This is a genomic window from Falsirhodobacter sp. 20TX0035, from assembly GCF_028307215.1.
Taxonomy (GTDB): Bacteria; Pseudomonadota; Alphaproteobacteria; order Rhodobacterales; family Rhodobacteraceae; genus Falsirhodobacter.
The window spans coordinates 109914-222776 of the sequence record NZ_JAQMHV010000003.1 but is presented as its reverse complement, the minus strand read 5'-3'; the positions used below and the strand labels follow the sequence as shown (position 1 = coordinate 222776).

General features: G+C 66.3%; 108 protein-coding genes and 1 tRNA gene (2 of these 109 running past the window's edge). 39 read left to right on the top strand and 70 right to left on the bottom strand.

Annotation, left to right across the window (positions count from 1 at the left end; all coding sequences use genetic code 11):
* The 5 genes from PIJ50_RS06440 to PIJ50_RS06420 all read right to left on the bottom strand — a co-directional run.
* Positions 1-335 carry the 5' portion of a Na+/H+ antiporter subunit E gene (locus PIJ50_RS06440; protein WP_271973737.1) on the bottom strand. 154 nt of this gene lie to the left of the window's left edge, so only the first 335 of its 489 coding nucleotides appear in the window; the start codon lies at positions 333-335; the stop codon falls past the left edge of the window.
* Positions 332-1954 carry a monovalent cation/H+ antiporter subunit D gene (locus tag PIJ50_RS06435; protein ID WP_271973735.1) on the bottom strand — a complete coding sequence of 541 codons (1623 nt, stop codon included), beginning with the start codon at positions 1952-1954 and terminating at the stop codon, positions 332-334. The genes PIJ50_RS06440 and PIJ50_RS06435 overlap by 4 nt, the downstream gene beginning before the upstream one ends.
* Positions 1951-2295 (bottom strand): Na+/H+ antiporter subunit C, encoded by a 345-nt coding sequence (locus PIJ50_RS06430; RefSeq protein ID WP_271973734.1) that lies wholly within the window; start codon positions 2293-2295, stop codon positions 1951-1953. Before PIJ50_RS06430 ends, PIJ50_RS06435 begins: the two co-directional genes overlap by 4 nt.
* Positions 2295-5195, bottom strand: coding sequence for a monovalent cation/H+ antiporter subunit A (locus PIJ50_RS06425; RefSeq protein ID WP_271973732.1), 2901 nt, complete (start codon positions 5193-5195; stop codon positions 2295-2297). Before PIJ50_RS06425 ends, PIJ50_RS06430 begins: the two co-directional genes overlap by 1 nt.
* A gap of 104 nt (positions 5196-5299) precedes the next feature.
* Positions 5300-6025, bottom strand: a complete 726-nt coding sequence (locus tag PIJ50_RS06420) for an RNA methyltransferase (protein WP_271973730.1) — start codon at positions 6023-6025, stop codon at positions 5300-5302.
* 104 nt (positions 6026-6129) lie between these two features.
* Between PIJ50_RS06420 and PIJ50_RS06415 the strand changes: the two genes are divergently transcribed.
* Complete coding sequence (locus tag PIJ50_RS06415; protein ID WP_271973728.1) at positions 6130-6750, top strand: thiamine phosphate synthase; 621 nt, start codon at positions 6130-6132, stop codon at positions 6748-6750.
* Between the two features lie 229 nt (positions 6751-6979).
* On the opposite strand, the gene olsA is transcribed toward PIJ50_RS06415, so the two are convergent.
* The 3 genes from olsA to PIJ50_RS06400 form a co-directional block, all read right to left on the bottom strand.
* Entirely contained in the window at positions 6980-7804 is an 825-nt protein-coding gene (gene olsA, locus PIJ50_RS06410) for a lyso-ornithine lipid O-acyltransferase (protein ID WP_271973726.1), read from the bottom strand.
* A complete protein-coding gene (gene olsB / locus PIJ50_RS06405) occupies positions 7785-8579 on the bottom strand; it encodes an L-ornithine N(alpha)-acyltransferase (RefSeq protein ID WP_271973725.1) in 795 nt (264 codons plus the stop codon). Before olsB ends, olsA begins: the two co-directional genes overlap by 20 nt.
* A 76-nt stretch (positions 8580-8655) precedes the next feature.
* Positions 8656-8829 carry a DUF3553 domain-containing protein gene (locus PIJ50_RS06400; protein WP_271973723.1) on the bottom strand — a complete coding sequence of 58 codons (174 nt, stop codon included), beginning with the start codon at positions 8827-8829 and terminating at the stop codon, positions 8656-8658.
* Between the two features lie 15 nt (positions 8830-8844).
* On the opposite strand from PIJ50_RS06400, the gene PIJ50_RS06395 reads away from it, so the two are divergent.
* The gene (locus PIJ50_RS06395) at positions 8845-9417 is read left to right on the top strand and encodes a histidine phosphotransferase family protein (protein ID WP_271973721.1); all 573 of its coding nucleotides are present in this window, start codon (positions 8845-8847) and stop codon (positions 9415-9417) included.
* On the opposite strand, the gene PIJ50_RS06390 is transcribed toward PIJ50_RS06395, so the two are convergent.
* The 6 genes from PIJ50_RS06390 to rplU form a co-directional block, all read right to left on the bottom strand.
* Positions 9414-10670 carry a glutamate-5-semialdehyde dehydrogenase gene (locus tag PIJ50_RS06390; protein WP_271973720.1) on the bottom strand — a complete coding sequence of 419 codons (1257 nt, stop codon included), beginning with the start codon at positions 10668-10670 and terminating at the stop codon, positions 9414-9416. The genes PIJ50_RS06395 and PIJ50_RS06390 overlap by 4 nt on opposite strands.
* 10 nt (positions 10671-10680) lie before the next feature.
* Complete coding sequence (proB, locus tag PIJ50_RS06385; RefSeq protein WP_271973718.1) at positions 10681-11796, bottom strand: glutamate 5-kinase; 1116 nt, start codon at positions 11794-11796, stop codon at positions 10681-10683.
* Positions 11784-12809, bottom strand: coding sequence for a GTPase ObgE (obgE, locus tag PIJ50_RS06380; RefSeq protein WP_271973717.1), 1026 nt, complete (start codon positions 12807-12809; stop codon positions 11784-11786). Before obgE ends, proB begins: the two co-directional genes overlap by 13 nt.
* Before the next feature lie 67 nt (positions 12810-12876).
* Positions 12877-13407 (bottom strand): GNAT family N-acetyltransferase, encoded by a 531-nt coding sequence (locus tag PIJ50_RS06375; RefSeq protein WP_271973715.1) that lies wholly within the window; start codon positions 13405-13407, stop codon positions 12877-12879.
* Between the two features lie 73 nt (positions 13408-13480).
* Positions 13481-13750: a 50S ribosomal protein L27 gene (rpmA, locus tag PIJ50_RS06370; protein ID WP_271973714.1), complete on the bottom strand. Its 270-nt coding sequence runs from the start codon at positions 13748-13750 to the stop codon at positions 13481-13483.
* Positions 13751-13756: 6 nt separating this feature from the next.
* Entirely contained in the window at positions 13757-14146 is a 390-nt protein-coding gene (gene rplU / locus PIJ50_RS06365; RefSeq protein WP_271973713.1) for a 50S ribosomal protein L21, read from the bottom strand.
* 285 nt (positions 14147-14431) lie between these two features.
* Here rplU and PIJ50_RS06360 point away from each other — a divergent pair, with 285 nt between their 5' ends.
* From PIJ50_RS06360 to tpiA, 5 genes are read left to right on the top strand one after another with little or no spacing between them, the layout of a single operon-like run.
* Positions 14432-15331: a carbohydrate kinase family protein gene (locus PIJ50_RS06360; protein ID WP_271973711.1), complete on the top strand. Its 900-nt coding sequence runs from the start codon at positions 14432-14434 to the stop codon at positions 15329-15331.
* Positions 15328-15762: a D-aminoacyl-tRNA deacylase gene (gene dtd, locus PIJ50_RS06355; protein ID WP_271973709.1), complete on the top strand. Its 435-nt coding sequence runs from the start codon at positions 15328-15330 to the stop codon at positions 15760-15762. Before PIJ50_RS06360 ends, dtd begins: the two co-directional genes overlap by 4 nt.
* A gap of 40 nt (positions 15763-15802) precedes the next feature.
* On the top strand, positions 15803-16156 hold the full coding sequence (locus PIJ50_RS06350; RefSeq protein WP_271973708.1) for an SUF system Fe-S cluster assembly protein: 354 nt from the start codon (positions 15803-15805) through the stop codon (positions 16154-16156).
* Between the two features lie 10 nt (positions 16157-16166).
* Entirely contained in the window at positions 16167-16514 is a 348-nt protein-coding gene (locus PIJ50_RS06345) for a HesB/IscA family protein (protein ID WP_271973707.1), read from the top strand.
* 56 nt (positions 16515-16570) lie between these two features.
* A complete protein-coding gene (gene tpiA / locus PIJ50_RS06340; protein ID WP_271973705.1) occupies positions 16571-17308 on the top strand; it encodes a triose-phosphate isomerase in 738 nt (245 codons plus the stop codon).
* Here tpiA and PIJ50_RS06335 read toward each other — a convergent pair.
* Together PIJ50_RS06335 and uvrB are read right to left on the bottom strand one after the other, a co-directional pair.
* On the bottom strand, positions 17294-18391 hold the full coding sequence (locus tag PIJ50_RS06335; protein WP_271973704.1) for an acetoin utilization protein AcuC: 1098 nt from the start codon (positions 18389-18391) through the stop codon (positions 17294-17296). The genes tpiA and PIJ50_RS06335 overlap by 15 nt on opposite strands.
* Before the next feature lie 4 nt (positions 18392-18395).
* On the bottom strand, positions 18396-20576 hold the full coding sequence (gene uvrB / locus PIJ50_RS06330; RefSeq protein ID WP_271973702.1) for an excinuclease ABC subunit UvrB: 2181 nt from the start codon (positions 20574-20576) through the stop codon (positions 18396-18398).
* Positions 20577-20684: 108 nt separating this feature from the next.
* Here uvrB and PIJ50_RS06325 point away from each other — a divergent pair, with 108 nt between their 5' ends.
* The gene (locus PIJ50_RS06325; protein ID WP_271973700.1) at positions 20685-20996 is read left to right on the top strand and encodes an ETC complex I subunit; all 312 of its coding nucleotides are present in this window, start codon (positions 20685-20687) and stop codon (positions 20994-20996) included.
* A 1017-nt stretch (positions 20997-22013) separates the two neighbouring features.
* Here the strand turns inward: PIJ50_RS06325 and nhaA are convergent.
* Positions 22014-23198 carry a Na+/H+ antiporter NhaA gene (gene nhaA / locus PIJ50_RS06320; protein WP_271973698.1) on the bottom strand — a complete coding sequence of 395 codons (1185 nt, stop codon included), beginning with the start codon at positions 23196-23198 and terminating at the stop codon, positions 22014-22016.
* A 517-nt stretch (positions 23199-23715) separates the two neighbouring features.
* Between nhaA and PIJ50_RS06315 the strand changes: the two genes are divergently transcribed.
* Entirely contained in the window at positions 23716-24918 is a 1203-nt protein-coding gene (locus PIJ50_RS06315; protein ID WP_271973696.1) for a DUF2254 domain-containing protein, read from the top strand.
* Positions 24919-25101: 183 nt separating this feature from the next.
* On the opposite strand, the gene PIJ50_RS06310 is transcribed toward PIJ50_RS06315, so the two are convergent.
* The gene (locus tag PIJ50_RS06310; RefSeq protein ID WP_271973695.1) at positions 25102-26001 is read right to left on the bottom strand and encodes a LysR family transcriptional regulator; all 900 of its coding nucleotides are present in this window, start codon (positions 25999-26001) and stop codon (positions 25102-25104) included.
* A gap of 162 nt (positions 26002-26163) precedes the next feature.
* On the opposite strand from PIJ50_RS06310, the gene PIJ50_RS06305 reads away from it, so the two are divergent.
* Positions 26164-26874 carry an alpha/beta hydrolase gene (locus PIJ50_RS06305; RefSeq protein ID WP_271973694.1) on the top strand — a complete coding sequence of 237 codons (711 nt, stop codon included), beginning with the start codon at positions 26164-26166 and terminating at the stop codon, positions 26872-26874.
* Entirely contained in the window at positions 26871-27632 is a 762-nt protein-coding gene (locus PIJ50_RS06300) for an SDR family NAD(P)-dependent oxidoreductase (protein WP_271973692.1), read from the top strand. Before PIJ50_RS06305 ends, PIJ50_RS06300 begins: the two co-directional genes overlap by 4 nt.
* 507 nt (positions 27633-28139) lie before the next feature.
* Here the strand turns inward: PIJ50_RS06300 and PIJ50_RS06295 are convergent.
* Positions 28140-29594: a family 16 glycosylhydrolase gene (locus PIJ50_RS06295; RefSeq protein WP_271973690.1), complete on the bottom strand. Its 1455-nt coding sequence runs from the start codon at positions 29592-29594 to the stop codon at positions 28140-28142.
* 181 nt (positions 29595-29775) lie between these two features.
* The gene (locus tag PIJ50_RS06290; RefSeq protein ID WP_271973689.1) at positions 29776-31164 is read right to left on the bottom strand and encodes a CYTH and CHAD domain-containing protein; all 1389 of its coding nucleotides are present in this window, start codon (positions 31162-31164) and stop codon (positions 29776-29778) included.
* A 129-nt stretch (positions 31165-31293) separates the two neighbouring features.
* Between PIJ50_RS06290 and PIJ50_RS06285 the strand changes: the two genes are divergently transcribed.
* On the top strand, positions 31294-33309 hold the full coding sequence (locus PIJ50_RS06285) for an NAD(+) synthase (RefSeq protein WP_271973687.1): 2016 nt from the start codon (positions 31294-31296) through the stop codon (positions 33307-33309).
* On the opposite strand, the gene PIJ50_RS06280 is transcribed toward PIJ50_RS06285, so the two are convergent.
* The 5 genes from PIJ50_RS06280 to ndk form a co-directional block, all read right to left on the bottom strand.
* Complete coding sequence (locus PIJ50_RS06280) at positions 33310-33435, bottom strand: small membrane protein YohP (RefSeq protein ID WP_271973685.1); 126 nt, start codon at positions 33433-33435, stop codon at positions 33310-33312.
* Between the two features lie 48 nt (positions 33436-33483).
* Positions 33484-34908, bottom strand: coding sequence for an NAD(P)(+) transhydrogenase (Re/Si-specific) subunit beta (locus PIJ50_RS06275; RefSeq protein WP_271973683.1), 1425 nt, complete (start codon positions 34906-34908; stop codon positions 33484-33486).
* Positions 34909-34918: 10 nt separating this feature from the next.
* Positions 34919-36493 carry a Re/Si-specific NAD(P)(+) transhydrogenase subunit alpha gene (locus tag PIJ50_RS06270; protein ID WP_271973682.1) on the bottom strand — a complete coding sequence of 525 codons (1575 nt, stop codon included), beginning with the start codon at positions 36491-36493 and terminating at the stop codon, positions 34919-34921.
* A gap of 111 nt (positions 36494-36604) precedes the next feature.
* Complete coding sequence (locus PIJ50_RS06265) at positions 36605-37357, bottom strand: VOC family protein (RefSeq protein ID WP_271973681.1); 753 nt, start codon at positions 37355-37357, stop codon at positions 36605-36607.
* 103 nt (positions 37358-37460) lie between these two features.
* Positions 37461-37883 (bottom strand): nucleoside-diphosphate kinase, encoded by a 423-nt coding sequence (ndk, locus tag PIJ50_RS06260; protein ID WP_271973679.1) that lies wholly within the window; start codon positions 37881-37883, stop codon positions 37461-37463.
* A gap of 490 nt (positions 37884-38373) precedes the next feature.
* Between ndk and nrdH the strand changes: the two genes are divergently transcribed.
* The 7 genes from nrdH (at position 38374) to minE (ending at position 44377) form a co-directional block, all read left to right on the top strand.
* Complete coding sequence (nrdH, locus tag PIJ50_RS06255) at positions 38374-38595, top strand: glutaredoxin-like protein NrdH (protein ID WP_271973678.1); 222 nt, start codon at positions 38374-38376, stop codon at positions 38593-38595.
* Between the two features lie 4 nt (positions 38596-38599).
* The gene (gene nrdI, locus PIJ50_RS06250) at positions 38600-39001 is read left to right on the top strand and encodes a class Ib ribonucleoside-diphosphate reductase assembly flavoprotein NrdI (RefSeq protein ID WP_271973677.1); all 402 of its coding nucleotides are present in this window, start codon (positions 38600-38602) and stop codon (positions 38999-39001) included.
* A 35-nt stretch (positions 39002-39036) separates the two neighbouring features.
* Entirely contained in the window at positions 39037-41118 is a 2082-nt protein-coding gene (nrdE, locus tag PIJ50_RS06245; protein WP_334212720.1) for a class 1b ribonucleoside-diphosphate reductase subunit alpha, read from the top strand.
* Between the two features lie 171 nt (positions 41119-41289).
* A complete protein-coding gene (gene nrdF, locus PIJ50_RS06240; protein WP_271973673.1) occupies positions 41290-42267 on the top strand; it encodes a class 1b ribonucleoside-diphosphate reductase subunit beta in 978 nt (325 codons plus the stop codon).
* A gap of 234 nt (positions 42268-42501) precedes the next feature.
* Positions 42502-43260, top strand: a complete 759-nt coding sequence (gene minC / locus PIJ50_RS06235) for a septum site-determining protein MinC (RefSeq protein WP_271973671.1) — start codon at positions 42502-42504, stop codon at positions 43258-43260.
* Positions 43257-44105: a septum site-determining protein MinD gene (gene minD / locus PIJ50_RS06230; protein ID WP_271973669.1), complete on the top strand. Its 849-nt coding sequence runs from the start codon at positions 43257-43259 to the stop codon at positions 44103-44105. Before minC ends, minD begins: the two co-directional genes overlap by 4 nt.
* On the top strand, positions 44102-44377 hold the full coding sequence (gene minE, locus PIJ50_RS06225) for a cell division topological specificity factor MinE (protein WP_271973667.1): 276 nt from the start codon (positions 44102-44104) through the stop codon (positions 44375-44377). Before minD ends, minE begins: the two co-directional genes overlap by 4 nt.
* A gap of 198 nt (positions 44378-44575) precedes the next feature.
* On the opposite strand, the gene PIJ50_RS06220 is transcribed toward minE, so the two are convergent.
* The 4 genes from PIJ50_RS06220 to rpsF all read right to left on the bottom strand — a co-directional run bounded on the left by PIJ50_RS06220 (position 44576) and on the right by rpsF (position 46967).
* Positions 44576-45565, bottom strand: a complete 990-nt coding sequence (locus tag PIJ50_RS06220) for a YihY/virulence factor BrkB family protein (protein WP_271973665.1) — start codon at positions 45563-45565, stop codon at positions 44576-44578.
* Positions 45566-45716: 151 nt separating this feature from the next.
* A complete protein-coding gene (gene rplI, locus PIJ50_RS06215) occupies positions 45717-46298 on the bottom strand; it encodes a 50S ribosomal protein L9 (RefSeq protein WP_271973663.1) in 582 nt (193 codons plus the stop codon).
* A 10-nt stretch (positions 46299-46308) separates the two neighbouring features.
* Positions 46309-46536, bottom strand: coding sequence for a 30S ribosomal protein S18 (rpsR, locus tag PIJ50_RS06210; protein WP_136682342.1), 228 nt, complete (start codon positions 46534-46536; stop codon positions 46309-46311).
* Between the two features lie 20 nt (positions 46537-46556).
* Positions 46557-46967, bottom strand: coding sequence for a 30S ribosomal protein S6 (gene rpsF / locus PIJ50_RS06205; RefSeq protein ID WP_271973660.1), 411 nt, complete (start codon positions 46965-46967; stop codon positions 46557-46559).
* 263 nt (positions 46968-47230) lie between these two features.
* On the opposite strand from rpsF, the gene purB reads away from it, so the two are divergent.
* On the top strand, positions 47231-48532 hold the full coding sequence (gene purB, locus PIJ50_RS06200) for an adenylosuccinate lyase (protein ID WP_271973658.1): 1302 nt from the start codon (positions 47231-47233) through the stop codon (positions 48530-48532).
* A 66-nt stretch (positions 48533-48598) separates the two neighbouring features.
* Positions 48599-49633 (top strand): FliG C-terminal domain-containing protein, encoded by a 1035-nt coding sequence (locus tag PIJ50_RS06195; protein WP_271973657.1) that lies wholly within the window; start codon positions 48599-48601, stop codon positions 49631-49633.
* A gap of 228 nt (positions 49634-49861) precedes the next feature.
* On the opposite strand, the gene PIJ50_RS06190 is transcribed toward PIJ50_RS06195, so the two are convergent.
* From PIJ50_RS06190 to fabF, 19 genes are all read right to left on the bottom strand, one after another.
* Positions 49862-53704, bottom strand: a complete 3843-nt coding sequence (locus tag PIJ50_RS06190) for a baseplate multidomain protein megatron (protein ID WP_271973656.1) — start codon at positions 53702-53704, stop codon at positions 49862-49864.
* Between the two features lies 1 nt (position 53705).
* On the bottom strand, positions 53706-54128 hold the full coding sequence (locus tag PIJ50_RS06185; RefSeq protein ID WP_271973655.1) for an NlpC/P60 family protein: 423 nt from the start codon (positions 54126-54128) through the stop codon (positions 53706-53708).
* The gene (locus PIJ50_RS06180) at positions 54125-55000 is read right to left on the bottom strand and encodes a phage/gene transfer agent baseplate hub protein (RefSeq protein ID WP_271973653.1); all 876 of its coding nucleotides are present in this window, start codon (positions 54998-55000) and stop codon (positions 54125-54127) included. Before PIJ50_RS06180 ends, PIJ50_RS06185 begins: the two co-directional genes overlap by 4 nt.
* Positions 54997-55629: a DUF2460 domain-containing protein gene (locus tag PIJ50_RS06175; RefSeq protein ID WP_271973651.1), complete on the bottom strand. Its 633-nt coding sequence runs from the start codon at positions 55627-55629 to the stop codon at positions 54997-54999. The genes PIJ50_RS06180 and PIJ50_RS06175 overlap by 4 nt, the downstream gene beginning before the upstream one ends.
* Positions 55630-56283 (bottom strand): RcGTA-type gene transfer agent tail tape measure protein, encoded by a 654-nt coding sequence (locus PIJ50_RS06170; protein WP_271973649.1) that lies wholly within the window; start codon positions 56281-56283, stop codon positions 55630-55632. It lies immediately after the preceding gene.
* Positions 56261-56479: a rcc01693 family protein gene (locus tag PIJ50_RS06165; protein ID WP_271973648.1), complete on the bottom strand. Its 219-nt coding sequence runs from the start codon at positions 56477-56479 to the stop codon at positions 56261-56263. The genes PIJ50_RS06170 and PIJ50_RS06165 overlap by 23 nt, the downstream gene beginning before the upstream one ends.
* Complete coding sequence (locus PIJ50_RS06160) at positions 56476-56778, bottom strand: gene transfer agent family protein (protein WP_271973647.1); 303 nt, start codon at positions 56776-56778, stop codon at positions 56476-56478. The genes PIJ50_RS06165 and PIJ50_RS06160 overlap by 4 nt, the downstream gene beginning before the upstream one ends.
* Positions 56775-57191 (bottom strand): phage major tail protein, TP901-1 family, encoded by a 417-nt coding sequence (locus tag PIJ50_RS06155; RefSeq protein WP_271973645.1) that lies wholly within the window; start codon positions 57189-57191, stop codon positions 56775-56777. The genes PIJ50_RS06160 and PIJ50_RS06155 overlap by 4 nt, the downstream gene beginning before the upstream one ends.
* Entirely contained in the window at positions 57192-57590 is a 399-nt protein-coding gene (locus tag PIJ50_RS06150; protein ID WP_271973643.1) for a DUF3168 domain-containing protein, read from the bottom strand. It lies immediately after the preceding gene.
* Positions 57587-57877, bottom strand: a complete 291-nt coding sequence (locus PIJ50_RS06145; RefSeq protein WP_271973642.1) for a head-tail adaptor protein — start codon at positions 57875-57877, stop codon at positions 57587-57589. The genes PIJ50_RS06150 and PIJ50_RS06145 overlap by 4 nt, the downstream gene beginning before the upstream one ends.
* On the bottom strand, positions 57868-58449 hold the full coding sequence (locus PIJ50_RS06140) for a head-tail connector protein (RefSeq protein ID WP_271973641.1): 582 nt from the start codon (positions 58447-58449) through the stop codon (positions 57868-57870). The genes PIJ50_RS06145 and PIJ50_RS06140 overlap by 10 nt, the downstream gene beginning before the upstream one ends.
* A gap of 98 nt (positions 58450-58547) precedes the next feature.
* Positions 58548-59738, bottom strand: a complete 1191-nt coding sequence (locus PIJ50_RS06135; RefSeq protein ID WP_271973640.1) for a phage major capsid protein — start codon at positions 59736-59738, stop codon at positions 58548-58550.
* Between the two features lie 26 nt (positions 59739-59764).
* Positions 59765-60301: an HK97 family phage prohead protease gene (locus tag PIJ50_RS06130; protein ID WP_271973639.1), complete on the bottom strand. Its 537-nt coding sequence runs from the start codon at positions 60299-60301 to the stop codon at positions 59765-59767.
* A 2-nt stretch (positions 60302-60303) separates the two neighbouring features.
* The gene (locus PIJ50_RS06125; protein WP_271973638.1) at positions 60304-60537 is read right to left on the bottom strand and encodes a GTA head formation protein, RCAP_rcc01685 family; all 234 of its coding nucleotides are present in this window, start codon (positions 60535-60537) and stop codon (positions 60304-60306) included.
* Complete coding sequence (locus tag PIJ50_RS06120; RefSeq protein ID WP_271973636.1) at positions 60534-61700, bottom strand: phage portal protein; 1167 nt, start codon at positions 61698-61700, stop codon at positions 60534-60536. The genes PIJ50_RS06125 and PIJ50_RS06120 overlap by 4 nt, the downstream gene beginning before the upstream one ends.
* A 147-nt stretch (positions 61701-61847) precedes the next feature.
* Positions 61848-63191 carry a DNA-packaging protein gene (locus tag PIJ50_RS06115; RefSeq protein ID WP_271973634.1) on the bottom strand — a complete coding sequence of 448 codons (1344 nt, stop codon included), beginning with the start codon at positions 63189-63191 and terminating at the stop codon, positions 61848-61850.
* Complete coding sequence (locus PIJ50_RS06110; RefSeq protein WP_271973632.1) at positions 63148-63465, bottom strand: hypothetical protein; 318 nt, start codon at positions 63463-63465, stop codon at positions 63148-63150. Before PIJ50_RS06110 ends, PIJ50_RS06115 begins: the two co-directional genes overlap by 44 nt.
* Before the next feature lie 168 nt (positions 63466-63633).
* The gene (mltG, locus tag PIJ50_RS06105) at positions 63634-64812 is read right to left on the bottom strand and encodes an endolytic transglycosylase MltG (RefSeq protein ID WP_271973630.1); all 1179 of its coding nucleotides are present in this window, start codon (positions 64810-64812) and stop codon (positions 63634-63636) included.
* Positions 64812-66074 (bottom strand): beta-ketoacyl-ACP synthase II, encoded by a 1263-nt coding sequence (gene fabF, locus PIJ50_RS06100; protein ID WP_271973628.1) that lies wholly within the window; start codon positions 66072-66074, stop codon positions 64812-64814. Before fabF ends, mltG begins: the two co-directional genes overlap by 1 nt.
* Before the next feature lie 174 nt (positions 66075-66248).
* Between fabF and PIJ50_RS06095 the strand changes: the two genes are divergently transcribed.
* Entirely contained in the window at positions 66249-66746 is a 498-nt protein-coding gene (locus PIJ50_RS06095) for a biliverdin-producing heme oxygenase (protein WP_271973626.1), read from the top strand.
* On the top strand, positions 66743-69256 hold the full coding sequence (locus PIJ50_RS06090; protein ID WP_271973624.1) for an HWE histidine kinase domain-containing protein: 2514 nt from the start codon (positions 66743-66745) through the stop codon (positions 69254-69256). Before PIJ50_RS06095 ends, PIJ50_RS06090 begins: the two co-directional genes overlap by 4 nt.
* Positions 69257-69302: 46 nt before the next feature.
* Here the strand turns inward: PIJ50_RS06090 and PIJ50_RS06085 are convergent, their stop codons facing one another.
* From PIJ50_RS06085 to PIJ50_RS06065, 5 genes are all read right to left on the bottom strand, one after another.
* The gene (locus PIJ50_RS06085) at positions 69303-69536 is read right to left on the bottom strand and encodes an acyl carrier protein (protein ID WP_002719616.1); all 234 of its coding nucleotides are present in this window, start codon (positions 69534-69536) and stop codon (positions 69303-69305) included.
* 168 nt (positions 69537-69704) lie between these two features.
* Positions 69705-70442 (bottom strand): 3-oxoacyl-ACP reductase FabG, encoded by a 738-nt coding sequence (gene fabG / locus PIJ50_RS06080; RefSeq protein WP_271973618.1) that lies wholly within the window; start codon positions 70440-70442, stop codon positions 69705-69707.
* 13 nt (positions 70443-70455) lie between these two features.
* The gene (gene fabD, locus PIJ50_RS06075; RefSeq protein WP_271973809.1) at positions 70456-71397 is read right to left on the bottom strand and encodes an ACP S-malonyltransferase; all 942 of its coding nucleotides are present in this window, start codon (positions 71395-71397) and stop codon (positions 70456-70458) included.
* 106 nt (positions 71398-71503) lie between these two features.
* Positions 71504-72910, bottom strand: coding sequence for a type I glutamate--ammonia ligase (gene glnA / locus PIJ50_RS06070; protein WP_271973616.1), 1407 nt, complete (start codon positions 72908-72910; stop codon positions 71504-71506).
* 39 nt (positions 72911-72949) lie between these two features.
* Positions 72950-73288, bottom strand: coding sequence for a P-II family nitrogen regulator (locus PIJ50_RS06065; protein ID WP_271973614.1), 339 nt, complete (start codon positions 73286-73288; stop codon positions 72950-72952).
* A gap of 137 nt (positions 73289-73425) precedes the next feature.
* Here PIJ50_RS06065 and PIJ50_RS06060 point away from each other — a divergent pair, with 137 nt between their 5' ends.
* The 4 genes from PIJ50_RS06060 (at position 73426) to PIJ50_RS06045 (ending at position 78539) form a co-directional block, all read left to right on the top strand.
* A complete protein-coding gene (locus PIJ50_RS06060) occupies positions 73426-74880 on the top strand; it encodes an NAD(P)H-hydrate dehydratase (RefSeq protein WP_334212719.1) in 1455 nt (484 codons plus the stop codon).
* A gap of 84 nt (positions 74881-74964) precedes the next feature.
* Positions 74965-75049: transfer RNA gene (locus PIJ50_RS06055), tRNA-Leu, on the top strand.
* Between the two features lie 25 nt (positions 75050-75074).
* Positions 75075-76409, top strand: a complete 1335-nt coding sequence (gene tig, locus PIJ50_RS06050; protein ID WP_271973610.1) for a trigger factor — start codon at positions 75075-75077, stop codon at positions 76407-76409.
* A gap of 162 nt (positions 76410-76571) precedes the next feature.
* Positions 76572-78539 carry a glycosyltransferase family 2 protein gene (locus PIJ50_RS06045; RefSeq protein WP_271973609.1) on the top strand — a complete coding sequence of 656 codons (1968 nt, stop codon included), beginning with the start codon at positions 76572-76574 and terminating at the stop codon, positions 78537-78539.
* Here PIJ50_RS06045 and hflX read toward each other — a convergent pair.
* The 9 genes from hflX to dusB all read right to left on the bottom strand — a co-directional run bounded on the left by hflX (position 78536) and on the right by dusB (position 90144).
* Positions 78536-79825 carry a GTPase HflX gene (gene hflX, locus PIJ50_RS06040; protein ID WP_271973807.1) on the bottom strand — a complete coding sequence of 430 codons (1290 nt, stop codon included), beginning with the start codon at positions 79823-79825 and terminating at the stop codon, positions 78536-78538. The two genes, PIJ50_RS06045 and hflX, sit on opposite strands and share 4 nt — an antisense overlap.
* Entirely contained in the window at positions 79822-80055 is a 234-nt protein-coding gene (gene hfq / locus PIJ50_RS06035) for an RNA chaperone Hfq (RefSeq protein ID WP_054303569.1), read from the bottom strand. Before hfq ends, hflX begins: the two co-directional genes overlap by 4 nt.
* Before the next feature lie 108 nt (positions 80056-80163).
* The gene (locus PIJ50_RS06030; RefSeq protein WP_271973604.1) at positions 80164-81669 is read right to left on the bottom strand and encodes a TrkH family potassium uptake protein; all 1506 of its coding nucleotides are present in this window, start codon (positions 81667-81669) and stop codon (positions 80164-80166) included.
* Entirely contained in the window at positions 81669-83045 is a 1377-nt protein-coding gene (trkA, locus tag PIJ50_RS06025) for a Trk system potassium transporter TrkA (RefSeq protein ID WP_271973602.1), read from the bottom strand. The genes PIJ50_RS06030 and trkA overlap by 1 nt, the downstream gene beginning before the upstream one ends.
* Positions 83042-84424: a nitrogen assimilation response regulator NtrX gene (ntrX, locus tag PIJ50_RS06020; protein WP_271973600.1), complete on the bottom strand. Its 1383-nt coding sequence runs from the start codon at positions 84422-84424 to the stop codon at positions 83042-83044. The genes trkA and ntrX overlap by 4 nt, the downstream gene beginning before the upstream one ends.
* The gene (locus PIJ50_RS06015; protein WP_271973599.1) at positions 84421-86625 is read right to left on the bottom strand and encodes a sensor histidine kinase NtrY-like; all 2205 of its coding nucleotides are present in this window, start codon (positions 86623-86625) and stop codon (positions 84421-84423) included. Before PIJ50_RS06015 ends, ntrX begins: the two co-directional genes overlap by 4 nt.
* A gap of 58 nt (positions 86626-86683) precedes the next feature.
* Complete coding sequence (locus PIJ50_RS06010; RefSeq protein WP_271973597.1) at positions 86684-88048, bottom strand: response regulator; 1365 nt, start codon at positions 88046-88048, stop codon at positions 86684-86686.
* A gap of 3 nt (positions 88049-88051) precedes the next feature.
* Complete coding sequence (locus PIJ50_RS06005) at positions 88052-89161, bottom strand: two-component system sensor histidine kinase NtrB (RefSeq protein WP_271973595.1); 1110 nt, start codon at positions 89159-89161, stop codon at positions 88052-88054.
* Complete coding sequence (gene dusB, locus PIJ50_RS06000) at positions 89158-90144, bottom strand: tRNA dihydrouridine synthase DusB (protein ID WP_271973593.1); 987 nt, start codon at positions 90142-90144, stop codon at positions 89158-89160. The genes PIJ50_RS06005 and dusB overlap by 4 nt, the downstream gene beginning before the upstream one ends.
* A gap of 174 nt (positions 90145-90318) precedes the next feature.
* On the opposite strand from dusB, the gene PIJ50_RS05995 reads away from it, so the two are divergent.
* The 3 genes from PIJ50_RS05995 to PIJ50_RS05985 are packed head-to-tail and all read left to right on the top strand — an operon-like array spanning position 90319 to position 92386.
* A complete protein-coding gene (locus tag PIJ50_RS05995) occupies positions 90319-91434 on the top strand; it encodes a bifunctional 2-C-methyl-D-erythritol 4-phosphate cytidylyltransferase/2-C-methyl-D-erythritol 2,4-cyclodiphosphate synthase (RefSeq protein ID WP_271973591.1) in 1116 nt (371 codons plus the stop codon).
* On the top strand, positions 91431-91922 hold the full coding sequence (locus PIJ50_RS05990) for a phosphatidylglycerophosphatase A family protein (protein WP_271973590.1): 492 nt from the start codon (positions 91431-91433) through the stop codon (positions 91920-91922). The genes PIJ50_RS05995 and PIJ50_RS05990 overlap by 4 nt, the downstream gene beginning before the upstream one ends.
* Positions 91919-92386, top strand: coding sequence for a CinA family protein (locus PIJ50_RS05985; RefSeq protein ID WP_271973589.1), 468 nt, complete (start codon positions 91919-91921; stop codon positions 92384-92386). Before PIJ50_RS05990 ends, PIJ50_RS05985 begins: the two co-directional genes overlap by 4 nt.
* Here PIJ50_RS05985 and PIJ50_RS05980 read toward each other — a convergent pair.
* Entirely contained in the window at positions 92365-92826 is a 462-nt protein-coding gene (locus tag PIJ50_RS05980) for a type II toxin-antitoxin system RatA family toxin (RefSeq protein ID WP_271973587.1), read from the bottom strand. The genes PIJ50_RS05985 and PIJ50_RS05980 overlap by 22 nt on opposite strands.
* Before the next feature lie 63 nt (positions 92827-92889).
* Here PIJ50_RS05980 and hpt point away from each other — a divergent pair, with 63 nt between their 5' ends.
* Positions 92890-93435 carry a hypoxanthine phosphoribosyltransferase gene (gene hpt / locus PIJ50_RS05975; RefSeq protein ID WP_271973586.1) on the top strand — a complete coding sequence of 182 codons (546 nt, stop codon included), beginning with the start codon at positions 92890-92892 and terminating at the stop codon, positions 93433-93435.
* Positions 93432-93614 (top strand): hypothetical protein, encoded by a 183-nt coding sequence (locus tag PIJ50_RS05970; RefSeq protein WP_271973585.1) that lies wholly within the window; start codon positions 93432-93434, stop codon positions 93612-93614. The genes hpt and PIJ50_RS05970 overlap by 4 nt, the downstream gene beginning before the upstream one ends.
* Here the strand turns inward: PIJ50_RS05970 and PIJ50_RS05965 are convergent.
* On the bottom strand, positions 93611-95242 hold the full coding sequence (locus tag PIJ50_RS05965; RefSeq protein ID WP_271973583.1) for an alpha-amylase family glycosyl hydrolase: 1632 nt from the start codon (positions 95240-95242) through the stop codon (positions 93611-93613). The two genes, PIJ50_RS05970 and PIJ50_RS05965, sit on opposite strands and share 4 nt — an antisense overlap.
* Positions 95243-95338: 96 nt before the next feature.
* Here PIJ50_RS05965 and PIJ50_RS05960 point away from each other — a divergent pair, with 96 nt between their 5' ends.
* Positions 95339-96256 (top strand): glucokinase, encoded by a 918-nt coding sequence (locus tag PIJ50_RS05960; RefSeq protein ID WP_271973581.1) that lies wholly within the window; start codon positions 95339-95341, stop codon positions 96254-96256.
* Here PIJ50_RS05960 and PIJ50_RS05955 read toward each other — a convergent pair.
* The 6 genes from PIJ50_RS05955 to PIJ50_RS05930 form a co-directional block, all read right to left on the bottom strand.
* Entirely contained in the window at positions 96249-97868 is a 1620-nt protein-coding gene (locus tag PIJ50_RS05955; RefSeq protein WP_271973579.1) for an alpha-D-glucose phosphate-specific phosphoglucomutase, read from the bottom strand. The two genes, PIJ50_RS05960 and PIJ50_RS05955, sit on opposite strands and share 8 nt — an antisense overlap.
* Positions 97869-97877: 9 nt before the next feature.
* Complete coding sequence (glgX, locus tag PIJ50_RS05950) at positions 97878-99758, bottom strand: glycogen debranching protein GlgX (RefSeq protein ID WP_271973577.1); 1881 nt, start codon at positions 99756-99758, stop codon at positions 97878-97880.
* Positions 99755-101188 carry a glycogen synthase GlgA gene (gene glgA, locus PIJ50_RS05945; RefSeq protein ID WP_271973576.1) on the bottom strand — a complete coding sequence of 478 codons (1434 nt, stop codon included), beginning with the start codon at positions 101186-101188 and terminating at the stop codon, positions 99755-99757. Before glgA ends, glgX begins: the two co-directional genes overlap by 4 nt.
* Positions 101189-101214: 26 nt before the next feature.
* Positions 101215-103371 carry a 1,4-alpha-glucan branching protein GlgB gene (gene glgB / locus PIJ50_RS05940; RefSeq protein ID WP_271973574.1) on the bottom strand — a complete coding sequence of 719 codons (2157 nt, stop codon included), beginning with the start codon at positions 103369-103371 and terminating at the stop codon, positions 101215-101217.
* A gap of 10 nt (positions 103372-103381) precedes the next feature.
* On the bottom strand, positions 103382-105757 hold the full coding sequence (locus PIJ50_RS05935) for a glycogen/starch/alpha-glucan phosphorylase (RefSeq protein WP_271973572.1): 2376 nt from the start codon (positions 105755-105757) through the stop codon (positions 103382-103384).
* Between the two features lie 69 nt (positions 105758-105826).
* Positions 105827-106891: a dipeptidase gene (locus PIJ50_RS05930; protein ID WP_271973571.1), complete on the bottom strand. Its 1065-nt coding sequence runs from the start codon at positions 106889-106891 to the stop codon at positions 105827-105829.
* Positions 106892-107042: 151 nt separating this feature from the next.
* Here PIJ50_RS05930 and PIJ50_RS05925 point away from each other — a divergent pair, with 151 nt between their 5' ends.
* The 6 genes from PIJ50_RS05925 to PIJ50_RS05900 all read left to right on the top strand — a co-directional run.
* Positions 107043-107987, top strand: coding sequence for a sugar-binding transcriptional regulator (locus tag PIJ50_RS05925; RefSeq protein ID WP_271973570.1), 945 nt, complete (start codon positions 107043-107045; stop codon positions 107985-107987).
* A gap of 143 nt (positions 107988-108130) precedes the next feature.
* Positions 108131-109444, top strand: a complete 1314-nt coding sequence (locus PIJ50_RS05920) for an ABC transporter substrate-binding protein (protein WP_271973569.1) — start codon at positions 108131-108133, stop codon at positions 109442-109444.
* Between the two features lie 75 nt (positions 109445-109519).
* Complete coding sequence (locus PIJ50_RS05915) at positions 109520-110392, top strand: carbohydrate ABC transporter permease (protein ID WP_271973567.1); 873 nt, start codon at positions 109520-109522, stop codon at positions 110390-110392.
* A gap of 1 nt (position 110393) precedes the next feature.
* Positions 110394-111224, top strand: a complete 831-nt coding sequence (locus PIJ50_RS05910; RefSeq protein WP_271973565.1) for a carbohydrate ABC transporter permease — start codon at positions 110394-110396, stop codon at positions 111222-111224.
* Positions 111225-111234: 10 nt separating this feature from the next.
* Entirely contained in the window at positions 111235-112227 is a 993-nt protein-coding gene (locus PIJ50_RS05905) for an ABC transporter ATP-binding protein (protein ID WP_271973563.1), read from the top strand.
* Positions 112228-112305: 78 nt separating this feature from the next.
* Positions 112306-112863, top strand: the 5' portion of a protein-coding gene (locus PIJ50_RS05900; RefSeq protein WP_271973561.1) for a mannitol dehydrogenase family protein. The gene runs 915 nt beyond the window's last position; only the first 558 of its 1473 coding nucleotides appear in the window; the start codon lies at positions 112306-112308; its stop codon lies off the right edge, out of view.

Genomic DNA, 112863 nt, shown 5'->3' with positions numbered 1-112863 from the left:
GAGATGATGATGGCCAAAAGCGCCAGCACCGCCCGGTCGCGGCTGTCCAGATCCACCTCCACCACGCCCGAGGACGGAATGCGGCCCGACAGGATCATCCGCGCGACCCGGAGGTTCGACCACAGCACGTCGCCGGCCAGAACCGCCAGCAGGCCGGGGATCGGACGCCAACGCCGGATGCGGATGGTCTTCGGCTCCAGCGGTCCGAGGGCCCATGAGGCGACCAGCGCCACCCCCGTTCCCAGGACCAGCTGGCCGAGCGAGAAGCGCGTCAGGATCAGCCACATCAGAACCAGCGCCACGGCCAGCAGCGGGTGGGGGACCAGACGCCTCATTCCGCGACCTCCCGCCGGTGCTGCGTCCGTTCGGCCGTCAGAACGCCCGAGATGTAGACCTCGGGCCGGTGCAGGGCCGCGGCCGTCGCCTCCATGTAGCGCATCACGGGACGGGCCTGCCACGTCAGCACGGCCACCAGCGCCAGAAGGGCCAGGATGGGCGCGATCTCCACCGCCAGGACCTTCGGATCGTCCTGATCGGCCGCGGCCCAGAAGGTCTGCACCCCCACGCGCAGCAGCGCGATCAGCGTGGCGAGGCCCGAGATGATGAGTGCGGCCATGAAGATCCAAGCCACCGCCTGCCCCGACACGCCGCCCTTCAGCATCGCCGTCAGCATCACGACCTTGCCCACAAAGCCCGGCAAGGGTGGCAGCCCCGCCAGCAGCACCGCGAGCGCAGCGAAGCTGAGGCCGAGGATCGTCATCGTGGCGGGCACGATCAGGCCGGTCTGGTCCTCTTCCGGCTCATCCTCCGGCGCGCCGAACAGGTCGGCGGACAAAGCCAGCATGGCGGCGACGGCGCTTTGCCCCCGATCCACCAGTTCGACGAGCAGGAACAGCGCGGCGATCCCGAGGGTGGAGCCGAGCATGTAGTAAAGCGCGCCCGCCAGCATCCCCGAGCCGCCGCCCAGAAGCGCCAGCCCCGCCGTGCCGATCATCGTCCCCGAGGAGATGAGCACGGCGTATCCCGCCATCCGCGGCATCGTCTGCGACCCGAGGATGCCGAGGCTGCCGAACGCGATCGTGGCAAGCCCGCCCACGACCAGCAGTTCCGCCCCGAACCCGGCCGAGGCGCCGCTGCCGGGCGCGAAGTTCAGGAAGGCAACCCGCAGGATGACATAGACGCCCACCTTGGTCAGGATCGCGAACATCGCCGCCGCCGGGGCCGAGGCCGCCTGATACGTCGCGGGCAGCCACATGCCCAGGGGCCAGATCCCGGCCTTCACCAGGAACACCAGCCCCAGGATCGCCATGGCGGCTTGGACCATCGCCCGGTCGCGCGCGATCAGGTCGGGCATCATCCGCGCTAGATCGGCCATGTTGAGCGTGCCCGTGACGCCGTAGATCATCGACACGCCGATCAGGAAGAACAGCGACGCCACCAGGTTGATGACGATGTAGTGCATCCCGGCGCGCACCCGCTCGGGCCCCGACCCGTGCAGAAGCAGCCCGTAGGACGCGGCCAGCATGATCTCGAAGAAGACGAACAGGTTGAACAGGTCACCCGTCAGAAAGGCGCCGTTGACGCCCATCATCTGGAACATGAACAGGCTGTGGAAGTGCTGCCCGCGCCCCTGCCAGCCGCCCCAGGCGTAGACCAGCACCGCGATGGACAGGACCGAGGACAGCACCAGCATCAGCGCCGTCAGCCGGTCCAGCACCAGGTTGATCCCGAAGGGCGTGGGCCAGTCGCCCAGAAGATACAGCCCGATCAGGCTGCCCCCGGACGGGGCCTTGGCGCGGATCAGCAGTTCGACCGCGACGGCCAGCATGGCCACGCAGGCGCCAAGGCTGATCGCGAACTTCACGCGGCGCTGACGCTCCTCGTACAGAAGCATGGCGGCGCCGGCCAGAAGCGGGATCAGGATGGGGGCGATGACAAGGTGCTGCGGGGTCAACGTTTCGGGTCCTTTCCGTCCACGTGATCCGTGCCCATGAATCCGCGCGACGCCAGAAGCACCACAAGAAACAGCGCCGTCGTGGCAAAGCTGATGACGATGGCGGTCAGCACCAGCGCCTGCGGGATAGGATCGGCGTAAAGCGACGGATCCACCACGCCGCCCTTGGGCATGATCGCCGCAGCCCCGATCCGCAGCCGCCCCATGGAGAAGATGAACAGGTTCACGCCATAGGACAGCAGGCACAGCCCGATGATCACCTGAAAGCTGCGCGGCCGCATGACCAGCCACGTCCCGGAGGCGACAAGCGCGCCGATGCCAAGGGCCAGGATCAGTTCCATCAGCCTTCCTCCCCTTCGGCCTTTTCGCGGGCGCGGTACCAGCGCAGCGACTGGTGGGCGATCGCCACCTGCATCAGAACCACGGCCCCCACGACCAGGACGAACACGCCCACGTCGAACAGAAGCGCCGTGGCCGCCGGCACGTCGCCGATCAGCGGGATGTGGATGTATTGCGAATGCGCCGTCAGGAAGGGATAGCCGAAGATCCACGACCCCATTCCCACGGCGGTGGAGATCAGGAGCCCGATCGCGATCCAGCGCACCGGCAGGATGCGCAACCGATCCTCCACCCAGGTCACGTCGGCGGCGAGGTATTGCAGCAGGAAGGCGATGGCCAGCGCCACGCCGCCCGCAAAACCGCCGCCCGGCAGGTCATGCCCCCGGAAGAACAGCATCGCCGCCAGCATGATGATGACCGGAAACATCCAGTGCATGATGACGGACGCGACCATCAGGTAGTCCCGCACCGTGTCGCCCCGCTTCCGGCCGTCGGCCGCATCGTCATATTCGTTCTGCAGACGCTGCTGGGCCGTGACCTCGTTGCTTTCGATGGCCGGGCGGAAGCGGCGCAGCAAGGCGAAGACCGTCAGGCCGACGATGGCCAGAACCGTCATCTCCCCCAGCGTGTCGAAGCCGCGGAAGTCCACGAGGATCACGTTCACCACGTTGGTGCCGCCGCCTTCAGCATAGGCATGTTCCAAGAACCAGTCGGAGGCGAGGTTGCCGGCCGGCATCGTCATCACCGCATAGGACAGCGCCGCGACGCCCGTGCCACAGACCAGCGCCACCGCCAGATCCACACGCCGCCGGATCTTCGCCTTCCGCCCTTCGGCGGCCGCGATCTCCACCTTGCGGCGGGGCAGCCAGCGCAGGCCCAGAAGCAGCAGGACCGTGGTCACGATCTCCACCAGCAGCTGGGTCACCGCAAGATCGGGGGCGGAGAACCAGACGAAGGTGGCGCTGGTCACCAGCCCCGCCCCGCCCAACAGCGTCAGCGCGGCGAAGCGGTGATACTTGGCATACCACGCCGCGCCGATGGCGCAGGCAGCGCCCGCCACCCACAGCAGAAGGAAGACGGGATCGACTGGGCTCAGCTCCCACACCGGGCGCAGGGCGTTGCTGCCCCAAAGCGCGCTGGCGACGGCGAGGATCCCGAGGATGACCAGAAGGCGCACCTGCGGTTGCAGGCGGACGGTGCCGAACAGGCGGATGGCGCGACGCGGGATCTGCCAGGTGCCCTGCACCAGCGTCGCATCGAACATCCGCGCCCCGCGCAGGCGCCACAAAAGTGGTGGGCCTTCGGGTCCTTGGGCGATCGCACGGTGGAACAGGCCATAGATCAGCGCGCCCAGCACGATGGCGATGATCGACATGATCAGCGGGGCGTTCACCCCATGCCACAGCGCCAGTGAATAGTCGGGCACGCCTTCACCCAGCACAGCGCGCGCGCCGGCGGCCAACGCCGGGCCGATGGTCACGGCCGGGAAGATGCCGATGACAAGGCACAGCACGCCCAGTATCTCGGCCGGGCGGCGCATCCATGCGACGGGCTCATGCGCCTCTTTCGGCAGGTCGGTGGCCGGCGGGCCGAAGAAGACCGACAACAGGAACCGGAGCGAATAGGCGACCGAGAAGGCCGTGCCCAGCACCGCAATATAGGGCATCGCATTGTCGAAGACGGATCCGCTGTGCCAAGCGAAGGTTTCGGCAAAGAACATCTCTTTCGACAGGAAGCCGTTCAGAAGGGGCACGCCCGCCATGGCGGCGCAGGCCACCCCCGCGAGCGCGGCCGTGACCGGCATCGCGTGCCGCAGGCCCGACAGTCGGCGGATGTCACGCGTGCCCGTTTCATGGTCGATGATCCCCGCCGCCATGAACAGCGACGCCTTGAAGACCGCGTGGTTCATCACGTGGAAGATGGCGGCCACGATCGCCTCGGGGCTGCCGATGCCGACAAGCGCGGTGATCAGGCCCAGATGGCTGATGGTGGAATAGGCCAGAAGCCCCTTCAGGTCGTGCCGGAACAGCGCGATCACCGCGCCTATCACCAGCGTGGCCAGACCCACCCCGGCCACGAGGTTGAACCAGATCTCCGTCCCGCCGAAGACCGGCACGAAGCGGATCAGCAGGAAGACCCCCATCTTCACCATGGTGGCCGAATGCAGATAGGCCGACACCGGCGTGGGCGCCGACATGGCGTTGGGCAGCCAGAAGTGGAAGGGGAACTGGGCCGACTTCGTGAAGCAGCCGATCAGGAACAGCAGAAGCGCCGGCAGGTACAGAGGATGCGCCCGAAGCTTGTCGCCCGAGGCCAGAACCCGGTCCAGATCGTAGCTGCCCGCCACATGCCCCACCAGCAGCATGGAGGCGAGAAGGCACAGCCCGCCCGTCGCGGTGATGATCAGCGCCATCCGCGCGCCGTCCCGCGCCGCGCCGTTGGTGCGCCAAAACCCGATCAGCAGGAAGGAGACGAGGCTCGTCATCTCCCAGAACACCACCATCACGACGATGTTGCCCGACAGCAGCATCCCGTTCATCGCCCCCGCGAACAGCAGCAGAAGCGAGAAGAAGCGCGGCACAGGCTCCTTGCTGGAGAGGTAGTAGCGGGCGTAGATCACGACAAGGAAGCCGATCCCCGTCACCATCATCGCGAAGATGAAGGACAGCCCGTCCAGCCGCAGCGTCAGATTGATCCCCTGCTGGGGCAGCCACAACGTCACGTGGCGGACGATCTCACCCTCGCGCACCACGGGCCAGAACAGCGCGACCAAGGCCGCTGCGGACGCCATGACCGAGGCCGAAACACCCACGATTGCGCGGCGGGCCTGCATCGTCACAACGATCAATCCGCTGATGAAGGGAAGAACAAGCAGCAGAAGAAGCAGTGACGGCGGGGCCATGACCGGGGGGTTCACCTTTGCAACAGGAAATTTCCCTGTTTATGACCGCGATCCGGCAGGGCTTCAACCGCCCCTGCCCAACATTTCACACTATTTCGATGATGTTATCCGCGCTTGCGCACGATCTGGCGCAGCATGCCGTGGAAGGTCTGCACCTCGGCGCGGGTCAGGTTCAGCCGGCTCCACATGTTGCGCAGCGACAGCTTCATGCCATCGACCTTGGCCGGCGGAAAGAAGAAGCCTGCCTCCTCCAGCCGTTCCTCGAAATGGTCGCCCAGCTTCTGCACCTCGACCGCCGTGGCAAATTCGGTGCGGGCCATGTGGACCACCTCGGCCGGAACCTCCGCCACCTGACGGCGCCATTCATAGGCCGTCAGCAGCACGCACTGGCCAAGGTTCAGCGAGGGGAAGTCCGGGTTCACCGGCACCGTGATGATGGCATTGGCCAGCGCCACGTCCTCGTTCTCCAGCCCGGCGCGTTCGGGTCCGAAAAGGACGCCGATCTTCTTGCCCTCGGCCGCCATGGCGCGAGCGTGGATCATGGCCCGTTCCGGCGTCATCACGGGCTTCGTCAGCTCCCGCCCCCGGGCGGTCGTGGCGAAGACGTAGTCGCAATCGGCCACCGCCGCGCGCAGGTCGGGAAACAGCCCCGCCCCGTCCAGCACCCGCCCGGCGCCCGAGGCCATGGCGTTGGCCTTCGGGTTTGGCCAGCCGTCCCGCGGGTCCACGATGCGCATCCGGTCCAGCCCGAAGTTCAGCATGGCCCGCGCGGCGGCGCCGATGTTCTCGCCCATCTGCGGGCGCACGAGGATGAAGGCGGGTGGGATCATGGGGCACCTGTGTCTGACGCCGCGTCTGTTACGCCCGCCGGGCCGTGATGACAACCATTCCGAACTGCGCTATGGGACACGAAACCCGAAACAGGAGCCCGAAGATGGCCGACGCCGAGCATCCGCAGATCTATCTCATCACTCCGCCCGAATTCGACGCCGACGTGTTCCCCGACCGCCTGGCGCGGGTGCTGGACAGCGCCGACATCGCCTGTCTGCGGCTGGCCTTCGCCATCCGGGACGAGGATCGCCTGTCCCGCGCCGCCGACACCCTGCGCGAGGTGTGCCACGCCCGCGACGTCGCCATCGTGATCGAAAAGCACGCGGGCATGGTGGAGCGTCTGGGCCTCGACGGCGTCCACCTGCCCCATGGCGGCAAGACCGTCCGCGCCCTGCGCAAGGATCTGGGCGCCGACGCGATCATCGGCGCCTTCTGCGGCACCACCCGCCATGACGGCATGGCGGCGGCCGAGGCGGGCGCCGATTACGTCGCCTTCGGCCCGGTCAGCGCCACGCCCTTGGGCGACGGCACGGTGGCGGATCTGGAGCTGTTCACCTGGTGGTCCGAGATGATCGAGGTGCCGGTCGTGGCCGAAGGCGGGCTGACGCCCGACCTGATCCGCGCCCTTGCGCCGCACACCGACTTCTTCGGGCTGAGCGAGGAGATCTGGTCGGCGGAAGATCCGGTGGCGGCCCTGAAGGCGCTGACCGCCGCGATGCGCTGAACCTTACGCCGGGTGCCCGCCCGCGGGCGCTTGGCGCAGATCGAACCGCGGCTGGGGCAATGCTGTTGCCCCTGTCTTCGACGCGACTGGGACGTGCAATATCCGCCGCGCTTGAACCTGAGGCCGGAGTCCCCCTGACGGACACCAGGCATCGGTCTCCGCTTCTTTCCCTGCGATCCATCCCTTTAAGTCGGGCCCGCGGGGCGGGAGGTCGCCGAACGTCGGAACCTCAGGCCAGATTCTTGCCCGACGGGTGCCCGGCACGAACTGCCACCTCGGCCATGGCGGCCAGCCGCTTGCGGTCGGGCATGTCGGAAACGCGGATCGGGTCGTGGAAGATCACGTCCACCGCCCCGCCACCCGGCGCGCCCATCATCTGCTTGAAATGCGGGCCGAACGGCATGCCGCCCCACCAGCCGTGGAAGCGCGGATCCTTGCCGGGCGGCGCGTGATACACGACGCTGACCGGCTGGATCGACATGATGTCCTTCAGGTCCTGCGCGAAGAACGCCGCGAAGAGCGTTGACTTGAAAGGAAGAATCCTCTGACCGTCGGTGCTGGTGCCTTCGGGGAAGAACAGCAGGTGATGACCGGCGCGCAGGCGGGCCTCGAACAGCTCCTGCTGGGCGCGTGCCTCTCCGGCACGGCGGTTGATGAACACGGTGCCCGTGGCGCGGGCCAGCCAGCCGATGCCGGGCCAGCGCGCCACGTCGGCCTTCGACACGAAGTAGATCCGCGCGCAGGCGTTCAGCGTGTAGATGTCCAGCCAGCTTCCGTGGTTGGCGACCAGCGCCCCCGGCTCTTGCATGGGACGGCCCTTGCGGCGCAGCCGGATCCCCATGACCCACAGAGAGGAGACGCAGACGAACTGCGTGATCCACGGCGTCAGCGGCCGGCGCAGCCCGAACAAGGGACGCTCGATCAGGCGGAGCAGGCACAGCAGGATCAGGCAGCCGAAGTTGATCAGCAGCAGGATCGGCGCGCGCCAGATCAGGCGCAGCCAGCCGGCCGCGCCGATGTGCTCGGGGTGGAATTCATCTCCCCGCCAAGTCATGGCCCGTCACCTTGCGTCCGTAGAAATCTTTGTATTTCGACGCCATCTGCGCTGTGTCCATGACAAGGCACACATCCGTCGTGTTGAAGGCGTGGTCGATCCAGGCCCCATCGCCCACGCAGCCGCCAAGGCGCAGGTAGGCCTTGATCAGCGGCGGAATGTCCTGCAACGCCGCTTTCCGATCCACCTGATCGGCCGCCAGAAGATCCATCGGCTGGCAAGACGCCTCGCGCGCCGTCACCCGCAGTTCCGGCGGAGCAAGGTGATGGTGGTGCAGGAAGGACAGGGCCTGCGCCAGGCGGGCCGTGTCCGTGCCATGAAAGCTCGCAGGGCCGAACAGGATCTCGATCCCCCGCTCCAGCACGTATTCGGAGAGGCCGTTCCACAGATACATCATGGCCATGCCGCCGCGATGTTCGGCGTCCACGCAGGACCGTCCCAGTTCCACTAGCCGGCGGCCGGTGCGGCGCAACGGGTCCAGATCGTATTCGCCCTCGGAGTAAAATCCCCCGGCCGCCCCGGCCTTGTCGCCCGGCAGCAGGCGGTAGACGCCGATCACGTCGTCCAGCGTGGCCGCGTCACGGCGTTCGTCCACAAGGATCAGGTGGTCGAAGAACGGATCGAACCGGTCCCGTTCCAGCCGCCGGTCGTGATCGACCAGATTGCCGTCGCCGCCCAGTTCCTGAATGAAGACGCGGTAGCGCAGGCGCTGCGCCGCCATCAGGTCGCGGTCGTCGCGCGCAAGGCGCAGGGTCAGGTGCGGATCGGTGTTCATGCGCGCAGCGGTAGCCAAAGCGGCGCGCATTTGCAATCGCGCTTGATCCCGGAGGCGACCATGGGTTACGCCCGGATCACCGGTCGAAGACGGCCAGGAGGAACACCTCCCGCCCGTCGATCACCACCTTGCCGGCATGTTCGAAGTTGACCGTGATCCTGTTTCCGATCCTCGACTGCACCTGTCCCAGCCCCCAGTCCGGCTGCGATGGATGACGCACCAACATGCCGGGTTCAAGTATCTCATTCATCTCGCGGAGCCTTCCATGACTGACCGACCCGACCTTGCCGCCCTGATCGGTTCGCGCATCTGCCACGACCTTATCGGCCCGATCGCCGCCATCGGCAACGGGGTGGAGCTGCTGGCCATGTCCGGCACCCCCCAATCGCCCGAGATGGAGCTGATCGCCTCCTCCGTCGCGCAGGCGAACGCGCGGGTGCGCTTCTTCCGCGTGGCCTTCGGCGTGTCGGCCGCCCAGACCGTGGGCCGGGCCGAGGTGCGGGAGATCCTGGCCGACATGGCCGGACGCGTGACGGTGGACTGGGCCGTGCCGCAGGACCTGACGCGGGCCGAGACGAAGACCCTGTTCCTGCTGATCCAGTGCCTGGAGACGGCGATGGCCTTCGGCGGCACCATCACGGTGGACGGCGCCCGCAGCCTGCGCGCCGAGGCGCGGCGCCTGCGCGACGCGGCCCCGCAATGGGCGATCCTGACCGGTCAGTCGCAGGACGTAACCGCCAGCCACATCCACTTCGCTCTGGCGGCCGAAGAAATCCGCGCCGCCGGCGGCACCCCGCGGATCGAGATCACCGAGACCTCGATCCACCTGAGCTACTAGGGCCGGATCGTGCCCTGACCGCTGACCAGATACTTGAAGCTGGTCAGCTGCTCGGCCCCCACGGGGCCGCGGGCGTGCATCTTGCCGGTGGCGATGCCGATCTCGCCGCCCATCCCGAACTCCCCCCCATCCGCGAACTGGGTGGACGCGTTGTGCAGCAGAATCGCCGAATCGAGGCGCTGGAAGAAACGGTCGACCACGGCCGCATCTTCGGTCACCACGGCGTCGGTGTGGCCCGAGCCGAAGCGACGGATGTGCTCGATGGCACCGTCCACGCCCCCCACCTGGCGGACGGCGATGACGGGGGCCAGGAATTCCTGCCCGAAATCGTCCTCGGTGGCGGTGACGACGTTCGGGAGCGTCGCGAGATCGCCCTCGGCCCGCACCTCCACGCCCGCGTCCTGCAGTGCCTTGATCAGCGCGGGCGCTTGGGCATAGCCGCGATCGATCAGCAGGCATTCGGCCGCGCCGCACACGCCCACCCGGCGCGCCTTGGCGTTGACCACCACGGCCTCGGCCATGGCCGGATCGGCGGAGGCGCCGACATAGACGTGGTTGATCCCTTCCAGATGGGCGAAGACCGGCACCCGCGCCTCGCGCTGCACAAGGCCGACAAGGCCCTTGCCGCCGCGGGGAACGATCACGTCGATGAAGTCCGTCATCCGCAGCATCTCGGCCACGGCCTCGCGGTCCTGCGTGGGGATCAGCTGGATGGCGTCAATGGGCAGACCGGCGGCGCGCAACCCGTCCTGAAGGCAGGCGTGAATCGCGGCTGAGGATTTCGCGCTTTCGCTGCCACCGCGCAGGATCACGGCGTTCCCGGCCTTCAGGCACAGCGCGCCCGCATCGGCGGTGACGTTGGGGCGGCTTTCGTAGATCACGCCCACCACGCCTAGGGGCGTGCGCACCCGGCGGATGCGCAGCCCGTTCGGCCGGTCCCATTCGGCGATGACCTGCCCCACGGGATCGTCCTGATCGGCGATGGCGCGCAACGCCTCCACGATGCCGTCGATGCGGGCGTCATCCAGCACCAGACGGTCCAGGAACGCGCCGGAGATGCCGCGGTCCCGCGCCGCCGCCACGTCGGCGGCGTTCGCGTCCAGGATGGTGGCCCGCGCGGCATGGATCGCCTCGGCCGCGGCGCGCAGTGCGTCGCGCTTGGCGTCTGGCGGCGCAAACGCCAGTTCCGCCGCCGCCGCCCGCGCCCTTGCGCCGATCGCCCGCATCAGATCCGTCACGTTCACGCTGTCCATCCGATCCTCCTCAGATCACCATGTCGTCCCTGTGCACAAGCGCGGCGCGCCCGGCATAGCCTAGTATCTCTTCGATCTCGCCCGAGCGGTGGCCCATGATCGCCCGCGCCTCGGTCGAGGTGTAACGCGCAAGGCCGCGCCCCAGCACATCACCGTCAGGCGACAGGATTTCCACCGGATCGCCCCGCCCGAAGGCGCCCGCGATGGCCGTGACCCCCGCCGGCAGCAGCGATTTGCCAGCCAGCAGCGCCTGCGACGCCCCGGCATCGACCCGCACCTGTCCGCGCGGCTTCATCGCGTTGATCCAGCGCTTGCGCGCCGCCTGCGGATCGCCCTGCGCCACGAACCACGTCCGCGCCGCGCCATCGGCCAAGGCCTTCAACGGACGCTCGACCGAGCCTTCCATGATCGCCATCGCGCAACCGCCGGCCACGGCGGTCTTGGCCGCCATCAGCTTCGTCTTCATGCCGCCCTTGGACAGGCCCGACACCGGATCGCCGGCCATCGCCTCGATCACGGGGGTAATAGCGTCCACCACGTCGAAGCGCTGCGCCGAAGGGTCTTCCTTCGGGTTGGCGGAATAGAAGCCGTCCACGTCCGACAGCAGGATCAGCTGGTCGGCACCCACTGTGACGGCGATCTGCGCGGCCAGCCGGTCGTTGTCGCCGAACCGGATCTCATCCGTGGCCACCGTGTCGTTCTCGTTCACGATGGGCACGACGCCAAGACCCAGCAGCGTTTCCAGCGTCGCCCGGCTGTTGAGGTAGCGGCGGCGGTCCGTCGTGTCCTCCAGCGTCATCAGCACCTGGCCCGTGGTGATGCCGTGGGGGGCCAATGCCTCCTCGTAAGCTCTCGCCAACTGGATCTGGCCGACCGAGGCCGCGGCCTGCGACTGTTCCAGCGCCAGCGAGCCGTAGCCCAGATGCAGCACCCCCCGCCCAAGCGCAATGGAACCGGAGGAGACGAGGATGACGTCCGTACCGCTCCGCTTGGCCTCGGCCACATCCTCGGCCAGCGCGTTCAGCCAGTCGCGGCGCAGGCCGGTGTCGCGATCCACAAGCAGGGCGGAGCCGATCTTGACGACCAGCCGCCGCGCCGCGCGGATATCAGGCGTCAGGGTTGCCACGCTTCGGGTTCCTCATCCACGACCTTGGACGCCTCGATCTCGGCGTTCAGGGCGCGCAGGACGTCCTGCAGGCCCATGTTCGCCACGCCCGAGATGGTGAAGACCGGACCGCCCGAGGCGTCCTCCAGCGCCTCGCGCCACATCTGGATCGTGTCCTCGTCCAGCGCGTCGCACTTGTTCAGGGCGACGATGCGGGGCTTGTCGCCCAGCTCCTCGGCATAGGCTTCCAGCTCGGTCACGATGGTGTGGTAATCCTCTACCACCGTCTCGGACGTGCCGTCGACCAAGTGCAGCAGCACCGCGCAGCGTTCCACGTGGGCCAGGAACTGGGTGCCGAGGCCGCGGCCCTCGCTCGCCCCCTCGATCAGGCCGGGGATGTCGGCCATCACGAATTCCTTACCGTCCACGCCCACCACGCCAAGGTTCGGCACCAGCGTCGTGAAGGGATAGTCCGCGATCTTCGGACGCGCGTTCGACACGGCCGAGATGAAGGTGGATTTCCCGGCGTTCGGCAGGCCCACCAGACCGGCGTCGGCGATCAGCTTCAGGCGCAGCCAGATCGTCCGCTCCACCCCTTCCTGCCCCGGATTGGCGCGCGACGGCGACCGGTTGGTGGAGGATTTGAACCGCAGGTTGCCCCAGCCGCCATTGCCGCCCTTGGCCAGCAGCACACGCTGGCCCACCTCGGTCAGGTCGGCGATGATGGATTCCTCATCCTCGTCGATGATCTCGGTCCCCACGGGCACGCGCAGGACGATGTCGTCGCCGGTCTTGCCAGTGCGCTGGCTGCCCATGCCCTGCTGGCCGGTCTTGGCGAAGAAATGCTGCTGATACCGGAAGTCGATCAGGGTGTTCAGGCCGTCCACCGCCTCCACCCAGACCGATCCTCCATTGCCGCCGTCGCCGCCGTCCGGGCCGCCGAACTCGATGAACTTCTCGCGCCGGAAGCTGACGCAGCCGGCCCCGCCCCCGCCCGAACGGATGTAGACTTTGCAGAGGTCGAGGAACTTCATGGGGCTGGCCTTCCTGCCGTTTCGTCAGGCGATAAGGAAAATCGGGCGCAGGCTCAACCCCGCGCCGTCAAAGCTTGCGGATATAGGTCCAGGTCGCGACATGGGCGTTGCGCGCGACCGAGAACGTCTCGGCGTCGCCCAGATACGCGAAGCCGTTGTTGGTCAGAACCTTGGCCGACCCCGGATTGTCCTGGAAGACCGACCCGAAGATGGCGGTGTTGCCCAGCGGGTTCGCCCCGATCAGCGCCGCCACCGCGCCCGAGGCGAGGCCTGTGTTCCAGAAGGCGGGCGCCACCCAGTATCCGATCTCGGACTGGTCGCGGTCCATCTTCTTCAGGCTGATGACGCCCAGAACCTCGGCGTCCGTGCCACCGTCCATGACCCAGATCGCCTCTTCGCAGGTCGGGTTCATCGCGCGGGTGACGAACGCCTCCATTGCGCCGGGCGGCATCGGGTGGGGGATGCGGGTGGTCATGCGGGCCACGCGTTCGTCGCCGGCGTAATGGCCCAGCAGGCCCCTGTCCGAACGGCGCACGGGGCGCAGGGTGAATCTTTCGGCCTCGATCACGGGGATCTGGGTCGCGAGGTCGAGCGTCATGGCGGGATCTCCAACGCGAAAAGGGACCGGCTGCGCGCCGATCCCCCTGTTGCATGCAACCTTGCGGTTCGGCTTACTCGGCGGCCTCCGCCACCGGGAGGACCGAAATGAAGGTGCGGCCCTTGAGGCCTTTCGAGAACTTCACGTGGCCTTCGCGCACGGCGAAGATCGTGTGGTCCTTGCCCATGCCGACGCCCTCACCCGGGAACCAAGTGGTGCCGCGCTGGCGGACGATGATGTTGCCCGAGATGACGGCCTGGCCGCCATAGAGCTTCACGCCAAGACGACGTCCGGCAGAGTCGCGGCCGTTGCGGGACGAGCCGCCTGCTTTCTTGTGTGCCATGAGGGATTACTCCTTCGTCTCGTGGGCCGTGCGGCGGGCGTCGGCGGTGCCGGTCGCTGCCTTCACGTCCGTTGCATCGGCGCCCGAAGCCAGCACGTCGGTCACGCGCAGCAGCGTCAGGTGCTGGCGGTGGCCTTTCGTGCGCTGCGAGGAGTGCTTCCGGCGACGCTTGACGTAGTGGATGACCTTCTCGCCCTTAATCTGGGCGATGACTTCGGCCTGCACGGCGGCGCCGGCCACGAAGGGCACGCCGATCGTGGGTTCGTCGCCACCAACCATGAGAATGTCGTTGAACTGGATCTTTTCACCAGCTTCGGCTGCAAGCTTCTCGACGCGCAGGATGTCGCCTGCGCGGACGGTGTATTGCTTGCCGCCCGTCTTGAGGACCGCGAACATGGGTCTTTCCTTCTTGTTCCGCGCCCTTTGGTCCCGGTTTCCCGGCGTTAGATACCTTCGGACAGCGCCAATGCGAAATGGCCTGAACACCCAAAGGGGGCCAGACCGCCGCTATATCTGCGATCCGCGCCCGTCTGTCAACCATGCGATTGCGCGCAAGGCGGCGATGTGACGATCACGCCCACGTCCATCGCGGCGCGGCATCCGGTGGCGCGCGGGCACCCGATTGCGCGGCGCGCGGCCGGGCGCTAGGGTCCGCGCGACATTTGCGGAGGAAACCGGTCCATGATCCTGTGTTGCGGCGAAGCGCTGATCGACATGCTGCCCGAGGGCGAGGGGTTCATGCCCCACGCCGGCGGGGCGGTCTTCAACACGGCGGTGGCGCTCGGGCGCCTCGGGGCCCCGGCGGGCTTCTTTTCGGGCCTGTCGAACGACCTGTTCGGCGCACGCCTGTCGGCCGCGCTGGAAGCTTCTAAGGTCGACACGGCGTTCTGCGCCCGCTCGAACCGCCCCACTACGCTGGCCTTCGTGACCCTGACCAACGGGCAGGCCAGCTATGCCTTCTATGACGAGAACACCGCCGGCCGCCTTCTGGCGCCCGAAGATCTGCCCGCCCTGCCCGCCGACGTCTCGACGCTGTTCTTCGGCGGCATTTCCCTTGTGTCCGAACCCGCGGCCGACACCTACGCCACGCTGATGGAGCGGGAAGCCGCGTCGTGCGTCACCATGCTGGACCCGAACATCCGCCCCGGCTTCATCACCGACCCCGCGCGCTACCGCGACCGGATCGGCCGGATGATCGTCATGGCCGACATCATCAAGATCTCGGACGAGGATCTGCACTGGCTGGAAGGTCAGGGCGATCCGGTGGCGCTGGCGAAGAGGCTGCTGGCGAAAGGGCCGAAGCTGGTCCTGCTGACCGAAGGGGCGCGGGGCGCGCGGGCGCTGACGGCCACGCAGGAACGGTTCGTGGCCGCCCCCAAGGTGACCGTGGCCGATACGGTGGGCGCGGGTGACACCTTCAACGCGGGCGTTCTGGCCGCGCTGGAACAGGCCGGCGCGCTGGTGAAGGGCGCCGACTGGTCGGACGATCTGCTGGACACCGCCCTAGGCCTGGGCACCCGCGCCGCGGCCGTCACCGTGTCGCGCGCCGGGGCGAACCCGCCCTGGGCGTCCGAGTTGTGAAGGCGCTGCTGCAACGCGTGACCGAAGCCTCGGTCACGGTGGAGGGGGAGGTGATCGGGCGGATCGGGCCCGGTCTCCTCATCCTCGTCTGCGCGATGGGGGGCGACGCGGAGGCGAACGCGGAGGCGCTGGCCGCGAAGATCGGCAAGCTGCGCATCTTCCGGGACGAGGCGGGGAAGATGAACCGGTCGCTGAAGGACACGGGCGGGGCCGCGCTGATCGTCAGCCAGTTCACACTGGCGGCCGACACCACCCGCGGCACCCGCCCCGGTTTTTCCGCCGCCGCCCCGGCCGACACGGGCCTGCGCCTTTACGACCACTTCACGGCGGTGATGGCAAGGGACTTCCCCGTGCAGACCGGCCGCTTCGGCGCCGACATGCAGGTGGCGCTGGTCAATTCCGGTCCCGTCACGATCTGGGTTGAGGCCTAGGGCGCGGATACCTATATTCGGCGCAACAAAGGATCCCGCCATGACCGACACCGCCGAAGGCAACCCCCTCATCAAGCCGTCCTCGACCGAGCATCCGCTTTACGAACAGGTCGTGGACGCCTGCCGCACGGTCTATGATCCGGAGATCCCGGTGAACATCTACGACCTCGGCCTCGTCTATACCATCGACATCAACGACCAGAACGAGGTCGAGGTGCTGATGACTCTGACCGCCCCCGGCTGCCCCGTGGCCGGCGAGATGCCGGGCTGGGTCGCCGAGGCGATCGAACCCCTGCCCGGCGTCAAGCACGTCAATGTCGGCATGACCTTCGATCCCCCCTGGGGGATGGAGATGATGTCGGACGAGGCGCGGCTCGAACTCGGCTTCATGTAAGGAGGCATCCATGTTCTCGATCCCCGGAAAACAGGCCGTCAGCATCACGCCGGCGGCGGCGAAGCAGATCGCGCGGCTGATGACCAAGCAGAACTCGGCCGGGTTGCGCATCGGCGTGAAGAAGGGCGGCTGCGCGGGCATGGAATACACGATGGACTACGTGTCCGACGTGAACCCCATGGACGAGACGGTGGAACAGGACGGCGCCCGCGTGATGATCGCGCCCATGGCCCAGATGTTCCTGTTCGGGACCGAGATCGACTACGAGACCTCGTTGCTGGAGTCCGGGTTCAAGTTCCGCAACCCGAACGTCGTGGACGCCTGCGGTTGCGGGGAATCGGTGAAGTTCCGCGAATAGGGTTTCCCCCGCCCCGCCTTGGCCCTAGCTTGGGTTTCAAAGCGAACGGAGGACACATGCGCGGACTGGCAGCCGGAAACTGGAAGATGAACGGAACGGGCGAAAGCCTGTCCGAGATCGAGGCCTTGCTGGCCGCCCACCCCACCCCCGGATGCGAGGTCCTGATCTGCCCCCCGGCGACACTGCTGGCACGGCTGGCCTCCATGGTGCACGGCACGGCGCTGAAGGTGGGCGGGCAGGATTGTCACGCCGCCGCCAGCGGGGCGCATACGGGCGACATCTCGGCCCCCATGCTGGCCGAGGCCGGAGCGGATTACGTCATCCTAGGGCATTCGGAACGCCGCGCCAACCATGCCGAATCCGACGCGGTCGTGGCGGCGAAGGTTTCGGCGGCGCAGGCGGCCGGACTGAAGGCGATCGTCTGCGTGGGCGAGACGGAGGCCGAACGCGACGGCGGCCGGACGCTGGACATCATCACGACGCAGATCGAAGGCTCCCTGCCCGAAGGCACCGACCCCGCCTGTCTGGTCATCGCGTATGAGCCCGTCTGGGCCATCGGCACCGGCCGCACCCCCACCACGGACCAGATCGCCGAGGTTCACGCGGCCCTGCGCGCGCAACTGGCAGACCGCTTCGGCACCGACCGGATCGCGCTGCTGTATGGCGGGTCGGTGAAACCGTCCAACGCGGCCGAGATCTTCGCGATCCCGCATGTGAACGGCGCGCTGGTGGGTGGCGCCAGCCTGAAGGCAGCGGATTTCGGCGGCATCATTGAGGCCCTATCGGCCGCGTAAGGCCGCGATCCGCGTCCGGATCTCGCTACGTACCGGCCCTTCGCGCGCGGGGTCGCGCAGGGTGGTCAGGATGTGCGGCGCGGGGCCGGGGCGCGCCCCGCCGCGCCAGGACAGGTCGCGCAGAACGGTTTGCGCGGCTTCGGGCAGATGGTCCGGCACCTCCTGCCCCGACAGGACGGACCAGACGGCCGTCCAGCAGCGCCCCACGGTCCAGGGGTTATAGCCGCCCCCGCCCGTCACGATGAAGCGCGGCGCCAGCGGACGCAGCGCCGCCGCCACCTCCATATGCGCGTTGTTGGACAGGGACAGGCGGGCCAGGGGGTCCTCCTCCACCGCGTCGGCGCCGCATTGCAGGATGATCGCCTCGGGGCGGAAGGCCTGAAGGGCGGGCAGGATCAGATCCTCCAGCACCGCCCGCATCTCGGTGTCGTTGAAGCCGCGGGGGACGGGCAGGTTCAAACAGTTGCCGCCGCCATCATCGTCCAGCGTGCCGGTGAAGGGCCAGCGCCCTTCCTCGTGCGTGGAGATCAGGAGCGCGTCGGGATCGCCCGTAAAGGCGTGCTGCACGCCGTCGCAGTGATGGGCGTCGATGTCCACATAGGCGATCCGCCGGATGCCAAGGCGCCGCAAAGCCAGCATCCCCAGCACGCAGTCGTTCAGATAGCAGAAACCGTTGGCCCGGTCCGGCAGCCCGTGATGGGTGCCCGCCCCCGGCACCTGCACGACGCCCCCCTGCTCCACCAGCTCCGCCGCCAGCAGCATGCCGCCCGCGCCGGTGGCGGGGCGGCGAAACATCTCGGGGAAGACGGGATTCGACAGGGTGCCGAGGTGGAAGCGGCTCAGCATCTCGGGCGTGGGGGCGTTCATCCCTTCCCCCGCCTGAAGCGCCGAAAGGTAGTCGGGGTCGTGCCACGCGGCGAGGGCTGACACCTTGGCCCGCGGGCTGGTGCGATAGCGGTCGGGCGGCAGCCAGCCAAGCGCGCGGGCAAGGTCGATCACCGTGGACACGCGCGGCACCCGCAGGGGGTGCTGCCGCCCATAGGTCGAATGGCGGTAGATCTCCGCCCCGATCAGGATCGCCATGCAGTCAGCGCTTGCGGCGCTTGTTGCCGCCCCGCTGCCCGGCCCGCCCCGCCGTGGACCGGCCCGAGGTGGCAAGCGCCGCCTCCTGCGCCTCCTCCACCGCCGACTGGCGGGCCAGCGGGTCGTCGGCCACGGCCAGTTCCACCGCTTCCAGACGCTTCACCTCGTCACGCAGGCGGGCGGCCTCCTCGAACTCCAGGTTCTCGGCCGCCTTGCGCATCTGCACCCGCATCGCGTCCAGATGGGCCGCGAGGTTGGAGCCGATCATCGGCTTGTCCACCTTGGTCGTGATGCGCGACTGGTCGGTGTCGCCCTGCCACAGGCCCGCCAGAACATCCTCGACGTTCTTCTTCACGGTCTGCGGCGTGATGCCGTGTTCAAGGTTGTAGGCCATCTGCTTTTCGCGACGACGCTCCGTCTCGCCCATTGCGCGTTCCATGCTGCCGGTGATGCGGTCGGCATACATGATGACGCGGCCTTCGGCGTTCCGCGCCGCCCGTCCGATCGTCTGGATCAGCGAGGTCTCGGACCGCAGGAAGCCTTCCTTGTCGGCGTCAAGGATCGCGACCAGCCCGCATTCGGGAATGTCCAACCCTTCGCGCAGAAGGTTGATCCCCACCAGCACGTCAAAGGCGCCAAGACGCAGGTCGCGCAGGATCTCGATCCGCTCGATCGTGTCGATGTCGGAATGCATGTAGCGGATGCGGATGCCCTGTTCGTGGAAATATTCGGTCAGATCCTCGGCCATGCGCTTGGTCAGCACCGTGACCAGCGTGCGCAGGCCCTGCTGGCTGACGCGCCGGATCTCGTCCAGCAGGTCGTCCACCTGCATGTCCACGGGCCGGATCTCCACCTTCGGGTCCAGAAGGCCGGTGGGGCGGATGACTTGTTCGGCGAAGACACCGCCCGCCTGCTCCAGCTCCCACGCCGCGGGGGTGGCGGAAACGAAGACCGATTGCGGGCGCATGGCGTCCCACTCCTCGAACTTCAGGGGGCGGTTGTCCATGCAGGAGGGCAGCCGGAACCCGTGCTCGGCCAGCGTGAACTTCCGCCGATAGTCGCCCTTGTACATCCCGCCGATCTGCGGGACCGAGACGTGGGATTCGTCGGCAAAGACGATGGCGTTGTCGGGAATGAACTCGAACAGCGTGGGCGGCGGTTCTCCGGGCGCGCGGCCCGTGAGGTAACGCGAGTAGTTCTCGATCCCGTTGCAGACGCCCGTGGCCTCCAGCATCTCGATGTCGAAGGCGGTGCGCTGTTCCAGACGCTGGGCCTCCAGCAGCTTGCCTTCGCCCACCAACTGGTCCAGACGCATCGCCAGCTCGGCCTTGATGCCCTTCACGGCCTGCTGCATCGTCGGGCGCGGCGTGACGTAGTGGCTGTTGGCGTAGATGCGGATCTGGCGAAAGTTGTCGGTCTTGGCCCCCGTCAGCGGGTCGAATTCGACGATGCTTTCCAGCTCCTCACCGAAGAAGGAGAAGCGCCAGGCCCGGTCCTCAAGGTGGGCGGGCCACACCTCGATCGCGTCGCCGCGCACGCGGAAGCTGCCGCGGGTGAAGGACTGGTCGTTGCGGCGGTATTGCTGCGACACCAGCTGCCCGATGACCTCGCGCTGGTTGTAGCTGTTGCCCACGACCAGATCCTGCGTCATCGCCGAATACGTCTCGACCGAGCCAATGCCGTAGATGCAGGACACAGAGGCCACGATGATCACGTCGTCCCGTTCCAGAAGCGCCCGGGTGGCCGAGTGGCGCATCCGGTCGATCTGTTCGTTGATCTGGGATTCCTTCTCGATATACGTGTCCGACCGCGCCACATAGGCCTCGGGCTGGTAGTAGTCGTAGTAGCTGACGAAGTATTCGACGGCGTTGTCGGGGAAGAAGCCCTTGAACTCGCCATACAGCTGCGCCGCCAGCGTCTTGTTCGGGGCGAGGATGATCGCCGGGCGCTGCGTTTCCTCGATGATCTTGGCCATGGTGAAGGTCTTGCCGGTGCCGGTGGCACCCAGGAGCACCTGATCGCGTTCGCCGTTGCGCACGCCTTCGGCCAATTCCCGGATCGCGGTCGGCTGGTCGCCCGCCGGCTGGAACGGCGTGCTCATGACGAACTGCTTGCCCCCTTCCAGCTTCGGGCGCGTCAGGACGTCTGGACGGAACATGGGCATGTTGGCGTTGTTGTGAGGCATCGGCGATTCCCTTGTCAGGCCCTTGATTTGGTCTGTCTTTGTTCCGGTTCAAGATGGCCTTGCGGCCTTGCCGGGGATTTCGCTAGATAGGTTGATCGGAGGACCACGATGCGCGCACGAATCTACAAGCCGGCCCGGACGGCCATGCAGTCGGGACAGGCCAAGACCAAGGAATGGGTCCTGGACTACGCCCCCGCCACGGCGCGGGAGATCGATCCGCTGATGGGGTGGACCTCCTCGGACGATACGCAGCGGCAGGTGCGCCTGCGCTTCGACACGCAGGAAGCGGCCGAAGCCTATGCGCGCGAGAACGGGATCGAGGCGGAGGTGCAGCCCCCGCAGTCGCGCAAGCCGAACATCCGCGCGCGCGGCTATGGCGAGAATTTCGCGACCGACCGCAAGGGCAACTGGACGCACTGAGGGTTGTGTAGTTCGGGGCATAGTTGCTGCCGTTCAGGGCAAAGTTTTTCCAGTTCGGTGCATAGGTTTCGCAAGCCGTTGATTTTGCTGAAACCGCCTTCGGGCGGTCTTTGCTTGCGGAGAAGCCAATCAGTTCCAGCACCATCGGCATCGACTGCTCCGGGGCGGAGACGACAGACACCAGCCTGCAGGGTCTGAGGATCTACATGACGGAAGCATCGGGCCGGCAGCGCAGGTTCCGCCACCTAAGGGTCCTAAGTGCTACTGGACGCGACGAGGACTGGCAGACCGGCGGAACGCGCGTCTAGCCTAGGGTCTGCCGACCATTGCCGGGATCGACCATGCCATCTCCTCCCCGAGGCCTACTTCGCTTGGCATGATCTGTCACTCGCTCCGGATTGCTTTCTCGACGACCTCGACGCATTGCCCGACGGAAAAGCGCAGTTTCTGCATCGACTTTGTGCGAACGGATATGGCGAGACTGGCAGCACGCAGTGGCGGAGAAACGCGCGGGCGGCGTTGGGTCGAGAGTATCTGCGGTGTGAAGTTCGTGTTTCATTTCAAGGTGACTGGGCAGGTTGCAAAGTCTATCCACGCAGGTCTGCCGTTCCTGCACCGCATCCGTCGCGCTGCCCGATCTGCAGTCTAGCTCCATGACGAGTGGGCGGTGCCAAAGCGCGCCTCGACATTAGCCGCGATCTATTTGCACCTATGGTCGAGCGACTACCCGCACGACGGACGGATACAAGACCAGCAAGACCACTCCGTCGTAGAATCTTGGCTGCGAGCCGCAGATGCGAATGGAGGGTTGAAAGCTGCGCAGGAACCCGAGCGTGACGACGACGCACGCCCTCTCGCGCAGCAGAAGGACTGGATCCTTGGCGTCACCACCGATGCGCCGCCTCACGTGCGGCGCTGAAGAAGAGTTCTCCGCCGCACGCTGTTCGCAGCACAACCATGGTTGTGTCTAGGTCGCATTCTGGGACATTGCAGTCATTCAATGCCCCGCAGAACGCGTTACTTAACTTGAACCTCGCGTCGCGCAACACGCAAGATGACATAGCCGGCCAGTCCCGAAAGCAGCGATCCAGCTAGGATGCCGAACTTCACGCGATCCTGCATCATCGGGTCGTCGAAAGCCAGCAGGCCTATGAACAGGCTCATGGTGAAGCCGATACCACACAGAAGCGACACGCCTAGCACCTGGCCCCAGCTTGCCGCTGCCGGAAGGTCGGCCAATCCCGTCCGCACCATCAGCACCACCGCGCCAAAGACACCGATCAGCTTGCCAAGAACCAAGCCGGCGGTCACGCCCAGTGTCAGTGGTTCCACCAGCACGGACGGGGTTACGCCCACGAAGGATACGCCCGCGTTGGCGAAGCCGAAGATCGGCACAACCAAGAACGCCACGGGGAGATGCAGCGCGTGTTCCAACCGGTGCAGGGGCGAGTCGTTCGGAGATGCCTCCGGGGTCGAGGGGGTCAGCTTGATCGGAATGGTCAGCGCGAGGATCACGCCGGCCAGCGTCGCATGGATGCCGGACCGCAGCACCAGCACCCATAGAACGACACCCAGCACAAGATAGGGCGTTAGGCTGCCCACCCGCCGCAGGTTCAGGGCGACCAACAACACAACTACGATCACTGCCCCTATGAGGTCCGGCACCGACAGATCTGCGGTGTAGAAGAGCGCGATCACGATCACTGCACCCAGATCGTCGATGATTGCCAGCGCTGCAAGAAACACCTTGAGCGACGCGGGGACGCGCGGACCTAGCAACGACAGCACACCAAGCGCGAAGGCGATGTCGGTGGCCGACGGTATCGCCCAACCCCGCAAGGCGGCCGGATCATTCATGTTGAACGCGACGTAGATCAGCGCAGGGATGGCCATGCCGCCGATCGCGGCCACTCCCGGCAAGATACGGCGCGGCCATGTAGACAGCTGGCCATCCGTCATCTCCCGCTTGATCTCCAGCCCCACCATCAGGAAGAACACCGCCATCAGCGCATCGTTGATCCAGTGCTGCAAGCTCAGCGGACCGACATAGGCATGAAGTGCGTCGAAATAGGTGGGGGCGAGCGGAGAATTTGCCGTCAGGATGGCCAGAACGGCGACGCCCATGAGGACCAGGCCGCCCGAAGCCTCGCTGTTCAGAAAGCGGCGAAAGGTCGGATTGCCCCTGTGGGAATGGTTGGACATGGCTCTGCATTCCTTCCGGAAAAGGTTGAGTTGGTCTCCGTATTCAGGGGGAACCCTGGGCGCACGCAGCACACGCCTCGGGTCGCAAGATAACCATGCGAGCCTAACCGTCAACGAGTAGGGTTCGTGACCTAATGCCGCATCTCTTGTCAGGAAACGTTCTACGGGTGTTAAAGGTCGGCTTTGGGCTCAAAGCGTTCCCGCGCCTGGACCCGACCGCTGCGGCAGCACATGGGACAAAGCGGCCATTCGACCCGCGACGCCGCTAGCGCAGCTGTCGCAGCATTAAGAATATCGGCATACCTTTATCGTTCTCGGCTCCTCTCAACTTTGGGAAGCCTGCGCACGAACTTAAGCGTCAAACGGCCTGTGTCTTGCGGGACCGGTCGGTTTCTGCCCCCCGTGCGGATCGACGCAGAGCGAAGCGGGCGGAGTCGAATTGTAATGAAGCGGAGGGCCCGGATGGAACGGCACGCGCCAACGTCTCGTTGAGCCGCAGGCATAGATGGAGATACAGATGAGCCGCTGGAAATGGGTTCTCACCCGGCTGACGCGCAGGCTCTGGCTCCGAACAACGTTGATCGGGATGCTTGGGATCGCGGTTGCGATACTTGCTGCCGTGGTGGAAAGGTTCATCCCATGGACGCTGCCCGGCAAGATCGGCGCTGACGCGGTCGGCGGACTCCTGAATATCATCGCCTCGTCGATGCTGGCAGTGACAACATTCTCTCTGAGTATCGTGACTGCGGCATATGGGTCTGCAACCAGCAACGTGACGCCCCGGGCGACCCGCTTGCTGATCGAGGATCGCGTCTCGCAGAATGCGCTCTCGACCTTCATCGGATCATTCCTGTTCGCCATTGTCGGGCTGATCGTGCTGCCTACAGGAGCCTATGGCGAGCGTGGGCGGATCGTGCTGTTCTTCTTCACCATCGGCATCATCGGGTTGATCGTTATATCGTTACTGCGGTGGATTGACCATCTGACCCGCCTTGGCCGCGTAGGGGAGACAGCGGGCCGTGTGGAAGCCGCCGCGCGCGAGGCGATAGAGCGGCGGCTGAAGAATCCCTATCTTGGCTGTCAGCCATATTACGACCCGCCGTCGCACGCCCATCCGATCCTCGCGCATGAGGTTGGCTATCTTCAGCACATCGACACTGCAGCCTTGCAAGCGGTTGCCAATCGGTTGGGCTGCCGCATCCACGTCTTGAAATTGCCAGGGGCTTTTATCTATCGCGGCACGATCCTCGGCTGGGCGACGGCTGAGGTCGAGGATGCACTGGATGCCTTTACGGTGGGCGAGGAGCGGTCTTTTGATCAGGACCCGCGCTTCGGTCTTGTGGTGTTGGCTGAAGTGGCGTCGCGGGCGCTATCCCCCGCCATGAATGATTCCGGCACCGCAATCGACATAATCGGGCGAATAACTCGGTTGCTGACACTCTGGGCCGAAGGGCCGCTGGACGTGGAACCGCAACATGATCGCGTCTACATGAAAGCCCTGAGCGACAACGACATGCTGGAGGATGCGTTCATGGTGATCGCTCGCGATGGTGCCGCAGCGGTGGAGATTCAAATTCGCTTGCAAAAATCGCTGGCGGCACTGACGGAACTTGGTTCATCTGAGTTCCGCACAGCTGTGGCGTTGCAATCGAAGCTTGCCTTGCAACGCGGAGATGCATTGCCGTTGGCTGCAGAGCGCCAAATGCTTGCCGCGCTTTAACTTCGGACATCGAACTGCAAGGTTTGCCCTGCAGCACCCGTCAGGCACGGGTCACCAGTCACCGGAGTGGGCACGTATGGCGTTAAAGTCAAAAGTCCGCTCCGGGCTCTGCACGTTGATCATGGGACAAAGCGGACGTTCGTCGGCGTCGATGTCCGGATAAGCGCCATAGGCATCTCACGCTCATCGCAGCTTTCTGGACTGGAGGTAATCGACCAGCGCCGCAAGCGCGGCGGATTTCTGATGCCTGCCGGGGTAGTAGAGATGATACCCCGACCAGAGCGGGCAGAACTCTTCAAGGCAGGTGCGAAGACGGCCCGCTGCCAGATGTTCCGAGACGTATGGTTCGAACAGGTAGATCAATCCTTGCCCCGCGAGCGCGGCCTCGATCAGCACATGGGCATCGTCGGCGATCAGCGGACCTTTGACGGCCATCTCGACGCGGCGTTGGCCCTGCCTGAACGACCATCGGAACAGGTCGCTGTGGCTCGCATGGCGATAGTTCAGGCAGGCGTGGTCGGCGAGATCTTCCAGACGCCACGGAACCCCGCGCCGGGCGAAGTAGTCGGGCGAGCCGATAACTACCGCGCGCAGGTCGGGACCGAGGGGCACGGCTGACATGTCCTGCTCCAGATGCGCACCCATCCGGATACCGGCATCGAACCCGGCCCCGACGATGTCGGTCAGCCGGTCGCTGATGCGCAGATCCACGATCACGTTCGGATATCGCTCCATGAACCCCGTCAGCGCAGGGATCATGATCGCTCTTGCCGGATATTCGAGGGAGGTCAGCCGCAGGGTGCCAACCACCCCGCCGCGCGCCTCCCTGAGCTCGGTCAGCCCGTCCTCGATCAGCCGAAGTGCCGGGTTCAACGAGTTCAGAAGGCGCTGTCCAGCCTCGGTCGGGCGCACGTTGCGCGTCGTCCGCGCCAGCAGGGGCAGGCCGATGCGTTGTTCCAGTGCGGCAATCGCCTGACTGATCCCCGACTGCGCGCATCCTAGCCGCAGGGCAGCGCGGGTGAAGCTGCCCTCCTCGGCCACCACCTGAAACAAGAGCAGGTCGGGAAGATCGCGACGATCCATTCATAGTCTCTGCTGATAAGCGCTATCATTACAATCAGTATAGTGATGGGTGCGGGCCATGGCTATCTCACATCCGGAAAGCAATGAGCAACGGCAGAGACACCAACAATGAACACTCTTCGCACTCTCTCACTGTTCGGAAGCGTAGCGCTTGGCACTCTAATGGCACTGCCGGGCATGGCCGCCGCTGACGTTCAGAACATCGTTCTGGTTCACGGGGGGAACGTCTATGGCAGCACCTGGCGAGAGGTCTACGAGCGCTTGATCGCACAGGACTTCAACGTCACGATCTCTCAACTGCCGATGACATCTGTCGAGGATGACATTGCGGCGGTCCAGCGAAACCTGGACGTTCAGGGCGGCCCGGTGCTGCTTGTCAGTCATTCATATGGCGGCGTGATCATCTCCGAAGCCGGTGGCGACCCGGACGTGAAAGGCCTCGTCTATGTCGCATCCTTCCAGCCGGACATCGGGGAAAGCGCCAACATGCTCCTGACCTCGGAGCCGACGGAGTTCACGGCTGACAAGCTCAAAATCTTTGACGATGGGCATTTCCTGCTCGGTGAAGACGCATTCGGCGCGCTGAACGGTAACGGCCTTTCTGACAAAGACGCCCGCTTCGTCGCAAGATCCCAGCCCATGACCAACTCGGCGAACCTCGCGCACGAGGTTGATGCTGCGGCGTGGAGCGGGAAGCCGAGTTGGGCCGTCATTGCTACCGAGGACCGGGTCATCGCGACCGGTCTGCAGCGCCGCATGGCCAAACGCGCGGGTTCGACGGTCGTCGAGATCGAAAACGGCCACATGCTGCCGATGACGAGCCCCGACGAGGTGGCCGAAGTGATCGCGCAGGCCGCCCGGACAGTGGAATGATGCCCCTCCAGTATGAGGACATGATCATGGGACGCATGACGGACAAGATCGCGCTGGTCGTTGGCGGCGCGAAGGGGATCGGTCGGTCGATCGCCGAGCGGCTGGCCGCCGAAGGCGCAAAGGTCTATCTGACCGGGCGGCAATCTGCGGATGTCGAACACACCGCGAAGGCTATCGGCCATGATGCGCGCGGCCTGATCGCAGACGCGAGCAATGCCGAGGATCTGGCGCAGGTGGTGCAGACGATCCGGCAAGAGCAGGGGCACATAGACGCGCTGGTCCTTAATGCAGGCATTACGGAGCCGGCATCACTGGGCCAAATGACCCCTGAACATTTCGACCGTCTTTTCTCCGTCAACGTGAAAGGACTGGTGTTCGGGCTTCAGGCAGCGGTTCCCATCATGCGTGAAGGGGGATCCGTCGTGCTGATGGGATCGGTCGCCGGGAGTGCGGGCATTGCCGACTATGCCACCTATGGTGCGACGAAGGCGGCTGTTCGTGCTTACGCCCGCACCTGGACGGCCGAGCTGGTCTCTCGCGGCATCCGCGTCAACGTTCTGGCACCCGCATCTACGGATACCGAGATGATGGCGGCTGTTCCAGACGACGTTCGCGCAGCCATCGTCGCGACCATACCAATGGGGCGTATGGCGCGCCCAAGCGAAGTTGCCTCTGCCGCACTTTTCCTACTCAGCGATGAGGCGAGCTTCATCGCAGGCGTGGAATTGTTCGTCGACGGCGGAATGCAACAGGTCTGAAGGTGGTGCCGGCCCAGTTGGCTGTGTTAGCCTAACACAGACGTGCGCCGTGCAGCGGCTGGCGTAAAGGTGAGCTAAGGGCTCCGAGCGTCGATTGAGACATCGCGAAGATTGATCCATGTTGAGGTTGCTGTAGGCAGGAGCAAAAGGGCTTGCAGATGACCACGATCCCTACGGTTAATACTTCTCGCCTGACCCTACGGCCGATGCTCGCCGCGGACTAGCACGGCTACCATGGTCTGATGGCATCAGAGCACTCCATCTACATGGGCGGCCCTTTCTCAGAAGCCGTGGCCTGGGGGATGTTCTGTGCGGACCACGCCCAATGGAGCCTGTTGTGTGGTGATAAGGGGCCGCCTTCGGGCGGCCTTTACGCATGGTCGCCAAGGCACCGGACGGATCTTCTGATTCAGGCTGGCGCACGGGCCTTTGGTACGGCCCCGGCAAATCTTGATCGGGCACGCTGCCGGCCTGAAGGCCGGCAGCTGTCGGTGGTCGCTTGCGGGGTCAGAGGAACAGGAAATCCTCAGTCCCAAGATCGGTGCTGACCACATCCTTCAGAAACAGGCTGTCGGTGTCGGACAGCACAACGCGCGTGCCCCCGCTTTCATCGCGCAGATGATAGCTGGAATGGCCCGCGATCTCGATCACGTCGCTGGTGTCGAAGTCGGTGATGATGTCGTGGCCGTCGCCTTTCGTGAAATGGAAGGTGTCGGCGCCCTTCCCCCCGGTCAGCACGTCGTTGCCAAGCCCGCCAATCAGCATGTCATACCCGCCGCCGCCGTCCAGCGTATCGGCACCCGCGAGACCCGAAAGGACGTTGGCGCCGTTGTTGCCCGTCAGCTGGTTGTTCGCGGCGTTGCCCGTGCCGTCGATGCTGGCGCCGGTGCGCAAGATCAGATCCTCCACATGGTCGGCCAGAACCCAGCCGACGCGGGCTTGAACGGTGTCGTGGCCGGCACTTGCGGCCTCGATCGTGCGATCCCCGGCCTCGTTCACAAGGTAGACGTCGTCGCCTGCCCCACCATGCATCGCATCGGCGCCTTTCTTGCCGTCCATGACATCGTCGCCGCCAAGCCCGAAGATGGTGTCGTCGCCACCATGGCCCTTCAGGAGGTCGTTCCCGTCCGTGCCCTGAATGCCGTCGTCCGAGGCGCCGTCATCGGTATCATCGGTGGGCGGCGCGTCCGGACCTTCGGATCCTGCGTCGGGGATGTAGTTGCTGCCATATTCGCCGGGCCGGATCTCGGCGTCCGCAAGGCTGGCGACCAGCGGCGCGCTCAGCCCCTTCCATTGGCCGGCCCATGCCTCCTGCCCCTTGTCCACCGCCCAGAGGTCGACGTAGCTGGTCATCGGGCCGATGTTCCACACGTCGCCCATCATGTCCTTGCCGCTGAACACGGCCACGACCTTTCCGTCCACGTAGAAGGTGGCGTCCTTGTTCGTCACCGTCACCTCGTAGGTGTGCTGCCCCTCGGCGGCGTTAAAGCCGAGGTCGATGATCGCGCGGTCCAGTTCGCTTGGCTTCAGGGTCATGTGGCGTCCGGCCGCATCCTCCATGTGGATGGCCAGATGGACCTTGGTGGTGTCCTCGCCCACGAACTCGAAGTCGAACTCGACCCAGGGCTGGTGCTGCCAGTCGGACTTGTAGGTGAACATGCCGAAGACGGCGCCCGGCACCATGTCGGGCGCCTGCGCGGTCCAGCTCCAGGTGCCCGTGGTGGCGGAGGTGGATCCCTGGATCTCGCCCCCTTCATAGGCGCGGCCGGATCCGGCGGGCGCGCGCGACAGGATCAGCTCCACATTGCCGTCCTTATCCTTGCGGACGTTGTCGGCCGACCATTGCATGAGGCCAGACTGCCCGGCGTTCCAGTCGGACACGAGCCAGCTGTCCTTTGAATGGGACTGGCCGATTTCATGAAGATCCAAGGGGGAACGGTTCTTGGAAGCGATGTATGTCATGGCATAACCTCGGTTTTTCCTGCGGAAACTCCCCAGTCCTGCTTAGGGGACACGGGGGGCACCGGCAAGTTCTCACGAGGTCGAGATGACACCTCGGTTTTCCCTGTGCAACCTTGGGTTGTGCTTCGCCTAAGTTCGTCGCGAACATGTGATGTCCGGATGGCGGCCCGCCGCCCGATCCTCAGGCCCAGAAGGGCTTGGCCTCCATCAGGTGGTCATAGGCGCCTTCCGCGGCGCGCAGCAGGCGCTTCCTCTGGCCTTTCGCCAGAAGGTCCGCGGCGCCCGGTTCCTCGCCGATGCCAAGGCGTTGCAGCAGATGCGGGGCGGCGGCAAGGTCGTTGAGGTCGCCCAGATGGTCCTGAAGCGTTTCCAGCGCGCCCAGGAACTTGCGGTGCCGCTTCGGCGCCTCGGCCACGAACAGGGGGGTGAAGAACTCCGTGGCATAGCGCAGCTTCTTGGCGTCCTTGCGAAGGTCGTGGCGCACCTCGTCCTCCAGCGTCGCAAGGCCCTTGCCGCCCTTCTTCACCTTGCGGCGATAGCGGAACAGCGCCTCTTGGGCGAATACGGTCACCGGCTCTTCCCGCAGAGTGGCGCGCGCGTCGTCCCGCAGCCAGTCGCCGTCGTGCAGCCAGGCCGCCAGATCCAGCAGCAGCATCCGGGTTTCGGCCGATCCCAGAACCTCGGCCACGGCGTCATGCGCCGCCTCGCGCGCGTTGCGGATGCGGGTGCCCAGCGGACCTTGCGGCGTGCGCAGCAGCAGGACGTCCAGATCCCGCGCCTGCCCCAGTTCGGAGGCCAGCACCCGCAGGCCTTCGCGCAAATCGGCGCCGCTGTCGCCCAGCATCGGCCGGAAGATGGAAAAGGCCGAACGCAACCGCCGCAACGCGACCCGCGCCTGGTGCAGCGGCTCGGCGGTCCGGCTGGTGATCAGAAGATCCTCGTTCTGGCGGAACTGGCCAAGGCAGGACCACGCGATCTCGCGGAAGGCGGTGGCGGCGGTCATCGTCGCCGTCAGCGGAACCTCGGCCGCCTTCAGGCGCAGGGGTGCAGGACCAACAAGGCGGTAACCGCGTTCGGCCTTCGACAGGGGCGCGACCTGCGCATCCCCGGCCAGACGGCGGGCCACAGGCACCAGCGCACCCGGTGCCCCGGTCAGGATCAGGTCGAGGATCGGGGCGCGGCGGTCGCCGGCGGCGATCTCCCCTTCGTCCAGCGCGACCTCCACGGTCTGACCCGCCTCCTCCACTGCCCAGCTGCGGCGGGTGTAGCGGGCGGTGAAGACCGGGACGAGATCGGCGGCCGCAGTCTTGCCCAAGGGGCCGGAGGGGTCCAGCACGGGAACGTCCCCCTCCACCAGCTTGTCACGTTCGCCCTGCGGGGTGCGGACGGTCTGCACTTGCCGGTCCGGCAAATGGCGGATGCGCAGCGAGGCGGCCATGGCGGCCAGCGCATGGTCGGGCGTGTCGAAATGCACCGCGTGGACCTGTTCGGCCTTCGTGGCGCCCGCTTCCCCCGCGATGCGTGCCGCCGTTTCCCCCGACACCTGCAGCCTGAGTTTCGCCTGTGTCATCCCGCTTCTCCTCGCATCACTGGTTACAGGAGTCATCGCCGGCGGACCGAAATCGTTCCCTTCCTTGTTTTACGGCGCGGGTCCGGGCGCTAGAACCGAAGGGACGCCCCCTTCGTGAAAGGTTCACGCATGCATTTCGCCTCGATCCACAGTCACGGCTTTGTCCGCGTGGCCACCTGCACCCCGTCGGTGCGGCCGGCGGACATCCCCTTCAACCGCGACGCCATCCGCGCCCGCATGGAGGAGGCGGACCGCGCGCATGTGGATGTGCTGATCTGCCCCGAACTGTGCATCACCGCCTATGCCATCGACGACCTGCTGTTGCAGGAGGCGGTGCTGACCGCGGCCGAAGAGGCGCTGGCCGATCTGGCCAAGGCCACGGCGAACCTGTCGCCCGTGGTGCTGGTGGGCCTGCCCCTGCGGCGGGACGGCAAGCTGTACAACTGCGCGGCCGTGCTCTCGAAGGGCGAAATCCTGGGCGTCGTGCCGAAATCCTTCCTGCCGAACTACCGCGAATACTACGAGAAGCGCTGGTTCGCCCATGGCCGTCATGCCGGCGGAGAGATCACGGTGGCGGGCCGCACCGTGCCCTTTGGCCCGGACCTGATCTTCGAGGCGGAGGACCTGCCCGGCCTGATCCTGCACGCCGAGATCTGCGAGGACTTCTGGTCGCCCACCCCGCCCTCCACCGCGGCGGCGCTGGCGGGGGCGGTGATCCTTGCGAACCTGTCGGCCTCCAACATCACGATCGGCAAGGCGGACGACCGGCACCTTTTGTGCGCGTCGCAGTCGATGCGCGCGGTGGCGGCCTATGCCTATTCCGCCGCCGGCGCAGGCGAAAGCACCACCGACATGGCGTGGGACGGTCAGGGCGGCATCTACGAGCTGGGCGAGATGCTGGCCCAGTCCGAACGCTTCGCCATGAACCCGGAGCTGTGCATCGCCGACGTGGACGCGGGCCGCATCCTGTCCGAGCGCATGCGCACCGGCACCTTCGCCGACGCGGCCGAGAACGGGCGCCCCTTCCGCCGTGTCCGTTTCGCCCACCGGCCGTCGACCAAGGACATCGGGTTCCACCGGGTGCAGCGCCGCTTCCCCTACATCCCCGCCCGCGCCGACAAGATCGACCAGGACTGCTATGAGGCGTTCAACATTCAGGTGGACGGCCTGCGCCGCCGGTTCGAGGCGACGCGCGGCGGCAAGATGATCCTCGGCATTTCGGGAGGGCTCGATTCCACGCACGCGCTGATCGTCGCGGCCAAGGTCTGTGACCGGCTGGGGCTGCCCCGGTCGACGATCCTCGGCTATACCATGCCGGGCTTTGCCACCAGCGAGGGGACGAAGTCCAACGCCTGGACCCTGATGCGCGCCATGGGGATCGAGGCGGCGGAGATCGACATCCGCCCCACGGCCACGCAGATGCTGTCGGACATGGGCCACCCCTTCGCCAAGGGGGAGCCCGTCTATGACATCACGTTCGAGAATGTGCAGGCCGGTCTTCGGACCGACTACCTGTTCCGGCTGGCCAACCACAACAACGGATTCGTCATCGGCACGGGCGATCTGTCGGAACTGGCTCTGGGCTGGTGCACCTATGGCGTGGGCGACCAGATGAGCCATTACGCCGTGAACTCCGGCGTGCCGAAGACGCTGATCCAGTACCTGATCCGCTGGGCCGCCACCTCGGACCAGTTCGACGAGGGCACGAACGCCGTGCTGCTGTCGATCCTGAACACCGAGATCTCGCCCGAACTGGTGCCGGGGGAAGAGCTTCAGGGAACGGAGGCCACGATTGGGCCGTACGAACTGCACGACTTCTTCCTGTTCCATATCCTGCGCTATGGCTTCGCGCCCTCGAAGGTCGCGTTCCTGACATGGCGGGCGTGGAGCGAGCTGGAGGCAGGCCGCTGGCCGGAAGACTGGCCGGAGGCGAAGAAGCACACCTATGACCTGCCGACCATCAAACGCTGGCTGGAAGGGTTCCTGAAACGGTTCTTCGCGTTCAGCCAGTTCAAGCGGTCGGCCATCCCGAACGGGCCGAAAGTGTCCGGCGGGGGCTCGCTCTCGCCACGCGGCGACTGGCGCGCCCCTTCGGATTCGGTGGCGCAGGTCTGGCTGGACGACCTGGCCCGCGTGCCGGATTGATCAGAAGATCAGCTTCAGAAGCAGGATCACCACGATCAGGCCGATGAGGAAGATGACGCCGATGGTGCCGCCGATGAACTTGAACATGTGTAGCCTCCTGTTTCGGAAGCAACGCGGTTGCCGCACCTGACGTTCCGAAATGAAAACGCCCCGCGGCTGCGGGGCGTTCTTGGTTCAGGCGATCAGGTTGACCAGCTGGCCGATGGACCCCTTGGCGTCACCATAGAACATCCGGGTGTTCTCCTTGAAGAACAGCGGATTCTCGATCCCGGAATAGCCGGTGCCTTGGCCGCGCTTGGACACGAAGACCTGCTTGGCCTCCCACACGCGCAGAACGGGCATGCCGGCGATGGGGGAGTTCGGATCCTCCTGCGCGGCGGGGTTCACGATGTCGTTCGACCCGATGACGATGACCACGTCGGTGGAGGCGAAGTCGTCGTTGATCTCGTCCATCTCCAGCACGATGTCGTAGGGAACGCGCGCTTCGGCCAGAAGGACGTTCATGTGGCCCGGAAGACGGCCCGCGACGGGGTGGATGCCGAAGCGGACCGTCTTGCCCGCCGCGCGCAGCTTGCGCGTCAGTTCCGACACCGCCTGCTGGGCCTGCGCCACGGCCATGCCGTAGCCCGGCACGATGATGACGCTGTCGGCGTCGTTCAGGGCATTGGCCACGCCCTCGGCGTCGATGGCGACCTGCTCCCCCTCGATCGCCATGGCGGGGCCGGTGGTGGTGCCGAAACCGCCCAGGATCACGCTGACGAAGGACCGGTTCATCGCCTTGCACATGATGTAGGACAGGATCGCGCCCGAAGACCCGACCAACGCCCCTGTGACGATTAGAAGATCGTTCGACAAGGAGAAGCCGATGGCCGAAGCCGCCCAGCCCGAATAGCTGTTGAGCATCGACACCACGACCGGCATGTCCGCCCCGCCGATGCCCATGATCAGGTGATAGCCGATGAACAGCGCGCAGACCGTCATCAGCAGAAGCGTCCAGCCGCCCGCACCGTTGCAATAGGCGATCAGCAGGATCAGCGAAAAGGCCGCGGCGCCCGCGTTCAGCCAGTGGCCGCCCGGAAGCTTGGTGGCCTTGCTGTTGATCTTGCCCGACAGCTTGCCGAAGGCCACGATGGACCCTGTGAAGGTCACGGCGCCCACGAAGACGCCGATGAACGTCTCCACCTTCAGGATCGCGATCTCGGCCGGGGTCTTGTGGGCGATCAGATATTCGAAGCCCGTCAGCAGCCCCGCATCCAGACCCAGCACGCGCGTCATGACGATGTGCGTGTTGAAGCCGATGAAGACGGCGGCCAGACCCACGAAGCTGTGGAGTGCGGCGACCAGTTGCGGCATCGCCGTCATCTCAACCGTCTTGGCCAGATACCAGCCGATGCCCGCGCCGATCAGGATCGCCAGCAGCACCAGCGGCAGATAGCCCGCGCCGGGGCCGAACAGCGTGGCGATGACCGCCAGCGCCATGCCCGCGATGCCGTACCACACGGCGCGCTTGGCGCTTTCCTGCCCCGAAAGCCCGCCGAGGCAGAGGATGAAGAGAATTGCGGCCGCGATGTAGGCCGCGGAAACCAGTGCGTAATCCATGCCCGCCCCCTTACGATTTCTGGAACATGGCAAGCATGCGCCGCGTCACGAGGAAGCCCCCGACGATGTTGATGGTGGCGATCAGGATCGCGACAAAGGACAGAAGCACCACGAGGAACCCGCCCGCGCCCACCTGCACCAGCGAGCCGAGGATGATGATCCCCGACACCGCGTTGGTGACGGCCATCAGCGGCGTGTGCAGCGAATGCGACACGGCCCAGATCACCTGGAAGCCGATGAAGCAGGCCAGCACGAACACCACGAAATGCGCCATGAAGCTGGCCGGGGCCACCGCGCCGACCAGCAGCAGCAGCACCGTCGCCGCGACCAGAAGGCCGACCTGCGTCTTCGTCTGGTCCTTGAATTTCGCGACCTCGGCCGCGCGTTTTTCCTCGACCGTCAGCTCCTTGGCCTTTTCGCGCGGTTTCTGCGCGGCGATGGCGTTGATCTTCAGGGGCGGCGGCGGGAAGGTGACGGCGCCGTCATGCGTGGCCGTGGCCGTGCGGATGACGTCATCGTCCATGTTGTGGTCGATCACGCCATCCTTCTTCGGCGTAAGATCGGCCAGCATGTGCCAGATGTTGTTGGAATAAAGCGTGGAGGACTGCGTCGCCATCCGGCTGGGGAAGTCGGTGTAGCCGACGATGGTCACGCCATTGTCGGTCACGAACTTTTCGTCCGGCTTGGTCAGGTCGCAGTTGCCACCGCGTTCGGCCGCAAGGTCGATGATGACCGATCCGGGCTTCATCACCGCGACCATGTCCTCGGTCCAGAGCTTGGGCGCGGGGCGGCCGGGGATCAGGGCTGTGGTGATGACGATGTCGATGTCAGGCGCCAGTTCGCGGAACTTCTTCAGCTGCGCGTCGCGGAACTCGGGGGAAGATGGTGCTGCGTATCCGCCCGTCGCGGCCCCGTCCTGCCCGGCTTCGGCGAAGTCGAGATAGACGAACTCCGCCCCCATGGATTCAATCTGTTCGGCCACTTCGGGACGCACGTCGAAGGCCAGCGTGATCGCGCCAAGGCTGGTGGAGGTGCCAATGGCCGCAAGTCCCGCCACGCCCGCGCCCACGATCAGCACGCGCGCGGGGGGCACCTTGCCCGCCGCCGTCACCTGCCCCGTGAAGAAGCGGCCGAAGTTGTTCCCCGCCTCGATCACCGCGCGGTAGCCCGCGATGTTGGCCATCGACGACAGCGCGTCCATCTTCTGCGCGCGGCTGATGCGGGGCACCATGTCCATCGCGACCACGGTGGCGCCGCGATCCTTCACCTGCTCCAGCAGCTCGGCGTTCTGGGCGGGCCAGAAGAAGCTGATGAGGGTCTGGCCGTCGCGCAGAAGGCCCACTTCGGACGCCTCGGGCCCGCGGACCTTCACGACCACATCGGCCTCGGCGAACAGCGCCGCCGCGTCGGGAACCACCGTCACGCCGGCCTTGGCATAGGCGTCGTCGGTGAAGCCGGCCTTGGCGCCCGCACCCGCTTCGATCAGGCACGTGTGCCCCAGCTTCTGGATCTGCAGGGCGCTGTCGGGTGTCATGGCCACCCGCGCTTCGCCTGCGAAGATCTCTCTTGCCGCTCCGATCTTCAAATGTCTGTCCCCCTTCCGAAGAATGTTCTTCTTGTGCGGGGGCAGTAAGCACACGGGAATGAGAGGTTGCAAGGCATGCGGCAAGTATACTTGGGCATGCCTTGGCACACGTCAGGACACGAAGCGGATCGGGGTGCCCCAAGGGTCCTCGGTCACCTGCGCCGGCAGACCCAAGATCTCCACCTCTGCCAGCCCGGTGGAGGGGAAACTGCGTGGCACGGCGCCGCGGCTGTTCCAGACGTTGGTGGCGATGTGGTGGTGATAGCCGTTCCAGCCGAAGAAGGTGCCGCCGGGATAGCGGTGGGTGATGTCGGCGCCCTGCCCGGTCCAGAACTCCTCGGCCACCGGCAGCGCGCCGACCTGAAGGTGGACGTGGCCGACGGTGGTGCTCGATGGCGCGCCGGACCACCGCTGCCCCGTCTGCGCCAGCGCGTCCAGATCCAGGGGATAGGTGCCCATGCGGACGATGCCGTCCGTCCAGGCCCAGTCGGACCGCGGACGGTCCCAGTAGACCTCGATCCCGTTGCCCTCGGGGTCGTGCATGTAAAGCGCCTCGCTCACGTCATGATCGGACGCGCCGGCCAGCGGCAAGCGCGATCCGACGGCGTGCAGAAGCCAGCTGGCCAGATCCCGGCGTTCGGGCAGAAGAAAGGCGGTGTGGAAAAGGCCGGCCTCGCGCCCCTCGGGGCGGCGGGCGGCGGGATCGGCGCGCAGAACCAGGAGCGGGGCGTCCGCGCCCAGCAGGGCTTCGGCCGTGTCGGCGGACAGGACGTTCAGGCCAAGGGCGTCGCGGTAGAAGGCGGTCATCTTCGGCAGGTCGTTCACGGTCAGCGTGACGCGGCCGATGCGGGGGGCGTGGGTCATCTTCGGTCTCCTTCGCCGGGAAACCTATGCGCACGCCCGCAGCCGCGGTAGCGGAGGTTCGGGGCCCGTTCGCACAGATGTTGTGCGGGGCCCCGAAGCCGGATCAGCCGACCAGTTCGAGGCCGGAGAAGAAGAAGGCGATCTCTTCCTTGGCGGTTTCGGGCGCGTCCGAACCGTGGACCGAGTTCTCGCCGACCGAAAGAGCGAATTCTTTGCGGATGGTGCCGGCGTCGGCGTTGGCCGGGTTGGTGGCGCCCATCACTTCACGGTTCTTGGCAATGGCGCCTTCGCCTTCCAGGACCTGCACGACGACCGGTTCGGACGCCATGAACTCGACCAGTTCACCGTAGAAGGGACGCTCGGCGTGCACTTCGTAAAACTTGCCGGCCTGCGCGGTCGACAGGTGCAGGCGCTTCTGCGCGACAATGCGGAGGCCCGCTTCCTCGAACTTGGCGTTGATCTTGCCGGTCAGGTTGCGGCGGGTCGCGTCGGGCTTGATGATCGACAGGGTGCGTTCGATGGCCATGTTGGTCTCTCTGTGCAGTCAATGGGCCCCAATGGCCCGGTTCCGCCGCCGTGCTAGCATGCGAGGGGTCCGATGAAAAGATCGTCGTGGCGATCACGCAACAGGCGGCGGCGACCCGCCCGCCGGATGTGTCAAGCGAACCAATGTCTTGCCCCGGCTGGCGGAAACAGGGGTTTCACTTATCCACAACTTCATTCACCGAAATCTGCCAAGGCCCTCGCATTCCAGATTGAGACTCGGATCGTGTGGCGCTATATCTAGACAAGAGGCGCGGATGCCCCCCTAGGGGTTGATGCGAAGGATCGCCAAACGCCCTTTTATTGTTGGGCGCCCGACATCCGGCCAAGGGGACGCGGCACCATATCCTGTGGTGCCGAACCTGTCTTCCCGGGTCCCCTCGACCAGATCATGACCACGGGCCCGGGGCCCGGTGGCTGGCCCATCGGGGCCGGACGCCGGGGGACCGGCCCGCTCCATTGGGACGAAAACGATGACCGTGACGCTCTATTCCAAACCCGCCTGCGTGCAATGCGATGCCACGAAGCGCGCGCTGGACAAGCAGGGAATCGCATACACCATCGTCGACCTGTCGGAAGACGCGGCGGCGCTGGAACTCGTGACCGGCATGGGCTATCGCCAGGCGCCGGTCGTGGTGGCGGGCACCGATCACTGGGCGGGCTTCCGTCCCGACAAGATCGGCGCGCTGGCCTGACGACGTGACGGGGCTGGTCTACTACTCGTCCGGCTCCGGCAACACGCGGCGGTTCGTGGAACGGCTGGGCCTGCCCGCCACGCGGATCGCGGCCGACACGCGGGTGACGGAGCCTTTCGTCCTGATCACCCCCAGCTATTCCGACGGTGAAGGGCATGGCGCTGTCGCCAAGCCCGTGATCCGGTTCCTGAACGACCCGGCGAACCGGGCCCTGATCCGTGGCGTCATCGGCACGGGTAACCTGAATTTCGGGGAACATTTCGCCTTGGCGGGCAAGATCATCGCCACGAAATGCCAAGTCCCCCTGCTCTACACATTTGAACTCGCCGGCACCGAAGAAGATGTGGCCCGCGTCAGGCAAGGATTGGAAACGTTTTGGACACGGCAACGCTCGATCGGCCCGTAGAGTCGTCTTCGCTGGATTATCACGCGCTGAACGCGATGCTGAACCTTTACGACGCCGAGGGGAAGATCCGCTTCGACGCCGACCGGCGCGCGGCGAAGGAATACTTCCTGCAGCACGTGAACCAGAACACGGTGTTCTTCCATTCGTTGGAGGAAAAGCTCGGCTATCTGGTCCGCGAGGGGTATTACGAGACCGAGGTGCTGGACCAGTATTCCCGCCCCTTCCTGCGCGGGATCTGGGACGCGGCCTATGCCAAGCGCTTCCGCTTCCCGACCTTCCTGGGCGCGTTCAAGTATTACACCAGCTACACGCTGAAGACGAAGGACGGGAAGCGCTATCTGGAGCGTTACGAGGACCGCGTCTGCATGCTGGCCCTGACGCTGGCCCAAGGTGATGAAACCCTTGCTATGCAGCTGATGGAGGAGGTCATCGATGGCCGCTTCCAGCCCGCGACGCCCACCTTCCTGAACGCCGGCAAGAAGCAGCGCGGCGAGCTGATCTCCTGCTTCCTGCTGCGGCTTGAGGACAACATGGAGAGCATCGGCCGCTCCATCAACTCCGCCCTGCAGCTGTCCAAGCGTGGCGGCGGCGTCGCCCTGATGCTGACCAACCTGCGCGAGGCGGGCGCCCCGATCAAGGGGATCGAGAACCAGTCCTCGGGCGTGATCCCGGTGATGAAGCTTCTGGAGGATTCCTTCTCCTACGCCAACCAGCTTGGGGCGCGTCAGGGCGCGGGTGCGGTCTATCTGAACTGCCACCACCCGGACATCCTGAAGTTCTTGGATACCAAGCGCGAGAATGCGGACGAGAAGATCCGCATCAAGACGCTGTCGCTGGGCGTCGTGATCCCGGACATCACCTTCGAACTCGCGAAGAAGAACGAGGACATGTATCTGTTCTCGCCGCATGACGTGCAGAAGGTCTATGGCGTTCCCTTCTCCGAAATCTCGGTCACCGAGAAGTATCGCGAGATGGTGGACAACCCGCGCATCAAGAAAAAGAAGATCAAGGCGCGCGACTTCTTCCAGATCATCGCCGAGATCCAATTCGAGAGCGGCTATCCCTACATCATGTTCGAGGACACGGTGAACCGCATGAACCCGGTAAAGGGGCGGATCACCATGTCCAACCTTTGCTCGGAAATCCTGCAGGTGAACGAGGCGTCGGAGTTCAACGAGGATCTGAGCTACAAGCACCTCGGGACCGACATCTCCTGCAACCTCGGGTCGCTGAACATCGCCAAGACCATGGACGGGCCGGATTTCGGGCTGACGGTGGAAACCTCCGTCCGGGCGCTCACGGCGGTGTCGGTGATGTCGGCGATCGATTCGGTCCCGTCGATCCGGCGCGGCAACGACGAATCTCACGCGATCGGTCTGGGCCAGATGAACCTGCACGGGTTCCTCGCGCGGGAACGGATCCATTACGGTAGCCCTGAGGGCATCGACTTCACCCGCGCCTATTTCGCCGCCATCGCCTTCCACGCGATCCGCGCGTCGAATCTGCTGGCGGTGGAGCGTAACGAGGTCTTCAAGGGCTTCGAGGAGTCGAAATACGCGAGCGGCGAGTTCTTCGACAAGTACACCGAGCAGGACTGGCTGCCCGAGACGGAAACCGTGACGGCCCTGTTCCAGAAGTTCGGGGTGGCGCTGCCGACCCGCGCCGAATGGGCGGACCTGAAGGCGCGCGTCATGGCGACGGGGATCTACAACCGCAACCTGCAGGCCGTGCCGCCGACGGGATCGATCAGCTACATCAACAACTCGACTTCTTCGATCCACCCGATCGTGTCGAAGATCGAGATCCGCAAGGAAGGCAAGATCGGCCGCGTCTATTATCCGGCCGCCTTCATGGACAACGACAACCTGGAATACTACCAGGACGCGTATGAGATCGGGCCCGAGAAGATCATCGACACCTATGCCGCCGCGACCGAGCATGTGGACCAAGGCCTTTCGCTGACGCTGTTCTTCAAGGACACTGCCACGACGCGCGACATCAACCGCGCCCAGATCTACGCCTGGAAGAAGGGCATCAAGACGATCTACTACATCCGCCTGCGCCAGCTTGCGCTGGAAGGCACCGAGGTCGAGGGCTGCGTCAGCTGCACCTTGTGATTCAACGGTCAGGCGAAACCACAGGACCGGCGGCATCTGCCGCCGGCCCGCAATCATGACATAATCCGTTGATTTACATAGGTTTTTAGACCTATAGAATCATGGATTTTTGCTTGCTCGCTGGTATGCTTCGTTATAGACGCTGCCTTGACACCATACAGCGAGATCGAAATGAACGCCCAGTCCCCGGTGCGCCGCACCCCTACCCGTGCCGTCAACTGGAACCGCGTGCAGGACGATACCGACCTGACGGTCTGGAACCGCCTGACCTCCAACTTCTGGCTGCCGGAAAAGGTGCCGCTGTCCAACGACATCCCGTCCTGGGCGACGCTGACCGATCACGAACAGCAGCTGACGATCCGCGTGTTCACCGGGCTCACGATGCTTGACACCGTGCAGGCGTCGGTCGGGGCGATGGCGATGATGCCGGACGCGGTCACGCCGCACGAAGAGGCGGTGCTGACCAACATCGCCTTCATGGAATCGGTCCATGCGCGGTCCTATTCGTCCATCTTCTCCACCCTTTGCGCGACGAAGGACATCGACGAGGCGTTCCGCTGGTCCGAGGAGAACCCGCACCTTCAGAAGAAGGCGCGGCTGGTGCTGGAGCATTACCGGTCCGCCGACCCGCTGCGCCGCAAGGTGGCCAGCGTCTTCCTTGAATCCTTCATGTTCTATTCCGGCTTCTACCTGCCGATGCACTGGTCCAGCCGCGCCAAGCTGACCAACACCGCCGACCTGATCCGCCTGATCATCCGGGACGAGGCGGTGCACGGCTACTACATCGGCTACAAGTTCCAGCGCGCGCTGGAGCGGGTGACCGAGGCCGAGCGGGCCGAGATCAAGGACTTCGCCTTCGCGATGATGTTCGACCTCTACGAGGTCGAGGAGGCCTACACCGAGGAGCTGTATGACGGCGTCGGCCTGTCCGAGGACGTGAAGAAGTTCCTGCACTACAACGCCAACAAGGCGCTGATGAACCTCGGCTACGAGGCGCTGTTCCCGTCTTCCGTCACCGACGTGAACCCGGCGATCCTGGCGGCTCTCAGCCCCAACTCGGACGAGAACCACGACTTCTTCTCGGGCTCCGGCTCCTCCTACGTGATCGGCAAGGCGGTCGCGACGGAAGACGAGGACTGGGACTTCTAATCCGGAGGCAGGTTTGACGAACGAAAGCGGCAGGTCTTCGGATCTGCCGCTTTGCACATCGCGGGTCGGGATATTTCTTTTCGCCGACCGGGGGCCCCGACCTTTACAATTTGGCGGGTTCCTGCTGAACACGCGAGCGGCACCTTCCCCGGAATGGCCGCTTCGTGAGAATGGACATCAACACCGGCGGAGCGGCTCGATTCGCGTCCGCCAGAATGCAGGAGCAGTTTCGCCGTGTCAGATCGATACGCCCGGACCCGTCGCGACCCCGGGCCGGCCACGGTCGCGGCCTTTCAGGTGCGCGGCCGCTTCCTGACCGCGCTTGCGCTTCGCATCGACACCGAACGTGCGGACGGTCCCTTCTATGCGCAGCTGGACGAACAGTTGCACAAGTCACCGCAGCTGTTCCTGGGCGCGCCGATCGTGCTGGACTTCGTGAACGCGCCGTCCTTTGCGGATCCCAACATCATTCGCGATCTGGTGGACAATCTGCGCCAGCGCGACCTGCGCGTCTTCGGGGTGCAGAACGCCGCGGGCGTCGGACCCTCGACGCTGCAATCCCTAGGCCTGATCGCCCTGCCCACGGGGCGCGAGGCGCCGCTGGCGCGGGACGCGGACCCTGCCCCCGCGGCGGACGCCGTCGCACCCGACGCGCCCCCCGTGGTGGAGAACAAGGTCATCCGCTCCCCCATCCGGTCGGGGCAGATGGTCGTGGCAGAACGGGGCGATCTGACGATCATCGGGTCCGTCGCCTCGGGCGCGGAACTGGTGGCGGCGGGGAACATCCACGTCTATGGCGCCCTGCGCGGCCGCGCGATGGCCGGCTGCCACGGGAACGAGGATGCCCATATCTTCTGCCAGAGCCTGAACGCCGAACTGGTGGCCATCGCGGGCCTTTACCAGACGAGCGAGACGCTGGAAGATGCGGCCCGCCAGCGGTGCACGCACATATACCTGGACAACGAGAAACTTTGCATGGAGGTGATCGCATGACGACGGAACCCGCAGAAAAGCCGCCCCTCGGGCGGGTCATCGTGATCACGTCCGGCAAGGGGGGCGTGGGTAAGACCACCTCCTCGGCCGCCATCTCGGCCGCGCTGGCCAAGAAGGGCTTCCGGACGGTCGTGGTGGACTTCGACGTCGGCCTGCGCAACTTGGACATGATCATGGGCTGCGAACGCCGGGTCGTCTTCGACTTCATCAACGTCATCCAGGGCGATGCGAAGCTGAAGCAGGCGCTGATCAAGGACAAGCGTCTGGACACGCTGTCGATCCTGCCCACCTCGCAGACCCGCGACAAGGACGCCCTGACGAAGGAGGGCGTGGAGCGGATCCTGAACGAGCTGAAGCAGGAGTTCGACTACATCGTCTGCGACAGCCCCGCCGGGATCGAGCGCGGTGCCCAGCTGGCGATGTATTTCGCCGACGAGGCCGTGGTCGTCACCAACCCCGAAGTCTCCTCGGTCCGCGACAGCGACCGGGTTCTGGGCCTGCTGAGCAGCCAGACCAAGCGCGCCGAAACCGCGGGCGCGGATCCGATCAAGGCGCAGGTGCTGATCACCCGCTACGACCCGTCGCGGGTGGAGATCGGCGAGATGATGACGGTGGAGGACGTGCTGGAGATCTTGGCCGTCCCGCTGCTGGGCGTGATCCCGGAAAGCAAGGCGATCCTGCGCGCGTCCAACGTCGGCACGCCGGTGGTGCTGGACGGCCCCTCGGCCGCGGCCGAGGCTTATGAGGACGCCGTGACCCGCCTGACCGGAACCGATCTTCAGATGCGCATCGTGGAAGAACGTCGCCCGGGCCTGTTCCAGCGTCTGTTCGGGCGGTCGGCATGAGCCTGTTCGACTTCATCCGCAAACAGCGCCCGCTCAAATCCGCCCAGACCGCGAAGGATCGCCTGCAGATCCTTCTGGCGCATGAACGCAGCAGCGGCAGCACCGGGGGGGCCGACTACCTGCCCATGCTGCAGCGCGACATCGTCGCCGCGATCCGCAAATACGTGGAGATCGGCGACAAGGATGTCGAGGTCCGCATGGAACGCGGCGACCAGATGTCGAGCCTCGAGATCAACATCGAGCTGCCCAAGACCGCGACGAAGGCGGAGTGAACGGGACCGGGGGGCGATCCCGGCCTGCGCTGACACAGTGGTCGACCTCATGCCGATCAGTTTCCAGCGGATGGCGTCGAAGGTGAATGCACAGGTTCGAAGCGATCCGGACGCGCGTTGACCAAGTGGGCTTCACGAACTGGCGCAGACTGCGCGAAAGCCGAAAACAGGTCCGGAGCGATCCGGGCCTGTGGCCATTCAGGACACGCCTTTGGCCACGTGATCGGCCGAATGGGCTTTCCGCTCCCCCATGGGGAGCGAGGGGCCGGTCGTGCTGTCCTTGTTGGTTTGCTTTTCGGCTTCCGAGTTGATCTCGGCCCCCACCAGCACGATGACCGAGGACAGCCAGAGCCAGGTCAGCAGGCCCATCACGGCACCGAGGGAGCCGTAGGTCTCGTTGAACTCCGCGAAATTCGAGGCGTAGAACGAAAAGAGCATCGAGAAGATGACCAGCGACACCGAGGCAAACAGCGCGCCTGGGCTGATCCAGCGCCAGCGAGCGGCTGCCCGGCTGGGAGCGAAGCGGTAAAGGCCGGCCAGCGTGGTCATCATCACCAGGAAGATGATCGGCCAGCGGATGAACAGGGCGGCCGCGGCCTCGCTTTTCGCCTCGATATGCACGAAGGACAGGACGGCGGGCAGAACGGCCACGGTGGCGATCATCACCAGAATCAGCGCCACGCAGGCGAACATCATGCCCAGAGAGATGAGGTTGAGCTTGATGAAGGACCGCTTCTCCACCTCGTTGTAGGCGACGTTCAGCGCCTCGATCATGGCCTTCACGCCGCTGTTGGCCGACCACATCGCGATCAGCAGCGAGGAGATGGAGGCAAAGGTCATGGTGGCCGCGTCGGTGGAGGCGATGCGCTTCACCTGGTCGGCGACGATGGACATGGTGTCGGACGGCACCACCTGATCCATCAGCGCAAGGTGATCCATCACCGTGGCCCGGTCGGCGAACAGCCCGTAGATCGACACGAATGCGGTGATGGCCGGCACCAGCGCCAGAAGCAGGAAGAACGTCATCCCGGCCGCAACGGCCAGCACCCGGTCCTGCATCACCGCGTTGAACACCCGCTGCGCGATCTGCCACCAGCCGCGGCGTGGAATCTCCAGCGGGGACCGCGCGCCGCGCCCGACGGGGGGATCTTCCTCGGGCAACGGCGTCTGGGCGACGTGTTCGGGCATGCTTAATCCTCTTGGGCGGAAAGGGCGGATCCGGGCCGCCTTCTGTTCCATCACGATCGATACAGCAACGCAAATCCGCCGAGGACGTTCCCCCAAATGAAAACCGCGCCCCCGAAGGGACGCGGCAAAAGGCGCAGACCTTTGGACGATCTTAGCGGTTGTCGTCCTCGTCGTCCTGGGCGCCGCCCAGATCGTCGAAGAGTTCCGAGATCTCGAACTCGGCCGCCGCTTCTTCTTCGGCCGCCAGTTCCTGGATCGACTTGCCCGACGCCTGCAGTTCGGCTTCTTCCTGCGAACGTGCGACGTTGATCGACACTTTCACAGACACTTCCGGGTGCAGGACCACGGTCACCGGGTGCAGACCCAGATCCTTGATCGGACGGTCCAGAACGACCAGGCTGCGGTCGATGGTGAAACCGTTGGCCGTGGCCGCGTCGGCCACGTCACGCGTGGTGACCGAACCGTAGAGCGCGCCGGCGTCGGAGGCCGAACGGATGACGATGAACTGCTGGCCGTCCAGCTTTTCACCAACCGCCTCGGCTTCCTTGCGGGTTTCGAGGTTTTCGGTTTCCAGCTGTGCCTTGCGGGCTTCGAACGACTTGATGTTCATGTCGTTGGCGCGCAGCGCCTTGCCTTGCGGCAGCAGGAAGTTGCGGGCGTAGCCGTCCTTGACGGACACGACGTCGCCCATCTGGCCCAGCTTGGCCACGCGTTGCAGAAGGATAACTTGCATCAGTCGATCCTCACTTCACAGCGTAGGGCAGCAGGGCGAGGAAGCGCGCGCGCTTGATCGCTGCGGCCAGCTTGCGCTGGTTCTTGGCCGAAACGGCCGTGATGCGCGACGGCACGATCTTGCCACGCTCGGAGATGTAGCGCTGCAGGGTGCGCGTGTCCTTGTAGTCGATCGCGGGTGCGTTCTCGCCCCCGAACGGATCGACTTTACGACGACGGAAAAACGGTTTGTTCGCCATGTGTCAGGTTCCTTTCAGGATCAACGACGGCCGCCGAAGCCGCCACGGTCGCCACGGTCGCCGCCGCGGTCACCACGGTCGGGGCGGTCGCCACGGCCTTCACGCTCGTCGCGCTTCTGCATCTGGACCGAGGGGCCCTCTTCGTGGGCGTCGACCTTGATGGTCAGAACGCGCATCACGTCGTCATGCAGGCGCATCAGGCGTTCCATTTCCTGCACGGCGGACGACGGCGCGTCCGAACGCAGCAGGGCGTAGTGGCCCTTGCGGTTCTTGTTGATCTTGTAGGCCATCGTCTTGACGCCCCAGTACTCGCTTTCGACGACCTTGCCGCCGTTGTCCGCCAGTACCGTGGAGAAGTGTTCGACAAGGCCTTCGGCCTGCGCGTTGGACAGGTCCTGGCGCGAGATGAAGACATGCTCGTAAAGCGGCATGTGCACTCCTGTTCAGGGCGCATTTCATAGGACGGGCTTGGCCTTTCCGCGACCCGTCCACGAGAGGCTGCGCCGGTTATCCGTGAATGCGGAAAGGAAGCCGCGTTATACACGCATTCCCCGTTGCCGCAAGGGTCCGCGGCAGCGGCGCGCGCCGAATGTGCCCCCTTGGGGGCGCGTGAGGCGCGCGCCCTTCCCCGTTGCCAGATTTGCCCCCGCAGCGTAAGGGATCGCGCAATCCCCGTGCAAGGAAGGCCCAAGCGATGATCCCACGCTATTCCCGCCCCGACATGGTCGCCATCTGGTCGCCCGAGACGAAATTCCGCATCTGGTACGAGATCGAGGCCCATGCCTGCGACGCGCAGGCCGATCTGGGCGTGATCCCGCGCGAGAATGCCGACGCCGTCTGGCGCGCGAAGGATGTCGAGTTCGACGTGGCCCGCATCGACGAGATCGAGGCCGTCACGAAACACGACGTCATCGCCTTCCTGACGCATCTGGCGGAACATGTGGGTTCGGACGACGCGCGCTTCGTGCATCAGGGCATGACATCCTCGGACGTGCTGGACACGACGCTGAACGTGCAGCTGGTGCGCGCCTCGGACCTGCTGCTGGCCGGCATGGACCGCGTTCTGGCCGCGCTGAAGACCCGCGCGCATGAACACAAGGACACCGTCCGTATCGGCCGTTCGCACGGCATCCACGCCGAACCGACCACGATGGGCCTGACCTTCGCCCGGTTTTACGCCGAGATGGCGCGCGGCCGCACCCGTCTGGAAGCCGCACGCGAGGAGATCCGCACTGGCGCCATTTCCGGCGCCGTCGGCACCTTCGCCAACATCGACCCGGCGGTCGAGGAACATGTCTGCGCCAAGATGGGCCTGATCCCCGAGCCGATCAGCACGCAGGTCATCCCGCGCGACCGTCACGCCATGTTCTTCGCCGTGTTGGGCGTGATCGCGTCCTCGATCGAGAACATCGCGATCGAGATCCGCCACATGCAGCGGACCGAGGTGCTGGAGGCGGAGGAGTTCTTCTCTCCCGGCCAGAAAGGCTCCTCGGCCATGCCGCACAAGCGCAACCCGGTGCTGACGGAGAACCTGACGGGTCTGGCCCGTCTGGTCCGCATGTCGGTGATCCCGGCGCTGGAGAACGTGGCCCTGTGGCATGAACGCGACATCAGCCATTCCTCGGTCGAACGCGCCATCGGGCCGGACACCACCATCACGCTGGACTTCGCGCTGCACCGTCTGGCGAGCGTGATCGAGAAGCTGGTGATCTACCCCGACAACATGCTGACCAACATGAACAAGTTCCGCGGTCTGGTGATGAGCCAGCGCGTGCTGCTGGCCCTGACGCAGGCGGGCGTGTCGCGCGAGGACAGCTATCGCCTTGTCCAGCGCAACGCGATGAAGGTCTGGGAACAGGGCGCCGACTTCAAGACCGAGCTTCTGGGCGATTCGGAGGTTCTGGCCGCCCTTTCGCCGGCCGAAATCGAGGAGAAGTTCGACCTCTGCTATCACACGAAGCACGTGGACACGATCTTCAAGCGCGTGTTCGGGTAAGCCCGGAGCTAACCCGCTGTTAAGACGTGGCTGACATTCTGCCCCCGAAAAGACGAAGGGGGCAGAATGTCTCAGGCCTTGGCACAGATCCAACCGGCGCAGCGCGCCGTGCGCGTGCTGCCGCGCGCGCTGACGAAACGCCAGAAGGCCGCCGTGATCGTGAGGTTGCTGCTGTCCGAAGGCAGCCCCATCCCCATCACCGCTCTGCCCGAAGACATGCAGGCCGACCTGACGGAAGAGATGGGGCAGCTGCGGCTGGTGGACCGCGAAACCCTTGATGCCGTGGTGGTGGAGTTCGTGTCCGAGCTGGAAGGCGTCGGCCTCGCCTTTCCCGGCGGCATGGAAGGCGCGCTGAAGGCGATGGACGGGCACATTTCCTCGGAAGCCGCCAGCCGTCTGCGTCGCGCGGGCGCGGGCCCAGCCGATCCGTGGGAACGCCTGAACGCCCTTCCCCCCGACAAGCTGCTGCCCGTGCTGGAGGAGGAGGCCGTCGAGGTCGCCGCCGTCGTCATTTCGAAGCTGCCCATCGCCCGTGCGGCGGAACTGCTGGGCAAGCTGCCGGGCGAACGCGCGCGCCGTGTCGCCTATGCCGTGTCGCAGACCGGGAACGTGGACCCGGCCACCGTGCGTCGCATCGGACAGACCATCGCCCAGCAGCTGGACGCCGAACCCCCGCGCGCCTTTGACAGCAAGCCCGGCGAACGGGTGGGCGCGATCCTGAACGTGGCGCGCAGCCACACGCGCGAGGATGTTCTGGCCGGTCTGGACGCCGAGGACGCCGTCTTCTCGGCCGAGGTGCGCAAGGCGATCTTCACCTTCGCCCATGTGCCCGCCCGCGTCGCCCCGATCGACGTGCCCAAGGTCATGCGCGTCGTGGACCAAGGCCTGATGGTCACCGCCATGGCCGCCATGCCCGAGGTGGGGGAGTTCCTTCTGTCCCACCTGTCGCAGCGGCTGGCGCAGACCTTCCGCGACGAGATCGCGGACCGAGGTGTTCCCCATGAAAAGGACGGCGAGGCCGCGATGGCCGCCGTGATCGACGGAATCCGCCGCGCCGAGAAGGCGCGGGAGATCGCGCTGATTCAGTCCGAGGAAGGATAAGCCCCGGCAAGGGCCGCGATCAGGAAAGTGGCGTGCTTCAGGTTCTTGGCCAAAGCGCGTCAAGGAACAGGAAGCACATCGCGGCGGCCGAGCTTTGCCATGCTCCATGACGCAAGGCGGCCCGTTCCCGGACGCCCCTTCGTTACAACCAACTCCGGCGGATCATGTGCCCTCGCTTTGACAGGACCGAGGGCGTCATGCCACCCTGTGATGGACGCGCAACCGCCTCTAGATCGGGACGGTGGTGAAGGGCCCCGGCCCAAACCGGTCCGACACCTGCGCCACCGCCAACGTCCCGGTCCCCACCCCATCCGCGCTGCGCATCACGGCGGTGTAGGTCCATTCCGGCGACGAGACGATCACCTCCCGCACGATCTGGTCGTTGGCGATGACGCGGATCATGTAGGTTTCCGCCGCTTCGCCCAGCGGCACTTCGTAGGACTCCCAACTGTCCCCGTCGATCCGCGTGCGCCGCACCCACGTCGCCTTCACATCTCCCGTGCCGGTCACACGCAGATGGCAGGGGGCGTAGGGGCGCAGCCCCACTCCCCCGAAGGCCCGCACCTCGTGCACCGCCGTGGGGTCGTCATACCCGCGCACCGCCGGAACGACGCGGTAGTGCCGCGCTAGGTTGCGCGAGGAGGTGGGCATCGCCACCTGCGCCAGCGCCTCGTCCAGCAGCACGACATAGCTGCCCGCCGGCCAGCCTTCGGGCGGGATGACACCGTCCGTCCCAGCCTGGCCCCGCAGGCGCAGGCTCAGGTCATAGGTCCCCTTGTCCACCAGCGTCGCCTTGACGAACTGGAACACCTCCCATGTCTGGCCGTCGCCGATGGCCATGGCGTTCGCCCCGTTCAGAACCTCCAGCTCCGAGGCGGAGGTCAGCGCGCCGCCAAAGACCTTCACGCGCAGCGGCTCCGACCGGTCCCACAGGTCCGATCGCGCCGCACCCAGTGCGCCCTCGGTCACGCCGATCACGGCCGCGTCCTCCACCTGGGTGTTGAGGGTGTAGCCCGCATCCTGTGCCGCGCTCCAGATCGCGACGCGGCCCGGCCATGGGGTGGCGGTGACGGCGACGTGGGGCGCATGCTCCACCTCGTCCCCGCGCAGCAAGGGCAGGTCCAGGAACAGCGGGAAGGTCGGCACCGGGGCCACGAAGGCCTGCGGAACGATCCGCTCCTCCACCATGTCGGAGGGGGCATAGACATGCGGCTCCACCCGCGTCGCCTCGACCAGCTGGACGTCGCCCTTATCCAGACGGTCGATCCGCCACAGCGCGTCGTTCAGCGTGACGACATCACCCGCCCCCACATCCACCGAATGGGGCAGCGCGAACCGCGCCGTGTCACGGGCCACCCGCGCCTCGGCCAGCCAGCGTTCGGCCACGCCGCGCCCTTCGGCCGCAGTCAGCACCATGGGCAGGTCGGTTTGCGACACGGACACCGTGCGTTCATCCGGGAAGATCGCCTCGGCATGACGGCTGCCGTAATCGCCCTCGGCCTCGGTGAAGGCCACACGGACATGGCCCGCCATCTCCGCCTCGGTGGCGCGGGCGGTTTCCAGCGCGCCCTCTAGTTCCGCGCTCACCGCCAGACGGTCCGCGTCCAGCGTCCGCCGGCTGATCCCGTCCCGCATGCGGAAGACAAGGCGCCCGTCCCGCTCCATCGCCTCGAACCCGTGGGTCAGCATCAGCGGCTGAAGGGCGGCGCGGGCATGGCCAATCTGCTCCACCGCATAGCCGCGCGTGATGCCGTACAGCTCCGACGTGTCCGCCTCCACGCCGGAACGCGCGCAGATCTCCTTCACCACCTGCGCCAGCGGCTGGGACGCGGCACGCCCGTTCAGCCAGTGCCCGCGCGGATAGTTGTCCCCGTCCGACCACAGATCGACAAGGTTCGGGAAGGCCGGGAACGGTCGCGCGTCCCAGGCCCAGACATGCGCGTGATCCATGTCCACCATCGGCTTGCCGTAAAGCATCGACAAAGGGTTGTTCTCCACCTCTCCCCAGAATTCGGCCATGGCGCGCAGATACTGCATCTGGATCAGGTCGTCCCGACGTCCGTCCGACGCCCGCGGCAGGACGGACTCCGAGGATTTGGGATCCAGGAACTTGTTCGGCTCGTTCGTGCCGCGGTCGATGGCGGCACAGCCGTATTCCGTGAAGCGGATCGGCTTCGACTGCGGCTTCCACGCCGTGGGCACAGCCGACCGTACCCCATCACGACGCTCATGATGCTCCTGCGACCACCAGTTGCGGATGTCCTTGTTGCGGAACACCCACGGCTCATCGAAGGCACCATCCGTGATGGGCGTGCGCCTTTGGGCCGCCAACCCTTCGGGGCTGTCGTAATACCAATCATACCCCTCCCCCCCGGCGATGTTGGCCTTGAGGTAGTCGAGGTTGTAGGTCGACCCCCAGCGCGCATCGGCATGATCCTGACCATCGCGCCAGTCCGACAGCGGCATGTAGTTGTCGATCCCCACGAAATCGATCGCCGGGTCGGCCCAAAGCGGGTCGAGGTGGAAGTACACGTTGCCATCCGCGTGATAGCCGAAATACTCGCTCCAGTCCGCAGCATAGCTGATCTTGGCGTCGGGCAGAATGGCGCGAACCTCGTCCGCCAGCCGACGCAGTTGCTCCACCGCAGGGAAGCTGTCATCCGCGCCACGAACTTGGGTCAGGGACCGCATCTCGGACCCAATGCAGAACGCGTCCACGCCGCCCGCCTTCGCGCAAAGATGCGCGTAATGCAGGATGAACCGGCGATAGCGCCACTCGTTGGGGCCCGAATACGATGTGCCGTCAAAATCCTTGGCTTCCGCCGCCCCGAAGAACGCCTCGACCTCGGCTTCCGCCGCGGCCGTCCGATCGGGTGACCCTGCCTGACCCGGGGCCAGCGAGGTCGTGATCCGCCCCCGCCAGGGCAGCACGGCCTGCCCCGTTCCCCCGCTCCAAGGATCGGGCAGCGTATTGCCCGCCACCTGCTCCATCAGGATGAAGGGATAGAACATCACCTCGCGCCCGCTGGCCCGGGTGGCGCGGATCGCCTCGATCACGGACTCGTCCGTCGGCGTGCCGCCATAGACGGGCCGCCCTGCCTCGGTCGGCACCGTGCGGGCACGCGACCGCGTCAGCCCCGCAACCTTCCACTTCATGTTCTCGGCGTCGATCCGCGTCTGTTCCACCTTCGGCGCGATCTCGCACGCGCCGCAGCGCAGGTCGGACCCGAACCACGACACCACCAGCGACACCGACCCCGCCTGCGGCAGCTCCGCCCCCAGCTGATCCAGCGAGGTTTCCAAGTCCGACCGACCCGAGGGCGTGTTGACGTTCACCGCCTCATACGCGCCCAGACCGTGGTTCTGGCGCACATGCGTGGTCGCCAGCGAATACTCCCCCGTCCCCGGGATCAACGCGACCGCCTTCACCGCGTTCTGCAACGTCAGCCCGTCCGAGGCGCGCAGCACCTCGAAGCTGAACTGCGGCACACGATTGCCATAGGCTGACAGCATCAGATCCTCGATCACCACATAGGCGATGCCGCGATAGGCCGGGGCCATGCCCTGCCCCTCCACCGCCTCGATCTTGGCATCGGGCAGCTGGTCCGCCGATCCGGTATAGACGCGCATCGTCAGGTCCGCCGGCACGATCTCCACCCCATCGGCCCAGATGCGGCCCACGGTCGAAATCTCCCCCTCGCACAGCGCGATCGCCAGGCTGACCGAGTACGAGTACTGCGTCACCTTCTGCTGCTTCGCGCCCTTGCCCCCGGCCGAGCTGCTCTTCTTGTGCTCCTTGAAACGAGTGGCCCAGATGACCTGCCCCGCCAAGCGTGTCCGGCCGTAAAGCTGCGGGATGGCGGCGCCCTCGCTGGCGCCCATGATGCGGTAGCGGTCCAGCTTTCCCGCCTCCACGACCGAGGATCCGCTGCCGAAGATGCGCTGGTCGATCACCTGGCCCAAGGTGGCCCCGACCGCCCGCCCGATGACGGCGCCGGACAGGCCCAAGACGGCACCGCCGAAGCTGCCGCCAATGGCGGCACCGGCCGATGCAAGCAGAAGGGTGGCCATGTCAGATCCTTTCGGGAAACGCGAAGCGGGCCACGAGACGGCTCGCCCAAGGGGTCGAAAGCGGGCTCTCGATCACGCCATGCCCCGTATAGGCATGGATGAACCGGGCCTCGCCGCTGAAGATGCCAAGATGCTTGGCCACGCTGTTGGCGCGCATACGGAACAGAAGCACATCGCCGGTCCGCGGGATAAGGTCGGCCTGCGGAACAAGCCACCGCCGCGCCGCGCGCCACAGGACCTCATCGCCCGAAGGCTCGGACCAGTCGGCGGTATAGGGCGGAACCGTTTCCGGCTCCGCCCCCAGAACATGACGCCAGACCCCCCGCACCAGCCCCAGACAGTCGGTGCCCGCACTGCGGGTGTCGGCCTGATGCAGATAGGGCGTGCCGATCCAGCGCCGCGCCTCGGTTACGTAGGGGTTCATCGGAACAGGCTCCCCCCGTCATGGGGCGATCCGGAGGTCGGGTATGACGCCAACCAGTCCTCGCCCGGAATATGAGGAAAGCCCTGGAAGTTCGTCAGGTTGGCGAACTTCAGCCGGCACGTCTCGAACCGCCGATCACACCCCGTCTCAATCCGGACACGGTCGCCCGGGGCAACGGAAGGACCCAGCGCCTGCCACAACTCCACCCACCGCCCGTCCGCCTCCAGACGGTCGTTCTTCACGACGCCGATCACCCCTTCGGCCGAACCGCTCAGGACGAGGAAACGCCCCCGTTCGAACCATCTGTCGTCAAAGGCGGAAAGAGAACTAAAAGTGAACACGCGCCGATCCTCGACCGCTTCCACCTCCACCTCGGCGGCATAGCCCGTTTTTGCCAGATCCACCCCGCAGGCCCGATCCCCCAGAACGGCGGAACAGCCCCGCTGGAAGACCCGCCCCTGCGGCTGGTTCAGCAGATCGGCCAAGCCGCGAAGCTCCGCCTGAAAGGCGCCGCCTGCGCGGGTGATGTCGCCGATCTGCCCCCGGAACTCCAACCGGCGCTGGGCCACATCCGCCCAGTTCACCAGCCAGCAGCGCACCTCAGCCCCGTCATAACGGCCGGCCAGAATGTCCACCTCGGTCACGCCGCCATCAGTCAGCGCGCCCACGGCCTCGCTGTTGTCCACCGACAGGCCCGTGGACTGCTGCAACGCCCGCGCCGTCACCCCGGTCGAGGCAAGAAATACCACCCCCTCAAACGCCAGATCGCGGTCGTGATCGGTAAAACCCAGCGTCACGCCGTCCCGCCGCGTCACGGCCCAGGCTCGGCACGTCGTCGTGGCGCCCAGCGCCAGATGCTCGGACAGGCTCATACCCGCACCTCCACGATCGGCACGTTCGGCACCTCCCCCGCCTGGAATGAGGACACCGAGGTCTGGATGCGGTCCGTGTCGAACCGCACCGGCACGTCGAACTCGAACCCGGCCCGGATCTCGGCCCCCACGGCCGGCGCCACGGCAAAGGTGATGGTGCCTTTCTGTGCATCGGCCGTGAAATCCAGCCCGGCCACCTTCACGTCCCCGCCCAGCGCCACCTGCACCGTGCCCTCCACCAGCTTGGAGATCACGCGGTCATAGCTCTGCGCGCCCGAGGTGTAGGTCTTCATCAGCTGGAACGTCACCGACTGCCCGTCCCCGCGCGCGACGAACTGATCGCGCGGCCCGACGGTGCCTGACGGCAGGCACGACTTGAAGTCCGCCCAGTCCTTCCAGCGAAACCCGTGCAGTCGCCCCTGACGCGCCTCAAAGAACGCGATCAGCGCGGCCACGTCGTCCAAGGACCGCAGCCCCACCCCCGCGTCATAATACCGCCGCGCATGCGCCCAGGGAGAGTTCCGCTCCTCGAACCCGTTGGCCAGCGTCACGATGTCCGTGCGCCGCTCCGGCCCGCCCACCGATCCGAACGAAAGGTTCGCCGGAAACCGTATCTCGTGAAATGCCATCTACCTGTTCCTCTGCCCGCGCGACAGCGCCCGGCTGACCTGCGCCGCGATCTGCACCTGGCTGCGCTGGAAGCCCGCCACATCGGGCGAGCTCACGTTCATGGTGATGTTGACGGCCCGCCCCCCGCCTTGCGACGCCACGCCCAGCCGCCCGTCGGCCCCGCGCGTCAGCGGCATGATTGCTTCCGGTCCCGCCTCTCCCATCAGGCCCGTCGCCCCCCGCATGGGAAACGTCACCGGAGAGGAGACGACACCCCCCTTGGCGAACGGCATCACCCGCCCCTGGCTGAAGGCGCCGCCCTTGGCAAAGGGCATGGCCCCGCCCATCAATGCGTTCATCCCACCGGTGATGAGAGATCCCATCGCCGTCTCCACCGGCTTCGTCGCCGTCTTGTAAACCGCCTGCGTGATGGACTGCCCGATGGACTTCAACGCGGTCGACAGCTTGTCGCCGTCAAAGACCAGCCCGTTGAACGCGTTCCGGACGCCGCCGCCGATGCTGCTCGACAACCGCTCGGCCTCGCGGCCGGTGAAGGTCATTGTCTCGCGCATCCGCGACAGTTCCCCCTCGAACGTGCCCACCATCCCGGACACCGACCCGAGGGTCGATTCCAGCGCGATCACCTGCTCCTCAAGATCCTCGATCTTGGCCAAGGTCGTCTCCTTTGTCGGGGAAAGCGCGGGCCAGTTCCTCCAGCCGCGCGCGGGAAAGCGGGGCCGCCTGCTCGGCCCCCAGCATGATCCGCAGTTCCAGGGGTGTCAGGCGCCAGAACTGGTTCGGTTGCAGGCCCAGACCGTGCAGTCCCGCCCGCATCAGGCCCGGCCAATCCATCCGCGTCGGGGCGATCATGGCAGGGCGAACGCCCGCGCCAGAAGCAGCGCCGCCGATCGCGCCGCCTCGGCAGGCGCGATCTCCGCCGTCATCAGGTCGGACGCGTGCCCCGACCACCCACCACCACGCAAACCGGCCACAACCACGGCCAGCACGTCACGGGTGGTGAAGCGTCCCTCCTCGAACCGCTGGATCAGCGCGATCAGGCTGTCGGCCTGCAACACGTCCTCCAGCTCCGCCAAGGCCCCCAATGTCAGCTTGGCCACGTGGCGCTGCCCATCGATGACCAGCGCCACCTCTCCGGCAAACGGGTTCATGCCAGCGCCGTGAATGTCAGCGCCCCGGCCGAGGCCATGGTCATCTCGTACGTCGCCTCGCCGTTATGGCTGCCGGCGTATTCGATCGCCGTGATCATGAACGCGCCCTGCACCACCCCGAACCCGGGGATGATGACCTGGAAGTTCGGAACCTCGCCGTCAAAGAAGATCTGGCGCGCGCGTTCATCCGTCGCCGCATCCCGGAACACGCCCGAACCGGACAGGGCGGCCGAGCGCACACCGGCCCCGCCCAGCAACTCCCGCCAGCCGCCAGCGCTTTCCAGGCTCGTGACATCCACCGTCTCGGCGTTGAAGCTGATACGCGACGCGCGCAGCCCCGCCACGGTCTCGAACTGCCCGTCGCCCGTCATGTCCAGCTTGATCAGCAGGTCTTTTCCGTTCTGAACGGCCATCTACGCCTCTCCTGTGCTGTCTTCGACCCTCGCACGGAAGGTCAGGTCGATGCGGCGTGTGCGCCCGGCGTCCTCGCGCCGCGCCACCGCCCGGTCGAACCACAGGGCCGCGATCCGGCCCCGCGTCATCTGCATCGGCGCGGCCAGGGCGTCGCAGATCGCGCCCGCCACCCCTTTGGCCCGCAGGAATCCCTCGGCGTCGGACCGGACGGTCAGCACCAGCCGATGCTCGGCGCCCGCACCGCTCTTGTCCGAACGGTCCCGCACATCCTCCGGTCCGATCAGGACCCAAGTCCCCGGCTCCCCGTCCGGCGCGGCGTCCAGAACCGGCACATCCAGCGCCGCCGTCAAACGCCCGTGGATCGCGGCCTGAAGTGCCGCCGCAGTGGTGTAGCTCACAGCACGCCCTCCGCATGGCAGGTCAGGATCCGGTCCTCCTCGGTCACACCAAGGATGGGGAATACGCGCTCGCCCACTCGAAACCGCTGCCCCGTCACGGGGCGCGAGGGCGCGCCCACGGCCGCCGCCCGTACGCGAACCTTCAGGGCCACCACGCCGTCCTTGACCGCACCCGCCTGAACATCCGCCCAAAGCGTGCCCAGCGCGCTCCAGGTCCGGCTGCGGCCGCCGGCACCGTCTGGCGCATCCACCGGCGCCTCCAGCACCAGCGCACGGTTCATCCGCATACCGCACCCCCCAGCAGGCGCACGATCCGCCACCGCTCGATCAGGGTCGCAACCTGCATCGGCAAGGCCGACACGCGCAGCCCGGCCTCGTGGCGCACCTCGTAATATTCCGCCGCCAGCAGCATCACCGCCTGCGCCAGATCCGCCGGCACCGCCTCCCACGCGCCGAAGCCCGCGGTGAACACGACCTCCGCGCTTTTCCCCTCGGGGATCACCGGCAGACCTGAACGGCCCACAAGGCGCGGACGATGCATGTCCTCCGCCAGCCACCAAGCGGCAGAGGCAACCTCCACCCCGCCCACGCGCAGCGCCTGAACCGACGCGACCGGCGCCAAGGGCAGCGCCTGCGACATCCCGTCCCGCCAGTGCCCCAGCACCAGGCGGAACGACCGCGCGATCAGCGCCTTCCCGGTCCGGCCCTCGATCGTGGCCAGTGCCGCGCGCAGATGGCTTTCCACCAGACGGTCCTGCAAGCCGTCATCCGCAAATCCGGTGCCCAGCCGCAGATGCTCCTTCAGCGCGGCGATGGGCAGCGCGTCGGCGGCGACGGGGCTCTCCTCGATCAGGTTCATCGCAACTCCTCGAAAATGAAAGGGGGGCGCCGCCGCCGCACCGCTCGAACGGAGGGGACAGCTGGAAAGCACGGTGGCGGCGCCCATTCACGAACCTCTTACGAGGTCGCGAATTTCAGCAGCTTGATCGCCGCGTAATCGGTGACGTTGCCGCCCACGCGCTTGGTGGCATAGAACAGCACGTGCGGCTTGGCCGAGAAGGGATCGCGCAGCAGGCGCAGGTCCGGACGCTCGGCGATGGTGTAGCCGGCCGCGAAATCACCGAAGGCGACGGCAAAGGCGTTGGCCGCGATGTCCGGCATGTCCTCGCAGATCAGGACCGGATAGCCCATCAGGTGCGCCGGCTGACCGGCGGCCAGACCGTCCGACCACAGGAAGCGGCCATCCGCGTCCTTCATCTTGCGCACGGCCCCGGCGGTCTTCGAGTTCATGACGAAGTTCGCGTTCGCCCGGTACTGCGCCTGCAGCGAATAGACCAGGTTCACGATGCAATCGGCCGGATTGGTCGACGCGAAGTCCGATGCCGCGCCCGAGGTGACGTAACCGAGGCTGCCCCACGTCCACGAGGCGTTGGCCACCTTCGCCGCCGTCAGGAAGCCCGTCGGCTTGTCCACGCCGTCGCCCGACACGAAGGCCGCCGATTCCGCACGCATGAAGCGCGTGGCGATCTTGCCGGCCAGCCAGCCTTCCACGTCGAAGGCGCTGTCGTCCAGCAGGCGCTGGCTCGCCTTCGGCATGGCCGACAGCTCGTGCAGCCGGATGGAGATGCGCTCGATCGCCGGCGTTGCCGTCTCGGTCAGACCGGCCGTCTCGGTCGCCCAGCCCGAACCCACTTCCGAACGGTCGATCAGCACGTCATAGGAGCTGGCCTCCACGTTCACCACATTGGCGATGGCGCGGATCGACGCGGTGGACACCAGCATCGAACGGATCGTCTCCGCCGTGCGCGGATCGACCAGATAGCCGCCATCCGCCGCAACCGAAGTGCTCAGCGCCTTGCCTTCCAGCGTCAGGCCACGCAGCCCGTCATCGTCGCCCGAACGCAGATAGGCGTTGAACGCCTTCTGATGCGGCACCTCGACCTCGGCGGCGGTGGAAAGGGCCGGGCGGCCATAGGACATCGTCTTGGCGTTCAGCATGGTCAGTCGCTCTTCCTGTTTCTGCAGCGATTTCGATACGTCGGTCTTGAAACCCTTGAGTTCACTGATGAACCCGCTCATGGCCGCAGCCATCTCGGACGCCGGATCGTCCGGCATGCCGCCTCCGGTCCGGGACTTCGTCTCGGTCATTTCACCCTCCATTGTCGTGAAAATCGTCAGCGCGCGGCGATCTCGGCCGTCGCCTCGCGGATCACGGCGGCGATCTGGCGCCAGCCGTGGACATCGTCGCTCTTGGCCTGCACGCGGGCCTCCATCTGCATGGGGAAGGTCACAAGCGACACCTCCCACAGATCCAGCTCCGCAAGCTGCCGACCCTTGGCATCCCGTTCGGCCCGCACGGTGCGGTACCCGATGGACAGCCCGTCGATGGCCCCTGCATCGAGCAAGGCGATGGCCTCGCGGCCCCGGGCCACGTCGGGCAGGATCCGGCCCTTCACGAACAGGCCCGTGGCGTCCTCGCGCACCTCGTCCCAGACGCCGATGGGCTCGCCCGCGTCGTGCTGCCACAGCATCTTCACGCGCCGGTCACCCAGACGCGCCAGGCTGCCGCCATAGGCGCCGGGCAGAACCACGTCGCCCCCCTGATCGCGCAACCCGAACCGCGAGGCATAGCCCTCGATCACGCCGCCCCGCACCTCCAGCGTGCCGGTGGCGTGGAACTTGCGCTCGGGCGCTCCATGAAATCCGTTCATCCTCACCTCATCGCCGATTGGATCAGCGCTTCCGCCCCTTGCGTCAGCAGAAACGCCGCGACACCGTAAACACCCAGCCAGACGCGCCGCTCCAGCCGGTCCAGCGTGCCCTCGATCTGGACAAGGCGGTATTCCAGCCCGGTCCAGCGTTGCTCGGACACGCGCTCGTTCGCCTCGATGCGCGCCGAAGCCGCATCGAAACTGTCGTACAAGAAGCGCGATCCGGTTTCCCTCATTCCTCCGGAACCCTCGGAAGCCCCAGAAGCATCCGCTTCTCGGCCACGGTCAGAAAGTCGGCCTCGCCCACACGCGCCCATTGCTGATCACGCTCCGCGGCCAAGGCCGGCACCTGGTCCAGATCCGGCCGCAACTCGACCTCCTCGCCCGAAAACGACGACAGCCAGTGCGACACCGCCGCCGCCACCTTTGCCGCCAAGGGCAGAACCGTCAGCCGATAGAATGCACGGTTCGCCTCCTGATAATTGGCATAGGTCGCATCCCCCGGGATGCCCAGGATCATGGGCGGCACGCCAAATGCGATGGCGATCTCGCGCGCCGCCGCCAGCTTCGTCTCGTGGAACTCCATGTCCGACGGGCTGAACCCCATCGGCTTCCAATCAAGCCCGCCTTCCAGAAGCATCGGCCGCCCGGCATTGCGCGCGCCCTGATGGTTCATCTCGATCTCGGTCACCAGCCGGTCGTACTGGTCCGTCGACAGCGCGCCCTGCCCGTCCACGCCCTTGTAGATGATCGCCCCCGACGGCCGCGCCGCATTGTCCAGCAACGCCTTCGACCAGCGCGAGGCCGAGTTGTGGACATCCAGCGCCACCGCCGCCGCCTGCATCGGCGACAACCCGTAATGATCGTCCTGGGGGTGGAAGCTCTTGATGTGGCAGATCGGCTGGAAGCCCCCCGTCATGTCAAACCGCAGGCTCCGCCCCGCCACGGTATAGTCATAGGCCACCGGCCACCCGTCCGGCCCCGGCACCAAGCTCATGCGGTCCGACCGCAGAACGTGCAGCTCGCCCGGCAGCAGCGCCCCCGGCACCGCCTCCAGATAGGCGTTGCCGGACAGCAGAAGCTGCGCGTACAGCGCCTCGAACCACTCGGCCCGTCCCATCGCCGCATTCGGACGGCGCATCAGGTCCAGAACCGGATGCAGGTCATACCGGCGCTCCGCATCCTGCAATACCATCGGCAACGCCGCCGCCGCCTCCGAGATCAGCTTCACCGCCCGGAACGCGATCGGGTTCGCCTGGAACCCGGTCTTCGTCAGGCTCACCGTGTCGCGCGGGCTCCACGCCACGCGCCCCGAACTCTGATACGAGATCACGGGCCCGGTGGCCGAGGCCTTCGCCTCCGGCACCTGCGCCGCGCCCCGCTTCAGGAAATCGAACATCCGCACCTCCATCCGGGCAAGCCGCCTCCGGTCCGCGCCAAGGGGGCGCGGCCGCTTCGTCTTCGTTGTCAGAACCGGACTTCCTTGTCCGTTGAAGGCAATCTACGGCGAAAGCGTTAACGCCGCTTAATACCTCCGCGCGGTGCCCTACAGCCCCCGGATCTGCGGGCGGCGATACACCGAGGAAGGCTCCACCATCAGCTCCCACACCGCCCAGACAAGCGCATCCACCCGGTCGGGCGACCCCTTCCCGTCATAGCCGCGCACCGTCATGCGGCACATCTGGTCCTCCAGCCGCGCAAGGCCCCGCAGGTGCTTTACCCGCCCCTGCTCATACAGCGCGGCGATCGGCTCCGCCCGCGCCACCTTGCCCTTGGTCGCGCGCACCGCGCGGAACGGCACCAGCGGATCGATCTGCCGAATCACGGTTTCCACCAGATCGCCGCCCTGGTTCACCTCCGCCACCAGCCGGTCCGCCCCGTGCCGCTCCATCGCCGCCAAAGCCGCCCGCGCCCAGGCGTCCGGGCTCGCCGCCGTCACGCTGGCATCCTCCAGCACCACCGCGCGCCAGTTCTGCGGCGGCCCCTCCGTCACCGCGCCAACAACGACGATCCCGCACTCATCCGACCCCGCATGCCCCGTCACGGGCGGATCTACCGCCACCACGATCCGGTCCAGCTTCGGCGCCCGGTCCAGCCGGCCCGCCTCCAGCGCCGGTGTCGTCCACAAGGCCCCCTCCACATCCTCCAGCAACACCCCGTCCAGCTCCTGCCGGCCCAACCGCGTGCCCTCGTAACGCGCCCGCACCTCCTCCAGAAAGCTTGCCGCCAGATAAGCGCGGTTCGCCTCGGTCGGCGCATGGGTCACCACGGTCGACGGGTTCTTCAGGATCGTCTTCAGCACGCCCACGTTGCGCGGCGTCGTCGTGATCACCTGCCGCGGATGATCCCCCAGCCGCAGCGCAAATTGCAGCATGTCCCAGGTCTCCTCCGCCTTCTTCCACTTCGCCAGCTCGTCCACCCAGGCCGCATCGAACTGCGGCCCGCGCAAACTCTCCGGCTCATGCGCCGAAAACACCTGAGCCACCGCCCCGTTCGGCCAGACAAGCCGCCGCCGCCCCGCCTCCCACACGGGCCGCCGGTCGGGCGGGCAGCAGGCAAGGATCCCGCTTTCCCCGAACACCATCACCTCGCGCACCTGGTCGATCGTCTCCCCTACCAGCGCCACGCGATGCGACCGGCCCGGATCCAGCGGCCGCGCCCCTTCCACCTCCGCCCGCACCCATTCGGACCCGGCGCGGGTCTTCCCCGCCCCGCGCCCCCCCATGATCACCCAGCTCTTCCACGCGCCATCGGGCGGCAGCTGATGCGCCAGCGCCCAGAACTCGAACAGCCACGGCAACGCCATCAGCGCATTGTCCCCCAGACCTTCCAGAAAGGCATCCACCTCATCCTGCGCCGCGGAGGCGAGCCAGCCGGCGCCCGATCTCATCGCGTGCGGCGTCAAGGTCGAGGGCGTATTCGTTGACGACGCCGCCGGCCTGCTTGCGAAGTTTCTCAACCCGTGTCCTTTCTTCCATCACCATCTGGAACGCGGCGCGCAGATCCTTCATTGCCCGCATCGCTCCCGCCACTTCTCCCATGTCGCCCTCGCTGACTCGGCGCGTGGCCACGGCCAGCTCCTCGGCAACCTCGCGATACAGCCTCTCAGTCTCCGCAAGCAGATCCACTCGCGAAGCTTCTCCGATGGAGAGATCCATGTTCATGCCCGTCCCGCCTCTCATGCTGCCCGCACGAGCCAACGAAAAAACGGCCCGCGGGTCACCCCCGAGGCCGTTCGTTCAGTCTTCCAGCATGCCTGTAGTGATACCTCAGGCCGCGCGCAAAGTCAAGTTATTTCAGATACTTGCGCGCGCGGGGCGTTTACCGCCCGTTTATTCTCCGGTTTGCACGCCGCCCGCCGGCGCCTGCCCGCGCTCCCGCTCGATCTCGCGCCACTTGACCACGTTGGCGTTGTGCTCGTCTAAGGTGCGGGCGAACACGTGCCCGCCGGTCCCGTCCGCCACGAAATACACATACTCTGAATCCGCCGGATGCAGCGTCGCCTCGATGCTCAGCCGCCCCGGATTGGCGATGGGCGTCGGCGGCAGCCCGTCGATGACATAGGTGTTGTAGGGATTGCGCGCGCGCAATTCGCTGGCCCGCAACCCGCGTCCCAGCACGCCCTCGCCCTTCGTCACGCCATATATCACGGTCGGGTCGGTCTGAAGCCGCATCCCGTCGCGCAGCCGGTTCACGAAGACGCTGGCCACCATCGGCCGCTCGCCCGCGATCCCCGTCTCCTTCTCCACGATAGAGGCCATGACCAGCGCCTCCTCCGGCGTCTCATAGGGCAGCCCCTCGTCGCGCCCGACCCACAGATCGGCCAAGATGCGGGTCTGCCGTTCGGCCATCTCCGCCAGCAACTCGCTCCGCGACTGACCCTCCACGACCTCGTAGCTGTCGGGCGCAAGGCTGCCTTCCGCCGGCACCTTGTCCACATCGCCCGTCAGGAAATCCGCCCGCTTCAAGCTGTCCACCACCCGCCAGCTGGTCACGCCTTCCGCCAGCGTCACGCGCAGGCGCAGATCCTCTCCCTCGACGCCCGCAAACGCCTCCGGCGCCTCGCCCGCGGCGGGATCGTATTTCGCCACTTCCTCGAACCGGCCCGTGGCCGGGTTCAGGTCGCGCAACACCATCTGCGCGTTCGCCACGCCGATCTGATAGTTGATCTCGCGCCCGCAGGTCGATTGCCCGCCCGCGGTCACGATGTCCAGGATCTGCGGCATCGACGCACTGGCCGGGATCAGGAAGCTCCCGAACTTCTCGCGCCCCGACTTTTCGGTGTAGTCCGCGCCAATCCGGAACACATAGGTGTTCTCGATCGCCCCCTGCGCCGCCAGCGCCTCCGCCACGTCAGAGGTGGAGGCCCCCTTGTCCACCCGCAGGCAGATCGCCTGCGTCAGCGGCCCCGGCTCAAAGAACGTCTGCCGCCCCCACGCAACCAACCCCGCCACAAAAACCAGAATGACGATGAACAGCGTCAGCGCGTTGGAGGCGACAGATTTCCACATCAGTCGCGCACCCGCCCCAGAACCAGGCTCGCATTCGTGCCGCCAAACCCGAACGAATTCGACAGTGCGATGTCGATCTTGCGCTTCACCGCCTTGTTCGGCGCCAGATCCAGCTTCGGTTCCATCGCCGGGGTGTCCAGGTTGATCGTCGGCGGCGCGATCTGGTCGCGAATGGCCAGTGCGCAGAAGATCGCCTCCACGGATCCCGCCGCCCCCAGAAGGTGCCCGATCGACGATTTCGTGCTGCTCATCGTCGCCCCGGCCGCGTGATCACCCAACAGCCGCTCCACCGCGCCCAGTTCGATCGTGTCGGCCATGGTGCTGGTGCCATGCGCGTTGATGTAATCGACCTGCGACGGCTCGACCCCGGCACGCTTCAGCGCCGCCTCCATCGCGCGGTATCCGCCATCGCCATCCTCGGACGGCGCCGTGATGTGATAGGCGTCGCCCGACATGCCATAGCCCAGCACCTCGGCATAGATCTTCGCGCCGCGCGCCTTGGCGTGCTCGTATTCCTCCAGCACCACGATGCCGGCGCCTTCACCCATGACGAACCCGTCGCGGTCTGCATCATAGGGCCGGCTCGCCTTCGTCGGCTCGTCCGCACGCTTGGTCGACAGCGCCTTGCACGCGTTGAAGCCCGCAATCCCGATCTCGCTGATCGGGCTTTCCGCCCCGCCCGCCACCATCACGTCCGCATCGTCGAACGCGATCAGCCGCGCCGCATCGCCGATGGCATGCGCCCCGGTCGAGCAGGCCGTCACCACCGCATGGTTCGGCCCCTTGAAGCCGAACCGGATCGACACCTGCCCCGACACGAGGTTGATGAGAGAGCCCGGAATGAAGAACGGCGACACGCGTTTCGCACCCTTCTCCTTGATCAGCACCGCCGTCTCGGCGATCGTGCTCAAACCCCCGATCCCCGACCCGATCATCACGCCCGTGCGCGCGCGACCTTCCTCGTCCTCGGGCTCCCAGCCCGAATCCTTCACGGCCTGAACCGCCGCCGCCATGCCATAGATGATGAAGTCGTCGACCTTGCGCTGGTCCTTCGGCTCCATCCAGTCGTCCGGGTTGAACGTTCCGTTTGTCCCGTCGCCGCGGGGCACTTCGCAGGCATATTTCGTGACGACGTTCACCGGATCGAAACGGGTGATCGTGCCCGCTCCGGACTGCCCTTCCAGCAAACGCTTCCACGTTTCCTCCACGCCCGACGCAAGAGGCGTGACAAGACCCAGACCCGTGACGACAACGCGACGCATGCAGAACTTCCTTCCGAAAACTTTCGCGCCTGATACACGCGACGGCACAACCCTGCAATATAAGCCACATCCGCCGGCGCGCCAGTGCGCGCAAACAGGCCTTGCGCATGCGCAGCCGGTCGCTACGTTCGCCCCATGGATCAGACGGGACGACTTTCGAACAGGCGCTGGCAGTTGCGGGACGCGACGGCCGAAGCCCACGCGGCGCTGGACGCCGCCGTGGGCGGCTTCGGCGACCGCGAAAGCTACGCCGCCTACCTCCGCGCGAACCTCCGGTTCCGGGCCACCGTCGAGCCTGCTCTGAAGGGCGTCGCCTTCAGCCCCTGGCGGCCCCGCCTGCTTCTGGACGACCTGCGCCGCGACATGACCGACCTCGGCCTCCCGCTCCCCGATCCCACGCCGGCCCCGTCCTTGTCCGGCAGCGCCCTGATCGGCCGCCTCTACGTCCTCGAAGGCGCCGCCCTCGGCAGCCAGATCCTGCGCAAGCGCGCCCAGACCCTCGGCTTCGACGCCACCTTCGGCGCGCGGCACCTGTCCGGCACCGTGGCCAACTGGACCGCGTTCCTGTCCGTCCTCGACATGGCCGAACCCTTTGACGCCGATCAGGCCGTCGTCGGGGCCACACTCACGTTCGACCTCGCCCGCGACGCGTTCGCCAAGGAGCCGACATGAACGAGCCCGTCACCCTCACCAATTGCGACCGCGAGCCGATCCACATCCCGGGCACCATCCAGCCCTACGGCGCGCTTCTGGCCTTCGACCTCCAACTGCAACGGCTGCAGCAGCATTCGGCCAACAGCGCCCAGCTGATCGGCCGCGAGGCCGTCCGCAACGGCGAGGCGCCCATCCAGCTCCTCGGCCCGGCCGTCACCGCCCGCCTGCAGGACGCGCTGGCCCTCACCGCCGAACAGACCCGCCCCGTCCTGCTCTTCGACGTCCAACTCCCCTCCGGCCGCCGCGTCGACATGGCCCTGCACAGCAACGGCATGGCCACGATGGTGGAGATGGAGGCGGCCTCCACCAACACCGCGCCGCTGCAACTGGCGCGCCTGATGATGGACCGCATCAGCGGGTTCGAAGAGGCCGATGCCCTTTTCGCCGAGGTGACACGCCTGATTCGCGCCCATCTTGGCTATGACCGCGTCATGGTCTACGAATTTGCCGCCAACGGCTCCGGTCGCGTCATCGCGGAAGAAAAGGCGCCCCACCTTGAATCCTTCCTCGGCCAGCACTTCCCGGCCGCCGACATTCCGGCCCAGGCGCGGCGCCTCTACCTCACCAACACGATCCGCGTCATCTCGGACGTCCAGGCCGAACGCGTGCCCATCACGCCGGAACGCTTCCTTGGCCAGCCCCTGGACCTGTCGCAGGCCCACCTTCGGTCCGTCTCCCCCATCCACTGCGAATACCTGCGCAACATGGGCGTTGGCGCCTCCATGTCGATCTCCATCATCGTGGACGGCGTTCTCTGGGGCCTGATCGCCTGCCACCACTACACGCCGCACACCCTGCCCATGGCCGTCCGCGTCGCGGCCGAGATGTTCGGAGAGTTCCTGTCCCTCCACCTCGGCGCCCTTCTGCGCAAGCGCAAGCTGGACCGTGCGGCCCGCACCCGCGCCCAGATGCAGAAGCTGTCGCGGCTCGACACCTCGCAGGACGTGCAGCACGTCCTTGCCAACGGGATCGAGGATCTGGCACGCCTTCTGGAATGCGACGGTGTCGTGGTGAAGATGAACGACCACAGCACCTCCACCGGCACCGTCCCGGACGCCGCGGCGCTGGACGCGATCCTGTCCCACGTCGCGGGCCAGACCGAGGACGGATTCTGGTTCACCGACAACCTTGCCGACCACGTGCCGCAGGCGGAACCGTTCCACGGCCGGACCGCCGGCGTGCTGGCCGTTCCCATATCCCAGATCGCGCGCGACTGGATCCTGTTCTTCCGCCAGGAACAGGTCCGCACCGTGAACTGGGCCGGCAACCCTGAAAAGACCTACGAAACCGGCCCTTTGGGCGACCGGCTGACTCCCCGCCACAGCTTCGCCCTGTGGAAGGAGGAGGTGCACCGCCGCTCCGCCCCCTGGACCGAGGATGACCTCGACACCGCCCGCGCCCTGCGCACCACGCTGGTGGAGATCGTCCTTCTGCACAACGAGCTTCTGGCCGAGGAACGTGACCGCGCCGCCCTGCGCCAGCGCGTCCTCAACGACGAGCTGAACCACCGCGTGAAGAACATCCTCGCGGTGATCAAGTCCGTCATCGGCCATCCGGTGGAAGAAGGCCGCACGCTCGAATCCTACATCGCCTCGCTCAAGGGGCGCATCCAGGCGCTGTCCTTTGCCCATGACCAGGTGATGCGCGGCGACGGCGGCGGCTCCTTCTCGGCGCTCCTTCAGGCCGAACTCGCCCCCTATCGCGGCAGCTCGGTCATGCGCCTCGAAGGGCCCGAAGCGCTGCTCGACAGCCGCGGCTTCTCCGTCATGGCCCAGATCCTGCACGAGATGGCGACCAACGCCGCCAAATACGGTGCCCTGTCCCGCCCCGGCGGCCGGCTGGAGGTGATCTGGTCCCGGTCCGAGGATGGCGACTGCCTTGTCCAATGGCGCGAAAGCGGCGGCCCCGCCGTGGTCGCGCCCGACCGCAGCGGCTTCGGCTCGCTGCTTCTGGAACGCTCCCTGCCCTTTGATCTGGGCGGCCGTTCCTTTATTGATTATCGCCCCACGGGGGTGGAAGCCGAATTCGTGCTTCCCGCCCGTTTCGTCCGGTTTGAGGAGACTGCCATGACATCCACCCCCACCGCCCTTCGGGCGGTCCCCCCCGCCGTGCCCGAAGACGCCCATGTGCTGCTTCTGGAAGACCAGCTGCTGATCGCCATGGACGTGGAAGCGATGCTGGAGGAGGCGGGCTTCAAGCGCATCTCGCTGGCGCGGAACGTGGCGCAGGCGCTGAACCTCGTGGAAAACGGCGGGATCGAACTGGCGATGCTGGACGTGAACCTCGGCTCCGAAACCTCCGTCGCCGTGGCCGAGGCGCTGCGCACGCGCGGTACGCCCTTCGTATTCGCCACAGGCTACGACGAAACCTCCGCCCTGCCCGAAACGATGCGCAACGTTCCCATCGTGCGCAAACCCTACGACGCCGAGAACCTGATCGAAGCGCTGGCCACCGCCTTCCGCAAATGAAAAAAGGCGCCCCGCGGGGCGCCTTTTTCACAGGTCGTGAAAGTGATCAGGCCGCTTCCGAGATGAACTTCACGGCGTCGCCGAAGGTCTGGATCGTCTCGGCCGCGTCGTCCGGGATCTCGATGCCGAACTCTTCTTCGAACGCCATCACCAGTTCAACGGTGTCAAGGCTGTCAGCGCCAAGATCGTCGATGAACGACGCGTTCTCGGTCACTTTTTCCTCTTCGACGCCCAGATGCTCGACGACGATCTTCTTCACGCGATCTGCGATGTCGCTCATGTCCATGTCCTCATTCATTGCGGGAGCGGTCCCGTCCCAGTTGTCATTGCCCGAAAGGGCGGTTGTCCCGACAGCGCGACGGGGTGCCCCGGTGGCGTTGCCGCCCCCGTGGTCTCAAAGCGCGCTATAGCAAGGGTTATGTGGCAAGGCAAACGCTTTCAAGCGTTATTAAAGCATGGCCATCCCGCCGTTTACGTGCAGCGTCGAACCGGTCACATAGCCCGCCTCGGAACTGGACAGATACAGCACCGCCGCCGCGATCTCGGCCGGGGTTCCCATGCGTCCCGACGGGATCTGCGCCAGGATCCGGCCCTTCTGGTCGTCGTTCAGCTTGTCCGTCATCGCCGTCGCGATAAAGCCCGGCGCCACGCAGTTCACGGTGATGCCGCGGCTGGCCACTTCGAAGGCCAGGCTCTTGGACAGGCCCACCATCCCGGCCTTCGCCGCGGAATAGTTCACCTGCCCCGGATTGCCCGTCGCCCCCACGATGGAGGTGATGTTGACGATCCGCCCCCACCGCGCCTTCATCATGCCCCGCAGCACCCCGCGGCACAGCCGGAAGGTGGAGGTGAGGTTCACGTCAATCACCGACTGCCATTCGTCGTCCGACATCCGCATGGCCAGGTTGTCGCGCGTGATGCCCGCGTTGTTCACCAGGATGTCCACGGACCCCATCGCCTCGGCCGCCGCCTTCGGCAGCGCCTCCACGGCGGCGGCGTCCGAAAGGTTGCAGGTCACGACATGCGCCCGCTCGCCCAGCTCGGCCGCGAGTTCCGCCAGCGGCGCCTCGCGCGTGCCCGACAGCGCCACAACCGCGCCCGCCTTGTGCAGCGCCCGCGCGATGTCGGCGCCGATGCCACCCGATGCGCCGGTCACCAGCGCGTTCTTGCCCGTCAGATCGAACATTGTCTGCTCCTTGTTATGCGTTCAGTGCGGCCCGGGCCGCGGCCACGTCCTCGGGCGTGCCGATCGCGCGCGTCTCGGCCCCCTTGGCGATGCGCTTGATCATGCCCGACAGCGCCTTGCCGGCACCGATCTCCCAGAACTGGGTGACGCCGGCGCCTTCCATGTACTGCACCGATTCCCGCCAGCGCACGGACCCGGTGATCTGGGCGATCAGCAGCGCGCGGATGCGGTCGGGCTCGGTCACCGCCTCCGCCCGCACGTTGACGACCACCGGCACCTTCGGCGCGTCGATCACCACGGCCGCCAGGGCCTCGGACATGACCGAGGCCGCAGGCTGCATCAGGTCGCAATGGAAGGGCGCCGACACCGGCAGCAGCAGGGCGCGCTTGGCCCCGCGGGCCTTGGCGATCTCCATCGCCCGCTCCACCGCCGCCACGTGGCCGGACACAACGACCTGGCTTGGGTCGTTGTCGTTGGCGGCCTGGCACACCTCGCCCTGCGCGGCCTCCTCGGCCACCGCGACCACCGTCTCGAAATCAAGGCCGAGGATCGCGGCCATAGTGCCCACGCCCACCGGCACGGCGTCCTGCATCGCGGCGCCGCGCGTCCGCAGCAGGCGCGCCGTGTCCGTCAGCGTCAGCGAGCCCGCCGCGCACAGCGCCGAATATTCCCCCAACGAATGGCCGGCCACGAAGTCCGCAGCCTCCACCGTCACGCCCTCGGCCTCCAGCGCCCGCATCGCGGCGATGGAGGTCGCCATCAGCGCCGGCTGCGCGTTCATCGTCAGGGTCAGCGTGTCGATGTCGCCGTCCCAGATCAGCGCGGACAGCTTTTCCTGCAGCGCCTCGTCCACCTCCTCGAACACCGCTTTCGCGGACGGATAGGCGTCGGCCAGGGCACGGCCCATGCCGATGGTCTGGGCACCCTGCCCGGGGAAGACGAACGCACGCATGATAAGGCTCCTTCGCGGTTTCGTTTCGGGATAGCCCGCCGGGCCCCGAACCGCAACCAAAGCCCGCCGTGCAACGAAAAAGGCCGCCCCGAAGGGCGGCCCGGCTGCCTCAGCAGCTGTAGTACATCTGGTACTCGATCGGGTGGGGCGTATGCTCGTAGGCGTACACTTCTTCCCACTTGAGGGCCATGTAGCCTTCCAGCTGGTCGCGCGTGAACACGTCGCCGGCCAGCAGGAACTCGTGGTCCTTCTCCAGCTCCTCCAGCGCCTCGCGAAGCGAACCGCAGACGGTCGGGATCGAGGCCAGTTCTTCCGGCGGCAGATCGTAAAGGTCCTTGTCCGAAGCCGGACCCGGATCGATCTTGTTCTTGATGCCGTCCAAGCCGGCCATCAGCAGCGCCGCAAAGGCCAGGTAGGGGTTCGCCGAGGGATCGGGGAAGCGGGCTTCCACGCGTTTCGCCTTGGGCGATTCCGTCCACGGAATACGGACGCAGCCCGAACGGTTGCGTGCCGAATACGCGCGCAGAACCGGCGCCTCGAAGCCCGGGATCAGACGCTTGTAGCTGTTGGTCGACGGGTTGGTGATCGCGTTCAGCGCCTTCGCGTGCTTCAGGATGCCGCCGATGAAGAACAGGGCTTCCTGGCTCAGGTCGGCATACTTGTCACCGGCGAACAGGGGTTTGCCGTCCTTCCAGATCGACATGTTCACGTGCATCCCCGTGCCGTTGTCGCCCTTGATGGGTTTCGGCATGAACGTCACGGTCTTGCCATAGGCGTGCGCGACGTTGTGGATGACGTATTTGTATTTCTGGATGTTGTCGGCCTGCTCGACCAGACCACCGAAGATCATGCCCAGCTCGTGCTGGCAGGACGCGACCTCGTGGTGGTGCTTGTCGACCTTGATGCCCATTCGCTTCATGGTGGACAGCATTTCGCCGCGCAGGTCCTGCGCGTCGTCGATCGGGTTCACCGGGAAGTAGCCGCCCTTGACGCCCGGACGGTGGCCGGTGTTGCCGCCCTCGTACACGGTGTCGGTGTTCCACGACGCGTCAATGGCGTCCACCTGGAACGACACCTTGTTCATCGAAACGGAATAGCGGACGTCGTCGAAGATGAAGAACTCGGCTTCCGGACCGCAATAGAACGCGTCGCCGATCCCCGAGGATTTCAGGTAGGCCTCGGCCTTCACGGCCGTGCCCCGCGGGTCGCGGTCATAGGGCTCGTTCGTGTCGGGCTCCACCACGTTGCAGTGCACGCACAGCGTCTTCTCGGCATAGAAGGGATCGATGTAGGCGGAAGCCGGATCGATGATCAGCTTCATGTCCGACTGGTCGATCGACTTCCAGCCCGCGATGGACGAACCGTCGAACATGAAGCCTTCTTCGAAGAAGTCCTCATCGACCAGATCGGCGACCAGCGTCACGTGCTGCAGCTTGCCCTTCGGATCGGTGAAGCGGATGTCGACATACTCGACCTCCTCGTCCTTCATCAGGCTCAGAACTTCTTGGACGTTCATCAGGTTTCTATCCCTCCGTGAAACTTGATAATGGGATGATCAGACCGCGTCGTCGCCGGTTTCACCGGTGCGGATGCGGATGGCTTGTTCGACCGGGCTGACGAATATCTTTCCGTCGCCGATCTTTTCCGTGCGGGCGGCCTGGATGATGGCCTCGACCGCGGCATCGACCAGATCGTCGGGAATGACGACCTCGATCTTCACCTTGGGCAGGAAGTCCACGACATATTCGGCCCCGCGATACAGCTCGGTATGGCCCTTCTGGCGCCCGAACCCCTTCACCTCGGTCACGGAAAGTCCCTGGACGCCGGCCGCCTGCAGCGCTTCCTTCACTTCATCCAGCTTGAAGGGCTTGATGATCGCCTCAACTTTCTTCATCGGCCGACTCTCCGCATGCGTTTCCCGTGTCTGACCACTTTCGCAGCGCAGGGACAATTGTCGAGAGGGGAACGGCCGCCCCGAAGTGCGAAAACCCGCCTGTGTTGCCCAAATTTAGGGCATATGGCGCAAAAACCATGCAGGATATCAACATGGGCCACTCCTCCCGCGATGCCCTTCCCACTTCTGCCCAAATCCGCGGCATCGAAGCAGAGGCTTTCGCCTCAAGACAGGCAGAATCTTCCGAGTTGATGGAGCAGGCCGGTCAGGCGGTCGTCGCCGCCATCCTGCGCCACTGGCCCGAATACGCGGAAACCCCGCCCCGCACCCTGATCCTCTGCGGCTCCGGAAACAACGGCGGTGACGGCTATGTCGTGGCCCGCCTCCTCCACGCCCGCGGGTGGAGCGTGGAGGTCCGCCCCACCGCCCCGCCCACGACAAACGAAGCCCGCGCGAATCGAGCGCGCGCCACCAGCACCCCGGTCGAAGACCCTGAACTGATCATCGACGCCCTTCTGGGCATCGGCCGCCCCCGTCCCTTCACCCTCGCGCTGTCCGACGCGCGCATCGTCGCCATCGACATGCCCACGGGGCTGGACACCGACACGGGCCACGCCGTCGCCCCAAGGATCCGGGCGGACCTGACCGTTACCTTCCACGCCGCCAAGCCCGGACATTATCTTGCCGAAGGTCCGGACCTGACCGGGCACCTCCATGTCGCGGACCTCGGCCTGCCGGTCACCGCCGATCTGCATCTCGCCGCCCCCGACATCCCGTCCCTGCGCAAGGCCAGGGGCCACAAGTTCGACCATGGCCATGCGCTGGTGCTCTGCGGGGCCTCGGGCCAAGGCGGTGCCGCGCGCATGTCGGCGCGGGCGGCGCTTCGGATCGGGGCCGGGCTGGTCACGCTGGCCCCGCCTGCCCTGGCCATCCCCGAACACGCCGCACGTCTGGACGCGATCATGCTGCGAGCGGTCGACGACCCCCGCACGTTGGAGGAGATGCTGGCCGACGCCCGGATCAACGCCCTCTGCCTCGGCCCCGGCTTGGGGGTGGAGCGGGCGAAGGCCCTCCTTCCCGTCGCGCTGCGTGCCCGACGGCCGACGGTGCTGGACGCCGACGCGCTGACGGCGCTGGCCGCCACCGATCTGGTCGGCCTGCACCCCGATTGCGTCCTGACCCCGCATCCCGGCGAATTCGCCCGCCTGTTCCCCGATCTGGCACAGGCGATGACGACCACCCCGCCCGACTGGCCGATGTCGAAGCCCGACGCGGTCCGCGAAGCCGCCCGTCGCGCCGGCTGCACCGTGCTGTTGAAGGGGCATGACACCGTCATCGCCGACCCCACGGGCCGCGCGGTGCTGGCCCACGCCTCCCACGATCGGGCGGCACCGTGGCTCGCGACAGCTGGCGCGGGTGACGTCTTGGCCGGCATGATCACCGGCTTGCTGGCGCGCGGCGTTTCGCCTTTCTCCGCGGCGGAAACCGGGGCCTGGCTGCACATCGAATGCGCCCGTCAGTTCGGCCCCGGCCTCACGGCCGAGGATCTGCCCGACCTCCTGCCCCCCGTCTTCCGCAAGCTGGGCGTGTGACGCTTTTTGCTCTCGCCTCCGTGCAAGCGCTTTGCTAGAAGGCTGCGGAACAGCGGGCCGCCCATCCGGGCGGTCCGCCGGTTTGCGGGTGTGGCGAAATTGGTAGACGCACCAGATTTAGGTTCTGGCGCCGCAAGGCGTGGGGGTTCAAGTCCCTCCACCCGCACCACAAAAGGTTTGAGAAGGACGATCACATGCAGGTCACCGAGACCCTGAACGAAGGTCTGAAACGCAGCTACACGATCACCGTTCCGGCGGCCGACCTTGACGCCAAGGTGCAGGAAAAGCTGATCGAGGTGCAGCCCGAGATCGAGATGAAGGGCTTCCGCAAGGGCAAGGTCCCGATGGCCATGCTGAAAAAGCAGTTCGGCCCGCGCATCCTCGGCGATGCCATGCAGGACGCCATCGACGGCGCGATGAAGGATCACTTCGAAAAGACCGGCGACCGCCCCGCCCTTCAGCCCGACGTCAAGATGGTCGGCGGAGAGGAGTGGAAGGAAGGCCAGGACGTCGTGGTCGAGATGACCTATGAGGCCCTGCCCGAGATCCCGGAGCTCGACACGTCCTCCGTCACGCTGGAGCGTCTGGTCGTGAAGGCCGATGATTCGGCCGTCGAAGAAGCGCTGAAGAACCTAGCTTCCTCGGCCCAGACTTTCGCGGACCGCAAGAAGGGCTCCAAGGCCAAGGACGGCGACCAGATCGTGATCGACTTCAAGGGTTCGGTCGACGGCGAAGTGTTCGAAGGCGGCACCGCCGAGGACTACCCGCTCGTTCTCGGCTCCGGCTCGTTCATCCCGGGCTTCGAGGACCAGCTGACCGGCGCCAAGGAAGGCGACGACGTCGAAGTGAAGGTTACCTTCCCCGAGAACTACGGCGCTTCGCACCTCGCGGGCAAGGAAGCCCTGTTCGAGTGCAAGGTGAAGGCCGTCAAGGCCCCGGCCGAGGCCGAGCTGAACGACGAGCTGGCCAAGAAATACGGTGCGGAAGATCTGGAAGCCCTGAAGACCCAGATCTCCGGTCGTCTGGAAGCCGAATACGCCGGCGCCTCGCGCGCGGTGATGAAGCGCGCCCTGCTGGACCAGCTGGACGGCATGGTCAGCTTCGACCTGCCCCCTTCGCTGGTCGAAGCCGAGGCCGGCCAGATCGCCCACCAGCTTTACCATGAAGAGCATCCGGACGATCACGACCACAACCACGGCGCGATCGAGCCGACGGACGAGCACAAGGCACTGGCCGTGCGCCGCGTGCGCCTTGGCCTCCTGCTGGCCGAGATCGGCCGCAAGGCCGACGTGCAGGTGTCCGATCAGGAAATGACGCAGGCCGTCCTGAACCAGGCCCGTCAGTATCCGGGCCAGGAACGCGCCTTCTTCGAGTTCGTGCAGAAGAACCCGCAGATGCAGCAGCAACTGCGCGCGCCGCTGTTCGAGGACAAGGTCGTCGATCACATCGTGTCCGGCGCGACCGTGACCGAAAAGAACGTTACCAAGGAAGAACTCCAGACCGCGATCGACGCGCTCGACGAGCTCTGAGGCGTCCCACCCGCCGTTTTCGGAAAGCCGCCCCCCGGGGCGGCTTTTCTTTTGCGCCACCGATGGTTGCGCCCCATCGCGCCGATCGGGGCGTTCACGCCTTGACACCGGGCGGGGCCAGCGTCCAATCATCGTGCAGGACCGGGGTCAGGGAAGGATGTCATGACGGTACGCGCACGGATCGGATCGCTTTGGATCGGTGGCCCCTTGTCATGGATGGAAATCGCGTCGATCAAATCCTTCCTTCGGCTGGGCCACGACTACACCCTCTACACCTATGAGGATGTTCCGAACGTGCCCGAGGGCACCAACGTCGTGAACGCGCGCGAGGTGTGGGACACCGACCGCATCCTGATGCACGACAAGGCCCAAAGCCCCGCGATCCACGCGGACGTGTTCCGCGTGCGCATGGTCGCGCAGGAAGGCAACGTCTGGGCCGACACCGACGTGATCGCCCTGCAACCCTTCCCCGCCGACCTCGGCTGGTTCATCGGGCACGAGCGTGAGGACCGCCTGCTGCTGGGCAACGCCATCCTCGGGATGCCCGCGGATTCGCAGACCCTGAAGGCGATGATGGACTTCCTGACCTCCGACTTCCCGATCCCGCCCTGGTCCAAGGGCAAGTTCCGCCGGGAACTGGAACAGAAGCGGTCCGAAGGCGTCGCGGTGCGGCTGGAAAGCCTGTCCTGGGGCTCCACCGGGCCCGAGGCGCTGACCTGGTTCGCGCAGGACAGCGGAGAGATCGCGAAGGCCCAGCCCACCCACACCTTCTTCCCCGTGGCCTTCAACGACCGCAAGCGCCTTGTGAAACCGCCGGAGCGGGAGCGTCTGGAAGAGCAGCTGGAGCGTGAAGGCAGCCTGTCCGTCCACCTTTATTCCCGCTGGTTGCGCAAATACACCGCCGGCATGCCCGGCGGCCTGCCGCCCGCGACCAGCTGGCTGGGCACCTATCTGATCGATCACGATCTGGCCGATTACGACAGCCTTCCGCCCCCCGCGCCCCGCGAAAAGAAACCGCGGGAGGCGAAGGACGAAAAGGAACAGGCCGAACGCAAGGCCACCGTCAAGCTGGACCCAGAACAGTTCCTCGGCGATCTGGACGCCCGCAAGACGGCCCTGCCCACGGGCGCCAATGCATCACGTCACGGCCGCGTCACGCTGGTCACGATGGCCAAGGACGAAGGCCCTTACGTGCTGGAATGGGTGGCCTATCACCACCTTCTGGGCTTCACCGACATCCTCGCCTACACCAACGACTGCACCGACGGCACGGACGAGATGCTGGACGCGCTGGCCGCCCTTGGCCTTGTCACCCGCATGGAAAACGGCCCCATGCGAGACCTGCCGCCCCAGTCGCGCGCCCTGAAGCGCGCCACGGGCCATCCGCTGGTGCAGCATTCCGACTACATCATGGTGATGGATTTCGACGAATTCCTGACGGTCAAGACCGAAGGCGGCGACATCAACAGCCTGATCGACCTGATGCGCGACACGGACACGGACGCCATGGCCGTGACCTGGCGCTTCTTTGGATCGTCCCACATCCCCCATTACGGACCCGAACCCGTCACGCAGCGCCTGACCCGTGCCGCGAATGACGACTTCAACCCCGGCTACGGCGTGAAAACCCTGTTCCGGAACGAAGATTACCTGCGCCTCGCCATCCACCGCCCCCGCGCGGAAAAGAAGAAGCCCAACCCCCGCGGGCTCCCTTGGATCAACGGCTCGGCCAAGCCCATCGACGGCAACATCATGACCTGGCGCCAGACGCGGCAAAGCAAGGGCTATGATTTCGCGCAGGTGAACCATTACGGCGTCAAGACGCACGAGGAATACCTGATGCGCCGCCTGCGGGGCGACGTTCTGAACAATCACGGCAAGTACAACATCGACTACTTCCGCCGCTTCGACCGGAACGAGGTGGAGGACACGAGCGCCACGCGCAATGCCGACCGCCTGGCCGACCTGATGGCCACGCTGCGCCGCGATCCTGCCGTGGCCGCGGCCGAGGCGATGATCCGCGAACGCTACGCCGCCAAGCTGGACCGGCTGCGCATGTCCGAGGGGTATGAGGAGCAGATGCGCGAACTCGCCATCCGCTCCGTCCTGATCCCGGTGGACGAGGCTTAAAGCTTCGAGAACCGGGCCCGCTGCCGCGCCGACCAGCGCAGCGTCAGGCGGTGCCCGTCCTCGGTGGCGATGTCTTTTTCCACCACGCCCTGTTCGTGCAGCCAGGCCCGCTGACGCCCTTCGGCAAAGGACAAAAGCACCGTCTCCACATGACGCTCATCGTCCAGCGCCACCGTCATGGCATCAATCAGCGCCGGCAACCCCTCGCCCGTCAGGGCAGAAATCGGGAACACCCGGTCCGAACGTCCCCGATCCAGGATCGCCGACCGCGCCGTCTCGTCCACAAGGTCCAGCTTGTTCCACACTTCGAACATGGGCACGGCGGGATTCACGCCAAGGCTGTCCAGAATGTCGCCCACATCGGCCGCCTGTTCGGCGCTTTCGGGATGGGCGATGTCACGGACATGCAGGATCAGGTCCGCCTCCAGCACCTCCTCCAGCGTGGCGCGGAAGGCGGCCACCAGCTGCGTCGGCAGGTCCGAGATGAAGCCCACCGTGTCCGACAGGATGATGTTGAAGCCGGTGGGCAATTCCACCGCCCGCATGGTCGGGTCCAGCGTGGCGAACAGCATGTCCTTGGCCAGAACCTCGGCCCCGGTCATGCGGTTGAACAGGCTGGACTTGCCAGCGTTGGTGTAGCCCACCAGCGCCACGATCGGGAACGGAACCTTGCGCCGCGCGGCGCGGTGCAGTTCGCGTGTGCGCACCACCTTGTCCAGCTGGCGGCGCAGGCGGATCATTTGGTCGTCGATGGCGCGACGGTCCGCCTCGATCTGCGTCTCGCCGGGGCCGCCGACAAAGCCGAAGCCGCCCCGCTGCCGTTCAAGGTGGGTCCAGGCGCGCACCAGCCGCGTCCGCTGATAGGACAGCGCCGCCAGTTCCACCTGCAGCACGCCCTCGTTCGTGCGCGCGCGGTCGGCGAAGATTTCCAGGATCAGCCCGGTCCGGTCCAGAAGCTTGACGCCCCATTCCTTTTCCAGGTTGCGCTGCTGCACGGGGGTCACGGGACCGTCCACCAGCACCAGCTCCACCTCCTCGGCCTTCAGCCGCTGGGCCAGCTCCTCCACCTTGCCGGATCCGAACAGCGTGGCAGGGGTGGCCTTGGCAACCCGGACCACATCGGCGCCGACAACATCAAGCCCCGGCAGGGCGGCGGCAAGGGCCACCGCTTCGGCCAGTCCGTGTTCGGGAAGCCGCCGCGTGCGCTGCGCCTTCATGTCGGGGTGAAGGACAAAGGCGCGCGTCGGCGCCGCCTCGGTGGTGTGGAGATCGTGTTCCGAAATCAGTCTTCACCTTCATAAAGGTTGATGGGCGCGCCCGGCATGATGGTCGAGATCGCGTGCTTGTAGACCAGCTGCGACTGCCCGTCCCGGCGCAGAAGAACACAGAAGTTGTCGAACCAGGTGATCACGCCCTGCAACTTGACCCCGTTGATCAGGAAGATCGTGACAGGAACCTTGGCCTTGCGGACGTGGTTCAGGAAGGCATCCTGGAGGTTCTGCTTATCAGCGGCCATTCGTGTCTTGCCTTATCATTATTGTTTTTGCCCTCTTCCCTCCGGCCCTGGTCCGGAAGCAATCACAATATGATGCGGAAGCCGATGATATTCCAGACCCAAAAACGGTTAACGCCGCCAGGTGGCCGGAGTGATCAGGGCCAGCACCGCAAGGGTTTCCACCCGTCCGAGAATCATCACCGCGCCCAGGATGACCTTGGCCGCGCTGCCCTGCGCCGCCCATGACACGGGCACCTCCCCCGCAACGGCGGCCAGCGGCCCCGTCGTGCTCAACGCCGACATGGACAGGATCATCGCGGGTTCGAAGGCCATGCCGGTCAGGGACAGGGCCAGCATGGCCACGGCCGCCGTCAGCCCGAACAGCATGATGAAGATCCACGCGACGTACGCCCCGTCGTTTCGGATGCGCCGCGCGACCGGCCCACCCCCACCGACCGAAGACGGATGCACGATCCGCTGCATCTCTCGTTGCGCATGGCGATACAGGGCGTAGACTCGCAGCAGCGTCACGCCCCCCGCCGCCGTGCCGACGCCACCGCCCACGGTGGCCAGCCCCAGCAGGATCAGGCCCGAACTGTCCAGCCCCGACCACCCGCGCGTCACGTCCCAGCCGCCCGACACATATCCGGTCGTCGTCATGAAGCTGAGGGTGGTGAACAGGCTGCCCCACAAGGCCTGCGCGAAATCCAGAAGACCGCCCGTGTAATCCACGCTGCCCAGCCAGTGGCGCAGGATCAGCGCGGTCGGCGCGGTCAGCATCAGAAGCGCCGCGAACTGGATCTCGGGGTCGTCGCGCAGGCGGTAGGACCGGTCCAGCAGCACCATCCCCGGCACGAAGCGCCGGCTGATCGCCACGGCAAAGAACACGAAAACGAACAGTTCCCCGACCGGCACCTCCGGCTGATGCCCGAAGCCCGGTCCCGGAGAGATGCCGGAGGTCGAGATCGTGCCCATCGCATAGGACAGCGCGTAGATCCCCGGCTCCCCCGATACCAGAAGAAGGACCCACAGGATCAGCGTCAGCCCCGCATAGACGGGAAAGATCTGCTGCGCGTGGTGTACGATGCGTTCGTCCGCGTCCGCCACCTCGATCCAGGCGCCCAGGTTCGGACGCCCCGGCGGCCGGCCCGAGATCACCTCGGTCCCGCCAAGGTTCATTGGCCCCATGATCGCCACCGCCGTCAGCAGCACGAAGAACCCGCCCAGCCAGCCAACGATCGCGCGCCACAGGTGCAGCGTCTCGGACAGCCGCCCCGGGGTTTCATAGAGCGTGGCCCCCGTGGTCGTGAACGAGGACAGCATCTCGAACCACGCATTCAGAAAGCTGGTGTCGGGCACCGACCAGCGGAACGGCACCGCGAACATCACCGGCATCACCAGATAGGCCGTGACCAGCGCCGCCAGATGCGCGCGCGCCACATCGTTCGGACGGCGCTGCGCCGTGGCGATGGCCAGCATCGCCAGCACCACCAGACCCAGCGTTCCCGCATAGAAGAAGGCGCGCGACACCGGCATGTCGCCCCGCACCAGCGCATGCGCGGCGGGCAGATACATGGTCAGCGCGCCGATCGCGCCCATCCAGATCAGCAGGGGAAGGCTGCGCAGGCGCGGCATCAGAAGAAGTCGATCGACACTTGCAACAACCGCTCCACCTCCGGCACATCCTCGGTGGTGGTGAAGATGGCGATAATGTCGCCCTCCTCCACCCGCAGGTCGGGCACGGGCTTCATCATGCGGTCGCCCTTCAGGACGCCGCCGACCAGCACGTTGCGCGGAAACTCGATGTCGCGGATCAGCCGCCCCGCCAGCGAGGAGGTGGAGAGCACCTGCGCCTCGATCATCTCCGCCTCGGAATCGCCGATGGCATAGATCTGGCGCACGCGGCCGTGGCGGATGTAGCGTAGGATCGACGACACCGTCGTCGCCCGCGGATTGATATGCGCGTCAATCCCCAAGGGCCCCATCAGCGCCACAAGGGAGGCGTCGTTCACCAGCGCGATGGACAGCGGACACCCCGCCTCCTTCGCGCGCACGGCGGCCAGAAGGTTCGTCTTGTCGTCATCCGTCAGCGCAAGAACCGCGTCGGCGTTGCGGATGTCGGCCTCCTCCAGCAAGGCGCCGTCCATGCCGTCACCGTTCAGCACGATGGTGCTGTCCAGCTCGTCCGCGGCGGCCTCGGCCCGGCTGCGGTCCCGCTCGATCAGCTTCGCGCGCACACGCGCCGTCTGCCGCTCCAGCGCCTTGGCGACCGTCAGGCCCACCGCGCCGCCCCCGATGATGACCACCCGTTCCTGCGCGTGGCGGGCCTTGCCGAAAATCTCCATCACCCGGCCCACATCGTCGGAATGGGTGAAGAGATACACCGAATCCTCGGCCAGCAGCTGCGCATCGGCATCTGGCACGAACAGCTTGCCGCCGCGCCGCACCCCCACCACCGTCGCGCGGAGGGTGGAGAACAGCTCGCTCAGCTGTCGCAGGGGCGTGTTCAGCACCGGGCACTGTTCGTCCAGCGCCAGCCCCAGCAGCTGCGCCCGTCCGTCCATGAAGCTTTCGGTGTCAAAGGCACGGGGGGCCGCCAAACGTTGCAGCGCCGCCTCCGCCACCTCCTTTTCGGGGGAGATCACGACGTCGATGGGCATGTGCCCCGTCCGGTAAAGGTCGGCATAGATCGCGTCGAGATAGCTTTGCGCCCGCAGCCGCGCCACCTTGCGCGGCACCTCGAAGATGGAATGGGCCACCTGGCAGATGACCATGTTCACCTCGTCCGAACGGGTGGCCGCCACGATCATGTCGGCGTCCTTGGCCCCCGCCCGTTCCAGCACGTCCGGATAGCTCGCAAAGCCGATCACCCCCTGCACGTCCAGCGTTTCCGTCGCCCGCCGCACGAGGTCGGCCGTCATGTCCACGACCGTCACGTCGTTGCGTTCGCCCGACAACTGCCGCGCGATCTGCCAGCCGACCTGCCCGATGCCGCAGATGATGATCTTCATGCCTCGTCCTCGGCACCGTTGCCGTTGGCCTTGACCACGCCCAGCGACTTCAGCTTGCGGTGCAGGGCCGACCGTTCCATCCCGACGAAGCTCGCCGTGCGGCTGATGTTGCCGCCAAAGCGGTTGATCTGGGCCAGAAGGTATTCCCGCTCGAACAGCTCCCGCGCCTCGCGCAGGGCCATGGTCGCGACCACGCCGCCGATGGTCAGCCCGTCACCCGCGGCGGGCGCGCCGTCGCGGTTCGGCAATTCCGCCGGCTCGATCGGGCCCGAGCTTTCGCCAAGGATCAGCACGCGTTCGATCACGTTGCGCAGCTGCCGCACGTTGCCGGGCCAAGGCATCGTCTGCAGCGTCGCCTCGGCGTCCGGCGACAGGCGGCGCAGGGGCAGGCCCTGCACCCGGTGCAGCAGGTCGATGAAATGCCGCGCCAGATCAGGAATGTCATCGCGGCGTTCGGACAGCGGCGGCACGTGGATCGGCACCACGTTCAGCCGGTCATACAGCTCCTGCCGGAAGCGGCCGGCCGCGATCTCGGCCCGCAGATCGCGCGAGGTGGAGGAGATGACCCGCAGATCCACGCGCACCTTTTCCACCCCGCCCACGCGGGTGAACTGCTGTTCGACCAGAACGCGCAACAGCTTCGACTGGGTGCCCAGCGGCATGTCCGCCACCTCGTCCAGATAGACGATGCCGCCATGCGCCTGTTCCAGAAGGCCCTTTTCCAGCCCCCGCTCCGTCTCGCGGCCAAACAGCACCTCCTCCATCCGTTCCGGCTCGATCCCGGCGGACGACACGGTGACGAAGGCCGCCTCGGCCCGGGCGGAGTTGGAGTGGATGTAGCGGGCCGCCATCTCCTTGCCCGATCCCGCGGGACCGGCCAGCATCACGCGGGCGTTCGACTTCGTCACCTTGTCCAGATTCTGGCGCAGGATGCGGAAGGCCGTCGAATTGCCCAGCATCTCGGCCGAGGTGACGTCCTTGCGGCGCAGTTCGCTGTTCTCTCGGCGCAGGCGCGAGGTTTCCATCGCCCGCGTCACCACGACCATCAGCTGGTCGATGTTGAACGGCTTTTCGATGAAGTCGTAGGCGCCCTGCTTGATGGCCGCGACCGCGATCTCGATGTTGCCATGGCCGGAGATGATGACCACCGGCACATCCGGGTTGTTGCGCTTCACCGTCTTCAGGATGTCGATCCCATCCATCCGGCTGTCCTTCAGCCAGATGTCGAGGATCATCAGCGAGGGCGGCTCGGCGTTGATCTCGGCCATGCAGTCGTCGGAATTCCCGGCCAGCCGCACGGCGAACCCTTCGTCCCGCAGGATGTCGCCGATCAGTTCGCGGATGTCGCGTTCATCGTCCACGATCAGGATGCTGCTCATTTACCCTCTCCGTTCTTGCGGCGGCGCAGGTTGCGCGGCAGTCGTATTTCAGCCAGCGCGCCGGCACGCGTCTGTCCCTCGAAAACGGGGGCGTCGGTCAGAGACAGCGTTCCCCCATGTTCTTCCACGATTTTCTTGACGATCGCCAATCCCAGCCCCGTGCCCTTTTCTCTGGTGGTGACATAGGGCTCGAACAGGCGGGATCGATCCGGCGGAAGGCCGCAGCCGTTGTCGGCGATGCGGATCACGGCCGCCTCGGCCTCGGCCTGAAGGGACAGCTTCACCAACCCATCGGAAACATGGTCCTCTTCAATGGCTTCGCCCGCATTCTTCAACAAGTTCGTAAGAACTTGGGAGATCATGGTTTCGTCCACATCCACCATCATCGGCTCATCCGGCAGAACCGTTTCCACACGAAGTCCGGCCTGCAAGACCGCAGCATCCCTGACGATCTTCACCAGATCCCGCTCCCTCCGGTCGGGTTCCGGCATGCGGGCGAAGCGTGAGAATTCGTCGATGATGCGGCGCAGGTCGTTGGTCTGGCGCACGATCACGTCGGTGTACTGCTCCAGATCCCCGGCCATGTCGCCCACTAGGGGGCGGAACTTGCGCTTGATCCGTTCGGCCGACAGCTGGATGGGCGTCAGGGGGTTCTTGATCTCGTGCGCGATGCGGCGGGCGACGTCGCCCCAGGCCGCCAGACGCTGCGCGCTGACCAGATCCGTCACGTCGTCGAAGGCCACCACATAGCCTTCCAGACCTTCGGGCGTTTCCCGCACGGACATGCGGACCAGCAGGCTTTCCAGCTTGCCCTTGCGGTTCAGGCGGATCTCCTCCTGCACCGTGCCGCCCATCTCGCGCAGGCGGTGGAACAGGGTCGCGAATTCCGGCACGGCCACTTCCAGCGGCAGGTCGGTCGTTTCCATGTCCAGCAGACGCCGGCCAGCCCGGTTGATGAAATCGACCCGCCCGCCCGCGTCCAGACCGATCACCCCGGCGGTGATCGAATACAGCACGGAATCGAACAGGCGGCGGCGCCGTTCCACCACGGCATGGCTGTGGTGCAGGTCGTCGCGCTGGTGCTTCAGCTGCCGGGTCATCTGGTTGAACAGGCGGCCCAGCATGGCGATCTCGTCATCGCCATCCTCCTCGGCCACCTGCACGTCCAGATCGCCCGCGCCCACCCGCTGCGCCGCGCCCGCCAGACGGCCCACCGGCCCCGACAGGCGTTCGGCGAACCACAGGCCCAGCCACACCGCCGCCAGAATCAGGATGACGGCAAAGCCCAGATACAGCAGCGCGAATTCGAACAGCATCCGCCCCCGATCCGCCTCCAGCTGGTGATACAGGCGCACGGTTTCACGCGTGTCGTCCAAGAGGCTCAGGATCTGGCCGTCCACCTCGCGGGTGACGTAAAGGTAGCGGTCGGGAAACGCCTCCAGATGCACCAGTGCGCGGAATTCGTTGTGCGCCCAGTCCTGGATCAGGAAATAGCCGACGGTCCGCGCCTGCTCGATTTGTTCCCGCGTCGGGTGGTCGAAGTCGAACAGATAGCTGCGGTCGCCCCGCGTGCGCAGATCGCCGCCGCCGTCGATCAGATAGGCCTCGCGCAACCCGCGCTGCACCAGCTCCTGCCCTTGGCTCAGGATCGGGCGCAATTGTTCGTCCTGAAGGAACACGCTGCCGCGTTTCGCCGCATCCAGATAGCGCGCCAGCGCCTGCGCGTCGGCGATCAGATCCTCGCGGTGTTCGGCCTCATAGGCCTGCGCGGCAGCCAGCGAGTTGCCGACCACCCGCTGCACCCGATCCGAAAACCACCCTTCCAGCCCAATGTTCAGGGTGACCACGGCAAAGACCGCCACAAGGATCGTGGGGATCAGCGCCACCAGCGCGAACACCCCCGACAGGCGCAGGTGCAGCCGCGACCCGGCCGACTTGCTGCGACGATCCGCCACAATCTGCGCGACCCGCGCGATGACCAGCGCGGCCACCGCCAGCACATAGATCAGGTCCGTCAGCAGCAACAGCCGCAACATCGGCGAACTGCTGGACAGGTCCATGGGCCCCAGGAAAACCAGCGTCACCGCCGTCAGCACCGGGCCCAGCGCCACCAGCGTGAACGTGGCCGCCGTCTTCACGCGGCGCTGCCGGCGCAGGCGCAGCAGGCGCGAAAGCGTGGAATGTCGTGCCGCGGATCGCACCGAAAAGACCTGCCCCGTTCGGCGAGGGTCGGCCCCCGCTGCTTCTTCTGTTGCCGATTTACATCAGCTTGCGCCGCCGTGTCACGCGGATATCGAGGTCGGTGATCTTCTTGCGCAGGGTATTGCGGTTGATCCCCAGCAGATCGGCGCATTTCGCTTGGTTGCCGGCGGTGGCGTCCAGCGCGATCTCGATCAGCGGCCCCTCCACCTCGCGCAGGATGCGCTGATAAACGCCGGGCGGCGGAAGGGCGCCCCCATGCAGGTCGAAATACCGCTTCAGGTGCCGCGCGACCGAGGCGGAGAGCTTCTCGCCCTCGCCACCCCCCTTCAGGGGCTCCATCACCGGCTGGTTGCCCAGAACGGCCTCCACCTCGGCCTTGGTGATCTCCGCCTCGGCCGAGGTGACGATCAGGCGGCGCAGCGTGTTTTCCAGCTGCCGCACGTTGCCGGGCCAGCCATAGGCGCGCACCAGTTCCCGCGCCTCGGCCGACAGGCGACGGACGGATCCCATGTCGCGTTCGCCCCGCGCCAGGAAATGTTCGGCCAGCAGCGGGATGTCGTCCACCCGTTCGCGCAGGGCGGGCACGTGCAGCGTCACGCCGCCCAGACGGTAGAACAGGTCCTGCCGGAAGGCCCCCTGTTCCATCCGCGCCTGAAGGTCGGATTGCGAGGTGGACATGATGCGCGGCGCCTGTTCGCCCATCTGGTCCAGAAGGCGCACGATGCGGCCCTGCGCCTCGTCGCTGCAATCGGCCACCTCGTCGAAGACAAGGCTTCCGCCCTTGGCCCGCGCCATCAGCGTGGCGGGGCCATCGGCGCCCTGCAGGTCCGACGCCTGCGCCACCACGAAGGGCAGCGCGCGACGGTCAGAGAAATCGTGGATCGCGCGCGCGATCAGGGACTTGCCGGTGCCGGATTCGCCGGTGATCAGCACCGGCAGGTCCGTGTTCATCACCCGCGCCACCAGCCGATAGAGCGCCTGCATCGCGGGCGTGCGCCCCACCAAGGGCAGGTCGTCCGACCCTTCGCGGGCCGGGGCCGGGCGGTTCGGCGCGCGGCGCTTCGATTCCAGCGCCCGCGCCGACCGCTTCATCAGGTCCGGCAGGTCGAAGGGCTTGGGAAGATAGTCGAAGGCCTCCGCCTCGGCCGCCTGGATGGCCGTCATGATCGTGTTCTGGGCCGAGATGACGATCACCGGCAGCCCGGGCCGCAGCTTGGCGATGCGGGGCAGCGCTTCCAGCCCGTTCCCGTCCGGCATCACCACGTCCGAGATGACGAGATCGCCCTTCCCTTCCTCCACCCACCGCATCAGCGTCAAAAGCGAGGAGGTCGCATGCACCTTGCAGCCCGCGCGCGTCAGCGCCTGCGTCAGCACCGTGCGGATCGTGCGGTCGTCATCCGCCACGAGGATCGTTCCGTCCATCTCTCAGACCTCCATCTTGTTCGTGGGCGCCTCGCGGGGCGCCATGGGCAGCGACACGCGGAAGACCGTCCGCCCCGGCATCGAATCCACGGAGATGATCCCCCCGTGGTCCGAGATGATCTTGGACACCAGCGCCAGCCCCAGCCCGGTCCCGTTCTCGCGCCCCGACACGAAGGGGTCGAAGATGGAGGCGGCGATCTCGGGCTTGATGCCGGGGCCGTCGTCGATGATTTCCACCTGAAGGGGCAGCGATCCGCCGCCATCCGCCCGCCGCAGCCGCAGCGCGAGGTCGTAGAAGGTCCGCAGGCGGATCGTGCCGCCCTGCGCGCCCGCCGCCTCGGCCGCGTTCTTGATCAGGTTCAGGAAGACCTGCATCAGCTGGTCCGGATCGGCGAACGTGGCGGGAAGCGAGGGGTCGTAATCTTCAAGAATCGTCATCTTCGCGGCAAAGCCCAGCGCGGCCGAACGTCGGGCCCGGTCCAGCGCGTCGTGGATGTTCACCGGGCGGCAGTCGGGCGGACGGACGTTGCCGAACTGCTCCACCTGCTCCAGCAGCTTCACGATGCGGTGGGTTTCCTCCACGATCAGGTCGGCGAACTCGCGGTCCTCGGCCGGCAGGTTCATGGCGATCAGCTGCGCCGCCCCCGCGATGCCGGCCAGCGGGTTCTTGATCTCATGTGCCAGCATCTCGGCCATGCCGATGGCGGACCGCGCGGCCGACCGCACCGCCGCCACCCGCCCCAGCCGGTCCGCGATGTCGCGCGAAGAGATCAGCAGCATCACGAGGTCGGGCCGGTCCGCCAGCGGCGCGATCTGGAGGTTGCACTGCACCGGGGCCTTTTCGCCCGTGGTCACGTCCACGTCGTTGATGAACATGGCCGCCTGGTTGCGGCGCACGCGGGCCAGCGCCTCGTCCATCGGGGCGTCGATCGACAGCCGGTCCAGCGCCGGTTCGTTCCGCAGGCTTTTTTCCGAGGCGTTGAGGAAGCTTTCCGCCACCGGGTTGATCGCGAGGATGTTGTTGCGCGCGTCCAGCAGCAGCGCAGGCACGGGCAGGCTGGCCCAGATGGCGCCGCTGGGCAGGATGCCCGCGATGGAGGATCCGCGCGTCATGCCGCCTGCCCCGGCGGGTCCGACAGCGCGTGCCGCAAGGCGCGGGTCACCTCGGCCGGGGCGGTGCGGGTCAGGACGTCGCCCTTGGGGACGTTCGCCGCCTCCAGATACCAGCCCAGATGCTTGCGGGCGATCTTCACGCCCAGTTCGATCCCATAGAAGGACAGCATGCTTTCGTAATGCTCCACCACCATGTCGGCCAGGGCCTGCCCTTGCGGAACCACGGGGGCCGGGCGGCCGTGCAGCGCCGCCGCCACCTGCGCCAGCAGCCAGGGGCGGCCCTGCGCCCCCCGCCCGATCATCACGCCGTCCGCGCCCGACATCTGCCGCGCCGTCGCGGCGGTGGCGCTGTCGACGATGTCGCCGTTGGCAATCACGGGGATGGCCACGGCGTCCTTCACCGCGCGGATCGCGGCCCAGTCGGCCGAGCCCTTGTAGAACTGGCAGCGCGTGCGGCCATGGATCGTGACCATGCGGATCCCTGCCCCTTCGGCAGCCTTCGCGATCTGCGGCGCGTTCAGGCTGTCCTCGTCCCAGCCCAGCCGCATCTTCAGCGTCACCGGAACGCGGACGGCGCCGGCCACCGCCTCGATCAGGCGCAGGGCCAGATCGGGTTCGCGCATCAGCGCCGACCCGCAGGCCCCGTTGCCCCCCGCCGCCACGACGCGCTTCGCCGGGCAGCCCATGTTGATGTCGATGATCCGCGCGCCCTGCTGTTCGGCATAGCGCGCCGCCTCGGCCATCCAGTAGGCGTCCCGCCCCGCCAGCTGGACCGAGGTGGCGTGATCGCCGAACCCCAGTTCCGCCTTCGCGCGGGCGGCGGGCTTGGCCTGCACGACCTCCTGGCTCGCCACCATCTCGGACACCACAAGGCCCGCGCCGAAGCGCGCGACCAGCTGGCGGAACGGCAGGTCCGTGATCCCGGCCAGCGGGGCCAGCAGCACCGGCGGGTCAAGCGTCACGGAGTCGATCTGAATGGACAAGTGCCTAATCCTTGAGCGTCAGCTTCCGATTACGCCACGTGCTGACATATTACAAATTTTTGGAATGACTTTCGGGGATGCGGCGGGCCGCGCGCCTTCTTTCTATGCGCATAGCCTTTTTTGCAGGCAAACTCCAGACTTCACCCGGCGCGGAGGGCATGTCATATCCGAACCATGACCACCGTAGCCATCATCGTCGCCGCCGGACGCGGCAGCCGCGCGGGCGGCGGGGTGCCCAAGCAGTGGCGCCCGCTGAACGGCCGCCCGATCCTGTCCCACACGCTGGACGCCTTTGCCGGGATGAGGCGCCTTCTGGTGATCCACCCCGACGACCGCCCCTGGGCGGAGCCTTTGGGCGTGGAGATGGTGGAAGGCGGCGCCACACGCGCCGAATCCGTCCTGAACGCCCTGCGCGCCTTGGAAGGCCAGGGCGTGACGCGCGTGCTGATCCATGACGGGGCCCGCCCGCTGGTGCCGCGCGCCGTGATCGACCGCGTGGTGGCGGCGCTGGACACAGCCGACGGTGCCGCGCCCGCCCTCCCCGTCAGCGACGCCCTGTGGCGAGGCGAGGCGCATGTGACGGGCACCGCCGACCGCACCGGGCTGTGGCGGGCGCAGACGCCGCAGGGCTTCCGCTTCGACGCGATCCTGTCGGCACATCTGGCCCATCCCGGCAACGCGGCCGACGATGTGGAGGTGGCGCGCGCCGCAGGCCTTGACGTCGCCATCGTGGAAGGCGACGAAACCAACATCAAGGTGACATGGCCCGCCGACTTCGCACGGGCCGAGGGTATGCTGAAAGGGCGCGACATGGACATCCGCATGGGCAACGGCTATGATGTGCACCGCTTCGGGGATGGGGACCACGTCTGGCTGTGCGGCGTGAAGGTGCCGCACGGGCGCGGCCTTCAGGGCCATTCCGACGCCGACGTGGGCATGCACGCCCTGACCGACGCGATCTATGGCGCGCTGGCCGAAGGCGACATCGGCCAGCACTTCCCGCCGTCGGACATGAAATGGAAGGGCGCCGAAAGCCACATCTTCCTGCGCCACGCGATGGAACGGATGCGGGCCCGCGGCTTCCGCTTGTCGAACTGCGACGTGACGCTGGTCTGCGAATACCCGAAGATCGGGCCGGTTGCGGGGTCCATGCGCGCCGCGCTGGCGGACATCATGGGCGTCGATGTGGCCACCGTTTCGGTCAAGGCCACGACGTCTGAAAAGCTGGGCTTCACGGGGCGTGAGGAAGGCATCGCCTCCCTCGCCACCGTTGTTCTGGTGTCGGCATGACGCGGCTGATCTGCCTTGGCTTCGGCCTTGGGCTGCTGCGCCCCGGTCCGGGCACCTGGGGGTCGGCGGGGGCGATCGCGCTGGGCCTGCTGATCGACCGCTTCCTTGGCTTTCCGGTGCTGGTGCTGGCGACGCTGGCCGTCACGGCGCTGGGCTTCTGGGCCCTGTCGCGCGAGTTGACCGGCGCGCATGAGGATCCGTCCGAATTCGTCATCGACGAGGTGGCCGGCCAATGGCTCGCCCTTCTGTTCCCCGCCGCCGCCTTCTGGTGGCACGGAGTGGAAAACTGGGCCGCCGTCGCCTATCCCGGCTGGGTCGCGGCCTTTCTGTTCTTCCGCCTGTTCGACATCTGGAAGCCGTGGCTTGTGGGCCAGGCCGACCGGCGCGGCGGCGTCACCGGCGTCATGACCGATGATCTGTGGGCGGGCCTGTTCGCGGGCATCGCCACCATGATCGCCGCCGGCATCGCCCATTGGGTGCTGATGTGACCTGGCTGTCCTTCCAGCAGCGCGCCCTTGCCGCCGGCGTCACGGTCGCCACGGCCGAAAGCTGCACCGGCGGCATGATCTCGGCCGCGCTGACGGACAATGCGGGATCGTCGAAGGTCTTCGAACGCGGCTTCGTCACCTATTCCAACGCGGCCAAGCGCGAGATGCTGGGCGTGACGCAAGAGGCGCTGGACGCCCACGGCGCCGTGTCCGAACCCGTGGCGCAACAGATGGCCGAAGGCGCGCGGGCCCGGTCGGGCGCGACGCTGGCGGTCAGCGTGACGGGCATCGCGGGGCCCGGCGGGTCGGACCACAAGCCCGAAGGCCGCGTCTGCTTCGGCATCTCCACCCCCTCCGGCACCCGCACGGAAACCGTGGATTTCGGCGCACTGGGCCGGGAGGGCGTGCGCCGGGCCACCGTGGCCCATGCGCTGACGCTGCTTCAGGCCGCGCTGGGCCCGTAAAGCTGCGCCGCGCGCTTTTCGAACGCGCGCACGATGCGCTGCATCGCCTCGTTGAAGACCATGCCGATGATCCCCTGCAGGATCGCGTTCTTGAACTCGAAATCCACGAAGAAGTGCACCTCGCACCCGCCCTCGGGCAGGTCGCGGAACGACCATGTGGATTTCAGGTACTTGAACGGCCCGTCGAGGTACTCGGTGTCGATCTTCTTCTGCTCGGGCCACAGCGTCACGCGGCTGCCGAACCGTTCTCGGAACACCTTGAACGAGATGACGAGGTCGGCCTCCATCACCTCCCCGCCCCCCTCGACGGGCGTGCGCGACCGGATCCGCGCGGCGGAGTTCCAAGGAAGGAACTGGGGGTACGCGCCGACATCGGCCACGAGATCGAACATCTGCGTCGCCGTGTAGGGCAACCGCCGCGTTTCCTGATGGGTCGGCATGGCATCCTCCGTGACTTTCCCGCAGGTTTTCGCTACTCGGTGTCCCGAGTGCAAGGGGATAGCATGTCGAAACAACCTTATGTCATCGACCAGATGATCTCGGCTAAGGCCATCGCCGCCCGGGTGGAGGAACTGGCCCGCGAGATCACGACCCACTACGCCGGCACCGACAAGCTGGTGGTCGTGGGCCTGTTGCGGGGAAGCTTCATCTTCATCGCCGATCTGGTGCGCGAGATCGACCTGCCGGTGGAGGTCGATTTCCTTGAAGCCTCCTCCTACGGCAACGCCATGCGCTCCTCGCGGGAGGTGCGGATCCTGAAGGACCTGAGGGGGGAGATCGCCGGCCGCGACGTGCTGGTGGTGGAGGACATCGTGGACACGGGCTTCACCCTCTCCCACGTCACCCGCCTTCTGAAATCGCGCGAGCCGAAGCGGCTGGAGGTCTGCGCCCTTCTTGACAAGCCCTCGCGCCGCGAGGTGGAGGTGCAGGCCAGCTGGACCGGCTTCACCATCCCCGACGAATTCGTCGTGGGTTACGGCATCGACTACGCGCAATCGAACCGCAACCTGCCCTATATCGGCAAGGTGCGTTTCACGGAGGGCACATGAATCCCATCTGGTTCATCCGCATGATGCAGTGGGTGCGTCACCCCCCACCCGTGTGGAAGGTGATCCTGGTTCTGAGCGTCATCGCCGCCTGCGCCGCCCTGTTCATCGTCGAGCGTTACGTCGGCTGGCCCGACTGGCTGACGACGCAGGGCGGCGGGTCGATGAAGATCAAGCCCTAGTCGCGATAGGCCAGGCAGAACTCCCACGGGCCCAGCGTCACGGTGGGTGCGGGCGGTTTCGCGCCCGTGTCCGCGCCGACGGGGTGCCAGTGGCCTTCGGGGAGTCGCGCCTCCACCGTGCCTTCGCCCAGGTTGAAGGCGCAGAAGACCGTTTGCACGCCCAGACGCAGGAACTGGACCAGATCGTCCGACGTCCACATTGCGTCCATCGCCCCATGCTTCAGCGTCGGGTGGTCGCGGCGCAGGCGCAGGGCCGCGCGGTAATGTTCCAGCATCGATCCGCTGACGCCTTGCTGCCCCGCGACCGAGCGGGATACGTGATCCAGCGGCACCGGCAGCCACGGCTTCGCGTTGGCCGAAAAGCCGCCATGGGCCGTCTCGGCCCACGCCATGGGCGTGCGGGCGCCGTCGCGTCCCTTGAACTCGGGCCAGAACTCCTTGCCGTAAGGATCCTGCAGATCCTCGTAGGTCAGCTCCGCCTCCGGCAGGCCCAGCTCCTCGCCCTGATAGATGCAGGCCGACCCGCGCAGGCACATAAGCAGCACGGCATAGTTCTTCAGCGCCGCGTCGGAGGCCTGCCAGCGGGTAGGCAGGCGCACCGTGTCATGGTTGCTGTAGGCCCAGCAGGGCCAGGCGTCGGGCGCGGCGCGGTTCATGCGCTGGAACGTGTCCTCCAGGATGCGCGCGGTCAGCTTCGTCGGCTGCAACAGCTCGAACGGATAGCACATGTGCACCTTGTCGTTGCCCGAGGTGTATTCGGCCATGATCTCCAGCCCGCGCTGGGCGTCGCCCACCTCGCCCACGGCGGCGGCGGCGTAGGGCTCCATCACTGCGCGCAGCTTGCGCAGGAAGTCGATGTTCTCGGGCTGGTTCTTGTCGAACAGGTGCAGCTGGTGATTATAGGGGTTCACGGACGGCGCGATGCTGTCGTTGCGCAGCTCGCGCGGCAGCGGCGGGTTGTCGCGCAAGTAGCGGTCGCAGAAGTAGAAGTTGATCACGTCGAAGCGGAACCCGCTCACCCCCCGCTCCAGCCAGAAACGCAGCACGTCCAGAAGCGCGTTCTGCACCTCCGGATTGTGCAGGTTCAGGTCGGGCTGAGAGCTGAGGAAGTTGTGCAGGTAATACTGCTCGCGCCGCGAATCCCAGTGCCACGCCGTCCCGCCGAACATCGACAGCCAGTTGTTGGGCACGGTGCCGTCGGGGCGCGCGTCGGCCCAGACATACCAGTCCGATTTCGGATTGTCGCGGCTGAGGCGGCTTTCCTGGAACCAGGCGTGCTTGTCCGAGGTGTGAGAGAAGACGAGGTCCACCATCACCCGCAGCCCCAGTTCGCGAGCCTTCGCGATCACCGCGTCGAAATCCTCGTTCGTGCCGAACATCGGATCGACCAGCGTGTAGTCTTCGACGTCGTAGCCGAAATCCTTCATGGGCGACTTGAAGAACGGGCTGATCCACACCGCATCGGCGCCAAGGGCCGCGATGTGTTCCAGACGCTTTTCAATGCCGCGCAGGTCGCCGATGCCATCGCCATCCGTGTCCTGGAAACTGCGCGGATAGATCTGATAGATCGTCGCCCCGCGCCACCAGTTACGGTCGGCCCAGTCCACTGGCTTCGCGCTCACGTTCATGCGGCCTCCTCGATTTGCCTTTTCCTGACATAAGACGGGATTGGGAAGTTGCGAGTGCGGAAAGTTCCCCTAGAACAACACCAAAGGGAGAATCCTATGTCCAGTCTCAGCCTTGTCGCCGATGTGGGCGGCACAAACACACGTATTGCCCTGGCCGAGGGATTCCACGTGCGCCACGACAGCGTCCGGCGCTTCACGAATGCCGATTTCACGGGCCTTGATGCCGTGATCCTGCGCTATCTGGACGATCTTCAGGAAACGGTGGATGCGGCCTGCGCGGCCATCGCGGGGCCGGTCACGGCCGGTGTCGGAACTCTGACCAATCTGGACTGGACCGTGGACGGCATGATGCTGCGCGCGGTCACCGGCGCGGGTGCTGTGTCGGTGCTGAACGATCTTCAGGCGCAGGGTCACGCGCTGGGTCATGTGCCGCTGCGCCCGATCCTGCCGGGCCGTGCGCCGGCGGACCCGGCCGCCGCGCGGCTGGTCGTGGGCGTAGGCACGGGCTTCAACGCCGCCCCCGTGCACGTGATCCCGGGCGGCCGCCTTGTGCCCCCTTCCGAAAGCGGCCACGTCAACCTGCCCGTCCGCACCGCCGAGGAGGTGCGGCTGGGCCGTCATCTGGAAGACATCTACGGCATCGCCACGGTGGAGGAGGCGTTGTCCGGCCGCGGCCTTTCCGCCATCCACGGCTGCGTCACGGGCACCGAACGGCCGTCCAAGGACATCATCCCGCTGATCGGCACGGACGCCGACGCCACGGAAACAGCCCGCATCTTCGTGCGGCTGCTGGGGTCCGTGGTGGGGAATCTTGGCCTGACCCACCTGCCCTTCGGCGGGATCGCGCTGTGCGGCGGCATGTCGCGCGCCATGGCCCCGCATCTGGACGCCTTGGGCTTTGCCGAGGCGATGCATGACAAGGGAAGGTTCTCGGACTTCGTGAGCGCCTTCCCCGTCAGCGTGATCGAGGATGATTACGCAGCCCTCACGGGCTGCGCCGCGTCCATCATGTGATGACGTCGGGTTCCACCCGCCCGGTGTAACCCGTGATGTCCGCCAGTTCGTGGGCGGCACGGATGATCGGGGCCAGCGCCTCTTGCGGGTCCTGATCGAAGCCGCTTTCGGCATACTTCTCCAGATACAGGCGCAGCGTCGCCCCTTGGGTGCCCGTGCCCGACAGGCGCATCACGATGCGGCTGCCATCCTCGAACAGGATGCGCACCCCCTGCTTGGCCGAGGTCGACTGGTCCACAGGGTCGGTATAGGCGAAATCGTCGGCGGCCGCGATGGTCATGCCTTCGACCGAACGGCCCGGCAGGTCCGCCAGCAACTTGCGCAGCGCCGAGACCATGGCGTTGGCCTTCTCCGTCTCGATCGCCTCGAAATCATGGCGGGAGTAGTAGTTGCGGCCGTATTTCCGCCAATGCGCCTGCAGGATATCGGCCACCGATTCCTTGCGCTTGGCCAGGATGTTCAGCCACAGCAGCACGGCCCACAACCCGTCCTTTTCGCGCACGTGGTCCGATCCCGTGCCGAAGCTTTCCTCGCCGCACAGCGTCACGCGGCCGGCGTCCAAGAGGTTGCCGAAGAACTTCCAGCCGGTCGGCGTCTCGAACGCCTCGACCCCCAGATCCTTGGCGACGCGGTCCACCGCGGCCGAGGTGGGCATCGACCGTGCCACGCCCGCGATCCCCTTGGCGTAGCCCTTGGCCAGATACGCGTTGGCCGCCAGCACCGCAAGGCTGTCGGAAGGCGAGACGTAGACCCCGCGCCCGACCACCATGTTCCGATCGCCGTCGCCGTCCGAGGCCGCGCCGAAATCGGGGGCGTCCGGGCCCATCATCTCGTCCATCAGCTCATGCGCCCAGGTCGGGTTCGGGTCGGGATGCATCCCGCCGAAATCGGGCAAGGGCGTGCCATGGGTCACGGTGCCCGGCGCGGCGCCCAAGCGCTTCTCCAGGATCTCGGTCGCGTAGGGGCCGGTGACGGCGCACATCGCGTCGAAGCGCATGGTGAAGCCCGACGTGAACATCGCGCGGATCGCGTCGAAGTCGAACAGCTGCTCCATCAGCGCGGCGTAGTCGGCGACGGAATCCACGATCTCCACCGCCATGCCGCCAAGGGTGGTTTCCCCCACGGCGTTCAGGTCGACATCCTGCGATTCGACGATGTTGTAGCTGACGATGACCGAGGCTTCGCGGAACATCGCGTCGGTGATGTTTTCCGGCGCGGGGCCGCCATTGGCCATGTTGAACTTGATGCCGAAATCCTCATCCTCGCCGCCCGGGTTGTGGCTGGCCGACAGGATGATGCCGCCATCCGTCTTGCGCTGCCGGATCAGGTTCGACGCGGCGGGCGTGGACAGCACGCCGCCCCGCCCCGCGATCACCTTGGCCGCGCCGTTGGCGGCCGCCATGCGCAGGATCACCTGAACGGCGCGGTCGTTGAAGAAGCGCCCGTCGCCGCCCACCACGAAGGTCTTGCCCTTTGCGCCGCCGATGGCGTTGAAGATCGCCTGCACGAAGTTTTCCAGATAATGCGGCTGCATGAAGACGCGGGTCTTCTTGCGCAGGCCCGAAGTGCCGGGCTTCTGGTCGTCGAAGGCAACTGTCTGAATGGTCGTCATGCTTGGTCCCTAGTCGATGTGGCGGAAGACCAGCACGGAATGGGCCGGGGCATCAACCCCCCATTCCGGCGGATCGGAAGCAGGTTGCGTGGTGTCCAGCACCAGTTGCCAGTCGCAGCCGGGGGGCAGCGTCAGGGCCACGGCCGGACCGGGGTTCAGCACGACGAAGACGGCCTCGTCCTCGCCCTGCAACTCCATGCACAGGGTCGTCATCGCGTCCCAGTCGCCGGGCGCGGCCTCCCTCCCGTCGGGAAGATACCAAGCCACGACGTCGTCATGCAGGAAGCGAGGCTGGCGCAGCAGGTCCGTCCCGTGACGCAGGGCGGACAGGCGGGCCACGAAGTCCGTCAGCGGATCGCGGCGCCAGTCGGTCCAACCGGTCGGGTTGTTCTGAGCATAGGTGTTGTTGTTGCCGTTCTGGCTGTTCCCCATCTCGTCCCCCGCAAGGATCATGGGGGTGCCCTGCGACAGCATCAGCGTGGCCAGAAGGTTGCGGCGGCGCAGGGCGCGGGCGGCGTCCAGCGCGGGATCGGGCCCCTCGGTGCCCATGTTGTCCGAAAGGTTGTCGCCCGCCCCGTCGCGCCCGCCTTCGCCATTGGCGTCGTTGTGGCGTTCGGCATAGCTGACCAGATCCGTCAGCGTGAACCCGTCATGCGCCGTGACATAGTTGACCGAGGACCACGCCGGACGCCGGCCATGGTCGAACACCTCGGCCGAGCCGGTGAGGCGCGAAGCCACGGCCCCGGCCACCTTCTCCCCCCGCCAGAAACGGCGGACGTCGTCGCGGAATCGGTCGTTCCATTCGGCAAAGGGCGGCGGGAACTGGCCAAGGCGGTAGTCGGCCACGTCCCAGGGTTCGGCGATCAGCTTCAGGTCGCGCAGGACGGGGTCCTGGCGGATCATGTCGAAGATGGCCGCCCGCGGATCGAACCCGTCCGGGCCCCTTCCCAGCGTCACCGCCAGATCGAAGCGGAAGCCGTCCACGCCCTGATCGGCCCAGAAGCGCAGCGCGTCCATGACCAGCCGCTGCACCACGGGCTGCGTCAGGTCCAGCGTGTTGCCCGTCCCGGCCTCGTTCCGATAGGCGCCGCCGTCCATCCGGTAATAGCTGGCATTGTCGAGCCCGCGATACATGACCGCCGGCCCCGCCTCGTCCGCCTCGCCCGTGTGGTTGAACACGATGTCGAGGATCACCTCGATCCCGGCCTTGTGCAGGCTGCGCACCATGTGCCGGAATTCGGCCAGCGTGCCATAGCGGGGATCGGGCAGGAAATATCCGATCGGCTGGTAGCCCCAATAGTTCGACAGCCCGCGTTCCAGCGTGAAACGGTCGTCGATGAAGGCCTGAACGGGCAGCAGTTCCACCGCCGTCACGCCCAAGCGGCACAGATGCTTGATGACGGGCTTTGAGGCGATGCCAAGGAAGGTCCCGCGAAACGCCTCGGGGATCTTGCCGTGCTGCATGGACAGGCCACGCACATGCGCCTCGTAGACAACGGTGCGGTCCCAAGGGGTTTGGGGCCCGCGCGACAGCGGCGGCCGGGGCGACGTCACGACGCAGCGCGGAAGATCGGCCTCCGCCGCCGGGGCGTCGGGCTGAAGGCGCGCGTTCCAGCGCAGCGGCCCCGTCCATTCCTGCGCGTAGGGGTCCAGCAGCAGGCGGTCGGGGTTGAACCAGTGCCCCTGATCCGGCTGCCAGGGCCCATGGGCGCGGAACAGGTATTCGGTGCCGGCGCCAAGGCCCGCCACCTCCACCACCCAGACGTCGCCCTGCCGTTCCATCGGCACCACGACCTCGGGGTCGAACAGGCACAGGTCCATGGCCTCCGCATGCGCCGAATGCACGGCAAAGCGCACGCCATGGGCGGTCAGCGTCGCGCCAAGGTTCACCGGACCAGTTCCGCGTACAGCTCCACATATTCCTCGGCCGAGGCTTCCCAGCCGACCGGATGCCGCATCGCGTTGCGCTGCACCTGGGCCCAGGCCTCCGGCTCGTGCCACAGGCGGACAAGGCGGCGCAGCGCGCCCGACAGCGCGTCCGCCGTGGTGGGAGAGAAGGTGAAGCCCGTCGCCACCCCCGCGATCATGGACGCGGGGTTCACGTTGATGACGCTGTCGGCCAGACCGCCCACATGCGCCACCACTGGCAGCGTGCCGTAGCGCAGCCCGTACATCTGCGTCAGCCCGCAGGGTTCGAACCGCGACGGCACCAGAACCGCGTCCCCGCCCGAAAACATCAGGTGGCTCAGCCCCTCGTCATAGCCGACGCGCACGCCCACCCGGTCGGGATAGCGCAACTCCAGTTCCCGCATGGCGCTTTCCAGCGCCGGATCGCCTGATCCGAGGATGGCGACACCGCCCCCCGCCTCGATGAACTCGGGCAGGACCTCGGGCAGAAGGTCGATGCCCTTCTGGTCCGTCATGCGGCTGACCACGATCACCAGCGGGCCCGGCACCTCCAGATCGAAGGCGGCGCAAAGGGTGGCGCGGTTCTCGATCTTGCCGCGCAGGTTGTCGAAGCTGTAGGGGCGCTCCTCCGCCTCGGGCGCCCAGACGGTGGTGTCCACGCCGTTCAGGATGCCGCTGACGATGTCGGCCCGTTCGGCCAGCACGCCCTGAAGGCCCATGCCGAATTCCGGGCGCATCAGTTCGATCGCATAGTTGGGCGACACGGTGGTGATGCGGTCCGCCGTGACCAGTCCGGCCTTCAGGCTGGACAAGCCGTTGTAGTATTCCAGCGAATGGATGTGGAATTCTTCGGGCGGCAGGCGCAGTTCGGTCAGAAGCTCGGCCTTGGCCCAGCCCTGGAAGGCGATGTTGTGGATGGTGATGATGGACTTCACGTCCCGCGGCCCGCCCCATTCCAGATAGGCCGGCGCGAAGCCCGCCTGCCAGTCGTGGCAATGCAGGATCTGCGGGCGCCATCCGTCGGACAGGCCCTTGCGGGCGATGCGGGCGGCGATCCAGGACAACGCGGCGAACCGCTGGGGATTGTCCTCCCACTCTCCCCACGGGCCGGCATAGGGGCCGCCTTCACGGTCATAAAGATGGGGCGCGTCCAGCAGCAGGAAGTCGATCCCGCCGATCACGCCGCCATAGACGGTGCCCGGACCGCCGAACAGGTCCTCCTCGTGCAGCAGGACGTCCATGCCGTCCAGCCGCCAGCGCTGCTTGCGATAGGCGGGCATGAGCACCCGCATCGCGACGCCCTTCACCGCCATCGCGCGGGGCAAGGCCCCCGCCACATCCGCCAATCCGCCAGTCTTCAGAAGCGGTACGCATTCCGACACCACCGAAAGAACCCGTATCGCCTTTGCCATCCGCCTCTCCCCTCCCTCTTTCAATTCTATGCCTGCCGGAACATGACGGCGGTCAGGGGCGCCAGACGAAGCCGGGCCGACTGTCCCTGCCCGTGCCACGCTTCCGGCTCGGTCGTGATGCCGCCGAAGTTCCCGCGGTCCTGCCCCCCATAGGCCGAGGAGTCGGTATTCAGCACCTCCTCCCACCGGCCGGCGGCGGGGAAGCCCACGCGGTAGTCGCGGTCGACGGGCGTGAAGTTGACGACAAAGACCATCATCGGCTCCCCCGGCGCGCCAAGGCGCGTCCAGGCGAAGACCGACGCGTCGGGATCGTTCGCCTCCAGCCAGCGGAAGCCGTCCGGCCGGGTGTCGTTGCGGTGCAGCGCGGGCGTGCCGCGGTACAGGGCGTTCAGATCGCGCACCAGAAGCTGCACGCCGCGATGCGGCGGCAGGTCGGCCTGATGCCAGTCGAGGCTTTGTTCATGCGTCCATTCGCGCCCCTGCGCGAATTCGCAGCCCATGAACAGCAGCTTCTTGCCCGGATGCGCCCACATGAAGGCGTAATAGGCGCGCAGGTTGGCGAACTTCTGGTCGCCGTCCCCCGGCATCTTCTCGATCATGCTGCCCTTGCCGTGCACCACCTCGTCATGGCTGATCGGCAGGATGAAATTCTCGGACCATGCGTAGTGCAGGCCGAAGGTCATCTTGTGGTGGTCGTATTTCCGGAAGATCGGGTCCTTCTGGATGTAGGACAGGGTGTCGTTCATCCAGCCCATGTTCCACTTGAACCCGAAGCCAAGGCCGCCATGGTCCACCGGCCGCGACACGCCGGGATAGGAGGTCGACTCCTCCGCCACCGTCATGATGCCGGGGTTGGCGCCATAGGCTGCGCTGTTCATGTCGCGCAGCATGGCGATCGCCTCGAAATTCTCGCGCCCGCCCAAGTGGTTCGGAACCCATTCCCCCGCCGGGCGGGAATAGTCGCGGTAGAGCATGGAGGCCACGGCATCCACCCGCAACCCGTCCAGATGGTACTCCTCCAGCCAGTACAGTGCGTTGGCGGTCAGGTAGTTCATCACCTCGCGCCGGCCGTAGTTGTAGATCAGCGTGTTCCAGTCGTGGTGGAACCCTTCGCGCGGATCGCCATGTTCATAAAGCGGCGTGCCGTCGAACTGGCCCAGCCCGTGCGGGTCGCTGGGGAAGTGCCCGGGCACCCAGTCCAGCAGGACGCCGATGCCGCGGCGGTGCGCCGCGTCGATCATGGCGCGGAATTCATCGGGGGTGCCGTGGCGGATCGTGGGTGCGAACAGGCCCACGGGCTGATAGCCCCAGCTTCCGTCGAAGGGGTATTCGGACACGGGCATCAGCTCGATATGCGTGAAGCCCATCCATTCGACATAGTCGATCAGCTGCTCCGCCAGCTCGGCATAGGACAGCATCCGGTTGCCGGGCGCGCGGCGCCAGCTGCCCAGATGCACCTCGTAGACGGAGATGGGGGCGTCGACGTTCTGCGCCTGATACCGCGTGGTCATCCAGGTGTCGTCGGTCCAGTTCGACCGCGACAGGTCCCGCACGACCGAAGCGGTGCGCGGCGGATGTTCGGCGCCAAAGCCGACGGGGTCGGCCTTCTGCGTCTGGACATGGCCCCAGCCGGTCCGGATCTCGTACTTGTAGGACGTGCCCTCGGTCACGCCGGGCAGGAAGATCTCCCACACGCCGGTGGCGCCGCGCAGGCGCATCGGGTGGCACCGGCCGTCCCAGTGGTTGAAGTCGCCCACCACCGACACACGTTGCGCGTTAGGGGCCCAGACCGCGAAATGCGTGCCGGCCACACCTTCATGCACCATGAGATGCGCGCCCAGTGCATCCCACAGCTTGCGGTGCGTGCCTTCGCCCAGAAGGTATTCGTCGATCTCTCCCAGAACCGGGCCGAAGCGGTAGGGATCGTCCTGCACCCATTCCGATCCGAAGCCCTGTGCCCGGATGCGGTAATCGCGTACGGGGCTTTCGCCCACGAACAGCCCGGGGAAGCCTTCCACGGGACGCGCCTCGGTCCCCGGTTCCAGCCAGACACGCTCGGCCCCCGGCTGCCACACCGTGACGCGGCCGCCATGCGGGCCCAGAAAGGCAAAGGGATTGCCATGACGCCCTTCGCACAGGGCGATGGCGTCATTCACGTCGATGACCGGGATCTCGTTGCTCAAAGCCCGTCCTTCAGATCGCGGGATCGATGTCCCAGATGTCGGTCATGTACCCCCGGATCGTCCGGTCCGAACTGAAGAAGCCCGAGCGGGCGGTGTTCAGCGCGGCCATCCGGAGCCAGCGGTCGCGGTCGGCGAAGGCCGCATCGACCTTCCCCTGCGTCTGAATGTAGGAGTCGAAGTCCGAGGCGACCAGAAAATAATCATGGTGCCAAATGCGATGGACCAGCTGGTGGTACCGATCCGTCTGGTCCGGAGAGAAGCGCCCTTCCGCGATCATTTGCAGAACATCCTGCAGGGCTTGGCTGGATTCGATGGCGTGGCGGGCGTGGTCCGGGTCCTCGCGGCGCTTCACCACCTCCTCGGCGGTCAGTCCGAAGAGGAAGAAGTTTTCGTCTCCAACTTCTTTCAAAATCTCCACATTGGCGCCGTCCAGCGTGCCGATGGTGGGCGCGCCGTTGATCATGAACTTCATGTTGCCCGTGCCCGACGCTTCCTTCCCGGCGGTGGAGATCTGTTCGGACAGGTCCGCCGCCGGCACCAGCCGTTCGGCCATGGACACGTTGTAGTTCGGCGGATATACCACCTTCAGCAGATCGCGCGTCACCGGATCGTCGTTCAGGACGGTGGCCACGTCATTGATCAGGTGGATGATCTCCTTCGCAACGGCATAGCCGGGGGCGGACTTGCCGCCGAAGATCTTGACCCGCGGCACCCAGCCCGCGTTCGGATTGTCGTGGATCGCCTTCCAGCGGGCTACGGTTTCCAGGATGTTTAGAAGCTGGCGCTTGTATTCATGCAGGCGCTTCACCTGCACGTCGAACAGCGCGTCGGGATCGACGTCCACGCCGCAGGTCCGTTCCAGCCAGGCCGCCAGCTTCACCTTGTTGTCGCGCTTGGCCGTGCCGAAGGCCTGCCGGAAGGCGGCGTCCTCCACATGCGGCTCCAGCCCCCTCAGGCGGTCCAGATCCGCTTCCCAGCCCGACCCGATGGTGTCGGTGATCAGACCCGACAGCGCGGGGTTGCACATCTTCAGCCAGCGGCGCGGCGTGACGCCGTTGGTCTGGTTCACGATGCGGTCGGGATGCAGGGCGTTCAGTTCGGGGAACAGGTTCTTCCTGATCAGTTCCGTGTGCAGCGCCGATACCCCGTTCACCTTGTGCGAGGCGATGAAGGCCAGTTCGCCCATCCGCACCTCGGCGTGCTTCACGATGCCCACGTAATGCGGGCGGGCGCGATGCTCCTCCAGGTGCCAGCCGTCGATCTGTTCGACGATCTGCATGTGGCGGGGCAGCACGTTGCCGAAGGTGTAGGTCGCCCACCGCTCCAGCGCCTCGGGCAGAAGGGTGTGGTTGGTGTAGCCCAGCACCTGCTGCGCGACCTGCATCGCCTCCCGGAACTCCATCCCGTGATCGTCCACCAGAAGGCGGATCAGTTCGGGACCTGCGATGGCGGGATGTGTGTCGTTCATCTGGATCGCGACGTGCTTGGGCAGCGCGCGCAGGTCCGAATGGCCCTGAAGGAAGCGGCGCAGGATGTCCTGCAGCGCGGCGGAGGTCAGGAAGAACTCCTGCTTCAGGCGCAGTTCCTTGCCCTGATAGGTGGTGTCGTCGGGATAAAGCACGCGCGACAACGTGCGGGCCAGCGTTTCCGGCTCCGCCGCCGCGGCGTAGTCGCCCTTGTTGAACCGTTCGAGGTTGAAGTCCCCCGTGGGCCGGGCCGACCACAGGCGCAGGGTGTTGGCCCAGCGCCCCTGCCAGCCGATCACCGGCGTGTCATGCGCCTCAGCCAGCACGGTTTCGGACGGGGTCCAGACGGAGCGGCCGTTCCGGACCTCCACCTGCCCCTTGAACGGGATGACATAGCGCGCCTCGGGGCGCGGGAATTCCCATGGGTGGGGGTGGTCCAGCCAGTTTTCGGGCTGTTCGACCTGCTGGCCGTCGCGGAAGCTTTGCCGGAACAGCCCGTGTTCGTAGCGGATGCCATAGCCGTAGGCGGGGCAGCCCAGCGTCGCCATGGATTCCATGAAGCAGGCGGCCAGACGGCCCAGACCGCCGTTGCCAAGGGCGGCGTCGGGCTCGTCCTCCACCACGGCGTGGAAGTCCTGGCCCAGCGCAGTCATGGCGGCCTCGGCCTCCTCGTGCAGGCCAAGGTTGATCGTCGCGTCCTCCAGCAGGCGCCCGATCAGGAACTCCATGGACAGGTAGTAGACGCGCTTGCGGTCTTCGGCCCAGGTGCGGCGGGTGGCGTCGAACCACGGCTCCATGATCCGGTCGCGCATGGCGTGGGACAGGGCCATGCGCCAGTCGTAGGTCGTGGCGTTCGCCGCGTCCTTGCCGATGGTGAACGTCAGATGGCGAAGGATCTCGGTCTTGAGGGATTGGGTCACAATGGCTCTCGTGATCGTTGCCACCGACCATGTGACCGCCCGTCGCCGCCGGTCAAGCGCCTGCGGCGATCATTCCCCCCATGTGCGGCGCAAGACCCCGATCCAGTTCCGCCATGCCAGTTTTTCCAGCAGCGTGTCGTCATAGCCATGCGCCCGCAGCGCGCCCAGAAGCGCGGGCAGCCCCGTGACGTCGCCGATGCCTTCGGGCACCGTAGCCCCGTCGAAGTCCGACCCGAAGCCCACATGATCCTCTCCCAATGTGGCGATCAGGTGGTCCATGTGGCGCAGGACCGGCTCCCACCCGATCTCGGGCGCGCGGCGACCGTCGTCGCGCAGGAAGCAGGTGGCGAAGTTCAGACCCACCATCCCTTGCGTCTCGCGGATCACGGCCAGCTGCCGGTCCGTCAGGTTGCGGGCGGACGGCGTGACGGCGTGCGCGTTGGAATGCGTGGCGACCAGCGGCGCGTCCGTGATCGCGGCCACGTCGTCGAAGCCCTTTTCGTTCAGGTGCGACAGGTCGGCCATGATCTTCAGTGCGTTGCATTCGCGGATCAGCCGCTTGCCCGCATCCGTCAGCCCGTCCCCCGTGTCGGGCCCCGAGGGGAAGCGGAACGGCACGCCGTGGCCGAAGGCGGTCGGCCGGCTCCACACCGGGCCAAGGGAGCGCAGGCCCATGGCGTGGAACGCGTGGAGCGCGTCAAGGTCGGTGCCGATCGCCTCCGCCCCTTCCATGTGCATGACGGCGGCGATCGCCCCGTCGCGCATCGCCTCCTCGATCCCGGTGGCCGTCCGCACGATCCGCAGCGCCCCGGCCGAGGCACGCTCCATCCACATCAGATGCCCCGCCATGGAGGTGGCGTAGGCCAGCGCCATCGTCTGGTCTAGCATCGCAGGCAGCGGCACGTCATAGGGCGGGTTGTCCATCCCCCGGTCCACCGGCCCGTCCAGCTGCGGCGAAGGGACATAGATGGCGAACATCCCGCCCGCAAAGCCGCCGCGCTTCATCCGCGGCAGGTCCAGATGGCCCAGCCCCTCGCCGTGCAGCCAGATCTCCTCGCGCCGCTGGGGCGCGCGCTGCAGGCGCAGCAGGAAGTCATTGTGGCCGTCAAACACGGGCATTCGGGGGGCTGACATCGATTGCATCCTTTGCGGTTTGGGTGAAGCTGCCACGATCCGGCGGGAATGGCCATATTGCCGAAACCGCTTTTCCGCCCTTCCCGCATCCGCCATAACCCGGACCGGAGGAGGAGATGATGATGATGATGGCACATGACGGGGGCCCGCGATGAGCGTGCCCGATCCCCTGGACGCGGCCGCGCGTGCGGGCTGGCTTTATTACGCGGGCGGGCTCACGCAGGATCAGATCGCGCAACGCATGGGCATCTCGCGGCAGCGGGCGCAGCGGCTGGTCAGCCGCGCCATGCAGGAAGGGCTGGTCCGCGTGCGGCTGGAACACCCGCTGGCCGTGTGCCTAGACCTTGAAGCCCGCCTGCGCGACCGGTTCGAGCTGGAGGAGGTGCGCGTCGCCCCGTCCCTGGGCGACAACGTGGTGCGGGCGCTGGCCCCGGTGGGGGCCGCCCTGTTCGACGGGCTGCTGGCGCGGCCCGAAACGAAGGTGGTCGCGCTGGGCATCGGGCGCACCCTGACCGCCATGGCGTCCGAGGTGGAGACCCTTGCGCGGCCGGACCAGCGGCTGGTGTCCCTGATCGGCAACGTGGCCGATGACGGGTCGGCCAGCCAGTTTGCGGTCATCATGACGCTGGCGGGCCGGATCGGCGCGCCGCATTACCCGATGCCCGCCCCGGTCTTCGTGGGCTCGGCCGAGGAGCGGGCGGCGCTGTGGAACCTTCAGGCCGTGCGCGCGGTGCGGGATCTGGCGCAGCGGGCTGACCTGCGGCTGGTGGGCTTGGGCCAGATGGGGCCGAAGGCGCCGCTTCTGACCGAAGGCTTCATCACGGCGACCGACCTGGCCGATCTGGAGCGCCGCGGCGCGGTGGGAGAGCTGACGGGCCACGCCTTCGACGCCGGGGGCCGCTACATCGACACGCCGCTGAACGACCGCCTCACCTCGCTGCGGATCGAGGCGGGGGCGCCGGGGCTGACGGTCGTCGTGGGGGCCGGACCGGCCAAGATCACGGCGCTGAGGGCGGCTCTGACCGGCCGCCTGATGAACGGCCTTGTCACGGATGAACCGACCGCCCTTGCCCTTCTCGACAGTCAGATCAAATAATCGGCACTTAGCGAAAAACCGCCTAAAATTGCAAGTTGGCTGTTAGCGGTATCTGTAGCACTATTGTCTTGACCATGGCCCGCACGTCGTGAACATCTGGCGCTGCAATGGGCATATGCTCATATGAAGGGGGAGGATCTACGATGACCACGACCATTCGCGGGCTGATGGGCGCTTGCTGCCTTGCCGCCTTCGGCGCGCCCCTGGCCGCCGAAACGATCACCGTCGCCACCGTGAACAACGGCGACATGATCCGCATGCAGGGCCTGATGGCCCAGTTCAACGAAAAGCACCCCGACATCGAGGTGAACTGGGTCACGCTGGAGGAGAACGTCCTTCGCCAGCGCGTGACGACCGACATCGCGACCAAGGGCGGCCAGTACGACGTGCTGACCATCGGCAACTACGAGGTTCCGATCTGGGCCAAGCAGGGCTGGCTGCTGCCGCTGGACGACATGGGCGCCGACTATGATGCGGCCGACTTCCTGGCGCCGGTGGCGCAGGCGCTGACCGTGGATGACAAGCTGTACGCCGCGCCCTTCTATGCGGAATCGGCCATGCTGATGTACCGGTCGGACCTGCTGGAAAAGGCCGGTCTGACGATGCCCGAGGATCCGACCTGGGACTTCATCACCGAAGCCGCCGAGAAGATGACGGACAAGGACGCCGGCGTCTACGGCATCTGCCTGCGCGGCAAGGCCGGCTGGGGCGAGAACATGGCCTTCCTGACCGCCATGTCCCACTCCATGGGCGCGCGCTGGTTCGACATGGAATGGAAGCCCCAGTTCGACAGCCCCGAGTGGAAAGAGACGCTGGACACCTACCTGAACCTAATGACGAAGTACGGCCCGCCCGGCGCGTCGTCGAACGGGTTCAACGAGAACCTCGCGCTGTTCCAGACGGGCAAGTGCGGCATGTGGATGGACGCGACGGTCGCGGCCTCCTTCGTGTCGAACCCCGAGGAATCCACCGTGGCCGACAACGTGGCCTTTGCTCCCTTCCCCCACAAGGACGGCGTGGACAACCACGGCAACTGGCTGTGGTCCTGGAACCTTGCCATCCCGGCCTCGTCGACCAAGCAGGAAGCGTCCAAGGCCTTTGTCGCTTGGGCGACCTCCAAGGAATACACGAACCTCGTGGCCGAAGAGGATGGGATCGCCAATGCCCCTCCCGGCACGCGCACCTCGCTCTACGCGAACGAGGAATATCTGAAGGCCCCCTTCGCCCAGCCCACGCTGACCGCGATCGAGAACGCCAACACCCAGCACCCCTCGGTGCAGGAGGTTCCCTACACGGGCGGCCAGTGGATCTCGATCCCGGAATTCCAGGCGATCGGCACGGCCGTGGGTCAGGTCTTCTCGGCCGCGCTGGCCGGCACCTCCACCGCCGATCAGGCGCTGACGGCTGCCCAGACGCTGACGCAGCGCGAGATGCAGCGCGCGGGCTACCCGAAATAAGCCTGCCTTCAGGCACATGACACGGGGTGTGGCGGGTTCCGCCACACCCCATTCGCAACAAAAGGACCCGCCCGCATGGCCACGCAAGCCTCTCGCGCCGCCGGACGCCTGATGATCTCTCCTGCCGTGATCGTCCTCTTTCTCTGGATGATCGTGCCCCTCGGGATGACGATCTATTTCTCGTTCCTGCGCTACAATCTGCTTATTCCCGGTGACCATGCCTTTGCAGGGTTCGAAAACTACCAGTTCTTCTTCACCGACCCCAACTTCTGGCCGGCGCTGATCAACACGCTGCTGCTGGTGGGGGGCGTTTTGCTGATCACCACGGTCGGCGGCATTCTTCTGGCGCTGCTGCTGGACCAGCCGATGTTCGGACAGGGCATCGTGCGCGTTCTGGTGATCGCGCCGTTCTTCGTCATGCCCACCGTTTCGGCGCTGGTCTGGAAGAACATGTTCATGAACCCCGTGAACGGCATCTTCGGCTGGCTCGCGAACGTGTTCGGCGTGCCGCCTTATGACTTCCTGTCGCAGGCGCCGCTTTTGTCGATCATCCTGATCGTGGCGTGGCAATGGCTGCCCTTCGCGACCCTGATCCTGCTGACCGCCCTGCAATCCTTGGACAGCGAACAGCTGGAAGCGGCCGAGATGGACGGCGCCGGTCCCTTCAGCCGCTTCTTCCACATCATGCTGCCGCACCTGTCGCGCGCGGCGACGGTGGTGATCCTGATCCAGACCATCTTCCTGCTGTCCATCTTCGCCGAGATCCTGGTGACCACGAACGGCGGTCCGGGCAACGCGTCGACGAACCTCACCTACCTCGTCTATTCGCAGTCGCTGCTGCAATACGACGTGGGCCTCGGCTCTGCCGGCGGCATCGTCGCCGTCATCCTCGCCAACATCGTCGCGATCTTCCTGATGCGGATGATCGGCAAGAACCTGGAGGCGTAAGATGGCGCGCGCAAGCACAACGCAACGCAAGATCGTCGTCACGGTGATCGCCTGGATCATCGCCCTGGCGATCTTCTTCCCGATCCTGTGGACGATCCTGACCTCGTTCAAGACCGAGGCCGACGCCATCGCGATCCCGCCGAAGTTCCTGAACTTCACTTGGACGCTGGACAACTACATCACCGTGCAGGAACGGTCGGACTACTTCCGCCACTTCATGAACTCGGTCATCATCTCGCTCGGCTCCACCGTGCTGGCGCTGATCGTGGCGATCCCGGCGGCGTGGTCGATGGCCTTCGTGCCGGGCAAGCGCACCAAGGACATCCTGATGTGGATGCTGTCCACCAAGATGATGCCGGCCGTGGGCGTGCTGATCCCGATCTACCTGATCTTCCGCGACTGGGGCCTTCTGGACAGCCGCACCGGCCTGATCATCGTGCTGATGCTGATGAACCTGCCGATCGTGGTCTGGATGCTCTACACCTACTTCAAGGAGATCCCGGGCGAGATCCTGGAGGCCGCCCGCATGGACGGCGCCTCGCTGGGGAAAGAGATCCTGTATGTCCTGACGCCGATGGCGGTGCCGGGCATCGCCTCCACCCTTCTGCTGAACATCATCCTGGCGTGGAACGAGGCGTTCTGGACGCTGAACCTCACCACCTCGAACGCGGCGCCCCTGTCCACGTTCATCGCCAGCTATTCCTCGCCCGAGGGGCTGTTCTACGCGAAACTCTCTGCCGCATCCACGATGGCCATCGCACCGATCCTGATCCTTGGCTGGTTCAGCCAGAAGCAGCTGGTGCGCGGCCTGACCTTCGGCGCCGTGAAATAAGGAAAAGAACATGGGTCAGATCGAACTCAAGGGCGTCACGAAACGCTTTGGCGACGCCGAGGTCATTCCGCCGCTGGACCTGCAGATCAACGATGGTGAATTCGTCGTCTTCGTGGGGCCATCGGGCTGCGGCAAGTCCACCCTCCTGCGCCTGATCGCGGGGCTGGAGGACGTGTCGGGCGGCACCATCAACATCGACGGGCGCAACGCCACGGACGAACGCCCCGCGCAGCGCGGCCTTGCCATGGTGTTCCAAAGCTATGCGCTCTATCCGCACATGTCGGTCCGCAAGAACATCGCCTTCCCCCTGAAGATGGCGAAGATGAGCAAGGCCGAGATCGACGCCAAGGTCGACCACGCGGCGAAGGTGCTGAACCTGTCGTCCTACATCGACCGCCGTCCGGGGCAGCTGTCGGGCGGCCAGCGCCAGCGCGTCGCCATCGGCCGCGCCATCGTGCGCAGCCCCAAGGCGTTCCTGTTCGACGAACCGCTCTCGAACCTCGACGCCGCCCTGCGCGTGAACATGCGGCTTGAGATTTCGGAGCTGCACAACACGCTGAAGACGACCATGATCTACGTCACCCACGATCAGGTGGAAGCGATGACCATGGCCGACAAGATCGTGGTGCTGCAGGCCGGCCGGATCGAGCAGGTGGGCTCGCCGCTGGAGCTGTACCGCAGCCCGAAGAACCGCTTCGTCGCGGGCTTCATCGGCAGCCCGAAGATGAACTTCATCGGCGGGGCCGAGGCCGCGAAGTACAACGCGTTCGAGATCGGCGTCCGCCCCGAGCACATCGCTGTCGGTCCGACGGGCGACTGGCAGGGCCGGGTCACAGTGTCCGAACACCTCGGCTCCGACACGTTCCTGCATGTGGAAACGCAACACGGCCTGATCAACGTCCGCGCGGGCGGCGAGGTGGGGGTCCATCACGGCGACACCGTGTGGCTGACCCCGGACCGCAGCCAGATGCACCGCTTCGACCAGCAGGGCCACGCGCTGTAAGCGGCCCCCCTCCCGGTCGGCCCCTGCGCCGGCCGGGCACCTTTGCAGAACGCCCTCGGCGCCACCGGATGATCCGACATGAAACTGAACGAAGCCAACCTTTCCTCCCTGCCCGCGGACATCAAGGTTCCGGCCTATGACCGCAGCGCCCTGGCCCCGGGGATCGTGCACATCGGGACCGGCAACTTCCACCGCGCGCACATGGCCGTCTATCTGGACGACCTGTTCGGCATGGGGCTGGACCACGACTGGGCCATCCTTGGCGCCGGCGTGCGCGAGGGGGATGAGAAGATGCGCCTTCTGCTGGCCGAACAGGACTACCTGTCCTCGGTCACGGAGCTGGATCCGAGCCAGACCAACAGCCGCGTGATCGGCGCGATGCCGGGCTTCGTGCCGGTGGATCCGACCAACGCGCCGCTGATCGCGGCCATGGCGGATCCCGCGATCCGCATCGTGTCCCTGACGGTGACCGAGGGCGGGTATTTCATTGACCCCAAGACCAACACCTTCAGCCCCGAACATCCCGCGATCCAGCGCGACGCCGCCCATCCCGATACGCCCGAAACCGCCTTCGGCGCGATCATCGCGGCGCTGAAGGCGCGCCGCGCGGCGGGCGTCCAACCCTTCACCGTGATG

Bases quoted from the DNA above. Each gene is read 5' to 3' on its own strand.
- PIJ50_RS06115 (WP_271973634.1), bottom strand. From the start codon at position 63,191: ATGAGATCGGGCGCCGGCTGGCTCGCCTCCGCGGCGCAGGATGAGGTG.
- PIJ50_RS06155 (WP_271973645.1), bottom strand. From the start codon at position 57,191: ATGGCCGTTCAGAACGGAAAAGACCTGCTGATCAAGCTGGACATGACG.
- PIJ50_RS06290 (WP_271973689.1), bottom strand. From the start codon at position 31,164: ATGACACAGGCGAAACTCAGGCTGCAGGTGTCGGGGGAAACGGCGGCA.
- PIJ50_RS06130 (WP_271973639.1), bottom strand. From the start codon at position 60,301: ATGAACGGATTTCATGGAGCGCCCGAGCGCAAGTTCCACGCCACCGGC.
- PIJ50_RS06180 (WP_271973653.1), bottom strand. From the start codon at position 55,000: ATGAGCCTGTCCGAGCATCTGGCGCTGGGCGCCACGACGACGTGCCGA.
- PIJ50_RS05960 (WP_271973581.1), top strand. From the start codon at position 95,339: ATGTCCAGTCTCAGCCTTGTCGCCGATGTGGGCGGCACAAACACACGT.
- PIJ50_RS06165 (WP_271973648.1), bottom strand. From the start codon at position 56,479: ATGATCGCCCCGACGCGGATGGATTGGCCGGGCCTGATGCGGGCGGGA.
- rpmA (WP_271973714.1), bottom strand. From the start codon at position 13,750: ATGGCACACAAGAAAGCAGGCGGCTCGTCCCGCAACGGCCGCGACTCT.
- PIJ50_RS06400 (WP_271973723.1), bottom strand. From the start codon at position 8,829: ATGAATGAGATACTTGAACCCGGCATGTTGGTGCGTCATCCATCGCAG.
- PIJ50_RS06415 (WP_271973728.1), top strand. From the start codon at position 6,130: ATGGCCGACGCCGAGCATCCGCAGATCTATCTCATCACTCCGCCCGAA.
- PIJ50_RS06335 (WP_271973704.1), bottom strand. From the start codon at position 18,391: ATGGCGATCCTGATCGGGGCGGAGATCTACCGCCATTCGACCTATGGG.
- PIJ50_RS06315 (WP_271973696.1), top strand. From the start codon at position 23,716: ATGAGCCGCTGGAAATGGGTTCTCACCCGGCTGACGCGCAGGCTCTGG.
- rpsR (WP_136682342.1), bottom strand. From the start codon at position 46,536: ATGGCGAACAAACCGTTTTTCCGTCGTCGTAAAGTCGATCCGTTCGGG.
- PIJ50_RS05980 (WP_271973587.1), bottom strand. From the start codon at position 92,826: ATGCCGACCCATCAGGAAACGCGGCGGTTGCCCTACACGGCGACGCAG.
- fabG (WP_271973618.1), bottom strand. From the start codon at position 70,442: ATGTTCGATCTGACGGGCAAGAACGCGCTGGTGACCGGCGCATCGGGT.
- PIJ50_RS05965 (WP_271973583.1), bottom strand. From the start codon at position 95,242: ATGAACGTGAGCGCGAAGCCAGTGGACTGGGCCGACCGTAACTGGTGG.
- fabF (WP_271973628.1), bottom strand. From the start codon at position 66,074: ATGCGTCGCGTTGTCGTCACGGGTCTGGGTCTTGTCACGCCTCTTGCG.
- PIJ50_RS05915 (WP_271973567.1), top strand. From the start codon at position 109,520: ATGGCCACGCAAGCCTCTCGCGCCGCCGGACGCCTGATGATCTCTCCT.
- tig (WP_271973610.1), top strand. From the start codon at position 75,075: ATGCAGGTCACCGAGACCCTGAACGAAGGTCTGAAACGCAGCTACACG.
- PIJ50_RS06430 (WP_271973734.1), bottom strand. From the start codon at position 2,295: ATGGAACTGATCCTGGCCCTTGGCATCGGCGCGCTTGTCGCCTCCGGG.
- rplI (WP_271973663.1), bottom strand. From the start codon at position 46,298: ATGCAAGTTATCCTTCTGCAACGCGTGGCCAAGCTGGGCCAGATGGGC.
- PIJ50_RS06065 (WP_271973614.1), bottom strand. From the start codon at position 73,288: ATGAAGAAAGTTGAGGCGATCATCAAGCCCTTCAAGCTGGATGAAGTG.
- rpsF (WP_271973660.1), bottom strand. From the start codon at position 46,967: ATGCCGCTTTACGAGCATGTCTTCATCTCGCGCCAGGACCTGTCCAAC.
- PIJ50_RS06140 (WP_271973641.1), bottom strand. From the start codon at position 58,449: ATGAACCTGATCGAGGAGAGCCCCGTCGCCGCCGACGCGCTGCCCATC.
- PIJ50_RS06185 (WP_271973655.1), bottom strand. From the start codon at position 54,128: ATGAACCCCTACGTAACCGAGGCGCGGCGCTGGATCGGCACGCCCTAT.
- PIJ50_RS06350 (WP_271973708.1), top strand. From the start codon at position 15,803: ATGACCGACACCGCCGAAGGCAACCCCCTCATCAAGCCGTCCTCGACC.
- rplU (WP_271973713.1), bottom strand. From the start codon at position 14,146: ATGTTCGCGGTCCTCAAGACGGGCGGCAAGCAATACACCGTCCGCGCA.
- PIJ50_RS06425 (WP_271973732.1), bottom strand. From the start codon at position 5,195: ATGGCCCCGCCGTCACTGCTTCTTCTGCTGCTTGTTCTTCCCTTCATC.
- PIJ50_RS06045 (WP_271973609.1), top strand. From the start codon at position 76,572: ATGACGGTACGCGCACGGATCGGATCGCTTTGGATCGGTGGCCCCTTG.
- PIJ50_RS06060 (WP_334212719.1), top strand. From the start codon at position 73,426: ATGCAGGATATCAACATGGGCCACTCCTCCCGCGATGCCCTTCCCACT.
- PIJ50_RS06285 (WP_271973687.1), top strand. From the start codon at position 31,294: ATGCATTTCGCCTCGATCCACAGTCACGGCTTTGTCCGCGTGGCCACC.
- PIJ50_RS06195 (WP_271973657.1), top strand. From the start codon at position 48,599: ATGTCTCAGGCCTTGGCACAGATCCAACCGGCGCAGCGCGCCGTGCGC.
- PIJ50_RS05925 (WP_271973570.1), top strand. From the start codon at position 107,043: ATGAGCGTGCCCGATCCCCTGGACGCGGCCGCGCGTGCGGGCTGGCTT.
- trkA (WP_271973602.1), bottom strand. From the start codon at position 83,045: ATGAAGATCATCATCTGCGGCATCGGGCAGGTCGGCTGGCAGATCGCG.
- tpiA (WP_271973705.1), top strand. From the start codon at position 16,571: ATGCGCGGACTGGCAGCCGGAAACTGGAAGATGAACGGAACGGGCGAA.
- minD (WP_271973669.1), top strand. From the start codon at position 43,257: ATGACGACGGAACCCGCAGAAAAGCCGCCCCTCGGGCGGGTCATCGTG.
- PIJ50_RS06220 (WP_271973665.1), bottom strand. From the start codon at position 45,565: ATGCCCGAACACGTCGCCCAGACGCCGTTGCCCGAGGAAGATCCCCCC.
- PIJ50_RS06275 (WP_271973683.1), bottom strand. From the start codon at position 34,908: ATGGATTACGCACTGGTTTCCGCGGCCTACATCGCGGCCGCAATTCTC.
- hpt (WP_271973586.1), top strand. From the start codon at position 92,890: ATGTCGAAACAACCTTATGTCATCGACCAGATGATCTCGGCTAAGGCC.
- glgA (WP_271973576.1), bottom strand. From the start codon at position 101,188: ATGGCAAAGGCGATACGGGTTCTTTCGGTGGTGTCGGAATGCGTACCG.
- PIJ50_RS05955 (WP_271973579.1), bottom strand. From the start codon at position 97,868: ATGACGACCATTCAGACAGTTGCCTTCGACGACCAGAAGCCCGGCACT.
- nrdH (WP_271973678.1), top strand. From the start codon at position 38,374: ATGACCGTGACGCTCTATTCCAAACCCGCCTGCGTGCAATGCGATGCC.
- PIJ50_RS06300 (WP_271973692.1), top strand. From the start codon at position 26,871: ATGATGCCCCTCCAGTATGAGGACATGATCATGGGACGCATGACGGAC.
- PIJ50_RS06085 (WP_002719616.1), bottom strand. From the start codon at position 69,536: ATGAGCGACATCGCAGATCGCGTGAAGAAGATCGTCGTCGAGCATCTG.
- uvrB (WP_271973702.1), bottom strand. From the start codon at position 20,576: ATGCCTCACAACAACGCCAACATGCCCATGTTCCGTCCAGACGTCCTG.
- nhaA (WP_271973698.1), bottom strand. From the start codon at position 23,198: ATGTCCAACCATTCCCACAGGGGCAATCCGACCTTTCGCCGCTTTCTG.
- PIJ50_RS06420 (WP_271973730.1), bottom strand. From the start codon at position 6,025: ATGATCCCACCCGCCTTCATCCTCGTGCGCCCGCAGATGGGCGAGAAC.
- PIJ50_RS06360 (WP_271973711.1), top strand. From the start codon at position 14,432: ATGATCCTGTGTTGCGGCGAAGCGCTGATCGACATGCTGCCCGAGGGC.
- nrdE (WP_334212720.1), top strand. From the start codon at position 39,037: ATGCTGAACCTTTACGACGCCGAGGGGAAGATCCGCTTCGACGCCGAC.
- PIJ50_RS06125 (WP_271973638.1), bottom strand. From the start codon at position 60,537: ATGAGGGAAACCGGATCGCGCTTCTTGTACGACAGTTTCGATGCGGCT.
- PIJ50_RS06030 (WP_271973604.1), bottom strand. From the start codon at position 81,669: ATGCCGCGCCTGCGCAGCCTTCCCCTGCTGATCTGGATGGGCGCGATC.
- PIJ50_RS06005 (WP_271973595.1), bottom strand. From the start codon at position 89,161: ATGACGCGCGGATCCTCCATCGCGGGCATCCTGCCCAGCGGCGCCATC.
- PIJ50_RS06120 (WP_271973636.1), bottom strand. From the start codon at position 61,700: ATGTTCGATTTCCTGAAGCGGGGCGCGGCGCAGGTGCCGGAGGCGAAG.
- PIJ50_RS06345 (WP_271973707.1), top strand. From the start codon at position 16,167: ATGTTCTCGATCCCCGGAAAACAGGCCGTCAGCATCACGCCGGCGGCG.
- hfq (WP_054303569.1), bottom strand. From the start codon at position 80,055: ATGGCCGCTGATAAGCAGAACCTCCAGGATGCCTTCCTGAACCACGTC.
- PIJ50_RS05930 (WP_271973571.1), bottom strand. From the start codon at position 106,891: ATGTCAGCCCCCCGAATGCCCGTGTTTGACGGCCACAATGACTTCCTG.
- PIJ50_RS06395 (WP_271973721.1), top strand. From the start codon at position 8,845: ATGACTGACCGACCCGACCTTGCCGCCCTGATCGGTTCGCGCATCTGC.
- ndk (WP_271973679.1), bottom strand. From the start codon at position 37,883: ATGGCCATCGAACGCACCCTGTCGATCATCAAGCCCGACGCGACCCGC.
- obgE (WP_271973717.1), bottom strand. From the start codon at position 12,809: ATGAAGTTCCTCGACCTCTGCAAAGTCTACATCCGTTCGGGCGGGGGC.
- glnA (WP_271973616.1), bottom strand. From the start codon at position 72,910: ATGAACGTCCAAGAAGTTCTGAGCCTGATGAAGGACGAGGAGGTCGAG.
- PIJ50_RS06310 (WP_271973695.1), bottom strand. From the start codon at position 26,001: ATGGATCGTCGCGATCTTCCCGACCTGCTCTTGTTTCAGGTGGTGGCC.
- PIJ50_RS06325 (WP_271973700.1), top strand. From the start codon at position 20,685: ATGCGCGCACGAATCTACAAGCCGGCCCGGACGGCCATGCAGTCGGGA.
- PIJ50_RS06175 (WP_271973651.1), bottom strand. From the start codon at position 55,629: ATGGCATTTCACGAGATACGGTTTCCGGCGAACCTTTCGTTCGGATCG.
- PIJ50_RS06135 (WP_271973640.1), bottom strand. From the start codon at position 59,738: ATGACCGAGACGAAGTCCCGGACCGGAGGCGGCATGCCGGACGATCCG.
- PIJ50_RS06090 (WP_271973624.1), top strand. From the start codon at position 66,743: ATGAACGAGCCCGTCACCCTCACCAATTGCGACCGCGAGCCGATCCAC.
- PIJ50_RS06145 (WP_271973642.1), bottom strand. From the start codon at position 57,877: ATGCGGATGAACCGTGCGCTGGTGCTGGAGGCGCCGGTGGATGCGCCA.
- PIJ50_RS05910 (WP_271973565.1), top strand. From the start codon at position 110,394: ATGGCGCGCGCAAGCACAACGCAACGCAAGATCGTCGTCACGGTGATC.
- PIJ50_RS06375 (WP_271973715.1), bottom strand. From the start codon at position 13,407: ATGACGCTCGACCTCGCGACCCAGATCCCCGTGATCGAGGCCGAAAGA.
- PIJ50_RS06265 (WP_271973681.1), bottom strand. From the start codon at position 37,357: ATGACCCACGCCCCCCGCATCGGCCGCGTCACGCTGACCGTGAACGAC.
- PIJ50_RS05920 (WP_271973569.1), top strand. From the start codon at position 108,131: ATGACCACGACCATTCGCGGGCTGATGGGCGCTTGCTGCCTTGCCGCC.
- nrdF (WP_271973673.1), top strand. From the start codon at position 41,290: ATGAACGCCCAGTCCCCGGTGCGCCGCACCCCTACCCGTGCCGTCAAC.
- PIJ50_RS05995 (WP_271973591.1), top strand. From the start codon at position 90,319: ATGACCACCGTAGCCATCATCGTCGCCGCCGGACGCGGCAGCCGCGCG.
- PIJ50_RS06305 (WP_271973694.1), top strand. From the start codon at position 26,164: ATGGCACTGCCGGGCATGGCCGCCGCTGACGTTCAGAACATCGTTCTG.
- PIJ50_RS06390 (WP_271973720.1), bottom strand. From the start codon at position 10,670: ATGGACAGCGTGAACGTGACGGATCTGATGCGGGCGATCGGCGCAAGG.
- PIJ50_RS06160 (WP_271973647.1), bottom strand. From the start codon at position 56,778: ATGAACCCGTTTGCCGGAGAGGTGGCGCTGGTCATCGATGGGCAGCGC.
- PIJ50_RS06010 (WP_271973597.1), bottom strand. From the start codon at position 88,048: ATGGACGGAACGATCCTCGTGGCGGATGACGACCGCACGATCCGCACG.
- PIJ50_RS06190 (WP_271973656.1), bottom strand. From the start codon at position 53,704: ATGGCCACCCTTCTGCTTGCATCGGCCGGTGCCGCCATTGGCGGCAGC.
- mltG (WP_271973630.1), bottom strand. From the start codon at position 64,812: ATGTGGAAATCTGTCGCCTCCAACGCGCTGACGCTGTTCATCGTCATT.
- minE (WP_271973667.1), top strand. From the start codon at position 44,102: ATGAGCCTGTTCGACTTCATCCGCAAACAGCGCCCGCTCAAATCCGCC.
- olsA (WP_271973726.1), bottom strand. From the start codon at position 7,804: ATGACTTGGCGGGGAGATGAATTCCACCCCGAGCACATCGGCGCGGCC.
- PIJ50_RS05905 (WP_271973563.1), top strand. From the start codon at position 111,235: ATGGGTCAGATCGAACTCAAGGGCGTCACGAAACGCTTTGGCGACGCC.
- PIJ50_RS05970 (WP_271973585.1), top strand. From the start codon at position 93,432: ATGAATCCCATCTGGTTCATCCGCATGATGCAGTGGGTGCGTCACCCC.
- olsB (WP_271973725.1), bottom strand. From the start codon at position 8,579: ATGAACACCGATCCGCACCTGACCCTGCGCCTTGCGCGCGACGACCGC.
- purB (WP_271973658.1), top strand. From the start codon at position 47,231: ATGATCCCACGCTATTCCCGCCCCGACATGGTCGCCATCTGGTCGCCC.
- ntrX (WP_271973600.1), bottom strand. From the start codon at position 84,424: ATGAGCAGCATCCTGATCGTGGACGATGAACGCGACATCCGCGAACTG.
- PIJ50_RS05990 (WP_271973590.1), top strand. From the start codon at position 91,431: ATGACGCGGCTGATCTGCCTTGGCTTCGGCCTTGGGCTGCTGCGCCCC.
- PIJ50_RS06295 (WP_271973690.1), bottom strand. From the start codon at position 29,594: ATGACATACATCGCTTCCAAGAACCGTTCCCCCTTGGATCTTCATGAA.
- PIJ50_RS06110 (WP_271973632.1), bottom strand. From the start codon at position 63,465: ATGAACATGGATCTCTCCATCGGAGAAGCTTCGCGAGTGGATCTGCTT.